We start from the raw sequence: 115,343 nt of genomic DNA on the forward strand, positions 1-115,343 counted from the left end.
GTCGACGGTCACCGTCTTCCACAGGCCGTGCCGGGCCGGCTCGGCGTAGTTCGTGTTCCGATACGTCCCCTCCAGGTAGGCCGTCCGCCAGTCCCGGGGGTCGTCGGGCCCCCGCTCCAGCCGGATCCGCTCCCAGTCCGTGGAGTCCGAGTCCGCGCCGCCGGCGATGTTGTAATCGGTCTCCTCCAGCCAGTCCCACCCGGTGTACTCACCGCCGTTCCACCCCTCCAAGGACAGCACCAGCGTGTCGATCCGGTGGTCCCCGGCCGGTTCGGTGAACGTCCGCCGCTCGCTGTAGGCGCCGTCCCCCATCCTCTGCTCGGACGCCGTGCCGCTCCGGCGCTCCCACTCCTCGGGGTACCGGAGCGTGTACAGGGCGCCCCCGTAGGTGGCCCATTCCGTCCGCGCACCGCGGCCGGTCAGGTGGACGGCGCTTCCGGCGCCCAGAAGACCCACCCCGGCTCCGGCGCCGATCAACAGCGCCCGACGGCGGTTCGGCCCGGGCGCCGGCGGCGACGAAGGCGGCGGCGGATCCGGTTCGAGCATGTCGAACGCCTCGTCCGGTGTGGGGCGGGCCTCGGGGTCCCGGTCGAGCAGGGCCCCGATCAGGGCGCCGAGGCGACCCCCGACGGGAGGCGGCGGCACCGGATCCTCCGTGATCGCCCTGAACGTGGCCACCGCGGACTCACGCCGGAACGGCGAAGCGCCCCCCACCGCCCTGAACAGCGTGATCCCCAGACTCCACATGTCCGAGGCCGCCGGGGCCCCGTCCTCCCCGAACCGCTCCGGCGCCATGTACTCCAACGTGCCCAACCGTGCCCCGCTCGCGGTCAGCGTGGTACTGGCGTCGAGCACGCTGGCGATCCCGAAGTCGGTGAGGACGATCCGGCCCGCGTCCTCGGTCAGCATGATGTTGGCGGGCTTGACGTCCCGGTGGATCACACCCATCCGGTGCGCCGTGCCCAGCGCCCGCAACATCGACCGGGCCAGGTGCTCCGCCTGGTCGGCCGGCAGCGCGCCGGACTCGCGCAGCCGCTGCTGGAGGGACCGCCCGCTCAGCAGCTCCATGACGATGTAGGGGTCGCCGTTCTCCCTCAACACGTCGTGGACGGTCACCACACAGGGATGCCTGACACCCGCGGCGGCCCGGGCCTCGCGGACCATGCGCGCCCGGGCCTCGTCCCGCTCGTCCTCGGGGATGTCGGGCGGGAGCCGGAGCTCCTTGATGGCCACGTCCCGGTGCAGATCGGGATCGTGCGCGCGCCAGACGGTTCCCATCCCGCCGCCGCCGAGCCGCTCACGGATGACGTAGCGATCGACACGGGAGCGACCGTTCGAGGGCATGGCGGGCCTTTCGCACAGGGGGGAGGTGCGAGCCCGAAGATACCAACGCGGCCCCGCCCCGGACGCCGTACCGTCAGCCCAACGGCCGCACCATCACCACGCGCGGCAGGACCCGGATCCCCGCCCTCTCCTCGGCCGCCCAGAGCCCTTCCAAGTCCGGCCCCCAGTCCTCCCGCGCCAGGGGGACGAAGCCGCGCCGCGCGTACCAGGGGGCGTTCCAGGCCAGATCGCGGAAGGTCGTCAGGGTCACCTCCCGGTCCCCACGCTCGGCGGCCTCGGCGCACACGGCCTCGAGCAGGGCCGAGCCGAGTCCGCGCCGCCCGTGGCCGGGGTGCACGGCCAGCTGCTCCAGGTGCGTGTGCCCGTCCACGAAGACCGTGGCGGCCAGGCCCCGCACGGGCTCACCCGCGACCAGGATCCGGTCAGCGTGCTCGATCAGCTCGCGCGGATCATCCGGCGGCAGCACCACACCGGCGTCGGCGAACACCGTGTCGGCCGCGAGCGACGTCGCCACGACCTCCGGCACGTCCTCCGGACGCATCGGACGGATCCCCGTGTCCACACCCACCTCGCCGCTCCTTCCGTCACCGCCCCCGACGGGAGGTCGCACGGATGCTATCCGACCCGCAGCCGCAGCCCCTTGGGCGTCACGTGGAACCCGGCCGCCACCAGCGCCGTGTCCACGGCGGTACCGAACACCTCCCCGCCGTCCGCCCGCTCCACCGTGACCGTGCCGAGCGCACCGGCCCGCACGACCTCGGCCAGAGCTCGGGCCGCCCGGTCCAAGGCCGCCGGGGAGGACCCGAAGGTGAGCACGGACCGCCCGCCCCGGCCCACGAACAGCGTGAGCCGCCCGCCGTCGACCACCACCACCGCACCCGCGGTCCGCCCCGGACGCTGGGCGGCGTGCGCGTCCTCCGCGCTCCGAGGCCACGGCAGCTCCGAGCCGAACGGGTTGGCCGGATCCGTGGCCGCCAGCACCACCGGCGGCAGGGGTCCGCCGGGCCCCTCACCAGTCAGCGCCCGCAGCCGGTCCACCGCACCGGGCAGCGCGAACTGGGCGCCGCCGAGCCCCTCGACGAAGTACCCCCGCCGCACCCGCCCGGCGTCCTCCATCGACCGCAGCACCCGGTACTCGTCCGGGGCGACACCCTGGCGCTGACCCCGCACCCAGACACCGGAGCGCTGCAGGCGCGCCTCCACACGCGCCAACGCCACCCGGGTGGGGTCCGTCTCCCGCTCCGGCAGCACCGACCAGCGTCCGGCCGCCGTCGGCGGACCCGACCGGGTCGGCATGACCGGTCTCCCCGGTCGTCCAGCCCGCCGCCCGGTCCGCGAGCGGGAAGGGGGCGCCGACCCGAGCAGCGCCCGCAGCGGCGCCAGACCGTCGTTGGTCACCAGGCCCGACCACACCAGCTCCCACAGCGCCGCCACCACGTCCGCGTCCGCGACCGCCGAACCACCCGTCGCGCGGGCGGTCCGGTCGGCGAGGTCACGGAAGAACAGGGCGCCGCCCTCGCGCAACACCCCCAGCACGCTGTCCGCGAGCGTGCCCGGTCCGGGCGGCACCGGGGCGGGCAGCAGCGGCGCGGCCTCGTCCGCGGGCACGAGCGTGACCCACCCCTCCGTCCCCGTTCCGGCCCACACCACCTCTCCGGCCTGGGTCAGCTCGTCCAGGCCCGCCGACGCGTACCCCTCCACCCGGGCGGGCAGCACCAGGGACTCCAGAGCCGAGGCCGCCACGGGCACACCGCGCAACGCCTCCACCGCCGCGAACACCGCGTCCGGCCCCCGCAGCCGCTCACCCGGCACCGCGTTCTGCCACAACGGGACGAACCGGGCCAAGACCGAGGGATCCACCGGCTCCACCTCCCGACGCAGCCGCGCTACCGACCCGCGCCGCAGCCGGCGCAGCACGTCGGCGTCGCACCACTCCGTCCCCGTGCCGCCCGGACGGAACCCCCCGCGCACCACCCGCCCCGCCGAGGCCAGCGCACGCAACTCCGCCACGACCGCGTCCTCGGACAACCCCAGCCGCACGGCGGCCTCGGCGGGAACGAACGGCCCGTGCGTGCGCGCGTACCGCGACACCAGGTCGCGCCTCGGCGCGGCCACCGGCTCCAGGAACACCGCGGGCACCCCGGCGGGCGGCTCCACCCCGGCGCCGTCCCGCAGCCGCGCCACGTCCTCCACCGCGCACCAGCGCTCCGCCCCCGCCACCCGGGCCCGCACCACGCGCCCGGCGGCCGCCAACCCACCCAGCCAGTCCTCCGCCACACCCCGCTCGGCGGCCTCCGACGTGGTCAGCGGACCCACCTCACGCAGCAGGTCCGCCGCCCCCTCCGCATCCCCGACCGGGGAGGACAGCCGTTGCAACCGCGCGTCGACCTCCTCCACCACGCGCGGGTCCAGCAGCTCCCGCAGGTCCGCCCGGCCGAGCAGATCGGCCAGCAGGGACGGGTCCAGCGTGAGCGCCCGCGCGCGCGACTCCGCCGCGGGGGCGTCGCCCTCGTACAGGAACGCCGCCGTGTACTCCATCAACAGCGACCGCGCGAACGGCGACGGCAGCTCGGTGCGCACCTCCACCACCCGCACCCGCCGCGCGCGGATATCGGTCAACAACGCGACGAGCGCGGGCACGTCGAACACGTCGCGCAGACACTCACGCGCCGCCTCCAGGACGATCGGGAACGACGCGTACCGCCCCGCCACCGACAACAGGTGCGCCGACCGCAGCCGCTGCTGCCACAACGGCATCCGCCGGTCAGGGCGCTGCCGGGGCAGCAGCAGGGCGCGCGCCGCACACTCCCGGAACCGCGCCGCGAACAGGGCCGAACCGGTCAGCGCCTCGGTGACCAGCGCCTCCACGCCATCGGGATCGAGCGCCACCAACCCACCGAGGTCACGCGCGAACACCGAGGACTCGTGCTCCACGTTCGGCAGACGCACCACGATCCCGTCGTCCCCGTGGACGACCTGCGCGTCGAGCCCCAGCTCCTCCCGGAGCCGCTGACCGATCGCCAGGGCCCACGGCGCGTGCACCCGCGCGCCCAGCGGCGAGTGCAGCACCACCCGCCAGTCGCCCACCTGGTCACGGAAGTGCTCCAGGACCACCGTCCGGTCGTCGGGCACCTGCCCCGTGGCCTCCCGCTGTTCGGCCACGTACGCCACCAGGTTCTCCGCCGCCCAGTCGTCGAGCCCCGCCGCCGCGGCCCGCTCCAACGCCCCCGCGCGGTCGGCCTCCGCCAGCTCCCGGGCCAGCTCGCCGACCGCCCGGCCCAGTTCCGCCGGGCGGCCCACCGCGTCCGCCTTCCAGAACGGCATCCGCCCCGGGCGCCCCGGCGCCGGACTGACCAGCACCCGGTCGGCCGTGATCGCGTCGATCCGCCAGGACGACGACCCCAGCACGAACACGTCGCCCACCCGCGACTCGTACACCATCTCCTCGTCCAGCTCGCCCACCCGGGTGGGGGCGCGCGACCCCGACGGCGCGTCCGACAGGTGAACGGTGTACAGCCCCCGGTCGGGGATCGTGCCGCCGCTGATGACGGCCAGCCGCTGGGCGCCCGGACGGGCCCGCAGGACGTCCGCCTCCCGGTCCCAGACCACACGCGGCCGCAGCTCCGCGAACTCGTCCGAGGGGTAGCGGCCGGACAACATGTCCAGCACCGACTCCAGTATCGAGTCCGTGAGGTCCGCGAACGGGGCCGCGCGGCGGACCAGGGACGCGAGGCCGGCCACCGGCCAGTCGTCCATCGCGACCATGGCCACGATCTGCTGGGCGAGCACGTCGAGCGGGTCGCGCGGCATCTCCAGCGGTTCGATCCCGCCCGTGCGCATCCGTTCGGCCACGACCGCCGACGCCAGCAGATCACCCCGGTGCTGGGGCAGGAACACCCCGCGCGAGACCTCCCCGACCCGGTGCCCCGCCCGGCCCACCCGTTGCAGACCGCTGGCCACCGACGGGGGAGCGGCCACCTGCACCACCAGGTCGACGGTGCCCATGTCCACCCCCAGCTCCAGACTGGAGGTGGCCACCACACAGGGCAGACGGCCCGACTTCAGCTCGTCCTCGACCAGGGCGCGCTCGGCCTTGGACATCGAACCGTGGTGGGTCCGCGCCACCACCGGCTCCGCGCCTTGGGACCTCCCCGACTGGGCGATGAGCAGGGCGGGGACCTCCTCCGGCGGCAGCCGCGCGCCGGAGCGCTCCGCGTACAGGTCGTTGAGTCGGGCGCACAACCGCTCCGCCGTGCGGCGGCCGTTGGTGAACACGATCGTGGACGTGTGCCGTTCGACCAGGTCCAGCACCCGCCGTTCCACGTGCGGCCACATCGATCCGTGCGCGGGTCCGGTGGCCTCGGCGGTCGGCGCGGGTCCGGGTTCGTCCATGTCGCGGACCGGCACGACCACGCCCAGGTCCATGTGCGGGGTGTCCGGCGGGGAGACGACCGCCGCCCCGCCGAGGAACTCCGCGACCAGTTCGGGCGGCCGTACGGTGGCCGACAGTCCGATGCGCCGCGCGGGCCGGTCCAGGAGCGCGTCCAGCCGCTCCAGGCTCAACGCGAGGTGGGCGCCGCGTTTGGTGCCCGCCAGGGCGTGCACCTCGTCGACGATGACGGTCTCCACCCCGGCCAGCCCCTCGCGGGCGCGCGAGGTGAGCACGAGGAACAGCGACTCCGGCGTGGTGATGAGCACGTCCGGCGGACGGGTGGCCATCCGGCGGCGCTCGTCGGCGGGGGTGTCCCCGGTGCGCACGCCGACGGTGACCGGTGTGACCGGGACGCCCGCCGCCTCGGCCCGTTCCGAGATCCCGGCGAGCGGGACGCGCAGGTTGCGTTCGACGTCCACGGCCAGGGCCTTGAGGGGGGAGACGTACAGCACGCGGCAGCGCCGGGAGCGGTCTTGGGGCGGCGGTGCGCAGGTCAGCCGGTCGAGGGACCACAGGAACGCCGACAGGGTCTTTCCGGACCCGGTGGGGGCCACCACGAGCACGTCGCGGTCCTTGGCGATCGTGGACCAGGCCTGGGACTGGGCCGGGGTGGGGCCCCCGGGGAAGGCTCGCTCGAACCACTCCCGTGTCGCGGGCGCGAAGCGGTCCAGGGGGTGCGGCGCGTGGCTCATGGGGTCAGTGTGCCCCTCGGTGCGGACGTTCTCCCGGAAGGGGAGCGAAGGACGCGCCGATCGCCGATACTGGGACCGATGAGACTCACGGTTTTCTGGCAGAACATGCACGAGCAGTTCGGCGAGGCCTACGCGGAGAGCCTGGCCAAGGACTACGTCATCGAGGGGCTCGGTTCGCGGACGGTCCGGCAGGCGCTGGCCGACGGGGTGGGCGCCAAGGACGTGTGGCGTGCCGTCTGCGACGCGTTCGACCTCCCCCTCTCCGTCCGCTGACACCGTCCGGAGGAGGTTTCGAAGGTTCTCCCCGGTCGTTCGAACAATCGAACAGAGGTTCGGGTAGTGTGGGTTGTCCACAGACGAACGTCGGACGTCGCGATTGTCGTACCGACCGCGTAGCGTCGTGCGCATCATGAAGAAGAAGGCATCGACCCAACAGGGGTACCCCGTGGCATCTGGAGACCGAGACAAGGCTCTCGAAACAGCGCTCGCGCAGATCGAGCGGCAGTTCGGCAAGGGCTCCGTCATGCGTCTGGGTGACGACGACCGCCCGCCGATCGAGTCGATCCCCACCGGGGCGATCGCGCTCGACGTCGCGCTCGGCATCGGGGGCATCCCCAAGGGTCGGATCGTGGAGGTGTACGGCCCGGAGTCGAGCGGTAAGTGCCTCACCGCCGACACCTACGTGTGGACGGACCGGGGCATGGAGACCATCGCCGAACTCTTCGAGCGCGCCGGACAGTCCGCCACCTGCGCCAGCCGTGTCACGGACGTGCGCGACCAGGGCATCCGTGTGGTCAACGAGCGGGGTGAGCTGGAAACGGTCGCCGCACTGACCCACAACAACCGCAAGCCGGTCCTGCGGATCACCACCGAGTCCGGCCGTCGTGTCACGGTCACCCACAACCACCCGCTCCGGGTCGTGAACGAGGAAGGTTTCGTCGTCTGGCGCAAGGCGGGGAAGCTGAAGGAGGGCGACACGCTCGTCTCCGCCCGCTTCGGAGCCAACGAGGCCGCCGAGGGCAGCGGACTGAGCGAGGACGAGGCCGTCTTCCTGGGTTACCTGGTCGCGGAGGGCACGCTCGGCTCCACTACCTCGGTTCGCTTCACCAACGGCGACGACGAGGTCGGTCAGGAGTTCACCTCCATCGCCAGGTGGCTCTTCGACACCGAGGCCAAGGTGTACGAGGGCAACAACTGCCGGGAGTACGTGCTGCCCGGCGTCCAGCTTCGCGAGGAGGTCGCGGACCGGTACGGGCTCGACTACGTCAACTCCGCCGGAAAGCGGGTTCCCCATGTGGTGCGGACCGGCGGCGACAAGATCCAGCGCGCCTTCCTCTCCGCGCTCTACGAGGGCGACGGCTGGATCGACGACAGTTCCACCATCGGTCTGGGCACCGCCTCCGAGCAGTTGGCTCGCGACGTGCAGATCCTTCTCTACGGGCTGGGCGTTCCCGCCTCGCTGTACCGCAAGTTCAACACCACCTATGAGCGCCACTACTGGACGGTCGCGGTCAACCCCTCCGTGGCCCACAGGTTCCTCAGCGAGGTCGGCTTCCGTTCCCGTCGGCGCGCTGCCCAGGTGGAGAAGAACTTCCGCCTCTCCGGTCGGAGCCCCCAGTTCGAGAACATCCCGCACATCACGGGACTGATCAGCAGCCTCCGTGACAGTCTCGGCGGCGACCGTGACTTCGACCGTGTGGCGGGCGACCTCTTCCGCGGTGAGACCGCTCCCTCGTGCAGCCGGAACCGGTTGGTCGACATCATCGAGTGGGCCAGGAGCCGCGAACAGCGTCTTTCCGCGTCCGGCGAAGTGATCCTCAGCCACCTTGAGGAACTGGCTGTCGCGCCCTACACCTACGAACCGATCACCGTGATCGAGGACGGTGGAAATCAGCCGACCTTCGACATCATGCTTCCGGAGACACACAGCTTCCTGGCCAACGGGATCGTCTCGCACAACACGACCGTCGCCCTGCACGCGGTGGCCAACGCGCAGAAGGCGGGTGGGATCGCCGCCTTCGTCGACGCCGAGCACGCGCTCGACCCCGCCTACGCCAAGAAGATCGGCGTGGACACCGACAACCTCCTGCTGTCGCAGCCGGACACCGGCGAGCAGGCACTGGAGATCGTCGACATGCTGATCCGCTCCGGCGCGGTCTCCATCATCGTCGTCGACTCCGTGGCCGCCCTGGTGCCCCGCGCGGAGATCGAGGGGGAGATGGGCGACAGCCACGTCGGCCTGCAGGCCCGGCTGATGTCCCAGGCGCTGCGCAAGATCGCCGGTGCGCTGCACCAGACCGGCACCACCGCCATTTTCATCAACCAGCTTCGTGAAAAAGTCGGTGTTATGTTCGGGTGCATGAATTATGCGACCCGAGTGACTCTGGCTGATGGGACCCAGGAGAAAATCGGGAAAATCGTCAACCAGAAGATGGACGTCGAAGTCCTCTCTTACGACCCGGAGCGGGACGAGGTCGTTCCCCGGAAGGTCGTCAACTGGTTCGACAATGGCGTGGCCGATCACTTCCTCCAGTTCACCGTGGCCCGCTCGGGAAAGAATGGCCGTTCGCAGTTCGCGGCGACTCCGAACCACCTCATCCGTACTCCGGGTGGGTGGCGGGAGGCCGGGGAGCTGCTTCCCGGCGACCGGGTCCTCACCGCGCAGGCCCACTACCTGAGCGAGCAGCAGCGCCAGGTCATCCTCGGGTCGGTGATGGGAGATGGCAGTCTCTCCCCGAACACCCAGGGTCGAGACGGCACCCGGTTCAGGATGGGGCACGGTGCTGCCCAGGCCGGCTACCTGGACTGGAAGGTCTCCCTTCTCGGCAACATCGGCTGTACCCGGACATCCAACGACAAGGGTGCGGTGTTCGCCGATTTCACCCCGTTGCCGGAACTGGCCGAACTCAGGGAGGCGGTCTACTTCGGTGACGGCAAGAAGCACCTGAGCTGGGAGTACCTCAAGCGGCTCACGCCGTTGGCGCTCGCTGTCTGGTACATGGACGACGGCTGCTTCACTGTCCGCTCCAAGGGCGTCCAGGCTCGGACCGCGGGTGGTAGCGGGCGGATCGAGATCTGTGTCGAGGCCATGAGCCCGGGTACACGTGACCGGCTCACCGAGCACCTGCGCGACACCTACGGTCTCGATGTCAAGCTTGTCGCCAAGGGCAGCGCCGGTAAGTACTCGATCCTTTTCACCACGGCGGCCAGTGCCAAGTTCCAGGAACTGGTGGCGCCCTACGTGCACGAGTCCATGAGCTACAAGCTGCTGCCGCGCTTCCAGGGTCAGTGCCGGGTGGTTCCGGACCTCGCTGAGCCGGTGGAGCGGCTGGTGGCGTCTCCGATCCTGGATATTCACGTCAAGCCGGAAACGCGTAGCATGCGCAAGTTCGACATCGAGGTGGAGGGGAATCACAATTACTTCGTCGACGGCGTCATGGTGCACAACAGCCCCGAAACGACCACCGGCGGAAAAGCACTGAAGTTCTACGCTTCGGTTCGGTTGGACGTTCGTCGAATTGAAACGCTCAAAGACGGAACTGATGCCGTTGGAAACAGGACACGCGTCAAGGTGGTAAAGAACAAGGTCGCGCCTCCATTCAAACAAGCAGAATTCGATATTCTGTACGGCGTGGGCGTCTCCCGCGAGGGCAGCCTCATCGACCTGGGCGTGGAGCACGGCATCGTGCGCAAGTCCGGTGCCTGGTACACCTACGAGGGCACCCAGTTGGGCCAGGGCAAGGAGAACGCCCGCCGGTTCATGCGCGAGAACGTCGACGTGGCCAACGAGATCGAGAAGAAGATCAAGGAGAAGCTGGGCGTGCCCGGCGCGGGCGACGACAGCGCCTCCGGTTCCGACTCCGACGCACCGGCCAAGGAGGCCGCGGCGAAGGACGCTCCGGCCAAGGAGGCTCCCGTGAAGGAGGCCCCCGCCAAGGCTCCGACCAAGCGCGCTCCGGCCAAGACCACCAAGGCGCCCACAGCCCCCGATGCGTGACCGGCGCCGGTCCGAGGACCGTTCCGCGTCACCCGAGGACGAGACCTCCCCGGGCGGGTCCCGCCCGTCCGGGGAGGATCCCGAGGCCAGGGCGCGGGCCCTGTGCCTGCGTATGCTCACCCATTCCCCGCGCACCCGCGCCCAGCTGGAGCGGGCCCTGCTGCGCCGGGAGTTCCCCGATGAGGTCGTCGAGTCCGTCCTCGGCGCGTTCGGCGACGCCGGACTCATCGACGACGCCGCCTTCGCGAACGCCTGGGTGTCCTCCCGCCACCACAGCCGGGGCCTGTCCCGACGGGCGCTCGCCCGCGAACTGCGCACCCGAGGCGTGGCTGAGGACACCGTGCGCGACGCCGTCGACCACCTGTCCGACGAGGACGAGGTGGCGGCCGCCCGCGACCTCGCCCGCCGGCGTCTGGCCATGTCCCGGGGCAAGGACCGGGACACCCGGATCCGCCGCGCGCTGGGGGCGCTCGCCCGCAAGGGGTACTCGTCGGGACTGGCCTACCGGGTGGTGCGGGAGGAGCTCGAACGCGAGGGCGTCGAGGTCGACCTGGAGGCTCCCGACCTCTGACACCCCGGTCCCCGATCCGACCGGTGCCGCGCACCGTCGCGGCCGTGCCGCGTCCCGACCGGTCCCGCGTGCTGAGGCGGCCGGAGCGCTGGCCGTGTCGTGGCCGTCCACAGGGTGAAAGTCGTCCGGCGGATCGGCGCGTTTCCGGGGGATACTCGATTCGGGGGCGCGTCACGCGCCGAGCGGTGGAGCAGCTCCCCCGAATTCGAGCCTAGGCGCGGTCCGCTCGTCCCGCCAGAGTGCGCCCCTGTCTGTGGACAAGCCTCAGTCGGCGGTCCCGCCGTCGTCGGTAGCCACCGATGAGGAGGCGCTCCCTTCCTCGATCCGGTCGCTCGCGGCGGCCGGAGCCGCCCCGGTCCCCGCGTTCCCGGTGCCCTCGGTCTCCGGGCCTTCCACCGCGTTCTTCTCTCCGTCTCCCGCGTCCTCCGCCGCCGCGTCGGCCCCGCCGGCGCCCCCGGCGTCCGTGACGTCGCCGGAGGCCTCCGCGTCCTCCGTCGCCTCCGGTTCCGGGCGGGGCGCGGGCGGTGCGGTCGCCAGGGTCAGCGGTGCGACGTCCGGCTCGAAGCCGAACACCCGCGCGTAGAAGGCCAGCTCCGCCTCCAGGGCGCGCACGCGCGAGGCCGCCGCGCGGAACCCGTGCGCCTCGCCCTCGAACTCCAGCAGCGCGTACGGCACGCCCCGGTTCCCCAGGGCCGTGGCCATGGCGAACGCCTGGTCCGGGGTGACCACCCGGTCGTCGGTGCCCTGAAGGAGGAGGACCGGCACGTCGATGTCCCCGATCCGGTTGATCGGCGACCGCTCCCGGTAGGTCTCCACGAACCCGGGCAGGGTCCCCACGAGCGAGTCCAGGAACCGCGACTCGAAGTCGTGCGTGGTCTCGACCAGGCCCAGGAGGTCGGCGACCCCGAAGTAGGACACCCCGCACGCGAACGTGTCCCCGGTCAGTGACAGCAGCGCGGTGAATCCGCCCGCGCTCGGTCCCCGGATCGCCAGTCGCTTCGGGTCGGCCACTCCCCGGTCGACGAGGGCGCGTGCGGCCGCCGCCGCGTCCTCGACGTCGACCACACCCCACTCCTTGTGGACGCGTTTGCGGTAGGAGCGGCCGTACCCGGTGGATCCCCCGTGGTTGACGTCCACCACGCCGATGCCGCGGCTCGTGAAGTAGGCCTTGGTCAGGTCCAGTTCGTGTGAGGCGTGTGAGACCGGGCCGCCGTGCACCCACACCACGAACGGCGCGGGCTCCTCCGCGGAGGCCGTCGGGTGGGTCGGCCGGTACACGTTCGCGTGGACCGGCGACCCGTAGCGTCCGGGCAGCGTCACGTGCTCGGGGACGGGCAGGTAGGCGGGGTCGGGCAGGGAGTGCCGCGCCGTAGGCGTCTGTTGAGGGTGTCCCACCCCTCCGCGAAGCGGCCCCTGGGCGGTGGAGGGTGACGGGAGGGCCAACGACTCGCGGAGCACCTCCACCCGGCCGGACTCCGGGTGCAGGCGTACCAGGCACTGGGGCCGCACGGCGGACGCGGCGATCGCGACCACGCCGTGCCCGTCGGAGTCCACCTGCGACCACGACGTGAACTCGGTGGCGACCGGGGTCAGTTCCAGGGTGTCGGGGTCGTACACGCCGGGTGCCAGGTCGGCGTTCCCGTGCAGGACCACCACCTTCCCCGAGTCGAGTACCGCGAAGGAGCGGTGGCCCAGGCGCCCGGGCGGGGCGTGGAACTCCTCCTCGGCCGGGTAGAGCGCCATCGCCTGCCCGGTCACGCCCGCCTGGTAGAGGTTCCAGAACCCGGGCCAGTCCGAGGCCAGGTACAGCGTGTCCTCGTCCACCCACGTGGGGGAGAGGACCGACTCGTCGACCCCGCCCTTGAGGGTGACCTCCCCGGACAGTCCGGCGCCGTCCAGTCGGCCGACCCGCAGTTCGGTGCCGTCCCACGGCATCCGGGGGTGGTTCCAGCGCACGTAGGCCAGGCGCTGTCCGTTGGGGGAGGGCACGGGCGAGGCGTAGAAGTCGGCCCCGGCGGCCAGCTCGCGCACCGCCGCCGGGTCGCCCGCGCCCCGGCCGGACAGCGGCACGGCCACGACGGAGCGGCGCACTTCGCCGTCCACGTGCTCCTCGCGCACGCACAGGACCTGCTTGCCGTCGGCGCTCAGGGCCGGGTCGGCGTAGCGCAGGGCGGCGGGCCGGTCGGGCTCGGGAGTCAGGGGAGTGGGCGTGGCGGAGTCGCGTTCGAGGAGGTAGAGCCGCTGGTCCTCGGCGTTGGCGAAGACGATGCCCATCCGGGTGAGGGCCTTGTCGTCGCGCCGGGGCACCGGCAGGTAGGAGCGTCCCCCGTACTCGTGCACCCGTGTACCGGCGCCCCAGGGTGCGCGCAGGAGTTCGGTGACGGTGCCGTCGGCGTCGCGGCGCATGACGGTGGAGCGGCCGCCCTCCTCCGGGCGCTCCTCCTCCCACCAGATCTCGTCGCCGACGACGGAGGGAAAGGACATCCGGTGTACGCCTCGGGCGACGTCACCGGCGCTGATGGGCGAGGGCCAGGAGCCGTGGGGGCTCGACAGTTCAGACATGTCCCGCTCAGGAAGGATCGTGAATGGAAAACAGATGACATGTCGACCTTAGTCCTCACGGGTCCCATTCGGGAGATCAGATCGTGCCCGAGCGGATTATTCCTGGTCGTGGTGTGTGACGCGATGAAGGCGTGTTCGACCGCTGAGTATCGTTCTCTATTCGTGACTACCGCGACACGGCGTGGATCGGCGTGCCGTTCTATGCTTTCGCGGATATCACCTGGTGATGAATGGTCGAGGGAACGGCGGTGGAACACCGTGTGCGGCCGAGGCCCCGTCGTCACCCACACTGCTAGAGAGGAAGCCAGCGATGAGCAAGGGACGCGGGACTATCCGGGCCTCCGTGGCGATCGCCGCGGCCGGTGTGGTCGCCCTGTCGGCCTGCGCGGCCCCCGAGGACGTCGAAGGCCCCGGCGGTGAGGATTCGGAGATCACAGATCTCCTACTCGCGACGGGATCCACCGGTGGTACCTACTATCCGCTCGGCGGCGAGATCGCGCAGCAGTGGACGGACAACATCGAGGGTGTCGACGTGAGCACCTTCGCCACCGGCGCCTCGGTGCAGAACCTGCGCTCCCTGGAGGGCGAGACCGAGGACGACGCGGGCACCGCGGCCGACCAGAGCCAGCTGATCATGGCGGTCAACGGTGTGGCCATGCAGGCCCAGGCGAGTGAGGGCCCGTTCGCCGACCAGCCGCTCGGCAGCCCTGACGACATCCGCGCGCTGGGCAACATCTACCCCGAGGTCATGCAGGTCGTGGTCAGCGCCGACTCCGACATCGAGTCGATCGCCGACCTCGAGGGCATGAACGTCGAGATCGGTCCGCCCGGCAGCGGTACCGAGGTCGCCGCCCGCCAGATCCTGGAGGCCTACGGCCTGGACCCGGACGAGGACATCAACGCCTACGACAGCACCTTCGGGGACGCCGCCACCGCGCTCGGCGACGGCCAGGCCGACGCCGCCTTCGGCATCCTGTCGGTGCCCGCCTCGGGCATCGTCCAGGTGTCCGCGAGCAACGACGTCCGGCTCCTGCCGATCGACGGCGACGAGGCCGAGGGCCTCATGGAGGCCGACCCGAGCTACAGCCCGCTGACCATCGAGGGCGGCACCTACAACGGTCAGGACGAGGACGTGGTCACCCTGACCCAGTGGGCGACCCTGTACACCACCGCGGGCCTGGACGAGCAGCTCGCCTACGACCTCGTGCGCGTCATGTACGAGGAGGCGGGCAACATCGGCCACGACGTCGGCGGCCAGATCCTCCTGGACACCGCGATCGACGGTCTGGGCTCCATGGAGCTGCACCCCGGCGCCGAGCGGTACTACCAGGAGCAGGGACTGCTCGACTGATGACCGCGTCGCACAGGGCCGCCCGGTGGATTCCGGGCGGCTCTGCGCTTGTGACGGTCCTGCTGGGGTGCGCGCTGGCCCTGACCGGTTCCACGGACACGGGAACGGCCTGGTTCGCCGTCCGCGTGTACGGCCGGGAGGAGCCCGTCCTCAGCGTCCCGGTCGAGGTCGGGGACCGGATCGAGCTCAGCCACACGCACTCCGTCCACCGCCGCCCGGTGCATGAGGTCTACTCCGTCTCCCCGTCCGCCGGGTTGGCGATGGAGGAGCTCCGCGCCGACGCCCACGGGGCCAACCTCCCCTCGGGGCCGGAGACGGTCGACGGGGTGACCTCGACCTTCGTGCGGGAGGACGGGGGGTACCGCGTCGAGCACCACGGGCGTCCGCTCGGCACGGTGCGGATGGTCGTGGGCACGCCCGACGTCGACCACCGGCTGACCCTGGGGGGCCGGGAGATCCGACTTCTGGACCTTGTGGACCCCCGTGCGAGGGTTGAGTTGTTCGTGCAGACCCATCCGGGTGTGCGCGCCATGTGAACGCCGTGGGGTGTCCCCCACCGATGACGAGGATGAGGGTGATGACGACCGACCCCAAGGGCGCCGGTGACGCCGGTGCCGCAGCGACCGCGGGCGGGACCTCCGCCGGCGGTGTGCCCGACCCCCGGGCGCTGGAGGAGCTCGAGAGGGATCTCGAGGCTCTGGAGAAGCACGACTTCACCGAGGACACGGGGGTCGAGGGCGTACGTGCGGACCTTCGCGCGGTGTGGCGGTGGGGGGTGTTCGCCGTCGCCCTGGCCCTGGCCGTCTTCCACCTGTGGACCGCGTTCACCCAGACGCTGCCTCCCCTCCAGCAGCGCTCCTTCCACCTCGCCCTCGGCCTCGGCCTGGTGTTCCTCCTCTACCCGGTCAAGCCGCGCCACGAGGGTCCGCACGGCCCCTTCTACGGCGCGTCGATGGCCTTCGGCGTGCTGCTGTCGGGCTACATCGGTGTCGGGGTGTTCTCCGGCGCCGACACGAGCATGTACCTGTACCTGCCGCAGTGGGTGTTCGCGCTGGTCGCGGTCGCCCTGTTCGGTGCGGTCGGCGTGTTCCTGTGGCGCACGCGCACGGGTGCGGACCCCTCCCGCGCCCAGCGTTGGGCGGGGTGGACGCTGCTGGTCGGCACCGCGTTGATCGCCCTGGACCTGGTCACCAGTGAGTCCGGCGGCGGCTTCTTCTTCCTGCCGATCCTCGGCCTGGTCCTCGTCGTGGTCGCCGTGGCCGCGGCGGTGGCGCTCCTGAGGTTCCCCTCGTCGTTCCCGGTCTGGCTGTGGCCGGTGGTCACCCGCTGGGGGCTGACCACGGTCGGGGCGGTGGCCCTGGTCTACATGTGGCTGGCCGGGGTCGCGGAGTGGAACGTGCTCGGTCCGGCGCTCGTGGTCCTGGTCGTGGTCCAGGCCGCGCGCCACATCCCCCTGAACCTGTGGGGGATGCCGCTGTTCGATGTCGTACTGGCCGGGCTCGGTCTGTTCGCCGGTCTGTACATGTTCGTCAACTACGAGGAGATCACCCGGTCGGTCGGCATCTACAACCCGACCTACGTGACGGTGGGGACGATCGGCCTGCTGCTCATCCTCGTGGCGGCCTCCCGGGTGCTGGGCCCGGCGCTGGTGGTGCTGGCGGGCGCGATGATCGCCTTCGCCTACTTCGGCCAGTCGATGCCCGGTTTCCTGCGGCACCGCGGCTCCAGCGTCGACCAGATCGTCACCAACCTGTACGTGGGCACGGAGGGCGTGTTCGGCACGCCGCTCGGCATCTCGGCGACGTTCATCTTCCTGTTCATGATCTTCGCGGCGATGCTCCAGCGCACGGGCATGGAGCGGTTCTTCACCGACCTGGCGCTGGGCGCGACGGGCTCGTCGGTCGGCGGCACCGCCAAGGTCGGTATCGTCACCAGCGCCTTCTCCGGGACGATCACGGGCAGCTCGGTGGCCAACACCGTCTCCAACGGCGCGTTCACCATCCCCATGATGAAGAAGTCCGGCTACAAGCCCGAGTACGCGGGCGCCGTCGAGGCCGCGTCGTCCACGGGCGGCCAGATCATGCCGCCGATCATGGGCGCGGGCGCGTTCATCATGATCGAGTTCACCGGCGCCACCTACCAGCAGATCCTGACGGCGGCCGCGATCCCCGCGGTGATGTTCTTCGTCTCCCAGTACGTGGTCGTCCACTTCGACGCCAAGCGCCTGGGCATCGGGGGCCTGCCGAAGCACATGCTGCCGAACCTGCGGCGGCTCATGATCACCCGCGGCTACCTCATCGCCCCGGTCGTGGCGATCTTCGCCCTGCTGTCGATGGGCTTCTCCCCGATGTTCTCGGCGATGGGCGCCGTGGTGACGACCGTGGCGATCAACGTCCTCACCCAGTACATCCTCATGCCCTGGCGCAGGGACGAGGAGACGGGAGAACTCAAGACACGGTCGGGACGCGACATCACCTCCTCCGCGGTGCGGCTGTCCCTGCCGATCATCGTCGCGGCCGTCGCCGCGACGGTCCTGGTCATGGTGGGCCAGTGGGTCATGGCCGGAATGGACCGGGGCATGGTGGCCCTGGCCACCACCCTCCTGCTCACCCTCGCCGGGATCGCGGTGGCGGTGGCCTTCGGCCGCTGGCGGGAGTCGGGTGAGGACCAGCTGAACCTGCACTCGTTCCTGGACGGCCTGGTGGGCGCGGCCCGGTTGGCGATCCCCATCATCGTGGCGTGCGCCTCGGCGGGCGTCATCGCGGGCGTCATCACCACGACCGACCTCGGCCTCAAGCTCAGCGACGGTCTGCTGGGGATCGCCGAGTCGATCAGCTCGGGTCTGGCCTCGCTGCTGACGGCGGTGGCGGCCTCCCCGGTGCTGGCCTGGACGGGCGCGGGCGCCGACTTCGGGGCGACCGCGGTCGGCACGCTGCGGGTGGACCTGTTCCTCATCCTGTTCATGTCGATGATCGCCTGCCTGATCCTGGGCATCGGCCTGCCCACGACCGCCAACTACGTCATCACCGCGACCCTGGCGGCGCCGGCGATCGTGGCGGTCCTCCAGGGCTCGGTGGACGAACGGCTCGCGATGCTGCTGATGGCGCACCTGTTCGTCTACTACTTCGGTGTGCTCGCCGACATCACGCCGCCGGTCTGCCTGGCCGCCTACGCCGCGTCGGGCATCTCCGGAGGCGATCCGATCAGGACCGGGTTCTACTCGGTGCGCATCGCCATCGCCGCCTTCGTGATGCCGTACATGTTCGTGTTCTCGCCCGAGCTGCTGTTGCAGGAGGTGAACTGGCTCACCGGCACGATCGCGGCGATCACCGGTGTGGCCGGCGCGGTCATGGTGGCGCTCGGCCTGGTCGGTTACGTGGACCGGCCGCTCGCCTGGTACAAGCGGGTCGGGCTGATCGTGGGCGGACTGCTCCTGGTGTCCGGGAGCCTCGTCGCCAACGCCGTGGGGCTGGTCCTGATCGTGGCGGTCCTCGGGTACGAGAAGCTGCGTACCCGCCGCGAGGGCGGCCCGAAGACCGTCCCGGGCGTGGACTCCGTCCCGGCCAAGGTGAAGGCGAACGGAGACGACCGTTCCGTGGAGTCGGCGGGCGGCGACGACTGAACCCCGACTGATCCTCCACGCGGCCCGTGCCGCTGACCACCGCGGTCGGCGGCACGGGCCGTCCCGTGGGCGGGATCCGCTCCCCGTGCGTGGCCCACCTGTTCTCCGCACCGGTTAGCCTGGGACGGTGAGCCAGAGTCGTACCTACCAAGTGCGGACCTACGGCTGCCAGATGAACGTCCACGACTCCGAGCGCCTCTCCGGTCTGCTGGAGGACGCTGGGTACGCGCGCGCAGCCGAGGACACCACCGCAGACATCGTCGTCTTCAACACCTGTGCGGTCCGGGAGAACGCCGACAACCGCCTGTACGGCAACCTCGGGCACCTGCGCCCGGTCAAGGACGCCAACCCGGGGATGCAGATCGCCGTCGGCGGCTGCCTGGCGCAGAAGGACCGCGGTGAGATCGTGCGCCGCGCCCCGTGGGTGGACGTGGTGTTCGGCACCCACAACATCGGGTCCCTGCCCACGTTGCTGGAGCGTGCCCGGGTCCAACGCGAGGCCCAGGTGGAGATCGCCGAGTCCCTGGAGCACTTCCCCTCCACCCTGCCCAGCCGCCGTGAGTCCGCGTACGCGGCGTGGGTCTCGATCTCCGTCGGCTGCAACAACACGTGCACCTTCTGCATCGTGCCCGCGCTGCGCGGCAAGGAGCAGGACCGGCGCCCCGGGGACATCCTGGCCGAGGTGCGCGCCCTGGTGGCCGAGGGCGTCAGCGAGATCACGCTCCTGGGCCAGAACGTCAACGCCTACGGCAGCGGGTTCGGCGACCGCCAGGCCTTCTCGAAGCTGCTGCGCGCCTGCGGTGAGGTCGAGGGGTTGGAGCGGGTCCGGTTCACCTCCCCGCACCCGCGCGACTTCACCGACGACGTCATCGAGGCGATGGCCGAGACCCCCAACGTCATGCCGCAGCTGCACATGCCGTTGCAGTCCGGGTCCAGCAAGGTCCTCAAGGACATGCGCCGCTCCTACCGCCAGGAGCGCTTCCTGAGCATCGTGGAGAAGGTGCGCGCCGCCATGCCGCACGCCGCGATCACCACCGACATCATCGTGGGCTTCCCGGGCGAGACCGAGGAGGACTTCGCCGAGACGCTGCACGTGGTGCGCGAGGCCCGGTTCGCGATGGCGTTCACCTTCCAGTACTCCAAGCGTCCGGGGACGCCCGCGGCGACGATGGACGGGCAGGTGCCGCCGGAGGTCGTCAAGGACCGCTACCAGCGCCTGGTCGAGCTCCAGGACTCGATCTCCTGGGAGGAGAACCAGAAGCTGGTGGGCCGCGAGGTCGAGCTGCTGGTCTCCGAGGGCGAGGGCCGCAAGGACGGCGAGCACCGTCGGCTGTCCGGCCGTGCCCCCGACAACCGTCTGGTGCACTTCGCCGTGGGCGAGGGCGAGGAGCCGCGCCCCGGTGACATGGTGACCGTGGAGGTCACCTACGCCGCCCCGCACCACCTGGTGGCGGACTCCGGTGTTCGCGGCCTGCGCCGCACCCGCGCCGGTGACGCCTGGGCGGCGCGCAACGGTCAGCCGACCGAGGAGCACGGCTCCGACGTCCTGCTGGGCATGCCGAAGATCGGTGTCCCGGCCGAGCCCGCCGCCCCCGCCGGCGGGTGCTGCGACGCCTGACCCGGCTCCGACCGGCGTCCCCGCGGCCCCCGACAGCGTGTCGGGGGCCGCGGGCCGGGTTCGGGGCCCGGTCGTGGGGTGCTCACCCCTGGCGGTCGGTTCGGGGGAGAACGCTAGCCGGAGAGCCGCACGTACAGGTCCTTGAACCGCAGCGCTCCCGGGGTGGGTACCCGCTCGGGCTCGCGTCCGGGCGCCAGGGCCAGGTCCGGGTAGGTCCGCAGCAGTGATCCGAAGGCCACCTGTCCCTCCTGCCGGGCCAGGGCGGCGCCCAGGCAGTAGTGGATGCCGTGGCCGAAGCCCACGTGCGCCTCTCCGGGTTTGCCGTGGTGGCGGGTGATGTCGAATCGGTGCGGGTCCGGGTGCACGTTCGGGTCCCGGTTGGCGCCCATGATGACGGCCACCGCCCGGTCGCCCGCGGCGAGCCGGCCGCTCCCGAGTCGGACGTCCTCGGCCGCGTAGCGGACCTGGGTGATGAGGGCGATACCGCACCAGCGCAGCATCTCGTGGACCGCGGAGGGCAGCAGGTCGGGGTCGGCCCGCAGCATGTCCCACTGGTCGCGGTGGGTGAGCAGGGCGTGTGTGCCGTTGGTGAGCAGGTGGGCCGTGGTCTCGTGCCCGGCGATGACGAGGGTGAAGACCATGGCGATCAGCTCGGCCTCGCTGAGCTTCGCGCCGTCCTCGTCCCGTTCCCTGATCAGCGCGTCGAGCAGGTCGTCGTGCGGGGCTCGCCGACGCTGCTCGATCATCCCCTTGAGGTGGTCGATCATCTCGCCCAGCACGCTGTTCATCAGCTCGGGCCTGGTCGGATCGAACCCCTGGAGGGTGCTGCTCCACTCGCGCCACAGGGGCCGGTCCTCCTCGGGGACGCCGACCAGGTCGCAGATCACGGTGATCGGCAGCGGGTAGGCGAAGTGTTCGAGAAGGTCGACGGCACCGTTCTCGGCGTGGTCGGGCAGCCGGGACAGGAGGTCGTCGGTGATCCGCTGGACCCGAGGGCGCAGCTCGTTGACGCGGCGCACGGTGAAGGACCGTGACACGAGTTTGCGCAGCCGGGTGTGGTCGGAACCGTCCATGGCGAGGATGTTCTCGGTCATGTACGCGGCCAGGTCCGGGGTGACGCCCATGGCCTCGAAGATCTCGGCCTTGGTGCGCGTGCCCGCCCCCTGGCGCACGTTGTCGGGGTTGACCACGAACCGGCGGTCGCTCAGGATCGTGCGCACGTCCTCGTCGTCGGTGAAGAGGGTGACCTCGAAGCCGTCCGCGAACAGGGCGGGCGCCGAGCCTCCCGCCGCGGTGACGCGGTCCACGAGGGCCCGCGGGTCGGAGCTCCAGATCGGGTCCATCAGGTTGATGGTGTCGTTGTGCGCGGATGGTGCTGTGGCCGTCATGGGCACTCCATCGGTCGTCAGGTGTCGCGCGTGGCGTGTGTGTAGCGGTCGACCTCCGCGTGAGCGTCCCGGACGAGTTCCTCGAACAGGGCGGTCACCCTGGGCCAGACGGTGTGCAGGGCGCCGTCGGCGTCGGACTCGCCGAGAGTGGAGCGGATGGTGTCGGCCAGGATGTCGACGTGGCGGTCGACGGTCGGGGGTGGGAACGTGAAGCGTTCGGACAGGAGCGGCTCGGAGATCAGGAAGCCGGTCAGGATCGACGAGTAGGCGTAGAGCTGCTCGTCGCGGGGGCGGTCGGTGCGGATGAGCCCGTGGTCGCGGAGGAGGTCGAAGTAGGCCTCGGTGATGCCGAGCCGTCGTTCGACGAGCTTCCTGCTGTACTCCTCGGCGGCCTGGGACAGGGTGCCCAGGGTCTCGGCGCGGCCCCTCATCACCGCGGCGATGATCGCGGAGTCGTGGAGCGCCAGGCCGGTGGTGCGGGCGAGCGTGCTGGGCCAGATCCCCTCGGGGCCCTGGCGCATCACCTCGAGGACGCGTTCGACCATGGCGCGCTGGGCGCGGAGCACGACCACCAGGAACAGCGCCTCCTTGGTGGGGAAGTGCAGGTAGACGGTGCCCTTGCCGATCCCGGCGCGGCGGGCGACGTCCTCGATGGTGATCCTGGGGTAGCCCCAGGAGACGAGGAGTTCGCCAGCGGCGTCCAGGATGCGTTCGGCTCGCTGGACGCGCTTGTCGGTTCTGGACGTCGGCCGGGTGGACGGGGTCACGGTGTACTCCTGAGCGTGGGGGATACGGCTGTGGTCTGGGTGTACCAGCGTTGTCACCATGACCATAGCCATGCCTCCCCTCGCGGTGTGACTCCGTGACCAGATTTCGAATCTGGTCACGGAGTCAACGCTAGGTGAGAACCGACCGGGGGGCAAGGGTTCGGGCGAGCGGGCGAGCCGCCCGGATCGCCGCCTCCGTCGGCGATCGGCGGGGGTCAGGCGTCGGGCGCGGTGTGCTGGGAGTGGGGAACCAGTGTCGCCACGTCCACCAGCGTCTCCCCGGGGTAGGCCGGGGGACCCGCCATCACGGCCTCGACGTGGGAGAGCGCGCGCTCGACGAGTGCGGGGGAGTCGTAGGGCAGCCAGCGGACGCGGGGGTCGCGGCTGAACCACGACTCCTGGCGGCGGGCGAACCGCCGGGTGGCGCGGGCGGTGCTCTCCCTGGCCTCCTCCTCGGTCAGGTCCCCGTCGAGCTGGCCGAGCGCCTGCGCGTAGCCGAGCGCGCGCGAGGCGGTCCGGCCCTCGCGCAGTCCCCACCCGTCCAGTCGGCGGACCTCCTCCAACAGGCCGCGCTCCCACATGCGGTCCACGCGGCCGTCGATCCGAGTGTCCAGCTCCGGGCGCGGGGCACTCAGCCCGATCTGCGCGCAGGGGTAGTAGGGGGTGTCGTGGTCGGGCAGGTTGGCGGTGAAGGGCGCGCCGGTCAGCTCGATGACCTCCAGGGCCCGTACGATACGCCGCCCGTTGCCGGGCAGGATCGTGCGGGCGGCCTCCGGGTCGAGCTCGGCCAGGCGGGCGTGCAGGACGCCGGGGCCGAGGTCGGCCAGTTCCGACTCCAGCCGTGCGCGCACCTCGGGGTCGGTGCCGGGAAACTCCAGGCGGTCCAGCACGGCGCGCACGTACAGTCCCGATCCGCCGACCAGGACGGGAAGGACGCCGCGTTCGGCGCACTCCTCGATCCGGTCGCGGGCCATCTCCTGGTAGCTGGCCACGTCCGCGGGTTCGCTGACCTCCCACACGTCCAGCAGGTGGTGGGCGACGCCGCGCATCTCCTCGCGGGTGATCTTCGCCGTGCCGATGTCCATGCCCCGGTACAACTGCATGGAGTCGGCGTTGATCACCTCCCCGCGCAGTCCCGTGCGCTCCTCCAGCCGGAGTGCCAGCTCGACGGCGAGGTCCGACTTGCCCACAGCGGTCGGTCCGACGACCGCGATCACCTTGATCATGTCCCCAGCCTAGGGGGTGTTCCATGGATGCTGCCCGTAGTGAGCGGCGTCTCCGGTGCGGCTCTCGCAAGGCCGAAGAAGGAGCCAGCCCGGGGTTGGCTGTCGACTGATGAGAACGCCGCGAGAGTTGTGCCGGGGCGTCGCGCAGCAGGGTACGTGTCCGCGGAACACCCCCTAAGGGGGCTTTGGGCACCGGACCCGCCGTCGTTCCGACACACCGCGCGAGGGGCGTCGCGGGACCGGGCGCCGGGTTCGGCCGGACGGGGCGGCCCGCGGCGGCGCATAGCAATAATCACGCTGTTATGGAATACCCGTGTTCCCGAGTCGCACAAAGGGAGAAGACATACCACCCCGTCCAACGCATGATTGGTCTGTGTTCCCTGGCGTGTGGGTCATTTTCTGAAAGCGTCTGCGGGTGGGTTATGGAAAACACCAGAGTTGCTGTTGTAGGAATCGGTCTCTGTTATCCTGACGCGAATTCTCCAGCGGATCTGTGGGACAACGTACTGGCGGGGAGGAGGGCTTTTCGGCGCCTGCCCAGCGAACGGATGAACCTGGATGACTACTGGTCAAGGGATCCGTCCGCCGAGGATCGGTTCTACTCTGAAAAAGCCGCTGTTCTTCGCGGATTCACGTTCGACAGGGCGCGCTACCGGGTGTCCGGCAGTTCCTTCCGGGCCACGGACATGACGCACTGGCTCGCCCTCGAAACGATGTCCCGAGCCCTGCGGGACGCCGGATTCCCGGAGGGTGAGGGGCTTCCCCGAAGGTCCACGGGCGTGGTCATCGGAAACAGTCTGACCGGTGAGTTCTCACGTGCGAACACGATGCGGCTGCGCTGGCCCTACGTGCGCCGGACGGTGGCCTCCGCCCTGCTCGACCGCGGATGGGCGGAGGAGGAGGCGGACGCCTTCCTCGCCGACCTCGAGAAGTCCTACAAGTCCCCGTTCCCCCGTATCGACGAGGACACGCTCGCCGGAGGGCTGTCCAACACCATCGCGGGCCGGGTCTGCAACCACTTCGACCTCGGCGGCGGCGGGTACACGGTCGACGGAGCCTGTTCGTCGTCCCTGCTGTCGGTCTCCACGGCGGCGAACGCCCTGGCCTCGGGCGACCTGGACGCGGCCCTCGCGGGCGGGGTGGACCTGTCCATCGACCCCTTCGAGGTGATCGGGTTCGCCAAGACCGGAGCACTCGCCACCGGCGAGATGAAGGTCTACGACAAGGACTCCAACGGCTTCTGGCCCGGGGAGGGCTCCGGCGCGCTCGTGCTCATGCGCGAGGAGGACGCGATCGCCCAGGGCAAGCGCGTCTACGCCGTCATCACGGGCTGGGCGGTCTCCTCCGACGGCAGCGGCGGCATCACCCGGCCGGAGGAGAGCGGGCACCGACGGGCCCTGGAACGCGCCTACGACCGCGCCGGATACGGGATCGAGACGGTCGGCTACTTCGAGGGGCACGGTACCGGGACCGCTCTGGGCGATGCGACCGAGCTGGCCGCGCTCGGCGGGAGCAGGGCGGCGGCCGCTCCCGACGGACCCGCCGCGGCGCTCGGCTCGATCAAGGCCAACATCGGCCACACCAAGGCCGCGGCGGGCGTCGCGGGCCTGATCAAGGCGATCCTCGCCGTGTACCACCGGGTCATCCCGCCCGCCACCGGTCACCACGACCCCCACCCGCGCCTGGAGGAGGAGTCGGCGCCGCTGCGGGTACCCGACCGGGCGCTGCCCTGGCCGGAGGGCCGGCCCGTACGCGCCGGCGTCTCGGCGATGGGCTTTGGCGGGGTCAACACGCACGTCACCGTCGAGTCGGCCCCCGGCCGTTCGAGCGCGGGCGTGACGGCCCGCGTCCGCGAGCTGGTGTCCGGGAGGCAGGACGCCGAGCTGTTGGCCGTGGACGCCGGTGACCTCTCCGGGGTGCGCCGACGCCTGGCGGAGCTCGCCGACGTCCTGCCCAGACTCTCCTACGCCGAACTCACCGACCTGGCGGCCGCGCTCGCCGCCGAGAGCGCCGGGGGCCTCGCCCGCGCCGCCGTGGTCGCCTCCTCGCCCGAGGCGGCCGCACACGCGGTGACCGCCCTCATCGGACGGATCGACGCGGGGGACGAGGAGGTCGTCGATCCGGCCAAGGGGATGTTCCTCGCCCACCGCGGCACACCGCCCAGCATCCGCTACCTCTTCCCCGGCCAGGGGTCGGGGAGCGGCCGTACCGGAGCGTTCCGGCGCCGCTTCGCCCGGGCCGAGGAGGTCCTGGCCTCGGCCGGACTCCCGGAGGGTGGGGACCAGGTGGCCACCGAGGTCGCCCAGCCGCGCATCGTGGCCGGTTCCCTGGCCGCTCTCGCCGTCCTGGGGGATATCGGGGTCAGGGCCGACGGAGCGGTCGGACACAGCCTCGGTGAGCTGACCGCGCTGTACTGGGCGGGCGCCCTCGACGCCCCCGCCCTTGTCGACCTGGCGGCCGTCCGGGGGCGCGCCATGGCGGAGACGGGGCGCGACGACGGCGCCATGGCAGGGCTGTCTGCCCCGCCGGAGCGGGTGGCCGCCCTGATCGACGGCGAGGCCGACGTGGTCGTCGCGGGGTACAACGGCCCCGAGCAGACGGTGGTCTCCGGCACGTCCGAGGCCGTGGAGAGGATCCGCGAGCGGGCGCTCACCGAGGGGATCACCGCCACCCGCGTGAACGTCTCGCACGCCTTCCACTCCCCGTTCGTCGCGCCCGCGGCCGAGGCGCTGGCCCGCAGGCTCGCCGAGACCGACTTCGGGCGCCTGTCCCCGGGTGTGGTCTCCACGGTGACCGGCACGGACCTGTCCGCCGACACCGACGCGCGCGCGCTCCTGCGGGATCAGGTCGTGCGCCCGGTACGCTTCCACGAGGCGGTCACCCGGCTGGCGCGCGGGGCGGACCTGCTCATCGAGGCGGGGCCGGGACACGTCCTCACCGGTCTGGCGGGCGCGGCCGTCCCGGATGTCCCCGCCGTCTCCGTGGACACCGACTCCGCGTCGCTGAGGCCCTTCCTCAACGCGGTGGCCGCGGCCTACGCGCTCGGCGCCCCCGTCGACGTCCGCGCGCTCTTCTCCGGGCGGCTGGTCCGCGAGTTCCCGGAGGAGTTCGAGTTCCTGGCCAGCCCGTGCGAGACCGCGCCCAGCACCGGCGTCGGACGCACCGAGGGCGAGACGCCCCTGGGAACCGAGACGACCGACGCGGCCGGTTCGGGCGTCGAGACCTCCGAGGGCGCCGACACACTGGGGATCCTGCGCGCGCTCGTGGCCGAGCGGGTCGAACTCCCCGAGTCCATGGTGGGCGACGACACGCGCCCGCTGGACGACCTCCACCTGAGCTCCATCACGGTCGGACAGATCGTCAACGAGGTCACCCGGCGTCTGGGCATGCCCCCGATGGGGGCGACCTCGGGGTACGCCACGTCGAGTCTGCGTGAGCTGGCCGAGACCGTCGACGCGCTGTCCCGGACCGACGACGGCAGGGCGGCGACGGGCCAGGCGCCGGGCGTGGCCCCCTGGGTCCGCGCCTTCGAGGTCGCCCACGTCGGCGCCGCCGTTCCCACGGGCGCGGCGTTCGCCGAGCCCGACCCGGACGGCGCGGGGTGGAGTGTGTACGCCTCCGCGGACCATCCCCTGGCCGAGCCGCTGCGCGAGGCGCTCTCCGGGTTCGGCGGCGGTGTCCTGCTGTGCCTGCCCCCCGACGGCGGAGCCCACCTCGCCGGGACGTTCCTCGACGCCGCCCGTGCGGTGCTGGCGGCCGGCGAGCGGACGCGGTTCGTCGTCGTCCAGGGCCGACGCGGCGCGTCGGGGGTGGCCAGGACGCTGCACCAGGAGCTGCCGGGGGTGACCACCACCGTGGTCACCCTCCACGACCCCGCCCCCGACTCCCCGGAGGCGCGCGAGGAGGCGGTACGCCGGGTGGTCGCCGAGACCGCCGCCACCCCCGCCTCGGCGTACGCGGAGTCCCGCCACGACGCGGAGGGCCGGCGCACCGTTCCGGTCCTGCGCGCCACGCTCCCCGCGCAGGCCTCCGGGGAGGAGGGCTCCGCCCCGCTCGGCCCGGACGACGTGCTGCTGGTCACCGGAGGGGGCAAGGGCATCACCGCCGAGTGCGCCCTCTCCCTGGCCACCGAGTACGGGGTCCGACTCGCCCTCCTGGGGCGCGCGGCCCCGGACGAGGACGCCGAACTGTCCGCGAACCTGGAGCGCATGGCGGCGGCCGGTGTCCGACACCGCTACGCCCGGGCCGACGTCACCCGGCAGGAGGAGGTCCAGAGCGCGGTGCGGTCCCTCCAGGAGGAGCTGGGGACCGTGACCGCGGTGCTGCACGGGGCCGGGCGCAACGAGCCCACCGCCGTGGGCGGCCTCACCGAACCGGCCTTCCTGCGCACGCTCGCGCCCAAGGTCGACGGCCTCGCGGCCGTCCTCGACGCCCTCGACCCGGAGCGCCTGCGGCTGCTCGTCACGTTCGGCAGCATCATCGGCCGGGCCGGACTGCGCGGTGAGGCGCACTACTCCACCGCCAACGACTGGCTCACCGAGATGACGGTCGAGTACGGGCGGGCGCACCCGCACACGCGGGTGCTGGCGCTGGAGTGGTCGGTGTGGTCCGGAGCGGGGATGGGCGAGCGCCTCGGCGTGGTCGAGGCCCTGATGCGGGACGGCATCACGCCCGTGTCCGCGGAGGAGGGGATCTCCGTCCTCCACCGGGTGCTGGCCGACCCCTCCGCGGGTCCCGTCCTGGTCGTCAGTGGTCGTACCGGCGGGTTGCCGACGCTGGCCACGGAGGAGCGCGAACTGCCCCTCGGCCGCTTCGTGGACCGGGTCCTGGTGCACTACCCGGGAGTCGAACTGGTCACCGAGGCCGAACTGTCCTCGACTGACGACCCCTACCTGGACGACCACCTGCTCGACGGTGACATGCTCTTCCCCGCCGTGATCGGCATGGAGGCGATGACCCAGGTGGCCACCGCCGTCAGCGGGCACGAGGGCCCGCCCGTGATGGAGGGGGCGCGGTTCCTGCGGCCGGTGGCCGTCCGCCCCGGGGGCAGGACCACGCTGAGGGTGGCCGCCCTGGTGCGCGACGCCCACACGGTGGAGGTCGTCATCCGCAGTGAGGAGACCGGCTACGACGCCGACCACTTCCGCGCGCTCCTGCGCTGGCCGCGCCCGGAACCGGGAGGCGGTGAGGCGCGGACGGGGGAGACGGCGGCCCCGCTGCCCGCGGTCCCGATCGACCCCGCCGAGATGTACGGGGACGTGCTCTTCCAGGGCAAGAGGTTCCAGCGGCTGCTCTCCTACCGCAGGGTGAGCGCCCGGCACGTGGTCGCGGAACTGTCCACGGCCACGCAGGGCGACTGGTTCGGTTCGTTCCTGCCCCAGGAGCGGCTCCTGGCCGACCCGGGTGTGCGCGACGCCGCCATGCACGTCCTCCAGGCGTGCGTGCCCGACGGCACCCTCCTGCCCGAGGGCGTGGACCGGATCCTCCTGGCGCGGCCGGAGGACCAGGAGTCCGAACACGTTCTGTTGGAGGCCCGCGAACGGTTCCAGGAGGGGGACTCCTACGTCTACGACGTGGACGTGCGCGACCCCTCCGGACGTGTGGTCGAACGCTGGGAGGGCCTGCGGCTGCGCGCCGTGCGCAGGAGCGGAGGCCCCGGTCCGTGGGTGCCCTCCCTGCTCGGGTCCCACCTGGAGAGGGAGCTGGAAGGGGTGCTCGGCGGCACCAGGGCCGTGGTCGTCGACCCCGATCCCGAACTCCGTCCCGGCGGGGGGAGCGAGGTGCGCGGGGGCAGGACCGAACTGGCGGTCGGCCGCGCGCTGAACCGGCCGGTGAGGGTGCGCCGCAGGCCGGACGGCCGACCGGAGATCCCCGGAGCGCGGGTCTCCGCCTCCCACGGTGCCGGGGTCACCCTGGCCGTCGTGGGCCAGGGGCGCCTGGCCTGCGACGTGGAGACCGTCGCCGAACGCTCCGACCGGGAGTGGGACGGGCTGCTCGGCCGGGACTCCGCGTCGGTGCGGGACCTGGTCGCCAAGGAGGCGGACGAGTCGGTCCACGTCTCGGCGACCCGGGTGTGGGGCGCTCTGGAGTGCCTGCGCAAGACCGACGACACCGGACGGGCGCTGACGTTGGAGGCGGTCCTGGAACACGGGTGGGTGGTCCTGGCGTCCGGCGGCCTGCGCGTCGCCACCTGGGCGACCACCCTCAACGGCGAACCCGACCCGGTGGTCTTCGCCGTCCTGGCCGGAGAGGAGAGCTGATGTCCGACTACTACGAGATCCGCCACACCGTCGGTTTCGAGGAGACCAACCTGGTGGGCAACGTCTACTACGTCAACTACCTGCGGTGGCAGGGGCGCTGCCGGGAGATGTTCCTCAAGGAGCGGGCCCCCGGAGTCCTGGCCGATCTGCGCGACGACCTGAAGCTGTTCACGCTGCGGGTGGACTGCGAGTTCTTCGCGGAGATCACCGCCTTCGACGAGCTGTCCGTCCGGATGAGGCTGGGGGAGCTGACCCAGACCCAGGTGGGCTTCTCCTTCGACTACGTGCGGTTGGACCCGGAGGGGGAGACGCTGGTGGCCCGCGGATCCCAGCGGATCGCCTGTATGAGGGGGCCGAACACGGCCACCGTTCCCACCCGCGTCCCCGAGGAGCTGCGCGCGGCCCTCGCGCCGTACGCCTCGGCCGGGGCCGGAGCGGCGGTCGGCCGGGCGCCCGAGAGAGGGGCGGTGGCCTGACATGGTGGACCTGCGCCGGGTGATGTCCACGTTCGCGACCGGGGTCACGGTGATCACGGTCGGCGGGGACACCCCCCACGGCATGACGGCCAACGCCTTCTGCTCGGTCTCCCTCGACCCTCCGCTGGTCCTGTGCTGTGTCTCGGGAACCGCGCGGCTGCACAAGTCGGTCGTCTCACAGGGGCACTTCGCGGTGTCGGTGCTGTGCGCCGAGCAGGAGGACACGGCCCGGTACTTCGCGAGCCGCACCCGGCCGGAGGGCCTGGAGCAGTTCGCCTCCGTGGAGTGGTTCCCCGGACCGAGCACGAGGGCGCCCCTGATCGCCGACGCCCTGGGATGGATGGAGTGCGAGGTGGCGGAGGAGGTCGAGGCGGGCGACCACTCGGTGTTCGTCGGCCGCGTCCTGCACACCGCCGTGGGGACCGACCGGTCGGCGCTGCTCTTCCACGGGGGCGCCTTCCAGGGGCTGGGGCGCGAGCCGCGGACCGGTGGCGTGAACGGCCGGGTGGGATCGCGATGAGTACCTCCGAGGCCGACCTCAGACCCGTGAGTGCGCCCCGGCCCGTGCGGCCGGGGCCGCCCCCGGCGCGGACCATGGCGGAGTTGCGCGCCGAACGCGACGCCCTGCGCGGGCTGACGGAGGCGGGCGACCCGACCGGGGTCGAACGCCAGCACGCCCTGGGCAAACACACGGCTCGGGAGCGGTTGGACCTGCTCCTGGACGAGGGGTCCTTCGTGGAGCTGGGGGTGTTCCGCCGCCGTCGCGACGAGGGATCCGCCACGGAGGGCAGACGGCCGCGCACCGACGGCGTCGTCACGGGTTCGGGGACCATCGACGGACGGCGTGTGTTCGTCTATGCCCAGGACTTCACGATCCTGGGCGGATCCCTGGGCGCCGAGCACGCCAGGAAGATCCACCGGGTGATGGACCTGGCCCTGGACAACGGAGCGCCGCTCATCGGACTCAACGACAGCGGCGGGGCCCGCATCCAGGAGGGAGTGGCCTCACTGGACGGATACGGGGGGATCTTCCGAAGGCACGTGGCGGCCTCGGGGATCATCCCCCAGATCAGCGTGATCCTCGGCCCCTGCGCGGGCGGGGCGGCCTACTCGCCCGCCCTGGCGGACTTCACCTTCATGGTCCGCGGCACGGCCAGGATGTTCCTGACCGGACCGGACGTGATCGCCGCGGTGAGCGGCGAGCGGGTGGGGCCCGAGGAGCTGGGCGGCGCCGACGTCCACGGGCTGCGCACCGGTGTGGCGGCCGTCGTCCACGACGACGAGGAGGAGTGTTTGGAGGACGTGCGCCACCTCGTCTCCCTCCTGCCCGACAACAATCTCTCCTCCCCGCCCGACGAACCCGGGCCGGGGGACCCGGAGGAGGACCGGCGGCCCCGCCTGGCCGAGATCGTCCCGGCCGAGCCGAACCGTCCCTACGACATGCGCGAGGTCGTCGCCGAGCTCGTGGACGACGGCGACTTCTTCGAGATCCACGAGGGGTGGGCGCCCAACGTGCTGTGCGCCCTGGCGCGGATGGACGGAGCCGTGGTCGGGGTCGTCGGCAACCAGCCGATGGTCCTGGCGGGGGTCCTCGACAGCGACGCCGCGCAGAAGGCCGCGCGCTTCGTCCGCTTCTGCGACGCCTTCAACATCCCCCTCGTGACGCTGGTGGACGTCCCCGGCTTCCTCCCGGGAACCGACCAGGAGCACGCGGGGGTGATCAGGCACGGGGCGAAGCTGCTCTACGCCTACTGCGAGGCGACGGTGCCGCGTGTCCAGGTGATCGTGCGCAAGGCCTACGGGGGCGCCTACATCGTGATGGACTCGCGGTCCATCGGTACGGACCTGTCGCTGGCCTGGCCCGGCAACGAGATCGCGGTGATGGGGGCCGAGGGCGCGGTGAACGTGGTCCACCGCAGGGAACTGCGGGCGGCGGTCGACCCGGACGCGCTTCGGACGGAGCTGGTCGCCGACTACAGGGAGCGCCTGATGCACCCCTACCGGGCCCCGGAGGAGGGTTTCGTCGACGACGTGATCGACCCCGCCGACACCCGGGTGGCGGTGCTGCGGGGGCTCGCCGTGCTGCGGGACAAGAGGAGGGAGCAGCCCAGGCGCAAACACGGCAACGTGCCGCTCTAGGACGTGCCGGCGGGACACGCCCTACGTGTCGGACAGGGACGGAAGGAACCCGGAGGACGCGGTGACCGACGTCCGCGCGGCCTCCGGGCCGTCACCGCATCCCACCATCAGGGAGACGAGTTGGTCCTCGAAACAGCGGTCGGCGTCGTAGGGCGGGATGAGGTAGGAGCCGAGGTGCAGGGCGGTGAGTCCGTGCATCGCGATCCAGAGCCGGTGCGCGACCAGCTCCGGGTCGGCGGGGTCGAACCGTCCGGATCCGATACAGCGGTCCACGCACGAGGTCACGTGACGGAGTGTGTACCGGCCGTGCTGGCGGTCCTCCTCCGAGAGGCTGAAGCCGGCGATCGAGCAGCCGCCGAACATGACCGGGTAGAGGTGCTGGTTCCTGGACGCGTTGTCGAGGAAGGACCGGCCCATGAGGGCCAGGTCGCGGACGGGGTCGTCGGTGGCGTGGACGCTGGAGAGGCTCTCCTCCAGGCGGGCGAAGCCCTCGCGAACCATCGCGTGCACCAGTCCGCCGATGCCCGAGAAGTGGGTGTAGACGGTCATGGTGGAGCTGCCGGACTCGCGGGCGATCCTGCGGGTGGACAGGGCCTGGGGGCCCTCGGAGGAGAGGAGTCGGGCGGCCGTGTCGATCAGGGAGGTCCGTAGCCGCGGGTCTGCTTTACGTGGGCTCATGGAATCAATATCGGACTTTCGGGAGGGCTCCATCTACTCGTGATCAGCTTTCCTCGATCCGCCTCTGGAGCGCGTCGCCGTGCCGGATCAGGCGCGACGGGCACCGGAGAGCCGGTCATCCCGGTGTGGGACGACCGCTCCGGGCCGCGGGTGGACCCGGCGGCCACCTTTCTTGCTCTCGGTTATATCTGACTGAGAAACCAATAGTCAAACCTCGATGAGGAAGGTTGATCTTTCCCGTTTTCCTGGTGGTCTAATCTTCCTTGCCCCATGTTAGGCGAGGTTTGCCGGGATGGCTTATGTCATTTCCGGGAGAGTGTATCGCTATCCTGCGCGTCTCACGGATCGTGGATGGGGCGTGACTTTGTGTGTCGGATTCTTTCTCTCGCGCTGTGTCCTGGTCGGGGATACTTTTGTGTGGTTTCAGTGTGTGCGTCGCAATTTTGGAGATGAGGTGCGGCGGTCATGGTGTGACGATGGGTCGGTGCCTGTTTCGAAGGGTGAGGGTGTGGTGGCGATGTGGAAACGATGGCGTGTTCGCCTGATTCCTGGAGGGGTCCGGCCCGTGACTTCCCGGACCCTTGGGGCGAATGAGGTTTTCGTGCGTTCGTCGTCACTCCCTGTTCGCCTTTTCCGGAAGTCGGTTTTCGGGTTCGGTGGTGCTGAGTATTGATTTCTGATACCACCGTGCGCCCTGGCTTGTCCCGCCATGCTGTGAGGGCTTCCGGTTGCCGATGTCCGAAGGCTGACCTCGAGTTGGGAGATAGCAGTGGAGAGTTCTGTTCGTCAAGCTGTCGCATTCATTCGTAGCCGCTATTACGAGCCCATTACCCTCAACGAGGTCGCGGCTGAGGTGTTCGTCAGCCCCTACCACTTCTCCAGGATCTTCTCGCGTGCCGTCGGTCTCACCCCCGGCCGTTATCTGACGGCGGTGCGACTGTTCGCCGCCAAGCGGATGCTGCTGACCACGGACCTGACCGTCTCCGACATCGTGTGCAGCGTCGGATACAACAGTGTCGGCACCTTCACCAGCAGGTTCACCCGTGCGGTCGGTATGTCTCCGACCCAGTACCGGTCCCCCGCAGTCGCCAGGCTGACGGTCGCCGCCTCCCACGACTTCGCCCGTATGCCCGACCTCGGGGACATGATCGAGGCCAATCGCGGCCGCTCCCGGACACAGGAGGCGACCAACACCCTGCGCGGCACCCTGGAGATCCCCGCGGAGGTGTGCGGTGCGAACGCCGTGGTGGGGGTGTTCCGCGACGCGGCCCCCCAGCGGGCGCCGGTGGCCTTCGAGGCCTTCACCGCCCACGGGCGGACCGAGTTCGAGGTGACCGGTGTGCCGAACGGCTCCTACCGCGTCATCGCCGTGGCCATGCCCCATGGGGCGGGCGCGGCGACCGGTCGGGTCCTGACGGCCAACACCCGCAGGCACGTCACGATCTCCTCCGGGCTCAACACCTACGTGTCCCTGTCGGCGCGGCCGGCCGAGGAGACGGTCACCCCCATGGCCGTGACGCTCGCCGACGTCTCGGCGGTCGGCGCCGACCCCCGGCGGGACGGCGACCTCTGCCTGCAGCCGACGGTGGCCTGAGCCGTGGCCGGCCGGATCCCGCGCGCGGTGGCGCGTGCGCTGCTCGCACCTCCCCTGGCCGACGTCGGATTCGCGCGTCGGGGCTTCCCCGGTCGCGACTCGCCCGCGGCACGGAGCCTGGAGCGGATTCCCGAAGCCGTGGTCTGCGGTTTCGAGTGGGGGATGGAGACACGACACCTGGAGGAGGCCGAACATCGCCTCGAGACGGTGGACGCCGCGCTGCGCGGGTTCGCCTACGAGGGGACGACCATGGCCTTCACCGTGCGCGACGCCCTCCCCGTCGGCGGATCCGACCGCACCCGCGACCTCATGGACGGCCCGGCCAGACCGCACACCTTCCTCGCCTACATCGGGATCGGGTTCGCCATGGCCCGGTTGCCCCGGCGCCTGTGGCGAAGCGTCCTACCCGAACTGACGGACAACCCCTACCACCCCACCATGAGCTGGTTGGCCGTGGACGGTTACGGGTTCGACCTCGCCTACTTCGACACGCGGCGCTGGGTGGACCGCCAGGATACGCCCCACACGTATCCGTGGCTCGGCGCACCCGACTACTTCCCCCGGGCCTTCGACCAGGGGGTCGGGCGGGCGCTGTGGTTCATCCACGGCGCGCGGTGCGCGGCGGTCGCCGACGCCGTGCGGGCCTTTCCGGAACGCCGCCGGCCCGACCTGTGGAGCGGGGTGGGACTCGCCGCCGCCTTCGCGGGCGGCGCCGAGTCCGGTCCGCTGACCGATCTGCTCCGCGCGGCCGGGCCGGACGCGCCCCACGTCGCTCAGGGGGCGGTGTTCGCGGCGAAGGCGCGGGTGTACTCGGGATGCGTGCCCGACCACACCGAGTCCGTGGTCCGCGCGCTCACCGGTCTGGGTACGGCCGCGGCGGCCGCGCTGGCCGACGACCACGCGGTGGAGCCGGGGGAGCGCGGCGGTGTGCCCGCCTACGAGGTGTGGCGATCCGGAATTCGCGAACATTTCAGCTGACGTACCTCCGGGGCGCAGCAATCGCGAAGTAGCCCCGCGCCGGGCGGTATCGGCAGCATGGAAAACGAAATCGACCGTGTCCGTCGCACGTGGCGGGAGGACGAAATGGCCAGTGTGATCGGTGTGCTCAGGCGCAGGATCATCACTCCGAAAACGACCGAGACCACGTTGGAGAAGCGTGGTTTCCACGACAAGGGTCCCGCTGGCCGTGACGTTCTGGAAACGGTGGGAAAATCGTTTCTGACCGGCCTCGGCGACGCTTTGGAGACGGGGTCGGCGGAACGCGCTGACGAACGCCTCGCCTCGCTCCCGACCCGTTACAAGGGATTCGCCTACGAGGGCGCCGCGATGGGGCTCGCCCTGGTGGACGCGATGTCGCTGGGGAGTGGGCGGACGCGGCGTTTCCTGGAGGGGCCGGGCGCACCCCACGTCTACATGGCCTACGTCGGCATCGGATGGGCCATGGCCCGCCTGCCCCGGCCGCTGTGGCCCGGCACCGGACACCTCGACCCCCTGCTCCGGTGGCTGGTCCACGACGGCTACGGCTTCCACCAGGCCTACTTCCACACCGGCACACACGTCCACCGCCGCGTGCGGGACGGGCGCGCGGCGCGATACACCGGGGACGGCCCCTACGCCCTCCGGGCCGCTGACCAGGGGGTGGGTCGGGCACTGTGGTTCGTCGGGGGCACGGACCCCGACCGGGTCGCGGCCCTGGTCGAGTCCTTCCCCGAGGGACGCCGTGCCGACCTCTACTCCGGGGTGGGGCTGGCCGCCACCTACGCGGGCGGTGCCGACACCGACGAGCTGCACCGGCTCCGCGACCACGCGGGGCGCCACGGGCGGCACCTCGCCCAGGGGAGCGCCTTCGCCGCCGAGGCCAGGATCCGCGCGGGGCTCCTCGTCCCCCACACGGAGACCGCCACCGGGGTGCTGTGCGGCACGGACGCCGAGACGGCGGCCCGCGCCTCCCGCGACCTGCGCCCCGAACCGTCGGGGGCCGAGGACCCCGGCCGTCCGTGGTACGAGGTGTGGCGCGCCCGGCTGGCCGACGAGTTCGCGCTCCGCGAGGGCGGGGGTGCGTACTCGTGACCGGGACGGACCGGCGCCACCCCCCGCGCACCCCGCTCCGGGCGGCGCCCGGCATGCTGCGGGACCTGCTCACCGACCGGCTGGCCATGATGTCCACCGCGGTCGAACGACACGGGGACGCCGTGCGCATGGCGGCCGGTCCCAAGACCCTCTACCTGTTCAACCACCCCGACCACGCCAAACACGTGTTGGCCGAGAACTGGGACAACTACCGCAAGGGCATCGGGCAGAGCCACGCCAGACGGGCCCTCGGCGACGGGCTGCTGACCAGCGAGGGCGAGCGGTGGCGCGCCCAGCGCAGGACCATCCGTCCGGTGTTCCAGCAGCGCAGGATCTCCGGCCGGGCCGACGCCGTGGCCAAGGAGGCCGTCGCGCTGGCGGACCGGTTGCGGGCCAGGGCCGGGCGCGGGCCCGTGGACATGGTGGAGGAGACGACCGCCCTGACCCTGGGCGTCCTGGGCCGAACCCTCCTGGACACCGACCTGCACGCCTTCGACACCATCGGCTCGGCGTTCGCGGCGGTCCAGGACCAGGCCATGCTCGACATGATCACGATGAACGCGCTGCCGGTGTGGCTGCCGACGCGCACGCAGACCAGGTTCCGCGGGGCCCGGGCGGAACTCGCGCGGATCGTCGACCGGCTCGTCGAGGGACGCACCGCCGCGGACGACGCCGACGACGCGCTCTCGCGGGTGTTGGCCGACGCCTCCGTGGAGCCGGACCCGCGGGTGCGTTCCCAGCGGGTGCGCGACGAGCTGGTCACCCTCCTCCTGGCCGGTCACGAGACCACGGCCAGCACGCTGAGCTGGGCGCTCTACCTCGTGGACCGCAACCCGGGGACCGCCGAACGGCTCAGGGACGAGGCCAGGAGCGTACTCGGCGACCGGGCGCCGACCCACGAGGACCTGCCCAGGCTGACCTACACCTCGATGGTGGTCCAGGAGACCATGCGGCTGTACCCCGCGGTGTGGGTCCTGCCGCGCGTGGCGCTGGACGACGACGAGGTGGGCGGATACCACGTTCCCGCCGGGTCCGACGTCCTGATCTGCCCCTACACCCTGCACCGGCGCCCCGACGCGTGGCCGGACCCCGACCGCTTCGACCCCGAACGGTTCGCTCCCGGCCGCCGCGACGAGCGTCACCGCTACTCCTACATCCCCTTCGGGGCCGGACCGAGAGTCTGCGTGGGCAGCAACCTCGGGATGCTGGAGGCCGTCTTCGTGCTCGCGGTCATCGCGCGCGACCTGCGACTCACCCTTCCGCGGGGCCGCCGGGTGGTCCCCGAGGCCATGCTCTCGCTGCGTGTGCGCGGCGGCCTGCCGATGAACGTCCACACGCTCTAGGACGCCGGCCCACGGCGCGCCCGGCCCACCCACGACGACAGGAGATGACCATGACGGGCACCCCCGACGCGGACAGCGTCGAGACACGGACGCTGGAGGCGTTCGCCGACACCATCCTGCCCGGCGCGAGACGCGGTCCGGACGACGTGACCGTCGCGGGGCGCTCGCACGACGCCGGAGCGGTCGAGGCGGGTGCGCTGGAGCTGCTGCGGACCCCGGCCACGGGGCTGACCGCCGGGCTGGCCGACCTCGTCGACCTCCTCAACGAGCACGCCGAGCGCCACGCGCGCGAGCACGGACTGGACCCGGGCGGCGACGGCCAGCCCCCCTTCGTCCGGCTCCCCTTCGAGCACCGCACCGCCCTCGTCCGCGCGCTCACCTCGCCCGGCCACCCGGAGAAGGAGTTCTGGGTGATGCTCGCCCTCTTTTGCAACATGGCCTACGACAGCGCCGCCCACACCAGCACCCCCGACGCCATCGCGGCCGGGCACCCCGGACTGACGGCCATGGGTTTCGCCGCTCCGGACGCGGACGGACTGCTGCGGTTCAAGGAGTACTCCTACGGCAGGCCCCTGGCCCGCCTCCACCCGGACACCACGCCCTCGGGGAGCCCCGCATGACCACCACGGAGAAGACCGACGTCCTCGTCGTCGGCAGCGGCTTCGGCGGCGCCATCACCGCCTACCACCTCGCGGCGGGGGGAGCGCGGGTCACCGTCCTCGAACGCGGCCCCTGGCTGGCGACCGAGGAACTCCAGCACGACTTCCTCCTCGGCTCCTCCTACACACGCGCCTTCGACTTCACCGTCGGGGACGGGATGAGCGTGCTCGGCGGCAACTGCGTGGGCGGGGGGAGCATGGTGTACTTCGCCGCACTGCCCCGGGCACCGCGGTTCGTCTTCGAACGCCGGGGCTCCGTCGGGCGCCGCATGTGGCCCGCCTCGATCACCCGCGACGCCCTCGACCCCTGGTACGACCGGGTCGCCGAGGCGCTGGGCGTGCGGACCCAGGACTGGTCCGACGTCAGCTACGCGGGCGGACTCTGGGGCGCGGCCTGCGACCACTCCGGTCGCACGGCCAACCCGGTGCCCGTCGCCATCGACAAGGACGCCTGCGTCAACTGCAACTGGATGATGGCGGGCTGCCGGTTCGAGGCCAAGAAGTCCCTGATGTTCAACTACCTGCCCGCCGCCCTCGCCCACGGGGCGCGGATCCGGCCCCTGCACGAGGTACAGCGGATCGACCGCCTCGACGACGGCGGGTACCGGGTGCACTACAACGTCATCGACGACAGCGACTACAGGATCGTCGACGGCTCGGGCGCCATCGACGCCAAGATCGTGGTCCTCGCGGCCGGAGCCGGGGCCACCCCCGTCATCCTCAAACGCTCCGAGGAGCGCCTGGGCGCCATGCCGCACGCGGTGGGACGGTACTTCTCCGGCAACGGGGAACGCCTCAACACCGCCGTCGTCAACGAGGACCGGGTCCGCGACGTCCTGGGCCTGGCCCGCGACGACGAACGCGCCTACGAGGCGTTCCAGATCGGCAAGGGCCCGTGCGTGGCCAACTGGGACCGGCTGGACGCGTCGCTGCCGGAGTACTCCCGGTACTCGCTCGAACAGCTCTACTTCCCCCCGGCCCTGGGCACCATCCTCGCCCAGGTCCCCGGAGCCCCGACGCCGTCGTGGTTCGGCGCGGACAAGAAGGAGATGCTGCGCCGCTGGAAGTCGTGGCTGATCGTGTTCACCATGAGCGAGGACGACAACGAGGGTGTCTTCGGCACGCCGCCCCCCACGGGCAACGCCGTGCGCCTGTCCCAGCAGATGCTGGGCCGCGGCCCGCTCACCTACCGGCCCACCCTCAACACCCAGCGCGGCTGGGACGCCTCGGACGCCGAGGTCAAGGAGATCCTGGAGAAGGACGGGATCGCCAGCGTCGCGCCGTGGACCAACGACCTGGTGGGGGCCTACACCGTGCACCCGCTCGCCTCGTGCCGCATCGGCGACGACCCGCACACCTCGGCCCTGGACGACCGCCACGAACTGCGGGGCCACCCCGGGATCTTCGTCACCGACGGCTCCTCCGTGCCGGGAGCCCTCACCGTCAACCCCGCGATGACCATCGCGGCCCTCGCCGAGCGCTCCGTTCCGGGCATCGTCGAGGCCGTCCGAGCACGCGGGGTCGACGTCACCTACGGCGCTCCCGCCCCCGACGGCGCCACGTCGGGGAGCGGGGACGTCCTCCACCTGGCCGGTCGTCCGTCCGCTTAAGGGCGCGTCCGCCGTGCACACCCGACCGCCGACGATCCGAGAGGGGAGGAAGGACCGTGCTCCGTACGATCCTGAGGGCGGCCGTGCGCCGGTCGCTGAACGAGGTGCGCCACATCCGTCCGGATCCGCCGGGCCGCGCGTGCGGTGAGGTCGCCGACCTCTACGGGCGGGTGGAACGCGACTTCGGGGTGCTCGCCCCGCCCGTGGCCATGCTCTCGCCCGCGCCCGAGTGCGCCGCGGCGACCTGGACGGCGCTGCGTGAGTCCCTCCTCGTCCCGGGGCGCACCGGGCGTGCCGAACGGGAGGCCCTCGCCACCGACGTGTCGCGCCGCAACGCCTGCCCCTACTGCGTGGAGGTGCACGGCGCCACCCTCGGTTCGCTCGGAGGGGACGCGGAACCAGCCGGGCCGTCCCCGAGACCGCCCGGGTCGGCCCCGCCCGCCGAGCGCGCCGAACTGGGCGCGGTCGGGCTGACCTTCCACTACATCAACCGCATGGTCAACGTCTTCCTACCGGACTCGCCCCTGCCCGACCTCGCTCCCGGGCCCGTGCGGGGGCCGCTGCGCCGCGCCACCGGAGCGGTGATCGCCGCCGGGCACGGGCCGCGCCTCGCCCCCGACACCGCGTTGGAACTGCTGCCCGAGCGCGCACGCCTCGCCCCCGCCCCCGACGACCTGCGCTGGGCCTGTGGGAACCCCCGGATCCTGCGCGTCCTGACCGGGGTCTGCGCCGCGGTCGACGCGGCCGGGGCCCGCACGCTCCCGGACACCGTACGCGCCCTGACCACCCGCCACATCGGCGAACACGGGGCCGAGCCCGCCGGGGTCAGCCGCGCCTGGTCGACGGAGCCCCTCGCCGCGCTGCCCGAGGCGCACCGGCCCCTGGGACGCCTGGCCCTGCTCACCGCACGCGCCTCGTTCCAGGTCGGCGACGACACCGTGGCCGAGTGCCGACGAGCCGGGGCCGACGACGCCGACCTGGTCAGGGCCGTCTCCTGGGCGGCGATGACCGCAGCCCGCCACGCCACCGCCCGCGACCTCACATCCGCACCCCGCACCGCACCGAACCAAGGGAGACAGACGTGAACAACCTGCCCAACGTCATCACGGAACTGCCCGCCGTGATCGACGACCTGACCGCGGAGGCGGCCCGGATCGACGACCTCGTGGCCGACCTGGGGCCCGACGGCTGGGCACGGGAGACCCCGGCGGTGGGGTGGACCGTGGCCCACCAGGTCGCCCACCTGAGCTTCGTCTTCGCGCTCGCCGGGACCGCGGCCTCCGACGCCGAGGCGTTCGCGGCGATGACGGCCGAGGCGAGCCGGGACTTCGACGGAGCGGTCAACGCCGTCCTGAAGACCTATCCGCTCGACGACCCCGAGCGCCTGCTCGCCCGCTGGCGGAAGGAACGCGACTTCGCGATCGAGGCGCTCGCGGCCGCCCCGGCCGACCAGCCGGTGCCCTGGCTCGTGCGTCCGATCCCGCCGGGCGTCCTCGCCTGCGCGGGCATGATGGAGCTCTACGCCCACGGCCAGGACATCGCCGATGCGCTGGGCGTCACCCCCGAGCGCACCGACCGGATCGGCAACATCGTGGGGTTCGCCGTTCTGACCTGGGAGTTCGGCTATCAGTCCCGTGGGCTCACTCCGCCGGACACCGAGTTCCGGTTCGAACTGACCTCGCCCTCCGGCGCCAAGTGGAACTTCGGCCCGGCCGAGGCCGAACAGCGGATCACGGGCGACGCCGCCGACTTTTGCCTGTTGGTCACGCGCCGACGCCACCGCGACGACCTCTCCGTGACGGCGGAGGGGCCCGACGCCGACCGCTGGCTCGACATCGCCCAGGCCTACCGCGGCCCGGCCGGTCCGGGGCGCCGCCCCGGCCAGTTCGCCTAGGCAGTGCTTTTGGGGCCTCCGCTCCGCTTCGGCCCGTGTTCGGCCGCCCGAAAGACAGGGATTCTTCATCCTCGGCCGCGCCTATCGCTCGTTCCTCGCTACGCGGCTTGCCTCGCCCGCCCGTCACCCTCCACCACCCTCAACGGACGCCTGCGGCGCAGACCTATCCATAAGCACCCTGTCGGCGCCCGAACGACACCCCCTTGAGTGTCCGTTCCAAGAACAGGCCCCAGGCGGCACCTATTGGGGCCTGCCGCTCCGCCTCGGCCGCCACCGCCCTCACCCGCCGCCCGGGGCCGACGGACCGTCGGCCCCAGGCGGCGCGGTCTCACGCGGGCGGTGCGGCGGCCCGGGACCGCAGCGCGCTCTTGTCGGTCTTGCCCAGCGCCGTCACCGGCAGGGAGTCCACGGTGAGGAGGCGTTCGGGGAGTTTGAAGGACGCGGTCCCCGCCTCGGCCATCGCCCGGCGCACGTCCTCCAGCACCACCCGGTGGCCGGGGGAGGGCACGACGAACAGGCAGATCCGCTCACCGAGCTCGTCGTCGGGGAAGGCCACCGCGGCCGCCCGCCGGACGCCGGCCGCGCGCAGGGCCAGGTCCTCCACCTCCTCCGCGCTGACCTTCTCGCCGCCGCGGTTGATGACGTCCTTCTCCCTGCCGACGACGACCAGGTTTCCGTCCGGGCACAGGCGCACGATGTCGCCGGTCCGGTACCACCCGTCCCCGGTGAAGTGCCGCGCGTCGAGCTCTGGTGACCGGTAGTAGCCCCGGACGGTGTAGGGGCCCCGCGTGAGCAGCGCTCCCGGAACCCCCGTCTCCACGGGCTTCCCCCGCGGGTCGACGACCATGGTCTCGTCGTCGGGGCAGATGGGCCTGCCCTGGGTGTGGTGCACGACGTCGTCCGGGTCGTCGAGGCGGGTGAGGCAGAGCAGCCCCTCCGACATGCCGAACACCTGCTGGAGCGCGCAGCCGAGCTCGGGGCGGATTCGGCGGGCCGTGGCCGGGGCCAGGCGGGAGGCGCCGACCTGGAGCAGCCGCAGCGAGTCCAGGTCGGCCGCGGGGCCGGACTCCCGGTACTCCAGCCAACGGGAGACGATCGCCGGAACCGCGGAGGTCGCCGTGACCCGTTCCCGTTCGATCAGCGGGAAGACCGTCTCGGGGGTCGGCGACGGCGCGACCACCACCCGGCCGCCCGCCGCCAGGGCGCCCAGGACGCCCGGTCCGGTGTTGGGGAAGCCGTGGGCGAGCGGAAGGACCGCGAGATAGGCCGTGTCCGGGCCGAACCCGCACAGGCTCCCCGCCCTCGTGATCATGTAGGACAGGTCGTCGTGGGTGCGGGCGACGACCTTGGGCAGCCCGGTGGTCCCGCCCGAGAGTTTGAGCACCGCCACCGACCCCGGGTCCGGCGCCGACCGGTCCATCGACGCGCGGGCCCGTTCGGGGTCCGGCGCGGGCGCGCACAGCTCGGCCAGGTCCAGGCCGCCGGGGAGCGGCGCCGAGGCACCGCCCACCACGACGTGTTCCACCCCCTCCACGGCCCGTGCCGCCTCGTGCGCCGCGCCCTGGTGGTCGAAGCCGCGGAAGGCGTCCGGCACGACGATCATCCTCGGCCCGGTGTGCGCGACCACTTCCGTGAGCTCGCGCAGCCGGTACTGGGGCAGGACCCAGACCGGAGGCGCGCCGAGCCGGAGGCAGGCCACCGTCATGACGACGTGCTCCCACCGGTTCGGCAACTGGACGACGACCCGGTCCGCGGCGCGGACCCCCAGGCCGCGCATCCGCAGCGCGGCCCCGTCCGCGCGTGCCATCAGCTCGCGGAAGGTCATGCGTACGTCGCCGTCGACCAGGCACACGGCGTCGGGCCTGGCGCGCGCGGCCTCCGCGATCCGGGAGCCGAGCGGCCGCCCCTCCCAGTACCCCCTGGCCCTGTAGACCGCCGCCGCCTCCGTCGGCCACGGCACGAAGCCGTCCACGGGCGGAACCACTCCTGGGTTGGGCATGTCGTCTCCCGGTGTCCTGAGGGTTCGGTGCCCGGCCCCCGCTCACCGGCGGGTCCCCGGGCGCGCTTCCCCGGCAGCCTAGGAGGGCCGACGTCCCACGATCCTCTCGATCGTTGCTCGATCACCGCTTCCGGACGGCCCCTGTCCGTACAGCGCACGTGACAAGTAGTCATTCCGATTCCGGGTGCCCGAATCTGACTGCGAGGGGGACGACACGGCCGCCGCGGCGGTCCGTCCGCTCGGCGATTTGAATGGGAGCGAGGAGCCGATGCAAACAGCAGCAGCTGACGAGGCGGTCGCCATTGTCGGGATGGCGTGCAGATTCGCCCCCGACCTTCTCTCCGCGGAGGACTTCTGGCGCTTCCTCGTTGAGGGCGGCAGCACCGTCTCGGACATGCCCGACAAACGGTGGAAGGCCTACGCGTCGAGTCACCCGAAGGCGACCACCGCCCTGCGCGAAACCGTTCTGAAGGGGTCCTTCCTCGACGACATCGAGGGCTTCGACGCGGACTTCTTCGGGATCTCGCCCAGGGAGGCCGACTTCCTCGACCCGCAACAGAGGTTCATGCTCGAACTCACCTGGGAGGCGCTGGCCGACGCGGGTATCCCCCCGCTGTCCCTGCGCGGCGGCCAGACGGGCGTGTACGCGGCCGCGAACTCCAACGACTACGGCCGCAGGCTGCTGGAGGACATCCCGCTCACGGGTGCCTACGCGGTCAACGGCACCACGTTCTACGGCATCGCGAACCGGGTCTCCTACTTCCTCGACCTGCGCGGGCCGAGCATGGCCGTGGACACCGCCTGCGCCGGTTCCCTGACCGCGCTGCACCTGGCGCGCGGGGGCCTGCTGTCGGGGGAGATCCCCCTGGCGGTCGTCGGCGGCCTCAACATCATGTCGACCCCGGCGCTCAACGTCGCCCTCAACGGCGCCGGGGCGATGTCCCCGGACGGCAGGAGCAAGGCCTTCGACCGCGACGCCGACGGCTACGGCCGCGGTGAGGGGGCGGGCGTGGTGGTGCTCAAGCGCCTCTCCGACGCCCGGCGCGACGGCAACCCCGTCCTGGCGGTCGTGCGCGGCAGCGGGGTCTTCCAGGACGGCCGCTCCGACGGGATGATGGCCCCCAACGGGAGCGCCCAGGAACACATGCTCCGCGAGGTCTACGAACGGGCGGGCATCGCGCCCGCCACGGTCGACTACGTGGAGGCGCACGGGACCGGAACGCCCTCCGGCGACGGTGAGGAGCTCACGGCGCTCGCCCGGGTCCTCGGTACGGGCCGCCCGGACGACAGGCCGTGCCTGATCGGCTCGGTCAAGCCCAACATCGGCCACATCGAGGGCGGCTCGGGGGTCGCCGGCGTGATCAAGACCGTGCTCGCCATGCGGCACGGCCGAATCCCCCGGAGCCTGCACGGCGCGCCCCACGACGGGATCGACTGGGACGGGAGCGGCCTGCGGCTGGTCGACGGGCTCGTGCCGTGGCCGTCCACCGGGGGCACGCGCCCGCGCAGGGCGGGTGTGTCCAGTTACGGCGTCGGCGGCACGATCTCGCACGTCCTCCTGGAACAGGACGTCGACGCCGACTCCGGGGCGGCGCGGAGCGCGGACCGTCCGGCTCCCGGGAGGGCGACGGTCTTCCCCCTCTCCGCCGCCTCGGCGGCCGGGCTGCGCGGCCTCGCCGCGAAGGTCGCCGACTGGGTGGAGGAGCGCCCCGACGCCTCCCTGGCCTCGATCGGCCACACCCTGGCCCTGCGCCGTTCGCACCTGGCCCAGCGCGGCGCCGTCGTCGCCGACTCCCCCGAAGCGCTGGTGGAGGGCCTGCGCGATCTCGCGGAGGGACGGGCCGGCCGGAGCGCGGTGTCGGACCGGGCCTCGGCCGACGACGGCGGCGTCACCTGGGTCTTCTCCGGACACGGCGCCCAGTGGACCGGTATGGGCAGGCGGCTCCTGGCCGAGGAGCCGGTGTTCGCCGGCGCCGTCGACGCACTGGCGGAGCCGTTCCGGGAGGTGCTCGGCTGGACACCCCGCGAGGCGCTGACGGACGGGCGCACGTGGTCCGCGTCCCACGTCCAGGCGCTGACCTTCGCCGTCCAGGTCGGTCTCATCGAGGTGTGGCGCGACCGGGGGCTCACCCCGAGCGCGGTCATCGGGCACTCGGTCGGCGAGATCGCGGCCTGTGTGGCCGCGGGCGTGCTCGACCGTGACGACGCGGCCAGGTTCGCCTGCCGGCGGGCCTCGGCGCTCACCCGGTTGGAGGGCCGCGGGGCCATGGCCATGGTGGGCCTGGCGTTCGAGGAGGCCCGGACGAGGCTGGAGGGCGTCGTCGGCGTGGAGGCCGCGATCTCCGCGGCTCCGGAGTCGACCGTCGTCTCCGGGGGCGCGGCCGAGGTGGAACGGGTCACCGCCGCCTGGCGGGAGGAGGGGATCTGGGTCCGGGAGGTGGACTCCGACATCGCCTTCCACAGCGCCCAGACCGAGGAGGTGGTCGCCGAGGTCGAGGCGGCCGCGCGCCGGCTCGCGCCCCGGCCCGCCTCCGTCCCCCTCTACAGCACCGCCATGGCCGACCCGCGGTCCGGAGCGTCCCGGGACGGCGCCTACTGGGCGGCCAACCTGCGGCGTCCGGTCCGCTTCTCCGAGGCGGTGGCGGCCGCCCTGGAGGACGGCCACCGCCTGTTCCTCGAGCTCTCCTCGCACCCGGTCGTGGCCCACTCGATCAGGGAGGCCGTGCTCAAGCTCGGGATCGAGGACGTCGTCGTCGTCGGCAGCCTGCGGCGGGACACCGACGACGGGGCGGAACTGCTGACCAACCTCGCGCGGCTGTACTGCGCGGGCGCCGGGATCGACTGGTCGCGGGACCACGGCGCCGGGGAGGCGCTGCCCGTGCCCGCGGCGGCGTGGCAGCACCGTCCGTTCTGGATCTTCCCCGAGGACCGCGCCGACGGCGGCACCGGCGGCGGCCACGACCCCCTCAGCCACAGCCTCCTCGGCGGACGGATGACCGTCAGCGGATCGCCGACCCGCCGCGTCTGGCAGACCCGCCTGGACATGGACAGCCGCCCCTACCCCCAGAGCCACGGCCTGGTGGGGGTGGAGGTCACCCCGGCGGCATCCATCATCAACACCTTCGTGGCGGCCGCGGGTGAGGAGGGGACCTCGGCGCTCAGCGACATCGTCCTTCGCACGCCCCTGGCCGTCGACCCGCCCCGGGTGGTGCAGGTCGTCCGGGAGGGCCGGTCCCTCTCCCTCTCCACACGCGTCGCCGACACGGCCGCCGACGACGAGGGTGATGCGTGGATCACGCACACCACGGCGGTCTCCGTGCCCGACGCCCGGCTCCCCGGGGGGACGATGGACGTGGACCCGCTCCGGTCCCGTCTGCCGGAGGGTCCCCTGGACCGCGCCGACCAGATGTTCGGCCGGATGGGTGTCGAGGGCTACGCCTTCCCCTGGGAGATGAGGGAACTTCGGTTCGACGCCGATGAGCAGTTCGCCCTCCTGGAGATGGAGCCCGCCCCCGCCACCCGGGCGAGCAGCTGGGCGCACGTCATCGACGGCGCCCTGACCGTCAGCGCGATGGTCGTGGCGCCCGGGGACGCGTCCGTGCTGTGGATGTCGCGCTCGATCGACGAGGTCCGCTGGCGGGGCGAGCCCCCGGCCCGCATCCACGTGCACAGCACGCGCTCGCCGCGCTCACCGCACGACACGGTCGACGTGCGCGTCGCCGACGAACACGGTGAGATCGTCTGCGAGGTCGCCGGGCTCCGCTTCGCCGCCGTCGACCACCTCGGCTCCACGGCCACTCCGAGGGACCTGGTGTACGAGGTGGTGTGGCGGCCCCTGGAGGAGGCCCTGACCGGCCAGACGGGACAGGAGGCCCTGGACCAGGTGGTCCTGGTCGGCGCCCCCGAACTGACCGCGCCCCTGGAGGAGGGGATCACGGCGGCCGGGGTGCCGTGCGTCCGCGCGGCCGGGGCGGACGAGCTGGGGGCGGACACGCTCACCAGGCCCGGAGCGGTCGTGGTGCTTCCCCCGCCGCCCGGGGCGGACGAGGCCCTGGAGGAGACCACCGAGCGGACGGTCATGACGCTGGTCCGCGCCGTGCAGCGGGTGGCGCGACTCCAGGCGGACACCTCGCGCCCGATCGCGCCGCAGCGGGTGTGGTGCCTGACCAGGGGGGTGCGCTCCGCGCACGCCGAGGAGTCCCTCGCCCAGGGGCCGCTGTGGGGCCTGGCCCGCGTCGTCGCCGGGGAGCATCCCGACCTCTGGGGCGGGGTGGTCGACGTTCCGGAGCTGAACGGCAACATCGCCAAGCGGCTCCCCGGCGTGCTGCGCGACGTGTCCGGCGGCCTGGAGGACGTGGTCTCCCTCACCGAGGAGGGCGCCCACGCGGCACGGCTGTCCAGGATCGAACGCAGCGCGGACCGGTCGCCGCTGCGCTGCTCGCCCGCGGGAACGGTGCTGGTCACCGGAGGCCTCGGCGCACTCGGACTGGAGACCGCCCGATGGTTGGTCGAACGGGGCGCGCGCCGGCTCCTCCTGGTCGGACGGCAGGCCCTGCCGGCCCGTGCGGAGTGGGCGTCGGTGAGCGACCCCGAGACCCGACGCAGGATCGACGGGGTGCTCGCGCTGGAGGCCCTGGGCGTGACGGTCAAGGTCCTCGGTCTCGACATCACCGACCACGCCGCCGTCGCCGCGGCCCTGGATCCCGATGTCTTGGACATGCCGCCGGTGACCGGTGTGGTGCACGCGGCGGGCGTGGTCAACGACGCGCTGGTGCACAACGTCGAGCCCGACGGGCTGCGTGAGGTGCTCGCACCGAAGGTCGGGGGAGCGCTGGTGCTCCACCGCCTCTTCCCGCCCGGGAGCCTCGACTTCTTCGTCATGTTCTCCTCGTGCGGCCAGTTCGCCCGCCTGTCCGGGCAGGCGGCCTACGCCTCCGCCAACTCCTTCCTCGACGCCCTGGCGGCGCACCGCAACTCCGGCGGCGGCACGGAGACGGTCAGCCTGGGGTGGACGGCCTGGCGCGGGGTGGGCCTGTCCTCGGACATCGGGACCGTGATGCTGGAGGCCAACTCACGCGGACTGGAGGCGGTCTCGACCGCCGAGGCCCTGCGGGCGTGGGACTTCGGCACGCGCTTCCAGTCCGGCTACCAGGCCGTGCTGCGCGCGCTCCCCGCACCCTCGGGCGCGCTCCGACCGCCGATGCTGCGCGACCTGGAGGTCGCGGCCGAGGCGGCGGACTCCTCCGGCGAGTGGCTCGCGCACATCGCCGACCTGTCCGAGGAGGAGGCGCGCGAGCGCGTCTTCGCCGACGTGTGCGAACAGGTGGCGGCCGAGCTCAACCTCGACCCCTCCGAGATCGAGCCGCGGCGCCCGCTGGTCGAGATGGGCGTCGACTCCGTCATGACCGTCGCCCTGCGCGTCCGCGTGCGCGCCAGGTACGGGACGGACCTGCCCCCGACCATCCTGTGGGCCAAGCCGTCGGTGGAGGCCCTGGCCGACCACCTGTCCGGCGTCCTGCGCCCGGGAGCCGACGACGGCGGGGAACCGGAGGCCGACGGCTCCGCTCCCTCGGAGCCGGTCGGGGACCCGGCGTGACCGTCGGCGGGGTCCCGTCCGCGTCCAGCATCGGCCTGCGCGGCGTGCTCAGCACGCGAAAGGACGATCTGGACGCGGCGGCCCGGGACTTCGGCAACATGGTCAGCCGCCGTCCGCTCGCCGTCCTGTACCCGGCCGGCGCGGCCGACGTCGCCGCGGTGGTCCGGTTCGGGCGGAGCACGGGTACACCCGTCGTCGCGCGCGGTACGGGGCACTCGGTCGACGGCCAGGCCCAGGCCGAGAACGGGATCGTGGTCGACCTGAGGTCGCTGTCCCGCGTCCGGGACCCCGCCGCCGACCGGGTCTCGGTGGACGCCGGGGCCCGCTGGAGCGACGTGGTGCGGACCACGCTGCCACGGGGCCTGGTTCCGCCGGTCCTGCCGGACCTGCTCGACCTGTCCGTCGGAGGAACCCTGTCGGTGGGAGGGGTCGGCGGCGCGAGCCACCGGTACGGCTACGTCGCCGACCACGTCGCGGAGCTCGAGGTCGTCACCCCGGACGGGCGCGTGGTCGTCTGCTCGCCCGACCGGGCCCCCGACCTCTTCGACGCCGTGCGCGGGACCCAGGGAAGGTACGGCACCATCACGCGTGCCACGGTCGGGCTGGTCCGGGCCGGGAGCACGGTGCGTCGCCACCGGTTCGTGTACTCGGAGCTCGGTGCGTTCCTCGCGGACCAGAGGAGGATCGCGTTCGACGGTCGGTTCGACCACGTGGAGGGCCGGCTCACCCTGGACCGGGCGGGGGCGTGGACCCACACCCTGGACGCCGCGGTGGTCGGGGGCGGCGACGGCGCTCCGGGCGGTCGCGTCCCGCTCGACGGGTCGCGGTGCCGACGCGGCCCCGAGACGTGGTCCACGGCCCACGGCGACTTCCTCCACCGGTACGCGCCGCTCGTGGCGCAGGCCCGTCGGCTCGGGGGTTGGGAGCGGGACCCGCATCCGCGCTACAACGTCCTGCTGCCGGGGGCGGTCGCCGGGGCGGTCATCGCCGAGACCCTGGAGGGTCTGACCGCCGACGGCCTCGGCGCGGGCGGCAGCGTCCTCGTCCTGAGCCTGCCGACCGAGCGTCTGCGTGCCCCGGGCCTGCCCGGTGTGCGCGACCCCCTCACCGTGCTCCTCGGGGTGCAGCGCACCGCGCCGCGCGACGACCCGGCCGTCCTGGACCGCATGCGGCGCTTCAACGACGCTCTGCGGGCGCGGGCGCGCGGGGCGGGTGGGGTCGACTACGCGGGCGGTGCCCCTCCGGCCCCGACCGGGTGACCGTTTCCCTCCGGGCGGCGGCCCGGAGGGAAGGCCCCCGAACGCCGGGTGCTAGGCGGTGAGTGAGTCGACGACCTGGACGACCACGTGGTGCCCGAGCGCGTCCATGGTGGCGCGGTCGTGGCCCCGCAGCGGCCCCCGGGTGGCCAGGTCCGCGAAACCGTGGACGGAGGACCAGCAGACCCACTCCGCGTTCGGTCGCCGTTCGGGCTTCAGCGCGCCCGCGGTGACCATGTCGTCGAGGGCCTGGAGCAGCAGCCGGAAAGGCGGGGGGACGCGCTCCTCGACCGGTTCCCGCCCCGACGCGGAGTCGTCGGTGAGGATGGCCAGTTCGAACCAACCGGGCTCGGACAGGGCGAACCGGATGTAGCCCAGACCCACCCCGCGGAGGTTGTGCACGGCCCGGTCGACGGGGTCGGCGTCGGTCGCGTCGGTGTCCATGTGGTCGAGCATCGACCGGGCGAGCTTGTCCTGGGCCCGCTCGGCGATGGCGAGCACGAGCGTCTCACGGTCGGCGAAGTGGCGGTAGGCGGCGTTGGGCGTCACCCCGACGGCGCGGGTGACCACGCGAAGCCCCAACGCGTCCGCCCCGCCCTCGCGCGCGAGTTCCAGGCCGGCGTCGATCAGCGCCGTCCGCAGGTCCCCGTGGTGATAGGGGCGCTCGCCTCTGGCCATCGTCCAGGTCACCTCCACACCCAGTATACAGCGTGAACTTTGCTGGTGGCGTGCGTGGCGGGCCGATGGGAGCGTTTCCCGAGGCCATACCGCAGCCACGAAGAAGACAGCCCGGCGGCCGCGGTGGAAGCGTGACGTCGGACCGGTCATTCGGGTGGGGCCCGTCCGAACGGCCGCGCGAGAGCGTCGAGGAGGTGGGACATGCCGGCACACGGGCTGACCCTGCGTGTGGTGTCCAAGGAACCGGCGGCGGAGGGGGTGGTCGCCCTCGTCCTCGAACACGAGGACCGAGCCCGGCTGAGGGACTGGACCCCCGGAGCGCACATCGACCTCGTGTTGCCCGACGGCACCGTCCGTCCGTACTCCCTGTGCGGGGACCGCTGGGACCCCTACCGGTACCGGATCGCCGTCCTGCGTGAGCCCGACGGCAGGGGCGGTTCGGCCTACGTCCACGACCGGCTCCGAGTCGGGGACGCGGTCGGTGTCGGCGGGCCGCGCAACAACTTCCCCATGGTGCCCTCGGAGCACTACCTGTTCCTCGCCGGGGGCATCGGGATCACCCCGCTTCTGCCCATGATCCACCAGGCGGACCTGGTCGGAGCGGACTGGCGCCTGGTGTACGGCGGGCGCCGCCGCGCGTCGATGGCCTTCCTCGACGAACTCGCCCGCCACGGCGACCGCGTCGACGTCGTCCCGGAGGACGAGAGGGGCCGCCCCGACCTCGGGCACTGGCTGGGAGAACCGCGCGCGGGCCTGCGGGTCTACTGCTGCGGTCCCGCCGGAATGATCCGGGCCGTGGAACGGGCGTGCGGGCCCTGGCCCGCCCCGACCCTGCGCACCGAGCGCTTCACCGCCCGGGCCCCGAGGACGGCGGTACAGGACACGCCCTTCGAGCTGGTCCTGGCGCGCACGGGCAGGCGGGTGACCGTCGCACCGTCCCAGACGGTGGTGGACGCCCTGCGGTCGGTCGGCGTGGACCGGCTGACGTCGTGCGAGTCGGGCACCTGCGGGACGTGCGAGGCGACCGTGGTCTCCGGCGAGGTGGACCACCGCGACTCCCTGTTCTCCGAGGAGGAGCGCCGGACCGGGGACCGCATGCTCCCGTGCGTCTCCCGCTCGTTCGGCGACCGGCTTGTCCTGGACATCTGAGACGACCGACCCGGCCGGCCCAGTGTCCGGCCCGCCAGGGAGGAGACCCACCGTGACCCGGATCCGCGCCGAGGAGGCACCGCCGACCCTCGGGACCGACCCCTTCGCCCCCGACGTGCTCGAGGACCCGCACCCGTTCGAGTCGACGCTGCGCGAGGCGGGGCCCCTGGTCTACCTCAGTGCCCACGACGTCTACGGGATGGCCAGGTACGAGCAGGTGTACGAGGCCCTGCGCGACTGGCAGGGCCTGGAGTCCGGAGCCGGGGTCGGCCTGTCGAACTTCCGCGTCGTGCGGCCCTGGCGCGCGCGCAGCGTCCTGTTGGAGGCGGATCCCCCCTGGCACGACGCGCCCCGCCGCGTCCTGGCCGACCTGCTCGGTCCCCGTACCCAGCGGAGTCTGCGCGCGCGCTGGACGGACCAGGCCGCGGAGCTGGTCGACCGCCTGCTGCCGAAGGGGGCCGTCGTCGAGTTCGACGCGGTCTCCCGCCTGGCGGAGGCGTTCCCGCTGCGGGTGGTCCCCGACGCGCTCGGCATCCCCGAGGCGGGCCGGGAGAACATGCTGCCCTTCAGCGACTTCCTGCTCAACGCCTTCGGCCCGCGCAACGACCTGGTCCGGGCGCAGGCGCACCGGGCCAGGGAACTGTCCGAGTGGGTGGACGCCCACTGCGCCCGGGAGGTCCTCGCCGAGGGCGGATTCGGCGCGCGGATCTGGGCGGCCGCCGACCGGGGAGACATCACTCCGGAGCAGGCGCCGCTGGTGGTGCGCTCGCTCTTCGCCGCCGGTGTCAACAGCACCGTGCACGCGCTCGCCTCCCTGCTGTACGCGCTCGCGACCCATCCCGTGCAGTGGGACCGTCTGCGCGCCGAACCGGACCTGGTGCGCGTGGCGTTCGACGAGTCCGTGCGCTGGGCCTCGCCCGTGCAGACGTTCTTCCGGACGGCCACGCGCGGTGTCCGGATCGGCGGTCACGTGATCCCCGGCGACTCGAAGGTGCTGCTGTTCCTCGGCGCCGCCAACCGCGACCCGCGCCGTTGGACCGATCCCGACGCGTTCGATCTGGGCCGCGACCCGTCCGGCCACCTCGGTTTCGGGTTCGGCCTGCACCAGTGCGTGGGCCAGAACCTCGCGCGCCTGGAGGCGGAGTGCCTGCTCCGGGCGCTGGTGGACCGGGTGGAGACGATCGGGATCGCCGGTACCCCGCGCCGTCGCCCCAACAACACCCTGCGCGCGTGGGAGTCGGTGCCGGTGCGCGTGCGCACGTCCCGTGCATGAGAAACCGGTGGACTTCGAACATGTGATTGCTTCGTCGAACAGCTAGGTATACGCTGTGAACATCCGAAAAGGGGGAGCGGCCAGAAGTGTGTCGAGCCCATGGCTCGACTAATACAAGGCGCATTTCGGGCATTTCTGGAACAGGCGACGAACAAGGGAGTAATCGCGTGGTAACGGCAGATCCGCAGCAGGGATCGTCGAGAGACGGCGATCCACGACAGCAGGCGGACCCCCGACGATGGTGGATCCTCGCCCTCCTGTCGAGTCTGCAACTCATGATCCTGTTGGACATGACCGTCGTTAACGTCGCCCTCCCGAGGATTCAGGAGGGACTCGGCTTCTCACCCTCGGGTCTGACCTGGGTCGTCAACGGATACGTCCTCGCGGCGGGCGGCCTGCTGATGCTGGGCGGCCGCATGGCCGACTTCTTCGGCCGCCGACGCGTCCTGCTCATCGGTGTGGTCGTCTTCGGCCTCGCCTCGGCCCTGTCGGGCGCCGCGACCGCCCCGTGGATGATGATCGTCGGCCGCTTCGGTCAGGGCACCGCCGAGGCGCTCGTCGCCCCCGCCTCCCTCGCCCTGATCGCCCTGCTGTTCACCGACCCCAAGGAGCGCACCAAGGCGTTGGGACTGTGGGGCGGGCTCGCCGGGATCGGCGGCGCGCTCGGCTACGTCCTCTCCGGCGTCCTGACCGACCTCGCCTCCTGGCGTTGGATCTTCTTCATCAACCTGCCCGTCGCCCTCGTCGTCCTGTTCCTGGTCCCCCGCTTCGTCGCGGAGAGCCGGATGACGCGGGGCAAGGACGACAGCCTCGACCTCGTCGGCGCGGCGACCCTGACCCTGGGACTGGTCGGCGTGGTCTACGGGCTCCTCCAGGCCGCCGAGCGCTCCTGGGGCTCGGTCCAGGTGCTGGCGCCCCTCGTGGTCGGCGCCGCCCTGCTGGTGCTGATGGTGGTGGTCGAGCGCAGGTCGCGCAACCCCCTCATCCCGCTCGACTTCTTCGCCAACCGGACGAGGTCGACCATCAACCTCGTCTCCCTGCTCTTCATGGCGGCGTTCATCTCCTACACGTTCATGATGAGCCTGTTCAACCAGCAGATCCTGGGACTCTCCCCGCTGATGGCCGGTCTGGCCTGGCTCCCGCTGACCGTCGGCATCCCGGTCGGCCTCGGGGTGAGCACCGCGCTGGTCCCGCGCCTGGGCGTCAAGGTGGTGGCCGCGCTCGGCTACGCCGGAGCCGGGGGAGGCCTGATCCTGACGAGCATGGTCACCCCGGACAGCTCCTACTTCCTGGGCGTCGTACCGGGGATGCTGGTCTTCGGACTGTTCGCCGGGCTCAGCATGCCGGCCTCGCTCAACGCCGCGCTGCACGGGGTCACCGGCCAGGACTCCGGTCTGGCCTCCGGGGTGCTCACCACCATGCAGCAGGTCGGCAGCGCGACCGGTGTGGCCGTCCTGGTGACCCTCGCGATCCGCCACGCCGAGACCGCGATCGAGGCCGGCGCCTCCGCTCCGGTGGCGGCGGCCCAGGGATACTCGCTCGCCTTCCTCGTCGGGGGCGTCCTCATGATCATCGGGGGGCTCGTCATCCTCGCCCTGTTCGAGAGGGTCGACACCGAACTGAGCGACCCCATGGTGGCGAGGGCGGCGGCGTACGAGTCCGCCGGGGACGAGCCGGGTGGGCCCGGCGGGTCCGCGGAGCCGAGCGCGCGGGAGGGTTCGTCGTGACCGAGGCCCTGGGGACCGATCCGTCCACGGCGACGGCGGCGGACCGGGAGGCCCTGCTCGCCCTCGACGCGGAACACCTGTGGCACCCCTGGTCGCCGACCCGCGTCAACCCGGACACCGTCGTGGCCGTCGCCGGCCAGGGGTGCGAGGTCCAGGACGCCGACGGTCGCCGCTACCTCGACGCCAAGTCCTCGGGGTTCAACGCGACCCTGGGCTACGGGTGCCGCGAGGTGGTCGACGCGGTCGGCGCGCAGCTGTCCCGGTTGATGACCTACGACCTGGGCGAGGGCTCCACCGCCCCGGCGGTGCGACTGGCACGGCGCATCGCGGAGCTGGTCGGCCCACCGCTGACCCGCACCTTCTTCTGCAACAGCGGTTCGGAGGGCGTCGAGGCGGCGATCCGCATCGTGCGCTTCTACCACGCCGCCCTGGGGCGTCCGGAGCGGAGCACGGTCGTCTCGCTGCGCGGCGCCTACCACGGTTCGACCCTGGGAGCCGCCGCGTGCGCCCCCGCCCCGTCGCCCGTCTCCGATGAGGTGGGTCCGCCCGGCTTCGCGTCCGTACCCGGACCGGAGGGCGACGGCGGGCCGGAGGGCGTGGCGCCGCTACGCGCCCACCTGGAGGCCCACGGGGACCGCACCGCGGCCGTGCTGGTCGAACCGGTGCAGGCGCGCGGCGTGCGCGTGCTGCCCGACGACTACCTCCGGGCGGTGCGCGAGCTGTGCGACCGCCACGGCGTCCTACTGGTTCTGGACGAGGTGACCACGGGGTTCGGCCGGACCGGGGCGATGTTCGGCCACCAGCACTCGGGGGTCCGCCCGGACGTGCTCGTGACCGGCAAGGGCCTGACCGCCGGATACATGTCCCTGGCGGCCGTCACCACCACCGAGCACGTCTTCGGCGTCTTCGACCGGAACAAGGCCAGGGCCGGGTTCGTCCACGGCCACACCCACTCCGGGCACGCCGCCGCGTGCGCGGCCGGACTCGCGGTCCTGGACGTCCTGGAGGAGCGGCGGCTGGTGTCCAACGCCCGTGAACGCGGCGCGCAGCTGCTCGCGGAACTGGAGGGGGCCAGGTCGGCGACGTCGGTCCTCGACGTCAGGGGGCGGGGACTGCTGGTCGCCGTCGAGATGGACGACCCCCGCCGGGCCTCGGCCGTGCGCCGGGCCATGCGGGAGGCCGGAGTCCTGGCCAGGCGCACCGGGGCGAGCATCGTCCTGGCGCCACCGCTGATCGTCACGGCCGCCGAGACGGAGCGGATATCGACGGCACTGACGACCGCCGTGCGCTCATAGGACACACCCTGTGCCGGGCCGCCCGCCCACGGGCGGTCCGACACGGCACGGCGGCACGAATCCACGGAACAAGGGAGGCGACATGCCCGCGGAACCACGACCCGCGCAGGAGATCGACAACACCTTCACCCAGAAGATCATCAAGGAGGACAACAGCGGCTGGGCCTGCGTGATCGTCCCCGACTCGGGAGAGTTCTTCGGGACGAGGAAGGCCGTCAAGGTGGCGGGAACCATGGACGACCAGGAGTTCCAGGCCACCATGCTCCCCATGGGCGACGGCACCCACATGCTTCCCGTCAAGGCCGCCCTGCGCAAGAAACTCGGCAAGGACCTCGGTGACGAGATCACCGTCCGTCTGCGCCAACGCCTCAACTGACCCGCCGCGAAAGGAACAGGAGACCGAGCATGGCCGACAACGACGCCGCCGAGAACGCCGAGAACCCCACGCCCGCCACCCCGGGATGGTTCGACATCTCCACCCCGGACTCCGCCCGGACCAAGGAGTTCTACCGGGAGATGTTCGGCTGGCAGATCAACTCCCTGGACGAGACCTACGCCCTGGTGAGCTCCGACGGCGGGGCGCCCGCCGGGGGCATCGGCCAGGCGGGGCCCGACAGCCCCTACCGGGGGTTCGTCGCCTTCTTCCCGGTGGAGGACGTGGAGACCGCCCTGGCCCGGGCGGAGAAGCTCGGCGGGACCACGGCGCTGGCTCCCACGGGCACGCCCGACGGGCGCATCGCCGCCTTCACCGACCCGGACGGCAACACCATCGGCCTCATGAGTCCGTGACCGCACGGGACTGACCGGATCTGTCCCCGGGCCCCGCCACGACCCCGGTCGTGACGGGGCCCGGGTGCGTTCCCCGCGGGGAACGCACCCGGGCCTGACGGGCGGTCACCGGGAGAAGAACTCCATCAGGTGCGGCGCCCCCGCCTTCTGGTCGAAGAGGTGGTCGTAGCCCTCCATCGTCAGGAGCTCCGAGTCCGGGACCTCCTCCGCGATGCGGGCGCAGGCGTCGTGGATCACCTTCTGGCCGTCGTCACCGCGCATCACCAGCGTGGGGACCGGGATCCTGCGCAGCTCCTCCAGGGGGACCTCCAGGTGGTCCCGGTTGATCAGGGCGTCGTAGTAGGTGGACTTGATCATCGTCTGGAACGCGCTCCAGGCCGGGTGGCTCCGGAAGTGGACGATCGACTCGTCGTCGACGAAGCCGACGACGTCCCTGGCGAAGAGCGTGACCGCCTCCTCCGCCCGGCCCTCGGCGATGAACCTCCTCAGATCGGCGAGTTGCTCCTCGGTGGTGGCGGTGGACCAGTAGGGCGGTTCGTACAGGCCCAGCCGGACCATCGGGACCCCGTTCGCCGCGGCGACGATGGCCACCATCCCACCGGTGCAGTTCGCGAAGACGTGGCTCGGCTCGCCCACGACCTCCAGCACCGCCGCCAGGTCCTCGACCTCGCGCTGGATCGTCCACGTGTCGGGGTCGCCCCACTCGCTGTCGCCGCGCCCGCGCCGGTCGTAGTTGTAGACCGTGAAGCGCTCCGACATGATCGTCGCCAGCGGGGTGAACATGGCCCTGTCGTTGAGCCCGCCGCCCACCACCACGACCGGCGGGCCGCTCCCGAACCTGGTGTAGGCGATCGAGGTGCCGTCGGCGGACCGCACCCGCTCCAGGGGGAGGTCACCCATGTCCGCGTAGTCGTCGTCGAGGTCGCCGAGGATGCCCCCGCCAGCCTCGTCGGGGCTCACGTCCTCGGTGTCGGGTGGAGTGCCGTCGCCGCGCACTGCCTCTGGCATCGTGTGACCCTTCGTGTTCGCCGCTGACCTAGGCCTTGCGCTCGGGGGCGCCGTACGGGTGGACGGGGATGGTCGCGTGGCCGTTGACCACGAAGCTGCCCTGGCCGACCAGCTCGTCGCGCTCGATCGCGAGCTCGATGTCGGGGAAGCGTTCGAACAGGGTGGGGATACCGCTCATCCACGCGCTCTTGGCCAGACGGGAGCCGAGGCAGAAGTGCACGCCGTGCCCGAAGGACAGGTGGGTCTTCTCCTCGCGGAGCGCGTCGAAGTCGTCGGCCGTCTCACCGTGCACGGCCGGGTCACGGCCGACACCGGCGAAGTCGATGAGGATGACGTCGCCCTTGGCGATCTTCACCCCGCCGATCTCCACGTCGTCGGTGGCGAACCGGAACGGCAGGTGGGCGACCGGGGACTCCACCCGGAGCGTCTCCTCGAAGACGTCCTCCCAGGAGATCTCGCCCGCCTTGACCTTGGCCAGCAGCTCGCGGTTGCACATCAGCTCCACCGAGGCGTGGGCCAGGGCGTTGACCAGGGTCTCGGAGCCGGCGCCGAGCAGCAGGTGCAGGGTGCCGATCATCTCGCTGTCGCTCAGGCGCGACCCGTCCTCGTCCATGGCGGCGATCATCCCGGTGGTCAGGTCGTCACCGGGGTTCTCACGCTTGTACTGGACGAGTTCGGAGATGGCGATCTGCCACTGTTCGAGGTTGTTCTCGGCGACTTCGGCGGAGATCCGCGTGTCGATGTTCTTGTGGCCGCCCTCCAGGACCTTCTCGCGTCGGTCCTCGGGCACGCCGAACAGGTCGCACATCAGCCGGGTGGGCAGTTCCATGTGGAAGTGGCCCTTGAGGTCGATGGGCTCACCGGAATAGTTGGCCTCCAGCTTGTCGAGGAGTTCGGTGACCGTCGCCTCGATATAGGGCTTCATGGAATCCACACGGCGCTGCGTGAACGCCTTCAGGAGCAGCTTCCGCAGGCGGGCGTGGTCGGCGCCGTCCTGGGTGGCCATGGTGTCCATGGCGGCCCAGGTGATCAGCGGCCAACCGTTGGAGATCTTCCCGTTGATGTAGTCGGGCCAGTTGCGGCGCGGGTTCTTGGAGAACAGTTCCTGGTTCCCCATCATCTCCCTGGCGATCGCGTAGTCGTGGACCGACCAGGCGAGAACTCCGTCGGGCAGTTCGACACGGGCGATCGGCCCCTGTTCCCGCAGCTGCTTCGTCTCTCCGTGCGTGTCGGTTCCCTGGGGGTCGAGGGTGTAGGGGCACACGGCTTCGGACATGGAAAATGACCTCCAACGGAGTGTGTCATCAGGTGGATTCCCGGCGTGGCCGGTGTCGCTTCTCGATTTCGGCTGTCTTCACGGCACCGAACGCGGGTCCGGTGGAAACGCATCCGATGGTTCAGACTAACTTTCGAAAAAAGCGGGTGCCTTCTCCCCGTTTGCTGTTCCCCCTGATCGTTCGGAGGCGTTCTCGTCGTGCTTTTCGGCACGCGGGAAGAAGCGTCTCCGCGTCCGGCCGTCGTACTTTCGAGGCTCCGACGCTTTAGAGGAGGTCCTGACCATGGAAATCGTCCTGACCCAGCCGAACGGACCGGTCGCCCAGACTCCGCAGGGACTCGCCGCGCTGCACCACGTCGGCGTCTCGGTGACCGACCTGGAACGCAGTGTCCGCTGGTACGAGGAGAAGCTCGGCATGGTCCAGTGGATGAGCGAGCGCTTCGAGGGCGGGCGAACGGCGGGTCTGATGCGGCCGGGCACGCACGTCTATCTCGGGATCACCGAGCACGAGGCCAACGCGGAGGAGGGTTTCGGTCCCCAGCGCACCGGCCTGGACCACCTGACCTTCGCCGCCGCCAGCCTCCAGGAGCTCCGTGAGTGGCGTGAGCACCTGGTCGCGCTGAAGGTGGAGTGCAGCGAGATCCGCGAGTACACGGAGCCGCTCCCCTTCGCGCTCTTCACCTTCACCGACCCCGACGGCGTCGCGCTGGAGATCATGCACATCGCCGCCTGACCGGAACCGACCCTCCCCTCCGTCCCGGGTGGCGGCGCCTCAGTTTGGAGTGACCATGTCCACAGCACCCCTGGCCGTCGTGACCGGAGCCTCCTCCGGCATCGGCGCGGAGTACACCCGTGCCCTGTACCGGCGCGGTTACCGTGTCCTGGCCGTGGCGCGCAGAGCCGACCGACTCGCGAAACTGGAAGCCGACTCGGGAGGCCTGGTGGTCCCGGAGATCCGGGACGTGACCGCCGAGGGCTCCGCCCGCGCCGTGGCCGACCGCGCGGAGGAGCTCGGCGGCGCCGACCTGCTCGTCTGCAACGCCGGCCGCGGTGTCCACGGGAGCTTCGTGGGGACCGACCGCGCGGACACGCTGGCGATGCTCGACCTCAACGTGATGTCCACGGTGGAGCTGACCTCCTACGTCGTGCCCCGCATGGTCGAGCGGGGGAGGGGAGGGGTCGTCGTGGTGGCCTCCAACCTCGGGTTCGTCCCGACGCCCTACATGGCCGCCTACAGCGCGAGCAAGGCCTTCCTGCTGTCGTTCGCCCAGTCCCTGGCCACGGAGCTGCGGGGGACCGGTGTCAGGGCCATGGCCCTGTGTCCCGGGCCCACGGTCACGGAATTCAGCGACGTCGCCGGTCTCGGCGACAAGGTGGAGAAGACCCCGGGCCACACCACCTCCGCGGAGGTGGTGTCCGGAGCACTGCGCGCGTGGGACGCGGGTCGCACGGTCGCCGTGCCCGGCACCGTCACCCGTCTGATGACCACCGCGCTGGACCTCGCGCCCCGCGCGGTCTCCCGGAGGATCATGGAGCGGATCTTCCGCTGACCGGCCCGCCCCGCCCCGCCACAACGCGGTGGCCCGCCCCGGGAACTCGTCCCCGGGGCGGGCCACCGCGTGCGTCAGGTGGAGCGGGCGCCACCGGCCTCCGCGGCCGGCACGCCTCAGGCCGCCCTCACCGCCCGGAGGAACGCCCGCAGGTCGTCGACGAACAGGTCCGGCGCCTCGAGCGGGGCGAAGTGCCCGCCCCGGTCGTGCTCGCTCCAGTGGACCAGGGCCGGGAACTCGCGCTCGGCCAGGGACCGGATGGGCTGTGCCAGGTCGTGGGGGTAGACGGCCACACCGAACGGGCCGGGGACCGGCGGGAGGGGAGGGGGCGGCGTCGCCGCGGTGGGCATCCCCGCCGCGTTGTCGTAATAGATGTAGGCGGAGGAGATCGCGGTCCTGGTCAGCCAGTACAGCGTGACGTCGGCCAGGAGCGCGTTCCGGTCGATCGCCTCCTCAGGCAGGTCGCGGGCCCCGCTCCACTCCTGGAACTTCTCGGCGGTCCACGCCAACTGCCCGACCGGTGAGTCGGTCATGCCGAAGCCCACCGAGCGCGGGCGGGTCGACAGGAGCTTCATGTAGCCCGACCCCCGGTCCGCGAACACGCCCAGGCGCTCCAGCCTCGCCAGGTCGGAGGGCGGCAGGTCCGCCAACGCTGCGGGATCGTCCGGGGGCGGGGTGAACAGGAAGTTCACGTGGGTGCCGAGGACGTGGTCACTGTCCTGGAGGCCGAGCAGCCGGGCGACGGTGGCGCCGATGTCGCCCCCCTGGGCGATGTAGCCGTCGTAACCCAGGGAGGACATGAGCTGGGCCCAGGCCTCGGCCACCCGCGGCAGCGTCCAACCGTGCTCCGTGAGCGGACCGGAGAAACCGAACCCCGGGAGCGAGGGGAGGACCACGTGGAAGGCGGTCGACGGGTCGCCCCCGTGGGACCGGGGATCCGACAGGGGGCCCACGACGTCGAGGAAGTCCAGGAACGACCCCGGCCACCCGTGGGTGATCAGCAGGGGGACCGCGTCGGGCTCGGGGGAGCGGGCGTGCAGGAAGTGGATGGGGGCGCCGTCGATCGTGGTGACGAACTGCGGGAAGGCGTTGACGCGCTTCTCCACCGCGCGCCAGGAGAAGTCGTCGCGCCAGGAGGCGGCCAGCTCCCGGAGGTAGGGGAGGGGCACTCCGCTGTCCCATCCGGCCGTTCCGGCCTGCTCGGGCCACCTGGTGGAGGAGAGCCGTGTGCGGAGGTCGTCCAGTTCCTCCTGGGGGAAGTCAACTCGAAACGAGCGCATCAGTCCTCATTTCACGCCTAGTCCGGGTGCTGGCGAACCGAACGAGAAAACGACGGTCCCCGTCCGTTGGTCGCCTGGCGAAGGTACCGGTCAGAAAGTCGTGGTTGTAGCCCCCGGAGTGAAGTGAGCACCTTTGAAGAAGCGTGAATTCTGGAGTCCCTCAAGCAATGCGTGAGAAGAATTTCCGTGGTCGCGGGACTAGCGTTTCCCCCAGCTGTCCAGACCGAAAGGGAAGGCACACGTCCATGGGAACCAGGAGCCTCGGCCACGCCGTCGTGCTCGGCGGCAGTATGGGTGGTCTGCTCGCGGCACGTGTCCTCTCCGACACGTACGAGCGCGTCACCGTCATCGAGCGCGACACCCTCAGCCAGGTGGGTCGCGAACCCCGCACGGCCGTTCCCTGGGCCGTGCACATCCACGCCCTGCTGGAGCGCGGCCGGCGGATCCTGGAGGAGCTGTTCCCCGGCTTCCTCGACGACCTCGTCGAGCTCGGAGTGCCGGTGGGCGACTACGGGACCACCTGCCACTACTACTTCAACGGCCGGATGCTCGCCGAGGTGGAGACGGGCATGTCCTGCGTCGGCGCCAACCGGCCCGTGATCGAGGAGCGCGTCCGCGCCCGGGTCACGGCCCTGCCCGGGGTCGTCCTGCGGGAGAACACCGACATCGTCGGCCTGCGGTCCACCCCCGACCGGACGCGGATCGACGGCGTACGGGTCCAGGAGCGGGGCGCGGACGGCGAGGGCGGCCCCGGTGACGAGGAGGTCATCGAGGCGGACCTGGTCGTGGACGCCACCGGCCGCGGTTCACGTTCACCCCGCTGGCTGGAGGAGTTCGGCTACGGCCGCGTCCCGGAGGAGAAGGTCCACATCGACCTCACCTACACGACCATGGACTTCGTGGGGCCGCTGCCGAACGACCCGCTCGGCGACGACATCGCCCTGGTCCCCACCGCCACGCCCGACAACCCGCGCGGCGCCATCTTCGCCCGCCTGGCCGACCGCTACGCGCTCACTCTGAACGGGATCCGGGGCGATCGGGCCCCGACCGACCGCGAGGGCTTCCTCGCCTTCGCCAAGTCCCTGTCGATCCCGCAGATCTACGAGGCGGTCCGCGACGCGGAACAGCGGGGCCCCGCGTCGAGCTTCCGCTTCCCCGCCAGTGTCCGGCGGCGCTACGAGCGGCTCCGGGCCCTGCCCTCGGGTTACCTGGTCCTCGGTGACGCGGCCTGCGTCTTCAACCCCGTCTACGCCCAGGGCATGACCGTCGCCGCGATGGGCGCGGACGTTCTGGCCCGCCACCTGGAGCGGGGGAGGGAGCCCGACCCGCGGGCCTTCTTCCGCGACCTGGCCAAGGCGACCGACGCCCCGTGGAGCATGTCCGCAGCGGCCGACCTGGGCTATTCCGGGGTGCGCGGGCGGCGCACGATCGCGACCCACATGGCCAACCGCTACGTCACCAGGGTCCAGGCCGCGGCCGCCACGGACCCCGAGGTGGCCCGGGGCTTCATCCGCGCCATCTCCCTGGTCGATCCGCCCCAGAAGCTCATGGGCCCCTCGATCATGGGCCGCGTGCTCATGGGAGGACGGTCGGGCGGCCCGGCCGGCGGACCCGTGCGGCCCACGGACCGAGGGCTGACGCGTTGAGGCGCCGTCCGAGCGGGGAGAGCTCATGAGCGAGAACGGAGCGCGGCGTCCGGGGCTGAGGGCGCTGGCCGACCTGGCCACGCCCATGGCCGTGCGGGTGGCGGCCACCCTGCGCCTGGCGGACCGGGTCGAACAGGGGCTGTGCACGGCGCCCCTCCTGGCCGAGGCCACCGGGACGCACCCGGACGCGCTGGAGCGCCTCCTCCGGCACCTGGTCACGGTCGGCCTGTTCACCGAGAAGCCCAGGGGGAACTTCGCGCTGACCGAGTACGGGCGGCAGCTGTGCGAGGGGCACGAGGGCGGCCGACGGCAGTGGCTGGACACCACCACCGCGGTCGGCCGGGGCGACCTCAGCCTCGTCGACCTGGAACACAGCGTCCGCACCGGTGAGGCGGCCTACCACGTGCGCCACGGGGTCCCCTTCTGGGACGACCTCAGCGCGGACCCGCGGTTGTCGGCCTCCTTCGACGCGCTCATGGGCCACCACGTCGGATACGACGGAGGGGCCGTCGTGGACGCCTACGACTGGGGCGCCCTCGGGCACGTCGTCGACGTCGGGGGCGGGAGCGGGGCCCTGCTGTGCGCGCTGCTGAAGGCGCACCCGCGGCTGGAGGGGACGCTCGTCGACCTCCAAGGGCCCGCGTCCGCCGCCCGGCGGTCGTTCCGGAACGAGGGCCTGTCCGACCGGGCGCGCGCCGTGGTCGGCAGCTTCTTCGACCCCCTGCCCGCCGGAGCCGGAGGGTATGTGCTGTCCTCGATCCTGCACGACTGGGCCGACGATCCCGCGGCGCAGATCCTGGGCCGGTGCGCGGAGGCCGCCGGGAGCGGCGGAACCGTCCTGGTCGTCGAGGCGGTCGGCGCCGACGGGGAGTCGCCGAGCACGGCGATGGACCTGCGGATGCTGGTCTACAGCGGCGGCAGGGAGCGGGGCCTGTCCGACCTGGGAGGACTCGCGGAACGGGCCGGTCTCTCGCTGCGCGCCGTCCACCCGGCCGGATACATCTCCGTGGTCGAGCTGGCCGTCGAGGGGGACTGACCGCCCGGCGCGGCCGGACACCGCGCACACACGACACGGAAAGGACGGTGTGCCCCGCCGCGCGGGGCACACCGTCTGAGTTCACGCGGCGTCGCGGGGTCCGTTCTGGTACGCGGCGAGCCGCCAGCCGTCCCCGGTCCGCACGGCCACCCACGTGGCCCGGACGGCGCGCGCGTCGGAGACCTCCTCCTCACCCGGCGCCATGACCCCGCCCTGGGTCACCAGGACCGCGGCGTCGGCGCCCAGGGCCCTCGCCCTGACGGGCGCGCCCGTCACCCGGGTGCCCTTGAACGGGCCGGCGAAGGCCTGGGCCATGAAGCCGTGGACCTCCTCGCGGCCGCTGCACAGGACCCCGGGCAGGACCATGGTGCACTCCTCGGCGAACACCTCGGAGAACGCCTTCGCGTCCTGGTCGGCCCAGGCCGCGATGATACGGCCCGGGAGTCCGGCGACGTGCGCGGAATCCTCCGCGGAAAGGCCCGGGATGATCATGGAGTCAGTGGTGGCCATGTGGTCTCCCTTGTTTTGTCGGAAGGCATTTCATGGCCATCTTCAATGGAAAGGGAGTTCGGTAACGTCCTCTGGATTGCGAATTATTTCCGCTCTTTTCGGGGTGTCGCAAGAATGGATATGGAAGGTGCCGTGGAGGCTCGGTGAACCTGAAGAGCGTCCCCAACTCGACGGGTGGCCGGGCCACCCGCCTCCAAGGAGCACCGAATGCGGCTGATGTACCGCGTGGCGACGGTCGCGCTGGCCCTGGTGACGGTGGGTGCCCTCGGGGCCCTCACCATCCGTCCGTCCGCGAGCGAGCAGGAGCGCGCGGAACGGGCGGCGACCTTCGCCTTCGAGACACTCGCCCTGAACTCCGAACCCGACGACGCGCGCCACGAACGTGACGTGGCGCCCGACCTGGACCACTTCCGTGGATGGATCTCCTCGGTCGGCGCGGGCGGCGCCCTGCTCGATCTGCGGGGCCTGGGCACGTCCTCGGACGCCTGCCTGGTCGATCCACGAGACGACAGCGTCACCCTGCGCAACGCACCGGGGAGCGGAGCGGCCGACTACCCGGTGGTGGAGCTGCTGCCCGACGGCCTTCCCTACGACCACACCATGGCCCCCATGGGCTGCGTCCCCGCCGACATGGATGAGGACGGCGACCAGGACATCATCGTCTACTACTGGGGGCGTTCCCCGGTCCTGTTCCTGAACACGGGAACCCCGGAGGCGGCCCCGACCGCGGAGGACTTCACCGCCCACGAGTTCGTGACGCCGACGCAGGTCTGGAACACGACCGCGCTCAACGTCGCCGACGTCGACGGTGACGGCGCGCTCGACGTCCTCGTCGGCAACTACTTCCCGGACGGCGCCCGGGTCCTGGACCCGGAGGCGGACGACGAGACCCGCATGGAGATGCAGCAGAGCATGGGGTTGGCCACCAACGCCGGCCGCAACCACGTCCTGCTCACCGAGCCGACCGGCGAGGCCGACACCCCGCCGACCGTCACCGACGCGACCGCCGCTCTCCCGGAACGGGTGATGACCGCCTGGACCCTGGCGATCGGCTTCCAGGACCTGTCCGGCAACGGCCTGCCCGACATCTACCTGGGCAACGACTTCGGCAACGACAACCTCCTGGTCAACACCTCCACCCCCGGTGACGTGCGGCTGGAGCTGGTCGAGGGCGAACGCGACCTGACCACCCCCAAGTCACAGGTCATGGGGAACGGGTCGTTCAAGGGCATGGGGATCACGTTCACCTACGTGGACGGCCAGGACCTGCCCATGATGGTCGTCAGCAACATCACCAGCCCCTACGCGCTCCACGAGAGCAACTTCGCCTTCGTCCCCGACGGGGAGGGGGCCGATCTCCTGGACGGCTCCGTGCCCTTCGACGAGGCCAGCGAGGAACTGGGCCTGGCGCGCAGCGGATGGTCCTGGGACGTCAAGGCGGGCGACTTCGACAACGACGGCACCGATGAGTTGTTCCAGGCCACGGGCTTCCTCCGGGGCGAGAACACGCGCTGGCCGGAGCTGCAGGAGATCGCGATGGGCAACGACCAACTGCTCAAGTACCCCTGGGTCTGGCCCACCTTCGCCGAGGGCGACGATCTGTCCGGCCACGAGTCCAACCCCTTCTGGGTACGCGGCGGGAACGGGCGCTACGACGACCTGGCCGAACCGCTGGGGATCGCCGAGGACGACGTCACCCGCGCCTTCTCCTTCGGCGACGTCAACGGTGACGGGCTCCTGGACGCGATGGTCGCCAACCAGTGGCAGGACTCGCGCCTGCTGCTGAACACCGCGCCCGACGCCGCGCCCGGGGTCGTGCTCCGCCTGGTGCGCCCGGGGGCCGCGGACGGCGCGCCGACCCCCGCGATCGGCGCCTCGGTCGTCGTGGACGAGGAGGGGCACCCCCCGCAGATCCGTCAGCTCTTCCCGGCCAACGGCCACGTGGGGGCCTCGGACTCCATCGTCCACCTCGCGGCGCCGGAGGGCGACCTGCCGGTCACCCTCTCCTGGCGGGACGGCCGCGGCGGTACGCACACCGCCGACCTGGTGGTCGAGCCCGGAACCCAGACGATCCTCCTCAACGACGACGGAACGGCGGTTGTCCGATGACTGTCACCAGATCCGACGGCGGTCCGGCCACCGGTACCCCCGGGGAGCCGCCAGCGACCCCCACCACCTCCGAGCCGACACCGAAACCGCCGGTGGACAGGCGCCTGAAGGCGCTGCGCATGTTCGCCACCTCCATCACCGTGTTCAACATCGTGGGGCACCTGTTCCTGGGCTTCGAGCAGTCGCCCGTGACGCCCATCGTCGCCCTGTTGTTCGGTTACACGCTCGACCTCGTCCTGGAGACCCTGGACGCGCGGTTCTCGAACCGGGCGCCCGGGTACGCGGGCGGGTTCGGCAAGCTGGTCGACTACCTGCTGCCGACCCACATCGCGGCGCTGGCCTGCGCGATGCTCCTGTGGGGCAACACCTCGCTGTGGCCGTACCTGTTCGCCGTGTCCATCGCGGTGGGCAACAAGTACCTCCTGCGCATCCCCGTCAACGGACGCAGGCGGCACTTCCTCAACCCCTCCAACCTCGGGATCGCGGTGACGCTGCTGCTCTTCCCGTGGGTGGGGATCGCCCCGCCGTACCACTTCACCAACGACGCCTTCGGCGCCGTGGACTGGCTGATCCCGCTCGGGATCCTCATGGCCGGGACCATGCTCAACGTCAACCTCACCAAGCGGTGGCCGCTGATCCTCGCCTGGGTGGGGGGCTTCGTCCTCCAGGCCGTACTGCGGTGGCTGTTCCTCGACCACATGCTGGTGGCGGCGCTGGCTCCGCTGACCGGGGTGGCCTTCATCCTGTTCACCAACTACATGATCACCGACCCCGGGACGACGCCGAACAAGCCGCGCAACCAGATGGTCTTCGGTCTGACCACGGCCATGGTGTACGGCGTTCTGGTCAGCATGCACGTCGTCTTCGGGCTCTTCTTCGCCCTCGTCATCACCTGTCTCCTGCGGGGCGTGATCCTGGTGTGCGCTCCCTGGTTCTCCCGCCCGACCGCCCCGGCCACCGCCGACGAACGCTCCGGTGGCACGGCTCCGTCGTAGGGGACCCCCTCTGATCCGGGCGCCGTCCGGCGGCTCGCACGAGAGCCGGAAGCCGGACGGCGCCCACTACGGGCGGCATCCACGGAACACGCCCTAGGATGGTCGGCATGCGATTCGCCAAGGGCCACGGAACAGAGAACGACTTCGTGATCCTCCCCGACCCCGACGGGGAGCTCGACCTCACGGAGGAGACCGTCCGTCTGCTGTGCGACCGCCGGGCGGGCATCGGCGGTGACGGCGTCCTGCGCGTGGTGCGCACGCGCGCCCTCGGCGAACCCCTCGCCCCGGCGGCCCGTACCGCCGAGCGGTGCGAGTGGTTCATGGACTACCGCAACTCCGACGGCACCGTCGCCGAGATGTGCGGCAACGGTGTGCGGGTGTTCGCGCGCTACCTGCTGCACACCGGACTCCTCGACCGCGACCGTTTCGAGGTGGGTACCCGCGACGGGGCCAAGGAGGTGTGGATCGAGCCCGACGGCGGCGTCACCATAGACATGGGCAGGGTCGAGCGGCAGGGGACCTCCTCGGCCAAGCTCGCCGGGGGGGTCGTACACGGGGCGCAGATCTCCGTCGGCAACCCGCACCTGGCGTGCGAGGTCGACGGCCCGGTCTCTGGGATCGACCTGAGCCTGGCGCCGGAACTGGACGCAGAGGCCTTCCCACAGGGCGCCAACGTGGAGGTGTACACCGAGGTCGCGCCGGGTGTTCTGGAGATGCGCGTGTACGAGCGCGGCTCGGGGGAGACCCGCTCGTGCGGCACGGGGATCGTCGCCACCGCGACCGCCGCCACCCCGGAGGGGGAGGGCGCCACGTGGACCGTGCGGGTTCTCGGAGGTGAGTGCACCGTGTTCCTCGACGCCGACGGCGCCCGCCTGAGCGGCCCGGCCGCCATCGTGGCCGAAGGGGAGACCTCCCTGGTCTGATCCGGCGCGTGCCGGGACCAGAGCGGGCGCACGACGAAACGTCTTTCCTGGTGGCCCCCATTCTCATCGGATCACGGATCCGCGGTGGCGGCACCGCCTCCGCCGGATCCTGTGGACGAGGGGCGGGCGCGTCCGCCCCGGCTCAGATCCCTCCGACGAACCGCCCCGGCGCCAGCTGGCGGTCGGGGTCCAGGGCGTCCTTGACCGAGCGCATCAGCGCCAGCCCCGGGACCTCGCCCCAGAGGTCGACCCCGGCCGCGTGCACGTGCGGTTCGGCACGTAGGAGCGTCAGCGACCAGCCAGGACGGCATCGCACCCCCTCGGCGACCTCCGCGACCGCCGCGGCGTCGGTCGCCGGGGGGAAGACGGCGTGGAGCGACCCGCTGGGCGCCGAGCCCCGCACGAGTACCTCCGTTCCGGCGGTACCGGCCAGTTCGCGGATCCGTGCCGCGGCGGCGACCGACTCCGCGGGGGGACACGACACGAGGGCGAGCGTCCCCCGCTCGGGAACCAACCCCCACCCTTCCGGGAGCCGTTCCGCGACGACCGTGTCCCCGCCCAGCGCGTCGCGGACCTCGCTGACCCGGGCGGCCATCCCCTCGGCCATCCCCTCCAGGACCACGTGCAAGGACGGGGGGCCCTCCGAGGGCCAGTCCAGGGCCACGGCGGAGGGGGCCACCGCCCGCGCGCGCAACGCCGTCACCGCGCGCTCCCCGCGGGCCGGGGAGGGGACAGCCGCCGACACCACCCGGAGGGAGGGCGGAGCCGGGTGCAGACGGAAGGTCACCGACGTGATCAGGCCCAGCGTTCCCAGGGCGCCCGTGTGCAGTTTGGCCAGGTCGTACCCGGCCACGTTCTTCACGACCCGGCCCCCGGTGCGCGTGACCACACCGTCGGCGCGGACCACGGTCATACCGATCACCAGGTCCCGCAGCGCCCCGTACAGCAGACGGCGCGGACCGCACACCCCCGTGGCGACCATCCCGCCCACCGTTCCGCCGGAGCGGACGGGGTCGGCCGACAGCCGCTGCCCGGCCTCCGCCAGCACGTCCGCCAGTTCCGCCACGGGTGTCCCGGCGCCGACGGTCACCACCAGGTCGTCGGCATTGTGCTCGATCCAGGTCAGAACGGTGGTGTCCACGAGCAGGTCCGCCGAGCGCGGCGGTCCGCCCCAGTCCAGGGCGGTACCGCCGCCGCGGAACAGCGCGCTCAGGCCGTGGCGGGCGGCGACCGCCGTCACGCGGGCCGCGGCGGCCTCATCCGGGGGACGTACCACCAGGGCGGGGACCAGGCCGCCGACGGCGTCCTCGTCGGTGCCCGGCCGGGGCTCGGACCCGGCCGCGTTCAGGTCCGCGAACACGGACGGTTCGACGGTGTCGGGGGTCGGTCGGACTGGCCGCACGTGGCTCCTTCTGGTCAGAACTGTGTTGCCCGGCCCGATTCCACCAGCGGGTGCACACCCTTGCGCACTCCCGGCCGCTCACCGCACAGGCGCGGGGTGGGCAGGAGCTTGTCAGGGTTGGCGATCCCCCGCGGGTCGAAGGCCCGCCGGAAGCGGTCGAAGGTGTCGAGGTCGTCGGGGGAGTACATACGCGGCATCGAGCACGCCTTGTCCGTGCCCACTCCGTGTTCGCCGGTGATCGACCCGCCGTACTCCACGCAGATCTCCAGGATGGCGGCGGACACCTCCTCGGCGCGGCGGTAGCCGTCGGGGTCGGCGTCGTCGAACATGACCAGGGGATGCAGGTTGCCGTCACCGGCGTGGAAGACGTTGGCCACGCGGATGCCGGTCCCGGCGGACAGCTCGGCGATGCGGCGCAGGACGTCGGGCAGGGCCGTGCGGGGGACCACCCCGTCCTGCACGATGTAGGCGGGGCTCATCTCGCCCACGGCGTCGAAGGCCGCCTTGCGTCCGGCCCAGATCCGGGCCCGTTCGCCCCCGTCGACGGCGGTTCGGGTCCCGGTCGCCCCGTGGGCCGCGCACAACTCCACCACCTCGGCCAGGTGGGCGTCCACGTCGGCGGTCGGACCGTCGAGTTCGACGATGAGCACGGCGGTGGCGTCGGCGGGGTAGTCGCAGTCGACGACGGCCTTGACCGCCTCGATGGACAGGGAATCCATCATCTCGATGGCGGACGGGAGCACACCGGAGGAGACGATCGCGCCGACCGCCGCGCCACCGGCGTCCAGGGAGTCGAAGGCCGCCAACAGGGTCACGGTTCGTTCGGGGAGCCGGGTCAGCCCGACGATGACCTCGGTGACGATGCCCAGGGTGCCCTCGGAACCGACGACCGCGCGGACCAGGTCGTAGCCGGGCGCGTCGGGCGCCTTGCCGCCCAGGCGCACCACCTCGCCCTCGGGGGTGACGAGTTCCAGCCCCCGCACGTGGGTGGCGGTGAACCCGTACTTGAGGCAATGCGCGCCGCCGGAGTTCTCGGCGACGTTGCCGCCGACCGAGCACACCGCCTGGCTGGAGGGGTCCGGGGCGTAGTAGTAGCCGTGTGGCGTGGCCAGTGTGGTGATATCGAGGTTGGGAACGCCGGGTTCGACGACGGCGCACTCGTTGGCGATGTCGACCGCCACGACGCGGCGCATCCGCGCGGTGGTGAGCAGGACCCCCTCGCGGTGGGGGAGGGCGCCGCCGCTCAGGCCGGTCCCGGCGCCGCGCGGGACGAAGGGGACGCCGGTCCGGGCGCACAGGCGGACGACGGCGGCGACCTGTTCGGTGGTGGTCGGCAGGACGACGACCCCGGGTAGCGACCGCCGGTGGGTCAGGCCGTCGTGGTCGTACTCCCGTCGGTCCTCGGTGTCGGTGAGCACCCCGTCGGACCCGCAGATCTCGCGGAGCCGTGGGATGAGTGAGGTCAGGGACTCGGACATGGGCGCCCCCGTCGTCGCGGCGTGTTGATCGCAACGTATGACGGCGCCCCTCGCCGGGGCAAGGGGCGCCGTGGGGGTGTCCTCGGCCAGCCGGAGGGCGTCCGGCCTCGGGACCGGCTACGGCATGCGCTCGTAGGCGGGCAGGGTGAGGAAGTCGACGTAGTCGTCGGCGAGGGCGACCTCGGCGAACAGCTCACTGGCCTGCTGGTAGAGGGCCTCGTCGAAGGCGTCGCCGAGGGCACCGCGGATCGTGGTGAGCTCCTCGTCGATGATCTGCTTGACGAGCTCGGCGGTGACCTTGGGGCCGTCGTCGAGGGTGACGTCGTTGTGCAGCCACTGCCAGATCTGGGAGCGGGAGATCTCGGCGGTCGCGGCGTCCTCCATGAGGTTGTGGATCGCCACCGCGCCGTTGCCGCCCATCCACGTCGCCAGGTACTGGAGCGCGACATTGATGTTGTTGCGCAGACCGGTGAGGGTGACGCCGCCCTCGGTCTTGTCCACCGCCAGCAGATCGGCGGCCGTGACCTCGACCTCGGGGCGCTGCTTGTCGATCTGGTTGGGGCGCTCGCCCAGGACGCCGTCGAAGATCTCCTTGGCGACGGGGACCAGGTCGGGGTGGGCGACCCAGGAGCCGTCGAAGCCGTCGCCGGACTCACGGGACTTGTCGTCGCGGACCTTGGCGAAGGCGACCTTGTTGACCTCGGCGTCCTTGCGGGACGGGATGAAGGCCGCCATGCCGCCGATGGCGTGTGCGCCGCGCTTGTGGCAGGTCTTGACCAGCAACTCGGTGTAGGCGCGCATGAACGGGGCGGTCATGGTGACCGCGTTGCGCTCGGGCAGCAGGAAGCTGCGGCCGCGGGTGCGGTGCGTCTTGATGATGCTGAAGAGGTAGTCCCAGCGACCCGCGTTGAGACCCGCGGAGTGCTCGCGCAGCTCGTAGAGGATCTCCTCCATCTCGAACGCGGCGGGGATGGTCTCGATGAGGCAGGTGGCGCGGATGGTGCCGCGCGGGATGCCGAGGCGCTCCTGGGCGAGGACGAAGATGTCGTTCCAGAGGCGGGCCTCGAGGTGGCTCTGCATCTTCGGCAGGTAGAAGTACGGGCCCTTGCCCTTGTCCAGCTGGCGCTGGGCGCAGTGGAAGAAGTAGAGGGCGAAGTCGACGATGCCGCCGCTGGTGCGCTGGCCGTCGACGATGATGTGCTTCTCGTCCAGGTGCCAGCCGCGCGGGCGGACCACGATCGTCGCGAGCTCGGAGTCCTCCTTGAGGGCGTAGGTCTTGCCCTGGGGGGAGGTGAAGTCGATCTGGCGGTCGAGGGCGTCGCGCAGGTTGAGCTGCCCGCCGATCATGTTCTCCCACAGCGGGGTGTTGGCGTCCTCGAAGTCGGCGAGCCAGACCTTCGCGCCGGAGTTGAGCGCGTTGATGGTCATCTTGCGGTCGGTGGGGCCGGTGATCTCGACCCGGCGGTCCGTGATGCCCGGAGCGGGGTCGGCGACCTTCCAGCTGTCGTCCTCACGGATGTGCTTGGTCTCCGGGAGGAAGTCGAGGTCCGTCCCGGCCGAGATCTGCTCCTGGCGCGCCTTGCGGGCGGCGAGGAGCTCCTGGCGGCGCCCCTCGAAGGTCCGGTGCAGCTCGGCGACGAGGGCGAGAGCCTCGTCGGTGAGGATCTGGTCGAAACGGTCGTTGAGGGGGCCCGTGATCTCGACCCCTTGCGTGGCGCCCATGGATAACCTTCCGCAATACGAAACAAGCTTCTGGTATGTGGAAAAGAAGCTACTATCTTGATGTCGAGCGGTCAACGCGCGGTGCACGTCGCAGGTCAGGCAAACTTGCTCTTGTGTGAAGGTTTCGGAAGTTTCACTCTGCAAGTTCGACGGTTCTTCAGTATCGCATCCGATGTGTTGGCTTCATCTCACTCCCCCGTCCACGGTGTCGCCTCGCGCGGCCTGGGATAATCACGTGCTTGGCGGCGGCCGAAGTGCGACCATCGGGTCACGGCCGCCGACGCCCCGTGACCGGGAAGATCCGCGGGGGCCAGGACGTTGACCCACCTGGAGGGATATGAATACTTCTGACAACCGCGGAGGCTCCTCGGCCGGGCACACCACCCCCGTCGAGGACGCGCTTCGCGAGCCGATCACCACCGGGATCGAGGACGGTCCGTCCGCCTCGCGGGACACGGCCGGCGGTGATCGCGGCGCCGAACCAGGGGACATCCCCGAGCAGGGTGAGATGGAACTCGCCGAGCGCCACGCGCTGCGCCGAGTCCAGGGACTGTCCACCGAACTCACCGACATCACCGAGGTCGAGTATCGGACCCTGCGCCTGGAGCGCGTCGTCCTCATCGGTGTGTGGACCAGCGGGACCCAGACCGACGCGGACAACTCGCTCACCGAACTCGCGGCCCTGGCCGAGACCGCCGGGGCACTCGTCCTGGAGGGGCTCACCCAGCGCCGGCCCAAGCCGGACCCGGCCACCTACATCGGCAAGGGCAAGGCCGCCGAGCTGCGCGACATCGTCGAGGCCACCGGGGCCGACACCGTCATCTGCGACGGAGAGCTCACGCCCGGCCAGCTGCGTCAGCTGGAGGACGTCGTCAAGGTCAAGGTCATCGACCGCACCGCCCTCATTCTGGACATCTTCGCCCAGCACGCGCGTAGCAGCGAGGGCAAGGCACAGGTCGAACTCGCACAGCTCAACTACCTCCTGCCGCGACTGCGCGGTTGGGGTGACTCGCTGTCCCGGCAGGCGGGCGGTTCCGGCAGCGGTTCCGGCGGCGGTGTGGGTCTGCGCGGACCCGGTGAGACCAAGATCGAGACCGACCGGCGACGCATCAACGACAAGATGGCCAAGCTGCGTCGGCAGCTCGCGCACATGCGCACCGCCCGCGAGGTCAAGCGCGACGTGCGGCGCACCCGCGAGGTCCCGTCGGTGGCGATCGCCGGATACACCAACGCGGGAAAGTCGAGCCTGCTCAACCGGCTGACCGGCGCCGGGGTGCTGGTGGAGAACGCCCTGTTCGCCACCCTGGACCCGACCGTCCGCCAGGCGCGTACGCCCGACGGCCGCGGCTTCACCCTGAGCGACACCGTCGGGTTCGTCCGGCACCTGCCGCACCAGCTGGTGGAGGCGTTCCGCTCCACGCTGGAGGAGGTCGCCGACTCCGACCTGATCCTGCACGTGGTCGACGGTTCGCACCCGGACCCCGAGGAACAGATCAGGGCGGTCCACGAGGTCTTCTCCGAGATCGACGCGACCGACGTCCCCGAACTCATCGTGGTCAACAAGGTCGACGCCGCTGATCCGGACGCGCTCAAGGTGCTGCGGACCCGCTACCCCGACGTCGTCGAGGTGTCGGCGCGCACCGGCGAAGGCATCGCCGGGCTCGTCACGGCGCTCGCCGAGGCGCTGCCCGAGCTCGCCCACGAGGTGCACGCGCTGGTGCCCTACTCGCGCGGTGACCTGGTGGCGAAGGCCTACGAGGAGGGCCGTGTCCTCAGCGAGGAGCACACCGGGGAGGGCACGCGGCTGCACGCGTTCGTTCCCGAGCTGCTCGCCGCCAAGCTGGGGGAGTGCGCACCCAGCACGGCGTGAGGAAGGGGCCCTTCCACTCAGGGGCGACGTGAACCGGCCGGGGCACACCGAGAGGGTGCCCCGGCCGTCGTGTGCCGTGGTGGCGCGCGTCACTCTTGCGACTCGCGAGTATTGCCAAGAAACACTCGCATTCGTCCCACCGGGGAGGTGTACACGGGGTCCGGGAATGGACTACGGTTTTGGATCACCAGGCCGTCAGCGGCCGCTGTCCCCTCCGACAGTCGAGATCCCTACCGCTGACACGGCCCCCGGCGGCCCCGCGGCCGCCCCCGGCTCAGTCGGATCGCTCCAGATACGAGGTCGCCATGTCCGCCCGTGTACCCAACGACCGTGTCGCCAGCCCTCACCGGCGGATCTGACCGGCGGACGCGAACCCATGACGCTGGTACTCCTCACCAACATCGGTCGCCTGTGGACCGGGAACGAGCTGCTGACCAAGGCGGCCCTCCTGATGAACGACGACCGGGTGGCCTGGATCGGGCCCGCGGCCGACCTGCCGCAGCGCATCCCCGGTGTGTTCGACGACCTCACCGACGTCGACGACGTCGTGAACATCGGCGGTGGACTCATCACACCGGGGCTGGTCGACGCGCACTGCCACCCGGTGTACGCGGGCGACCGGTACGCAGAGGTCAACATGTGGGCCAAGGGCGCCTCCAAGGGGGATATCTTCGCCGCGGGCGGCGGGGTGTCCACCACGGTGACCATCACGCGCGGAACCGACCCCTGGACCCTGTGCAACGCGGTGCGCGAACGGCTCCGACACTGGGTGATCACGGGCACCACCACGGTGGAGGCCAAGACCGGCTACCACCTGACCCGGGACGGGGAACTCGCCGACGTGCGCCTGCTGCGGTCCCTGGAGGAGGAGCCCGGGATGCCGCGCCTGCACGTCACGTTCTTCCCAGCGCACGGGGTCCCGCCCGAGTTCTTCGGCCGCCCCAGGGAGTACGTGAGCACGGCCGCGTCATGGTTGAGCGACGCCGCCATGGCGGGCGCCGACGGCGTCGACGTGTACTGCGACAACCAGCAGTTCACCACCGACGACGCGCGGATACTGCTCGGGGTGGGCCAGTCCGTGGGGCTGCGCACCACCCTGCACGCCTGCTCCCGTCCCCGGCACGGCGCCGTGCGGATGGCCACCGACCTGGGCTGTTCCTCGGTGGACCTGCTGCACGAGACCGACGAGGAGGACATCCTCGCGCTGGCCGCCACGCGCACGCCGGTGGTCGCCTGCCCCACCACGTCGCTGCACGAGCGCCGCACCCCGCCCGTGCGCACGCTCCTCGACCACGGTGTACCGGTGGGCCTGGGAACCGACCACAACCCGGGCCAGTCCGGGGCGACGTCGATGCCGCTGGTCATCTCCCTGGCGGTCGCCATGTTCGGAATGACCGTCCAGGAGGCGCTCAGCGCGGCCACGTCGGGCGGGGCACGGGCGCTCGGCCTGGTCGACCGGGGCGTGCTCACCCCCGGCTCCCTGGCCGACCTGGTGCAGTGGGACGCCGACCACGAGGGAGCGTTCGCGTGGTCGATGGGACTGAACACCCTGCGCGTGTGGCAGGGCGGGCGGACCATCCACTAGGCAGGGCCTGCCCCGGGCCCCGTGCCGTCAGCGGGTGCCGCGGGCCCGAGCGATCTCGATCACCGCGCGCTCCAGGGCGTACTCGGGGTCACGGCCCGCACCCTTGATGAGCGCGTCGGTCTCGGCGACCACGCTCATGGCACGGGTGATCCCCGCCGGGGACCATCCGCGGGCCTGCTGCCGCAGGGTGCGCATCTTCCACGGCGGCACCTTGGCCTGCTTGGCCAGCTCAGCCTCACTCGTGCCCCGCTGGGGCTGGGACGCCACGGCGATGCCGCGCACCGCCCCCGCGAGCGCGCTGTTGATCAGTACCGGTGCGGTACCCACCGCCAGGGACCACCGCAGCTGCTCCAACGCCTCCGGCAACCGGCCCTCGACGGCGCGGTCGGCGACCGAGAACCCGGACGCCTCGGCCTTCCCGGAGTGGTAACGGGCCACGGCGGCGGCGTCCACCCGGCCCTCGGTGTCGGCGACCAGCTGGGTGCACGCGGCGGCGATCTCCCGCAGTTCGGTGCCGACCGCGTCCACCAGCGCCTGAGCGGCGTCACCCGTGATCTGCCGACCGGCTGAGGAGAACTCGCCCTTGACGAACGCCACCCGCTCCGGACCCTTGGTCGGCCCCTTGCACTCCACCCGGTGGGCGCCCGCCTTCACCGCCGCTTGGAGCAGTGCCTTGCCCTTGGCGCCTCCCGCGTGCGTGAGGACCAGGTGGACGTCGTCGGCCGGAGTCTTGAGGTAGTCCGTGACGGTCGCCGCCAGATCCTTGGTGAGGTCCTGGGCGGAGCGCAGCACCACCACACGACGATCACCGAACAGGGAGGGCGAGGTGACCTCGACGAGTGTGGACGGGCCGACCTGGGCGGGCATGAGGTCGTGGACGTCCACGTCGGGGTCGGTCTCACGGACCGCCGCGACCGCGGCGGCCACGGCCCGGTCGACGAGGAGTTCCTCGGTACCGACGATCACGGTGACAGGGGCGGGTGCAGGCATACACCGAGGATGCCACGCCCCACCGACCAGCCGGGCGCGATCCGTGCTCACCGCCGTGGACCGGGGCCGCGCACGACGGCCCGCACGGGGCCGGATCCGGTACCGCCCAGAACGGCGACGTCCCCGTCGCGGTCGGTGCGCAGGTTGATCCGTCCGAGCCGCTCCAACAACGCCCACGTGTACGGGGACGGGTGTCCGTACGGGTTGTCCGCACCGACCGACGTCACCGTCACCACAGGGTCGGTGGCCGCCAGGAAGTCCGGGTCCTGGGTTCCCGCCCCGTGGTGCGGAGCGGTGAGGACGGTCACCGGCAGCAGGTCGGCCCCCGGCGCGGTGAGCAGCCTCGCCTGGGCCTCCTCCTCGATGTCCCCGGTCAACAGCACCGACATCGTCGCGCCGTCGGCCCGCACCACGACGGAGCCGTCGTTGACCGACCCGCTGTGGCCCGGCGGGGGCCACAGCACCCGCAGCAGCCAGGGGCCGACCCGGAAGGACCGTCCGCGCTCCCCCTCCCACAGGTCCACGTCCGACTCCGTGAGCAGCCGTCCGGTCGCGGTGCCGTCGAACCCGGACGGGGCCAGCGCCGCGTCGACCCGGCGGTGCCGCAGGACACCCGGCGTTCCGTCCACGTGGTCGGCGTGGTCGTGGCTGAGTACGAGCAGCGGGACCTCCCGCACACCCAACCGGTGCAGGCAGTCGTCGATCACCGCGGGATCCTCCCCGGTGTCGGCCACCACCGCGGCACCGTCGCCCGCGGACAGCACGAACGCGTCCCCCTGCCCCACGTCGCAGGCGACCAGCGCCCAGCCCGTCGGAGGCCATCCCCCGGACACGCACCGCGCCGCCAGGACCAGCAGCAGTACGGTGACCATCACCGCCGCGACCACGCGCAGCACCCATCCCCGTGCCAGGACCAGGACGAGCAGGATCCCGGCCAGGAGCAGGGCACCCGTCACGTCCGGACGCCAGGGCAGTGCGCCATACGGTATCCGGGCCCCGGTCTGGGCGACCCCCGCGATCCACGCCACGCCCCACCCGGGCGGGTGCGCGGCGACCGCCGCCCCCACCGGCCAGACCACGGACAGCACCGCGAGCACGAAACCCGCGACGGTCACCGACGCGACGACCGGCGCCGCGAGCACGTTGGCCGGCACCGCCACCCACGCCACCTCCCCCGACAACAGCACCAGTACCGGGGCGACCGCCACCTGGGCGGCCACGGCGACCGCGACGGCCTCGGCCAGCGGATGCGGCATCCGTCGCGACCACGCCTGCGTCCAGGACGGAACCAGCAGCAGAATCCCCGCCGTGGCCAGCACCGACAGCGCGAACCCGAAGGAACCGGCCAGCCCGGGGGAGACGAACAGGACACCGACCACGGTGACGCTCAGTGCGCCCAGGGCCGCGTGGGAGCGTCCGGTGGCCAATGCCAGCAGGGCGAGCGAACCCATGAACGCGGCTCGGATCACGCTGGGCTCCGGTCGGCACACCAGGACGAACAGCCAGATCATCAGTGCCCCGCCCGCCACCGAGCACCACCTGGGGGCTCGCAGCCACCGGGCGAGGCCGAGCACGAACCCCGTCAGCACGGCGAGGTTCGAACCGGACACGGTCAACAAGTGGCTCATCCCGGTCGCCCGGAAGTCCTCGGCGGTCTCCTCCCGCAGGAGTGACACGTCTCCGACGACCAGAGCGGGGAGCAGCCCGCGTTCCGGTTGGGGGAGGGCGGAGGCGGCCTGGCGAAGACCCGCGCGCACCCGACCGGCCAGCGACTGGAGTCCGCTCGGCTCGGTCACCTGTTCCGGCGGTCCGCGGACCAGGACGAGTGCCGAGGTGAGCGGGTCGTCCTCCGTCGGGAGGAACACACCCCGGGCGCGAAAGGACTGACCCGGCAGCAGGCCGCGCCATCGAGCGTCCGAGGCGAGCACCACCACCCGTGCCCGGGAGGCGTGTTCCCGGCCGTCGACGCGTACCCAGGTGGTGCGGGAGCCGATGACCCACTCCGCGCGTCCGGGGCGGGGCGTCCCCGACCGTGACCGTGGATCCTCGCGCACGACCGCCTCGAACTCGGCCTCTCGTTCCAGGTCGGCCGTCCGCGCCGCCGCGCTGCCCGCCTCCCGGGACACGTGGGCGCCGGTCACCGCCGCCACCGTCGCCGCGCAGACCAGGGCGGCCACGACGGTGAGGGCCACGGTCTCCCCCGTGGGCCGTGTCCAGGCGTACATCCCCACCGCGACGCACCCGGCGACCGCCGCGAAGGTCCACGCCGCCCGTGGCGGCGTCGACAGCGCGCCCAGGGCGGTGAGCCACGCCGTGATCGCTGGTAGGAGAAGCCGCAGGTCGGGTGGGTGCCGCAGGCCCAGGGCATCCGTTCCGAGCCATGTCGCCACCGCGCTCACCCCACCGTCACGTGCGGGCGGAGGGTCTCCAGGGTCCGGTCCCCGATGCCGTTCACCCCGACCAGTGCGTCGACGCTGGCGAAGGGGCCGTGGGTCTCCCGGTGGGCGACGATCTCGGCGGCGATGACCTCCCCGATCCGCGGAAGCCGGGTCAACGCGGTCACATCGGCCCGGTTGATGTTCACCGGCCGCCCAGAGCCCAGGGCTTCGCCCGCGCCCTCGACGGACGGGACACCCACCAGAACCTGTTCGCCGTCCACCAGCGGGCGGGCGAGGTTGAGGGTGTCCAGGTCGGCGTCCGGGAGGGCGCCGCCCGCCTCCTCCACGGCGTCGGCCACCCGGGACCCCGGGGGCACCGTGTACAGCCCCGGCTCGGCGACCTCCCCGCCCACGTGGACGACGAGGTCCTCTCGTGGGGCGGTGCCGCCCGTGCCGTGCGTCCCCTCCGCACCGGCGGTTTCAGGGCCGGTCGTCCCCGTGCCGGCCGTGGCCACCTCTCCAGCGTCCGCGGCGGGGGAGGCCGCGGCGACCACCTCCGCCGTCACCTCCTCGGGGCGGTCGCGCAGGGCGAGCAGGGCGGCCCCCACGGCGATCAGGCCCAAGACGGTCAGGGCGAGCACGGCACGCCTCGACGGGACGACCCCGACCGGCCACCGATCGGTGATCCGCGCCAGGAGGGAACGGGACGGCTCCGGGCGGATCTCCTCGTACCCCGACGGTGGACGGTCGTGCCGGTCCCGGTGCTCGGCCGTCGTGTCCGGGGGCGTGTCGGCGGGGCGACCCGCTTCGGAGACGGCGGCCCGCGTCCCCCGCTCCGTGACCGTCTCCGGCGCCCCACCCGGGCCGGGCGGTCCCGCTCCGGTTCCCTCCGGGCCGGTGCTCCAGGGCTCCGCGCCCGTGACGCGGTCGGTCCACGTGTCCCACGGCGACCGCGTGCCCTTCGCGGTGTCCGGGGGCTTCGTCGGCGCCGCCATCGCGTAGGGGGCGCTCGGAATCGCGGGCCCGCCCGGGGACGGCCGTCCGGCATCGCCGGTGGGCGGGCACGGGTCGTGTGCGTGCGATCCGGGCGGGACCGGGGCGGAGGGGTTCGGGTCGGTCGGTCGCGGACGGCTGGCGGGGGCGGTGCCCATGGCGAGCGCGCGGAGCCGCTCGCGGGGGTCTGGGTCGCAGGAGTGGCGTCGGACACGGCGCTGAAGGGTCATGTCCCCAACGGTAGGAAGGCGCCTACGCGGTGTCAGCGCCCAATTTCCTTCTGTGGATAACTCCGCGTCCCACCCGGGACCGTCCGCCGCCGGGAACGACGAGGGGCCCGGTCCGGCGAGCTCGCCGGACCGGGCCCCTCGTCAGGGTTCAGCCCTAGGCGGACTGAAGCTGGTGCAGGCGCTGGGCGATCGCGCTCTTGCGGTTCGCGGCCTGGTTCTTGTGGATGACGCCCTTGCTGTGCGCCTTGTCCAGCGCACGCGCGGCGGCGCGCTGGGCGACGACGGCCTGCTCGACGTTGCCGGCCTCGGCGGCCTCACGGAACCTGCGGATGGCCGTCTTCAGCGAAGAGCGCACCGCCTGGTTGCGGACACGAGCCTTCTCGTTCTGCCGAATGCGCTTCTTCTGCGACTTGATGTTCGCCATGCGAAAACGTGCTCCAGTTAATCTTGATCATCGCGCCGGTCCGACCAGCGGCTCAGCTCGTGGGCAGCCGTACCACGAGCGGCCAGCGTGGGCGCCGACACAGGGTGTGTGAGTCCTCAGGGCTCGAATGAACGCGGAGGTCCGAGACACGGACTTCCAGTATGCCGCACGCGCGCACCACTTCGTGCATCCCCGTGCGCTCCCGTTCCCATCGGAACCGGTCCGCCCTAGGAGAGCAGCCACCCCGCCGTGTAGGCCGCCAGGTCCTCCGCGTCGGCCTCGTCCGCCACGTACAGCGCCACGCCCAGGGTCATTCCCTCCGGCGGCTCCACGCGCGTCATCCCCAGACGGATCCCGGTGAGCGCGGTCCCGATCGACTCGGTGTCCTCGACCGGCCCCCAGTCCCCACTCGTGTGGGCCGGCAGCCCGAACCGCACCGTCACCTCGTCCCGGTCCGCCAGAGCCCCCACCCCCTCGGTCACCTGGCGCACCATGAACCCCCCGTACAGCACGTCCATGGGCATGTCGGCGCCCACGCCCGGCAGGACGACCTCGTCCGCGTGTTCGGTCACCCGGTCCAGGTACCCCGCCGACCAGTACTTCTCCTCGCCCTCGGTCACGAACGACGGCACACGCCCGCCCGGTACCAGTTCGACGTGCTGGGCCTGGACCGAGAACACCGCGTCCTCGCCCAGCGCCTCCCGCACCACGCCCATCAGATCCGGTACCGAGGGGTCGTTGACGGTCACGGGCCGGATCTCCAGGTGCAGACCGGCGAAACCGTCCGCGGCGACCTCGGCGGCCCCGGCCGCCAGCGTCGCCCCGGCCTCCTCGTCGAACCGGTCTCTGACCAGCGAGGAGCCCTCCGTCACGTGCCGGAGCCACGCCAGTGCCCGTACGTCCGGGTGCTCGGCCGCCAGCCACGACAGCAGGTCCGCGGTACCGGGCTCGCGTTCGACGCTCCCGTCGGCGCCGATGTCACCCGCGTACACGTACAGCGTGTTCACGCCGCCGGTCGTCAGCAGGGCGTCCAGGGCGCCCGTGTCCTCCCACGAACCCACCCACGCCGCGTCGGCGCCCTGCGACGCCGCCCACGGCGCGGGCTCGCCCGTGAACTGGTATCCCAGGAGCGCCGCCGCTCCCACCAGCAGCACAGCGAGGGCCGCCAGCCCGGCCAGTACCCGTGTCAGAAGCCACCTCAACGGACCGTTTCCTCCCGGTTCTCGCCTCCGCGCGCTCGGCACGCCTCCCGACGGCCCGTTCCCGGCCCCACGTCGCATAATCTGGACACCGGTCCCGAACCCGCGGCCCATACTGCCGTACGGGCCGCGACCGTCCACGGAGAGGACGACCCCGTCCCCGTGGGATGATGGACGACGCCGTCGGACCGAGCCGCGGCGGGGCGGAGCCCACGGCCCGCCCGGGACCCGGACCCAACCTGTGAACGGAGCACGGTGGCACAGCCGAACTGGACCGATCCCGCGCTGATCCGCAACTTCTGCATCATCGCGCACATCGACCATGGCAAGTCGACGCTGGCCGACCGGATGCTCCAGATCACCGGGGTCGTCGAGGACCGTCAGATGCGCGCCCAGTACCTGGACCGCATGGACATCGAGCGCGAGCGCGGTATCACCATCAAGTCGCAGGCGGTGCGGATCCCCTTCACCGCCCTCGACGACAAGACGTACACGCTCGACCTGATCGACACCCCCGGCCACGTCGACTTCACCTACGAGGTGTCGCGCTCGCTGGCCGCCTGCGAGGGCGCCGTCCTGCTGGTGGACGCCGCGCAGGGCATCGAGGCGCAGACCCTCGCCAACCTCTACATGGCGCTGGAGAACGACCTCACCATCATCCCGGTGCTCAACAAGATCGACCTCCCGGCCGCGCAGCCGGAGAAGTACGCCGAGGAGCTCGCCGGGATCATCGGCTGCGAACCCTCCGACGTGCTCAAGGTCAGCGCCAAGACCGGTGAGGGCGTCGAGGAGCTCCTCAACGAGATCGTCAACCAGGTGCCGGCGCCCGTCGGCGACGCCGACGCGCCCGCCCGAGCCATGATCTTCGACTCCGTCTACGACACCTACCGCGGCGTCGTCACCTACGTCAGGGTGGTCGACGGCAAGCTCAGCCCCCGCGAGCGCATCCAGATGATGTCGACCAAGGCCTCCCACGAGATCCTGGAGATCGGCGTCAGCTCGCCCGAGCCGCGCAAGTGCGACGGCCTGGGCGTCGGCGAGGTCGGCTACATCATCACGGGTGTCAAGGACGTGCGCCAGTCCAAGGTCGGTGACACGATCACCTCCCTGAACCAGCCCGCGACCGACATGCTCGCCGGGTACCAGGAACCCAAGCCGATGGTCTTCTCCGGCCTGTACCCGATCGAGGGCACCGACTACCCGGTGCTGCGCGACGCCCTGGAGAAGCTCCAGCTCAACGACGCCTCGCTGGCGTTCGAGCCGGAGACCTCCGCCGCGCTCGGGTTCGGTTTCCGCTGCGGTTTCCTCGGTCTGCTGCACCTGGAGATCACCCGCGCCCGACTGGAGCGCGAGTTCAACCTCGACCTCATCTCCACCGCGCCCAACGTGATCTACCGCGTGGAGATGGAGGACGGCACCGAGCACGTGGTGACCAACCCCAGCGAGTTCCCCACCGGGAAGATCGCCAGGATCTTCGAGCCCGTCGTCAAGGGGACGGTGCTCAGCCCGTCCGACTACATCGGCCAGATCATGGAGCTGTGCCAGGACCGGCGCGGCAACCTCCACGGCATGGACTACCTGTCCGAGGACCGCGTGGAGATGCGGTACACGCTGCCCATGGCCGAGATCGTCTTCGACTTCTTCGACCACCTGAAGTCGCGCACCAAGGGCTACGCCTCGCTCGACTACGAGCCCACCGGCGAGCAGGAGTCCGATCTGGTCAAGGTGGACATCCTGCTCCAGGGTGAGGCGGTGGACGCCTTCTCGGCGATCGTGCACAAGGAGAAGGCGTACGCGTACGGCGTCGAGATGACCAAGAAGCTGCGCGAACTCATCCCGCGGCAGCAGTTCGAGGTGCCCGTCCAGGCGGCCATCGGCGCCCGCGTGATCGCCCGGGAGAACATCCGCGCCATCCGCAAGGACGTGCTCGCCAAGTGCTACGGCGGTGACATCAGCCGTAAGCGCAAGCTGCTGGAGCGGCAGAAGGAGGGCAAGAAGCGCATGAAGATGGTCGGCCGCGTGGAGGTCCCCCAGGAGGCCTTCATCTCCGCCCTGTCCACCGACTCCGGCGGCGAGGACAAGAAGAAGAAGTAGGTCCTCGGCCCCGTGTCCGCCGGAGCGGCGGACACGGGGCGTCGCACGGCCGAGTCCGCGAGGCGGCGAGAACGGGAAAGGGGGAGCGTCCCGCACGGGACGCTCCCCTCACGCGTGGGGCCGGTGCCCCTCAGCCCTTGACGGCTCCCGAGGTCAGGCCCTCGGTGATGAACCGCTGGAGGAACCAGAACACCGCCAGCGTCGGCAGGGACAGCATGATCGCGCCCACGGCGAACATCCCGAAGTTGGCGTTGCGCTGTGAGGCCACCAGTTGGTACAGCCCCAGCCCCAGCGTCTTGGAGTCCGTGTCGCGCAGGAACACGCTCGCCATCAGGAACTCGTTGATGGTGGCGATGAACACCAGCAGCGCCACGATCGCCAGGACCGGCGTGACCAGCGGGAGCATGATGCGGAAGAACACCTGCGCGTGGGTGGCCCCGTCCATCTGGGCCGACTCGTCCAGCTCCTTGGGGACGGTGTCGAAGAACCCCTTCATCAGCCACGTGTTGATGCTGAGCGCGCCTCCGAGGTACACGAGCAGCAGCCCCCAGCGGGTGTCGAACCCGATCGCGGGGTAGTACTCGCCGAGGGTGGAGAACATCAGGTAGATCGCCACGATCGCCAGGAACTGCGGGAACATCTGGATCACCAGGAGCCCGATCAGCCCCACCCGGCGCCCCTTGAACCGCATCCGGCTGAACGCGTACGCCGCCAGGGCCGACAGCAGTACCGTCACCGCGGCGTTGGTGAGCGCGAAGAACAGCGAGTTCGCGTACCACGTGGTGAACGGCGTGTTCTGGAACAGGTCCCGCGCGTTGCCCAGGCTCGCCCCCGTCGGCCACAGCTCGGCGCTGCTCAGTGTTCCCACCGGGTTGAGCGCGGCCGAGACCACGAACAGCACGGGGAAGAGCGCGAAGACCGCGACCAGCCACATGACCGCGTGCCGCCAGCCCAGGCGGGTGACCCACAGGGCGAAGCCAGCCGCCGCGGTGCGCCGGTGGCGGGTCGGCGCCGTCGGCCCGATGCTCGCCGTCATCAGTTCACCTCCTTGAGTGCCCGGCTCCGCCACAGGCTCACCACGGAGATCACCGAGACGATGACGAAGATCATCACCGACAGCGCGGCCGCGTACCCGTACTGGGCGGTGGCCTCGTTGAACGCCAACCGGTACGTGTAGGTGATGAGCAGGTCCGTCGCGCCGGCCGTGGAGTTGTCGGCGAAGAGCGGGCCGCCGCGGGTCAGCAGCCACACGGCGTTGAAGTTGTTGAAGTTGAACGCGAACACGGCGACCAGGATCGGGGTCATCGCCACCATGAGCAGGGGCAGCGTGACGTGCCGGAAGGACTGCCAGGCGTTCGCGCCGTCGATGCGCGCCGCCTGTTGCAGTTCGCGCGGGATGGCCTGGAGCGCGCCCGTGGCCACGAGGAACATGTACGGATAGCCGAGCCACACGTTGGTGAGGATGACGGCGGCGCGTGCGCTCCACGGGGTGCCGAACCAGTCCACGTCGAGCCCGAGCATGCGGTTGAACAGCCCGAAGTCGGTGTTGAACATGTCCCGCCACAGCAGGTACATGGCCAGCGAACTCATGGCGTAGGGCAGGACCACCAGGATGCGGTACAGGACCTTGCCACGCATGCGGGGCACGTGCAGGGTCAGCGCCACGGCCAGGCCCACCACGAAGACCAGGAACGTCACGGAGACGGCGAAGACGATGTTCCACACCAGGATGCCGAAGAACGACGCGGCGAAGGACGGGTTGAGCAGGAAGCGGGCGAAGTTGTCCAGGCCCACGTTCACCTGCCAGCCCTGCGGGAGCCGGTCGCCCTCCTCGTCGACGAACGCGCCGAGCTCGTCGTCGGCGGTGTAGACCCGGCCGGTCTCGGTGTCGGTCACGCAGTCGCACTCGGCGTCGTAGACGCGGACGGCGCTCCCCTCGAAGGCGGTCGACAGTCCGCTGGAGCGGATGCCCGCACCGCTGTCGGTCGGGACCGCGAACTCCTCCAGCTCGTCGCTGCGTGTGTTGACCTGGGCCGGGGTGAGGATCGTGTAGCCGAACGCCTCGGTGACCTTGCCGGAGGCCGGGTCGACGGTGGCGCCGCCGAGGTCCTCGAGACCGTCGGTCGTTCCGGCGTAGGTCGCCCCCTCGGGGTCGGTGAGCAGGAAGACCAGCGATCCCGTCTCGGGGTCGCCCGTGGTGGCGACCGTCAGGGCGTACTCCTCGGAGTCGGCCGTGCGGGTCACGGACATCGACTCGATGGAGTTGATCGCCTGCTCCTTGTCTCCGCGGTGACCGTCACTCATGTTGGTCACGGAGGTGCTCATCGTGTAGAGCACCGGGAGGATCTGGAAGGCCATCAGGAACAGCACCCCGGGCACCAGGTACTTGGCCGGGACCGTGCGCTTGGACAGGTAGACGTAGTAGACGAGGCCCAGCACGGCGAGGACCAGCCCGATGCCGAGCCAGTTGCCGCCGAGGTAGAGGGGGAGTACCGCCCACACGCCCAGGGCGGTGAACAGCCCCAACAGGCCGATCTTGACGACCCGTCCCGCCAGCGACCCGTCGCCGGCCCAGCGCCCGCCCGGCAGCGGTGGCCGGGAGGCACCGCGCCGAGGGCGTCCGTCGAGGGTGGTGGAGGGCGACGGGCGGGCGGGCGCCCCCTGCTCGGGGGCGCCCTCCTTGTCGGAACCGGAGACCGTCACGACTACTCGCCGATCTGCTCGGAGATCGTCTGCGCCGCGGCCTCCATCGCCTCGCGCACGTCCCCGCCGCCGATGATCTCGGCCTGCGCGACGCCCAGCGGCTGCCAGGTCTCACCCATCTCCGGGATGGACGGCATCGGCATGCCCTCGGCGCCCGCCTCGGAGATCGCGGCGACGTTGGGGTCGTCCGTGGAGACGCTCTCCAGGGCGTCGGTCTGGACCGGGACGCGCGGGTCGACCTCGTACAGGCCGAGGATGAAGTCGGTGTCGGTGACGAGGGTGGTCACGAACTCCTCGGCGAGCGCGGAGTTGGCGCTGCCCTCGGTCACGAAGAAGCCTTGGTAGCCGATGTAGGGCTGGGCGGGGCCGCCGTCCGTGAAGCCCGGGACGGGGCTGATCGCGTAGTCGATCCCGGACTCGTCGGCGCCGGCCAGGTCCCACGGGCCCGCGACGAGGAAGGCCGCCTCCTCGTCGAAGAACAGGCTGGCGTAGTTCTGGATGGTGATGGAACGGCGGATCACGCCCTCGCCCGCCTCGCCGTACTCGGCGATCTGCTCCATGGCCTCGATCGACTCGTCGGTGCCGACGCCGAGGTCGCTCGGGTCCCAGGTGCCGGTGTCGTCCTGCCCGAAGAGGTAGCCGCCGGCGGAGGTGAACAGGGTGTTCATCCGGTAGGGGTCGCCCTCCTGGCCGACCGCCATGGACAGGACCTCGCTGACCTCGCCGTCCTCCTTGAGCTGGGAGCCGACCTCGACCATGTCCTCGAAGGTCTGCGGGGCGTCCGGTGCGAGCGCGGTGTTGCGCAGCAGGAAGAGGTTCTCCTGGGTGTAGGGGACACCGAAGAGCTGCCCGTCGAACGACATGGCCTCCAGGGAGGTCTCGTCGAGCAGGGCCGCCCGGTCCTGGGGGAGCTCGATGGGCTGGACGGCGCCGTTGCGCACCAGGTTGCCGGTCCAGTCGTGGGCGCCGATGAAGATGTCCGGGGCGTTGCCGGCCTGGTGGGCGTTGAGCACGTCCCCCTGCATGTCCTCGAAGGCCACGCTGTCCACGCTCACGTTGATGCCGTTGGCCTCGGAGAACTGCTCGGCCGCGGCCTGGACGGCGTCGGCGCGCTCGGGGTCGGTCCAGACGACGAGTTCTCCCTGGGCCGTGGTCTCACCGCCGTCACCCGTGTCGCCGCCGCAGGCGGTCGCCGCCAGGGCGATCGCGGCGAGACCTGCGAACGCCGGTGCGCTGCGGAATCTCATGGTGTCTTCCCTCCGAGAGGCCGTACAGATGGGGGCGCGCACATGTTGGGCCGAGAGCCTGGTGTGTCACATCATGCGCGGTGATGTGACATTAGCAATAACTTGCAAAGAATGAAAGGTTTTGCAGGCCTCGTGGATAAAGATGCGGAAACGTCCGGGAAACAGACTGATGGAGCAACGACGTTAGGTGACATACGTGTGACCAATGGTCATCGCTCCACGTTGTGGGGACCGGGTGTGCCGGGTGGAGCGGAGGGGACGCCGGCTGCGGCGCCGAACGACGGGACCCGTGTTCGGCGCCGCACCCGCACAGTGAGTGGCTAGGCCCGGATCCACACGGCCGTGTCGCCGGGCAGCGTCAGAGAGCCACCGGAGGGGCCCTCCACCGTGCCGCTGGCGGCGAGCACCTCGCCGTCGGCCGCGATCTCCGCCGGCTCCTCGCCGAGGTTGACCGCGCACCGCACACCCGGTTCACGCTCGAAGTACAGCACGTTCTCCGGAGCGTCCAGCCAGGTCATGGGGCCGTCGCCGAGCGCCTCCAGCTCACGCCGCAACCGCAGCGCGTGCCTGTACAGCTCCAGCGTCGAACCCTCGACACCGCGCTGGGAGGTGCGGGAGAGCCCGCCCCACCCCTCCGGCAGCGGCAGCCACGGCTCGGAGCCCTCGGGGCCGAAACCACAGGGTGAGGGTCCCTCCGTCCACGGCAGCGGCACCCGGCAACCGTCGCGGCCGCGTTCGGTGCGGCCCGAACGCTCCCACGTCGGGTCCTGCAGCGCGTCCTCGGGCAGGTCCGTGACCTCGGGAAGTCCCAGCTCCTCGCCCTGGTACAGGTAGACCGAGCCGGGAAGGGCCAGCATGAGGAGCGTGGCGGCGCGTGCTCTGCGCAGCCCCTGCTCGCCCCCGCCGAAGCGGGTCACGTGGCGGGTCACGTCGTGGTTGGACAGCACCCACGTGCTCGGAGCCCCCACCGCGCCGTTGGCGGCCAGCGAGCGGTCGACGACCTCCCGCAGGCGACCGGCCTCCCACGGCGCGGTCAGGTACTCGAAGTTGAACGCCTGGTGCAGCTCGTCGGGGCGCAGGTAGCGGGCGATCCGGTCGGCGTCCTCCACCCACGCCTCGGCCACCATGGCGCGGTCACCGGGGTACTCGGCGACGATCGCCGCCCAGCGGCGGTAGATCTCGTGTACGCCGTCCTGGTCGAAGTAGGGCAGGGTCGTGCTGCCGTCGAGCAGGTCGGCCTTGGCGTTCTCGGCGATGTCGGGCAGGGCCGGGTCCTTGACCATGCCGTGCGCGACGTCGATGCGGAACCCGTCCACGCCGCGCTCCAGCCAGAACCGCAGCACGTCGTCGAACTCGTCGTGGACCTCCGGGTTGGTCCAGTCGAAGTCGGGCTGTTCGGCGTCGAACAGGTGCAGGTACCACTGCTCGGGTGTGCCGTCGGGGCGCTTCAGGCGGGTCCAGGCCGGGCCGCCGAAGATCGACTTCCAGTTGTTGGGCGGCTGCTCGCCGTCGGGGCCCAGGCCGTCCCGGAACAGGTAGCGGGCCCGCTCGGGGCTGCCCGGTTCGGCGGCCACGGCCTCGCGGAACCAGCGGTGCGCCGACGAGGAGTGGTTGGGCACGATGTCGATGATCACGCGGAGGTCGAGGTCGTGGGCGGCCGCGAGCAGGGCGTCGAAGTCCTCCAGAGTGCCGAAGCGCGGGTCGACGTCGCGGTAGTCGGCGACGTCGTAGCCTCCGTCGGCGAGCGGGGAGACGTAGAAGGGCGTCAGCCAGATCGCGTCGACCCCCAGTTCGGCGAGGTGGGGGAGGCGCTCGCGGATGCCGGCCAGGTCGCCCTCCCCGTCGCCGTTGGAGTCGGCGAAGCTGCGCACGTAGATCTGGTAGATGGCGGCGTCGCGCCACCAGTGTGCCTGGAGCTCCATGAAACGGGGGTCCTTCCCAGTGGGCGTCTGCAACTTCTTGCGCAAGATTACCGCTTACTTGCGTCCGTGTGACGACGATCTCGACTAGAGTTGTCCGCATGGGTCCACGACTTGCCGACATCGCGCGGCACGCAGGCGTCAGTGAGGCGACGGTCTCGCGGGTGCTCAACGACAAGCCCGGCGTCGGCAGCGACACCCGTAAGGCTGTCCTGACGGCACTGGACGTCCTCGGCTACGAGCGGCCCGCGCGGCTGCGGCAGCGCTCGGCGGGGCTCGTCGGGATGGTCATCCCGGAGCTGGAGAACCCGGTCTTTCCGATGTTCGCCCAGGCGGCCGAGGGCGCCCTCGCCCAGCGCGGCTACACCCCCGTCCTGTGCACCCAGACCCCCGGCGGGATAACGGAGGACGAGTACGTGGAGCTCCTGCTGGAGCGCAACGTCTCCGGGATCCTCTTCGTCTCCGGCCGCCACGCCGACACCTCCTCCTCCCACGAGCGCTACCAGGCCCTCGTCACCCGCCGCCTGCCCATCGTGCTCGTGAACGGGTACGCCGACACCGTCCCCGCCGCCTTCATCTCCTGCGACGACCGGGAGGCGGGCCGCCAGGCCGTCAACCACCTGGTCGCCCTGGGACACACGCGGATCGGTTTCACCAGCGGCCCCGAGCGCTACGTCCCCGTCCGTCGCAAGCTCGACGGCTACCGCCAGGCGCTGGCCCAGCACGGCCTGGACGGCGACGACCTGGTGGAACTGTCCCTGTTCGGCGTCGAGGGCGGCCACGCCTCGGCCACCCGGCTCATCGAGCGCGGCGTCACCGCGATGGTCTGCGGCTCCGACATGATGGCCCTGGGCGCCATCCGCGCCGCCCGCCAGCGCGGGCTGCGCGTCCCCGAGGACTTCTCCGTGGTCGGCTATGACGACTCCCAGCTCATCGCGTTCACCGACCCGCCGCTGACCACGGTCCGCCAGCCGGTCAACGCGATGGCGCTGGCCGCGGTCCGCGCGCTGTGCGACGAGATCGCCGGACACCCCGTCTCCCACACCGAGTACCTCTTCGACCCGGAGCTGATCGTGCGCGGTTCCACGGCCGTCGCCTCGCCCCGCGCCAGCGCCCCCGTCCAGGCCAGGGTGGCCTCTCCCGCGGAGGCGCGTGCCGTGGACGGCTCCCGAACCGCCCGGGAGGCGTCCCCGCGCGTGTGAGCCGCGCGAGCCCGCGAGGCCGTAGGAAACACGCCTCCGGGTCGGCGACACTGGAGGTATGCCTTCCGTTGCCCTCGACGGCGATCCCGTCCCGCGGACCGGGGACCTGCCCGCTCCCTCACTCGCCGAGCTCGGCGACCGACCGCTCGGGTTCTACGTTCACGTGCCGTTCTGCGTCACGCGCTGCGGCTACTGCGACTTCAACACCTACACCGCCGACGAACTGGTCTCGCGGGACGGCACCGCCACCTCCTCCCGCGAAACCTATGCCGACCAGGCGGTCGCCGAGGTCGAGCTGGCCGACCGCGTCCTGAGCGACGACCGGCCCGAGGTGAGCACGGTGTTCGTCGGCGGAGGGACGCCGACCCTGCTCCCCGCGGAGGACCTGGGACGGATCATCGCCGCGATCCGCGACCGCTTCGGCCTGGCCGCCGACGCCGAACTGACGACGGAGGCCAACCCGGAGACCGTCGACCCCGGTTACCTGGCGCGACTGCGCGAGGCCGGGTTCACCCGTGTCTCCTTCGGAATGCAGAGCGCCCGACCGCACGTGCTGAGGATTCTGGAGCGCGGGCACACCCCCGGGCGGCCGGAGCAGTGCGTCGAGTGGGCCCGGGCGGCCGGCTTCGAGCACGTCAACCTCGACCTGATCTACGGCACCCCCGGCGAGGGCGACGACGACTGGGCCGCTTCCCTGGAGGCCGCGATCTCGGCCGCGCCCGACCACGTGTCGGCCTACTCGCTGATCGTGGAGGAGGGCACCCGCCTGGCCGCCCGCGTTCGCCGGGGAGAACTCGCCGAACCCGACGACGACACCATGGCCGACCGTTACCTCATGGCCGACGAGGCCCTCGCCAAGGCCGGGTTCACCCCCTACGAGGTGTCCAACTGGGCGCGCAGCCCCGAGGGGCGCAGCAGGCACAACCTGCTGTACTGGACCGGCGGCCACTGGTGGGGCGTCGGCCCGGGCGCGCACAGCCATGTCGGCGGCACCCGCTGGTGGAACGTCAAACACCCCGCCGCCTACGCCGCGCGCCTGGCGGCGGGATCGAGTCCCGGCCAGGCGCGCGAGGTGCTCACGGCCGAGGAGCGCCGCTTCGAGCGCGTCCTGCTGGAACTGCGGGTGGCGGACGGGTGCCCGCTGGACCTGTTGGAGCCGCACGGGCGTGCGGCGGCCAGGAGCGCCGTGGCGGAGGGTCTGCTCGACGCCGTCGCGCACGACGGTGGGCGCGCCGTCCTGACCCGCCGGGGCCGCCTGCTCGCCGACGCCGTGGTCCGGGACCTGACCTGACCCGCGCGGTACGGACTACTTCACCCAGTTGACGTTGAACGGGTAGCGGTACCATTCGCCCCGGTTGGCGGCCACGCCGCCGAGGATCCCCAGGACCAGGCAGACCACGGCGACGACAACCCACGTCAGTATGCCGATGAGCACGATCGTCAACAGCCAGGACACCACGATGCCGATCGTGACGAGGATCTGGAAGTTGAGCGCCTGGACCGACTGGTCGCGGACGAACGGTGACTCGTCCTTCTTGACGAGGAACACGATCAGCGGGACGATCCAGCCGAACCCCGAGAAGAAGAAACCGGCCAACCCGCCGCCCAGGTGAGCGATCAGGCCCATCTGCCGTTCGGCCTGGTTGGGCTGGCCGGTCGTGGCCGAGGAGGGCTCGAAGCCACCCTGCGGGTATCCACCGGGCTGGTAGCCCCCCTGCGGGTATCCGCCGGGAGGGTGACCGCCCTGCTGGTGCCCTCCGGGAGCGTGGCCACCGGGAGGCGGACCGTAGCCGGTTTCCCCGCCGGGCGGATGGGTACCCGGCGAAGGCCCGTACCCGGGCCGCTCGTCGCCCCGCGGACCGGCGGGAGGCGGCTGCCCGCCGCCGCCCTCCTGACCTTGGCGCCGCCGCTCCCGGTCGTCGGGCTCCTCTGGAGGTGGTGTGTTCGGGTGCGACATGGCGGTGTCCCTTCGTGCTGACTCACTCAGACACTCTCGGGGGGACTACTTCAGGAGACGGATGCTCATCGGGTAGCGGTACGTGGTCCCCTTGTTGGCCCTGGACGCTCCCATGACCCCGAAGACGATCGCGAGGATCCAGATCAGCGCGATCAGTACGGAGCCGATCCAGGCCAGCCCTGGGAAGAAGATACCCAGTCCGATGAAGACCACGCAGGTGAAAACGTAGGGGATGAGCAGGGTGAGCTGGAAATTCGCCGCCTCGGACGCGTGGTGGCGCACGACCGGGGACTGGTTGCGCTTGGCCAGGTAGATCGCCAGCGGGGGGATCCAGCCCAGGAAGGCGATCACGAACCCGGACAGGTGCGCCATCATCGACACCAGGGTGCCGTCGTCTCCGCCGCCCATCGGCACCGGCCCCTGGCCGCCGGGCTGCCCGTAGGCGGCCGGACCACCCGGGAAGGGGGGCTGCTGGGGCTGGCCGGGCTGTCCCGGATGCGGAGCGAACGCCTGCTGCGCGGGGTCGGGCTGGGGCGCGTACGCCTGGGGCTGCGCGTACCCCTGCTGCGCGGGGTCGGGCTGGGGCGCGTAGGAGGGGTGGCCGCCGGAGTGCTGGCCGTGGACGGGCTGGCCCGGCTGGGCCATGCCAGGCTGGGGCGCGTACGGCGACTGCCCGGCCGCGGGCTGGGCGTATCCCTGGGGTACGGGCGGCTGCTGGGCGTACCCCTGCTGCGGCTGTCCCGGGGCGGCGGGCGGTGGTGCGAAGCCCGGCTGACCGCCCGACGGCTGCTGCTCCTGTCCCGGCTGACCCTGGAACTGCTGCTGCGCGGGCTGCTGGTGGGGCCCCTGCTGGTCGACCTGGGGTGGGTGGGGGGACTGCCCACCGGACGGGTGTCCGTACGCCGCCTGGGCACCCGAGGGCTGGCCGCCCTCCGGCTGCGGGGCGTACGGAGACCGGGCTCCGGAGGACTGCGCGTCCGGCTGGGGCGCGTACGCCTGCTGCGGGTACGCCTGGGGCTGCGCGTACCCCTGCTGCGCGGGGTCGGGCTGGGGCGCGTAGGGGGACTGCTCGCCCGACGGCTGCGCCTGACCGGGCTGGGCGGGCGCCTGGGGTCGTGCGGGCTGCTGGCCCTGCGGGTCCTCCGGGGACGGGGGGTTCGTCGGGGTCTCGCTCATGCTCTTCCTTGGCTCCGCTGCTGAGGGGCGGTTGTTGTCTGTGGGGCTGTACCGACGACCGGGGAGGGCCCGAGACGGGCGACCGGCACGACCGGACGCGGTGTCCTCGCCGTCGCCTGCACTGAAATCCTAGTGTTCACCCGGATGCGGTCCCGTGACGAAGTCGATGAGCTCCTCGACCCGACCGAGCAGCGACGGCTCCAGGTCGGCGTAGGAGCGTACCGAGCCCAGGATCCGGCGCCAGGCCTCACCGGTCTCCATCCGCCACCCCAGAGCGCGGACGACCCCCTCTTTCCAGGGCGTCCCCCGCGGAACCTCCGGCCAGCGCTCGATCCCCAGGGCTCGGGGGCGCACCGCCTGCCAGACGTCGACGTAGGGGTGACCGGCCACCAGGACGTGGTCACCGCGCACCCGTTCGGTGATCCTGCTCTCCTTGGAGCCGGGGACGAGGTGGTCCACCAAGACCCCCAACCGACGGCCGGGACCGGGGGAGAAGTCCGCGACGATCGAGGGCAGGTCGTCGACCCCCTCCAGGAACTCTACGGCCACACCCTCCACGCGGAGGTCGTGCCCCCAGACCTTCTCCACGAGCTCGGCGTCGTGCGCGCCCTCGACGTAGATCCGGCTCTCCCGGGCGGTGCGCGCCCTGGCGTCCGTCACCGCGATCGAGCCCGACGCGCTGCGCAGCGGTCCCCTCGGCGCGGCCGTGGGACGCACCAGCGTGACCGGTTGCCCGTCGACCAGGAACGCCGCCGGTCCCAGATCGAACACCCGGCGGCGGCCGTGCCGGTCCTCCAGGGTCACGGTCGCCTTGTCCCAGGCCACCACGGCTCCGCAGAACGTCTCCTCCGCGTCCTCCACGACCAGGTCCCGGCTCAGGGGCGTCTCGGGGATCTCCCGCCTCCTGGGTCGACGCCAGTCCCCGGCCAGAACGTCACGGCCGTAGCGGCCGGTTCCCTTAGGTGCCACGGTCGTGCAGTCTACTGGTGTGGCCCGCGACGCGGTCGGTGCCGCCTTCCCCGGCGCGGTCGGCCCCCGGGCCGTGGCCGGCGGGGAAGATCGGGGTCCGCCGGGGGTGTTACTACCGGTGGGTAGCAGACCGCGTTTGCGACCGGGCTTAGAATTAGCACTGAGGACCACGGAGTGCCAGGAGGTGGCGAGTTGCTGGATGAGCGCAAGCTCGCGGTCCTGCGTGCCGTCGTCGAGGACTTCGTCAACACCAACGAACCCGTTGGCTCCAAGGCCCTCGCGGACCGGCACCCCCTCGGGGTTTCACCCGCGACCATCCGCAACGACATGGTCGCCCTCGAGGAGGACGGCTACATCACCCAGCCGCACACCAGTGCCGGCCGTGTGCCCACGGACAAGGGTTACCGGCTCTTCGTGGACCGCCTCTCCTCGGTCAAGCCGCTCTCGGCCGCCGAACGGCGGGCCATCGAGTCCTTCCTCACGGGCGCGGTGGACCTCGACGAGATCGTCGCGCGTACGGTGCGTCTGCTGGCCCAGCTCACGCGCCAGGTCGCGATCGTGCAGTACCCGTCCCTGACCCGTTCCTCGGTGCAACACGTGGAACTGGTGCCCCTCGGTGGCCCGCGGCTCATGATGGTCGTGATCACCAACACGGGCAGGGTCGAACAGAGGGTCATCGACGGACTGGGCTCGGTGAGTGAGAGCGCCGTCAACGACCTGCGCGCCATGCTCAACCGGGCCATCGCGGGACGCCTCCTCGGCGACGTCCCCGACGCGGTGGACGCCCTGCCCGCGCAGGTCGACCCGGAGCACCGGCACATGGCGGTGTCGGTGCTGTCGATCCTGTTGGAGAGCCTCGTGGAACGCCATGAGGAGAAGATCGTCCTGGCGGGCACCGCCAACCTCGCGGCGGTGGACTTCGCCGCCAGCCTGCGGGACGTGTTGGAAGCGCTGGAAGAGAACATGGTCCTCATCCGTTTGCTGGGTGAGGCGAAGGACCCTTCGATGCTGACCGTGCGCATCGGCGAGGAGAACTTCCACGAGGGTCTGCGGTCCACCTCCATCGTGTCAGCCGACTATGGCGTGGGAAACCAGTCGCTGGCCAAGATCGGAGTCGTGGGTCCCACCCGGATGGACTACCCGGGAACGATGGGCGCCGTACGTGCGGTGGCTCGGTATGTCGGACAGATTTTGGCAGGACAGTAACTCAGTGGCCAGAGACTATTACCAGGTTCTCGGGGTGCGTCGTGACGCGTCCAAGGACGAGATCAAGAAGGCGTACCGGCGGCTCGCGCGCGAGCTGCACCCGGACATCAACCCCGACCCCGCGACCCAGGAGCGCTTCAAGGAGGTGACCCAGGCCTACGAGGTCCTCTCCGACGAGAACAAGCGTCAGATGTTCGACATGGGCCAGGACCCCTTCGCTCCGGCCGGTGGCGGCGGCGCCGGAGGCTTCGGCGGCGCGGGCGGCTTCGCGTTCGACGACATCATGAACGCGTTCTTCGGCGGCGGGCAGCCCGGCGCGCGCGGACCGCGCGAACGGGTCCGCCGCGGACGCAGTATCAAGATCCGCGTCGAGCTGGACCTGAAGGAGACCGCCTTCGGCGTCAGCAAGGACATCACCTTCCCCACGGCGATCCTGTGCGAGACCTGCCAGGGCGAGGGGACGGCCGCGGGTTCGCACCGCACCACGTGCGAGATGTGCCACGGCCAGGGCGAGGTCTCCCAGGTCACGCGTTCCTTCCTCGGCCAGGTCATGACCTCGCGCCCCTGCCCTCAGTGCTCGGGCCAGGGCACGGTCATCACCGACCCCTGCGCCGACTGCGCGGGCGAGGGCCGGGTGCGCGAGAAGGTCACCCGCACGGTGAAGATCCCGGCCGGCGTCGACGACGGCACCCGCATCCAACTCGCGGGCGAGGGTGAGGTGGGCCCCAACGGAGGGCCGCGCGGCGACATCATCCTGGAGATCATCCAGCGCCCGCACCCCACCTTCGAACGGCGGGGCGACGACCTGCACTGCACCGTGACCGTGCCCATGACCGCCGCCGCGCTGGGCGCCTCCTTCGCCTTCGACACCCTCGACGGCACGGAGAACATCGACCTGCGCCCCGGCACCAACTCCGGGCACGTCATCACCCTGCCGAACAAGGGCGTCACCCACCTGGACGGGGGAGGCCGCGGTGACCTGCGCATCCGCGTCGACGTGGAGACCCCCTCCAAGCTCGACGAGGAGCAGGAGGCGCTGCTGCGCAAGTTCGCCGAACTGCGTGGTGAGGACCAGTCGCCCGGGCGCTTCAGCCCCGGCCACGGCGGCTTCTTCGCCAAGATCCGCGACGCCTTCGGAGCCAAGTGACCCCGGCGGTCTTCCTGGTCGACACCGCCGAACTGACGGCCGACCGAGTCGAGGTCACGGGTCCCGAGGGGCGGCACGCCGCTGTCGTGCGCCGGATCCGCGAGGGTGAGACGGTGGACCTGTCCGACGGACTCGGAAGGCGTGCCCGTTGCACGGTGACCGGGGTCGCCAAGGACGGGATCGTCTGCGCGGTGGTCGAACGCTGGGAGGAGCCTGAGCCCCGCCCGCGGCTGACCGTCGTCCAGGCCCTGCCCAAGGGCGACCGCGGGGAACTGGCCGTGGAGATGATGACCGAGGCCGGGGTGGACGCGGTCGTCCCCTGGGCAGCCGAGCGCTGTATCACCCGATGGAAGGGCGACCGGGCGGCCAAGTCCCTGGGCAAGTGGCGGGCCGCCGCCCGCGAGGCGGCCAAGCAGGCGCGGCGCGGGCGGCTGCCGGAGGTGGCCGGGTTGGCCGACCGCGCGGCCGTGGCGAAGCTGCTGGCCGAGGCCGACCTCGCGGTCGTCCTGCACGAGGACGGTGCCCAGCGCCTGGCCGGCATGGATCTTCCCGACGGTGAGGGAACGGAGATCGTCCTGGTCGTCGGTCCCGAGGGCGGTTTCTCCGAGGCCGAACTCGAGGCCTTCGCCGAGGCCGGGGCGGTGCCGGCGCTGCTGGGACCGACGGTCCTGCGCACCTCCACCGCGGGGGTGGCCGCGCTGTCGGTGCTCCAGGCGCGCACCGGGCGCTGGTAGTAGGGGAGGGGCCGGAGCCGGCACGAAGACGACGAGGGGCGGCCACGGAATCGGATTCCGTGGCCGCCCCTCGCGCGTGCCCTGGCGGAACACGGTCAGTTCTGCGGGGCCTCCGCCGTGCCGCCGTCCGTGCCGCTGCCGCCGGTGCTGTCGTCGGTGGGCTCGTCGCCGCCTCCGGTGTCCTGCGAACCGTCGTCCCCGGAGGCGCCGTCCTCACCGGTGCCGTCCGTGGCTCCGTCGGTGTTCTCGTCCGTGGGTTCGTCGTCGGCGGTGGTGCAGTCGTCCGTCCCGGCTTCGTCGGACGTCTGCCCCTCGCTCTCGCCGTGTCCGGGGCTCGCCTCCTCGGAGGGGGCCGGTCGGCCGGGGGAGCAACCATCGGTCGCGGTGGCCTCCTCCGTCGGAGCGGACGGCTCGGCCGAGGCGGTGGGCGTGGGGGTGGGGTCCTTCGCGGGCTCCGGTTCGGGAGCAGCCACCCCCGAGCCCGCGTCGGGGGCGGGCTCGGCGGGGGCCGTCTCCTCCTCGGAGGGGGCCACCGCCGGGGGGGCGCCCTCGCGGTTGGCGCCCGCGGGGACGATCTCCAGCACCTGGTCGCGGACCTCGGGGTTGGAGATGACCACGGACGCGGCGATCAGGACCGCCCCCGCCACCGCGAGCGCGGGGCGTAGCCAGGGCAGTCCGAACCAACCGCCTCGGGCGCGCCCGGTCCGCTCACGGATCAGGTTCAGCCCCTCCGCGGAGGGCTCGCACGCGTCCGCCTCGGATCTGAGGATCGAGCGGAGTCGGCTCTCGAACTCGTCGTTCTCGGATGGGCTGCTCATGTCGTCTGCTCCAGGACGGAGCGGAGCGCGGAGATACCACGGGACGTGTGACTCTTCACCGCGCCCTTGCTGATCCCCATGGCGTCCGCGATCTGCGCCTCGGACAGGTCGCCGTAGTACCGGAGCACGATGGCCTCTCGCTGACGGGTGGGTAGTTTGCGCAGGGCCCTGATCACGGCCTCGCGCTCCAACTGGTTCATGGCGCCGTGCTCCGCGCTGGGAGCGTCCGGTAGCGCCTTGGGTGCGTGCTTCTCCACGACGGCCCGGTGGCGCAGCACCGACCGCGCCTTGTTCACGACCGCCTGCCGAAGGTAGGACAGGGCCTTGTTGGGGTCGCGCAGCCGTCGCCAGGCCGAGTGCATGGCGACGAAGGAGTCCTGCACGACCTCCTCCGCGGTCGCGTGGTCCCGGACGAGCAGCGAGGCGAGACGGACCAGCGGTCGGTAGTGCTCCCGATAGAGTTCGGTCACCGCGTGGTCGGCGTCCCAGCCCACGGCGAGGGGAGCCGTGGTGGCTCCCGCCACCATGGTTTCTGTCGTCACATCAGTTCGACGCACACCCTTGTCGCGGGGTTTACGAAAGGGCATACCTCTTCTTTTCCAAGTAGGGGTGCGTTCCGGTCCGAACACGCTGGAGGGTGGACATCGGCGGAGGAGGCCGACGACCCGACGCGCACGGGTGCAAAGCCTATCGCGATTCTTCCGACGGGAGACGCGGTACCAGGTGTTCCGGTCCGGGCCTTCACGGTCCCGGTGGTCGGGACCTGCGGCATCATGGTGACCGGACAATCCGAGACGGCCGCTCCGCCGAAACCCGCCATGCGGGGCGCGGGAGCGGGAACAACCGGGCGACAGTCCCCCGACGGAGGTAATCGATGGCCGAGGCCGACTGCCTTTTCTGCAAGATCGTACGGGGGGAGGTGCCCGCCGAGATCGTCCGCGAGGGCAAGCGCACCGTCGCCTTCCGCGACATCAACCCCCAGGCCCCCACGCACGTGCTGATCGTCCCGCGTGACCACCACCCCGACGCCGCGGCCGCCGCGGCCGCCAGGACGGGTCTGTTGGACGAGATCGCGTTGGAGGCCCGTGAGGTGGCCGAGGCCGAGGGCGTGGCCGACGCGGGGTACCGCTTGGTGTTCAACACCGGGAGCGGCGCCGGGCAGACGGTGTTCCACCTGCACGGTCACCTGCTCGGCGGACGCGGCCTGAACTGGCCGCCCGGGTAGACGGCGCCTGGCGCGGGACCTTCGCCTCGCGGCGGCCCGCGTCAACATCCCTGCTCCGGGCAGGCGCGAGGGCGTGGCCGCGGTCGAAAAAGCGATCGATCAGGATGACGGCGCGTTGGTAGACTCGAGGCGTGGCCCCAGGGGCCGGGGAGCCGCAGGAGGCACCGGTTCGAAGAACGGGCCCGGTACCGGCTCGGGTGCCGCAGGCGTCGCACCCCGCCAGCGAGGGCGGGGTCGGATCGAAGGGTAGGGACAGCGGCCGCAAGGCCCCGTCATGGCCGAGACAACGCACACGCAACCGCGACAGGACACCCAGGTCAAGGTCGTGGTCCCGGACGAGCACACGATGGTCAGCCTGCTGGGCTCGGGGGACGAACTCCTCAGGGTTCTGGAACGGGCCTTCGACAGTGACATCCACGTCCGTGGGAACGAGTTCACGATCAGCGGCAGCCCCGAGGAGACCGCGGTCGTGGTCCGCCTCGTCGAGGAGCTCATCGAACTCGCCAAGAGCGGCACCCACGTCACCCCCGACACCATCGAGCGCATGATCCACATGCTGCGCACGCCCGGCTCGGAACGCCCGGCCGACGTGCTCACCACCAACATCCTGTCCAACCGGGGCAGGACCATCCGCCCCAAGACCGTCAACCAGAAGCGGTACGTCGACGTCATCGACCGGCACACGGTCGTGTTCGGCATCGGTCCGGCGGGAACCGGCAAGACCTACCTGGCGATGGCCAAGGCCGTCAAGGCGCTCCAGGACAAGGAGGTCAACCGGATCATCCTCACCCGCCCCGCGGTCGAGGCGGGCGAGCGGCTGGGCTTCCTGCCGGGCACGCTCTACGAGAAGATCGACCCCTACCTGCGGCCGCTGTACGACGCGCTGCACGACATGCTCGACCCCGACTCGATCCCCAAGCTGATGTCGGCCGGGACCATCGAGGTCGCGCCCCTGGCGTACATGCGCGGGCGTAGTCTCAACGACTCCTTCATCATCCTGGACGAGGCCCAGAACACCTCGCCCGAGCAGATGAAGATGTTCCTCACCAGGCTCGGCTTCGGGTCCAAGATCGTCGTGACCGGTGACGTCACGCAGGTCGACCTGCCCGGCGGGCAGACCAGCGGCCTGCGCACCATCGAGAACATCCTGAGTGACATCGACGACATCGCCTTCTGTCGCCTGTCCAGCGAGGACGTGGTCCGCCACAAGCTCGTCGGGCAGATCGTGGACGCCTACGGCCGCTACGACGCCGCCCAGGGCGGCCGCTCGGGTGCCAACGGCGGACGGCCCCGCCGCACGGGGCCCCGGCAGGGCTCCGCCGACACCCCGACCGACACCGGCCCCGGGAGCCCCCACGCGAAATAGCGGGCAGACTGGAGTAGTACAACGTTCGAGCTGGTGGGCCCGCCGTGGTGCGGGCCCACCGGTGTCGGACGCCCCGGCGCGGCCGCAGGCGGTGACGCGCCGCCGGGCGGTCACCCCGCCCGGCCATGACGATTTCCAAGTGAGGCATCCGCAAACGATGAGTATCGACGTCGCCAACGAGTCGGGCGTCACCACCGTGGACGAGGAGCGACTCTCCCGCCTGGCTCGGCACGTGCTCGACGCCATGCGCGTCCACCCGCTGGCGGAGCTCTCCGTCGTCCTGGTGGACGAGGAGCCGATGACGGACCTGCACGTGCGGTGGATGGACGAGCCCGGACCCACCGACGTTCTGTCCTTCCCGATGGACGAGCTGCGTCCCGGAGGCCCCGGCCGTACCAGTGAACCGGGCGTCCTCGGCGACGTGATCATCTGCCCCCAGGTGGCCGAGCGCCAGGCGCTCAAGGCCGGGCACCCGACCGAGGCCGAGATCGACCTGCTGTGCACGCACGGCATCCTGCACCTGCTCGGCTACGACCACGCCGAGCCGGACGAGCACAAGGAGATGTTCGGTCTCCAAGGCGAGATCCTGGCCTCCTGGCGCGAGCGTGAGGCGGCCTCGGCCGGGGGAGACGAGAGCGACCGATGAGCGCCGCGTCGGCCCCGACGGCGTTGGCCGCGGGTGATCCCGTCCTGTGGGGCGGCGCGTTCGCCGCCGCCCTGCTGCTGATCGCCGTGGCCGGGTTCCTGGCCGCCGCCGAGGTGGCCGTCACCCGGGTGGGCTCGGTCGGACTGCCCGAGAGCCCTGGCGAGAGGGGCACCGGCCCCCGCTGGGAGAGGGTGGCCGCCGACCCGACCCGTCACCTCAACGTCCTGCTGTTCCTGCGCGTGGTCGCCGAGGTGTGCGCGACCCTGGCCACCGCGCTGGGCATGGTGTTCCTGCTGGGCCCGGGCTGGCCCGCGCTGGTCCTGGCGCTCCTGACACTGGTCGTGGTGGAGTCGGTGTTCGTCGCGATCGCCCCGCGCATCCTGGGCCGCCAGTTCGCCGGACCGATCGCCAGGGCCAGCGCCGCCGTCCTCCACCCGGCGCAGGTGGTGGTGAGCCCGGTCGCCCAACTCCTGGTGGGGCTGGGACGGGCGCTCACCCCGAGGGGCAAGGGGGACCGCGAGGGACCGTTCAGCACCGAGGTCGAGCTGCGTCAACTCGTGGACCTGGCCGAGCGCGGCGAGGTCATCGACCCCGAGGAACGCCAGATGATCCACTCGGTGTTCAAGCTCGACGACACCTCCGTACGCGAGGTGATGGTGCCGAGGCCCGACATCGTGTTCACCAACCGGGACGCGGACGCCGACGCGGTCCTGTCGCTCGCCCTGGCCAGCGGCTACTCACGGATCCCCGTGACGGGTGAGGACGAGGACGACGTGGTCGGCATCGTCTACCTCAAGGACGTCGTCGAGCGGCTGCGCGACCGCTGGTCGGCCACCGCCGGAGGGGGCGAGGAGCCGCCGCTGTCGGCGGGGGACGTGATGCGTCCGGCGACGTACGTACCCGACACCAAGCCCATCGACGAGCTGCTGCGCGAGATGCAAAAGCACCGCAACCACGTCGCCGTGGCCATCGACGAGTACGGCGGTACCGCGGGTCTGGTGACCCTGGAGGACATCGTGGAGGAGATCGTCGGTGAGATCACCGACGAGTACGACCACGAGATCCCGCCCGTGCAGTGGCTGGACGGGACCCGGGTGCGTGTGACGGCGCGCCTGCCGTTGGGGGAACTCGACGAACTGTTCCCCGACCGGGACCTGGACGTGCCCGACGTCGAGACGGTCGGCGGTCTGGTCGCCTTCGTGCTGGGGCGGGTCCCCACGGGCGGGGCACAGGCGCAATACGCTGGTCTCAGACTCACCCTGGAAGGCCGCAACGGCCGCCGGAACCGCCTGACCACGGTGTTGGTGGAGCGTCTGCCGGACGGCGGCGGGGCCCCCGACGGTCAGGGGAAGAACGAGGACGTAAGGAGCACGGAGCAGTGACGGAGACGACGGGGCTGGGCCCCGAGGACGGCAAGCTCATCACCCTCGCCCGGGCCTCGAGGGCCCGCAACGCGGCGGCCGAGGGCGCGGCGGTGCGCGACGAGACCGGGCGCACCTACGTCGCCACGACGGTCGCGCTGCCCTCGCTCCAGCTGACCGCGTTGCAGGCGGCCGTCGCGGCGGCCGTGTCAAGCGAGGCCTCCGCCCTGGAGGCCGCGGTGGTGGTGACCGAGGCCAAGGAACTGACTGAGGACGACCGCGCGGTGGCGGACGACCTGAAGACCCAGCTGGTGGTGATCGCGGCCCCTGACGGGGTGCCCGCGAGCGTCACCCGGCGCTGAGAAGGAATGATGAACGACCTCGACCTGGAGAAGCTGCGGCTTCCGCTGCCCGCGCCCTCCCACCCGGAGGGTTTCCGCAGCGGGTTCGCCTGCTTCGTGGGCCGCCCCAACGTGGGCAAGTCCACCCTGATGAACGCGTTGGTCGGTCAGAAGGTGGCGATCACCAGCAACCGGCCGCAGACGACACGGCGGACGGTGCGCGGGATCGTCCACCGGTCGGACGCGCAGCTGATCATCGTGGACACACCCGGCCTGCACAAGCCCCGCACACTGCTGGGGGAGCGGCTGGACTCGCTGGTGCGGTCCACGTTGGTCGAGGTGGACGTGATCGCGTTCTGCCTGCCCGCCAACGAGCCGATCGGGCGGGGTGACACCTACATCGCCAAGGAACTGGCGGAGCAGACCAACACCCCCGTGGTCGCGCTGGTCACCAAGACCGACCTGGTCGACCGGGAGACCGTCGGCAAACAGCTGCTCGCGGTGCAGGAGCTGGGCGAGTGGGCCGACATCGTCCCGGTGTCGGCGGAGGGCGGTTTCCAACTCGACACCGTCACCGACGTGCTGTGCTCCCACCTGCCCGAGGGGCCGCCGCTGTACCCGGACGGAGACCTGACGGACGAGCCCGACGAGATGCTCGTGGCGGAGTTGGTCCGCGAGGCCGCCCTGGAGGGTGTGCGCGACGAGTTGCCGCACTCGATCGCGGTGGTCGTGGACGAGATGAACGAGCGGGAGAACACCAGGCCGGGCAAGGAGCTGGTGGACATCTACGCCTCGTTGTACGTGGAGCGCTCCAGCCAGAAGGCGATCGTCATCGGGTCGAAGGGATCCCGGCTGCGGGACGTCGGTTCGCGGGCCCGCAAGCAGATCGAGGGGCTGCTGGGGCGGCGGGTCTTCCTGGACCTGCGCGTGCGGGTGGCCAAGGACTGGCAGCGCGACCCCAAGCAGCTGCGCAGACTGGGCTTCGACCAGCAGACGTAGTCTTTGTGGTCCTCCGCTTCGCTTTGGACCGGGTTCGGGCGCCCGAGGAGCAGGGATTCTTCCTCCTCGGCGGCGCCCGAACGACACCCCCCTTGGGCGGCCGTGCCAAGGAACGGAAGTGGGCCGTGGCCGACGCCGGCCACGGCCCCTCCGTCATCGGGGGCCGGTCAGCTCTGGTTGTTGAGGTCGGTGGCCAGGGTGCGGGCGGCCTCCTGGACCAGGGGAGCGGCGCGGTCGACGAACTCCCAGGTCACGCGGCGGTCCGGGCCCGACACGGACACGGCCATCTGAGAGGGTGCGCCCTCGACCGGGACCGCCACGCAGCGCACGCCGATCTCCTGCTCGCCGTCGTCGATGGCGAAGCCGCGTTCGCGGATGCGCTGGAGTTCGGCGGCGAAGTCCTCGGGGTTGGTGATGGTGCGGTCGGTCGCGGCGGGCATGCCCGTACGGCGCACGGTCGCCAGCGCCTCGTCGTCACTGAGCTGTGAGAGCAGGGCCTTGCCGACCCCGGCCGAGTGCGGCAGGACACGCCGGCCGACCTCGGTGAACATGCGCATGGCGTGCGGTGAGGGCACCTGCGCCACGTAGATGACCTTGTCGCCGTCGAGCATCGCCAGGTTGGCGGTCTCGCCCAGGACCTCGACCAGGTGGGCGAGGTGCGGCCGGGCCCAGGTGCCGAGCATCTGCGAGGCCTTGTCGCCCAGACCGATCAGCCGGGGGCCGAGGGCGTAGCGGCGCGAGGGCAGCTGCCGTACGTAGCCGTTGCCGACCAGGGTGCGGATGATGCGGTGGATGGTCGGCAGCGGCAGCTGGGACGACTCGGCGAGTTGGCTGAGGGAGGTCTCACCGCCCGCCTCCGCCATGATCTCCAGTAGGGCGAAGGCGCGTTCGAGGGACTGCACCCCACCGGAACGACCGCGCCTGCCGGTCTCCTCGGTCAGGGGCGGGGTGTCCGTCTGGGTGGTCTGCGAGGCTGACAAAGGTCATGCTCCCATGTGAAGGCCGCTTGAGGTCACGGTCTTTATTCTGCGATACGAAAAGTACTTCCCATCTCTGAGTCCTCTATAGCACGTGGCCGTCACGTAGTGCTGCCCGAATCCACATGGTTCGGGGCGATCAGGGGCACTCCCGACACCACTGAACTCTTGTTATTCCGAATCGCAGAAGTTAACATCCGCATATAGGAATTTTGGTGGGCCTTCCCACGGGAGGCCGAGCCACCCCCACGGAGAGGAACCGCAACGTGACAGCGGAGGACCCCCTGTCCCTCGACGATCTCACCACCGCGCTGGACGCGCGCCTGGCCGACGCCGACGCGCGCCTGGCCCGTGAGTACCCCGGGGCCAACACGGCTCGTCAGCCGGTGCACACCGTCTACGTTCCCGCTGACCGGATCCGTCCGGGGCTGGCCGCCGACTGGGGGCGCGACGCCCTGGCGGCCCTCGACGAGTTCGCCCCCAAGCCCGCCGACCTCGCCGAGGTCACCGGGCTGAGCGAGTCCGCCGTGGCCGAGGCGCTGCCCCGTGTGCGCGCCAAACTCACCCGCGAACCGATCGAGGACCTGCGCGCCGACCTGGAGGACGGGTACGGGAACCGCGGTGACGAGGCCGAGGACGCCGACGTGGCCTCCGCCGCCGGGGCCTTCTGCGCCGACCTGGAGGCGGGCACCGCCACCCCCTACTTCGGCATCCGGATGAAGGGCATGGAGGCCGCCGGACGGCACCGCGGGATCCGCAGCCTCACCCTGTTCCTCCAGACCCTCCTGGAACGTCGCGGCTCCCTCCCGGACAACCTCGTCCTCACCCTGCCCAAGATCACCTCCGTCGAACAGGTCGAGGCCATGGCCTGGGTCTGCGAGCGGTTGGAGAAGCGCTTCGACCTGCCCGAGGGGCGCCTGCGGTTCGAGCTCCAGATCGAGACCCCCCAGTCGATCCTGCTCCAGGACGGCACCGCCGCCGTGGCCCGGATGATCGGGGCGAGCCAGGGCCGCGCGAGCGCGCTGCACTACGGCACCTACGACTACAGCGCGGCCTGCGGGATCACCGCCGCCTACCAGAGCCTGGCCCACCCGGTCGCCGACCACGCCAAGGCCGTCATGCAGCTCGCCGCCGCGGGTACCGGCGTGTGGCTCTCCGACGGGGGCAGCAACATCCTGCCCGTGGGAGGGCGCGCTGAGGTACACGACGCCTGGCGGCTGCACTCCGGCCTGGTCCGTCGATCCCTGGAGCGCGGGTACTACCAGGGTTGGGACCTGCACCCGAACCAGCTGCCCATGCGCTTCCTGGCCACCTACGCCTTCTACCGGGAGGCGTTCGCGCCCGCCGCGGCCCGCCTCAAGGCCTACTTCGGCGCCGTGGCCGGTGGCGTCATGGATGAGCCCGCCACCGCGCAGGCCCTGGCGTCAGCCCTGGTCAACGGGTTGCGCTGCGGCGCTCTGGACGAGGACGAGATCGAAGAGCACACCGGGACGGACACGGCCACGCTGCTGGCCCTGGCCACCCGCCGAGTCGGACAGGAGCAGTGATGACCACCCACGACCTCCTCGTGCGCGCGAGCCGCGCCGTCACCCCCGAGGGAGAGCGGGCGGTGACCGTCGCCGTCACCGACGGCCGGATCACCGCCGTCCTGCCCGGCGCGGACGCCCCCGCCACCGCGGACAGGGAGATCACCCTGGCTGACGACGAGGTGCTGCTGCCCGGCCTGGTCGACTCCCACGTGCACGTCAACGAACCGGGCCGCACCGAGTGGGAGGGCTTCGCCAGCGCCACCCGCGCCGCCGCTCTGGGCGGGGTGACCACGATCGTCGACATGCCGCTCAACAGCGTGCCCCCGACCACCACGGTGGACGGCCTGAGCACCAAGCGTTCCGTGGCGCGCGACCAGGTCGCCGTGGACGTCGGGTTCTGGGGCGGCGCCGTGCCCGAGAACAGCACCCCCGGCACGACCAAGGAGCTGCGGGCGCTGCACGAGCAGGGCGTGTACGGGTTCAAGGCGTTCCTGTCGCCGTCCGGAGTGGACGAGTTCGGCCACCTGTCACCCGACCAGCTGCGCACGGCGGCGGAGGCGATCGGCGAGTTCGGCGGCCAGATCATCGTGCACGCCGAGGACCCGTCGGTGCTGGACGAGGCTCCCGCCGCGTCGGGCCGCGAGTACGCGGACTTCCTGGCCTCGCGTCCGGACGAGGCTGAGCACGAGGCGATCGCTCTGGTCATCGAGACCGCCCGCCGGACCGGGACCCGGGCGCACATCCTGCACCTGTCCAGTGCCTCGGCGCTGCCGCTGATCGCCCAGGCCCGGGCCGACGGCGTGCCGCTGACCGTGGAGACGTGCCCGCACTACCTGACGCTGGAGGCCGAGGCGATCCCCGCCGGGGCCACCCAGTTCAAGTGCTGCCCGCCCATCCGCGACCACGCCAACCGCGACCTGCTGTGGCGGGCGCTGTCGGACGGCCTGATCGACTGCGTGGTCAGCGACCACTCACCGAGCACGCCGGACCTGAAGGACCTGGACACGGGGGACTTCGGGACGGCCTGGGGCGGGGTGTCCGGGCTCCAGGTCGGTTTCAGCGCGGTGTGGACCGAGGCGCGCCGGCGCGGTGTGCCCCTGGTGGACGTCGTGCGGTGGATGTCCTCCGGTCCGGCACGGGTCGCCGGGGTCGAGGGCAAGGGCGCGATCGTCGAGGGCGGCGACGCGGACTTCGCGATCGTGGCCCCCGAGGAGCCGCTGCGCGTGGTCGCGCGCGACCTCCAGCACAAGAACCCGGTGAGCGCCTACGACGGCGCCGACCTGGTGGGCCGGGTGCGCCGCACGATCCTGCGCGGCGCGGACGTCGACCTGGCCGCTCCCGTCGGGCGGCTGCTGACCCGGGGCTGAGGCTCCTGGCAGCGCGGCCCCGGCGCGAGCGCGTGCCGGGACCGTCACGCGCCGAGGGCTCCCTGGTTGCTATACTTGTATAGCAACCAGGGAGGTTCACCATGTTGGCACTGCGACTTCCGGCCGAGATCGAGGAGAGACTCGAAGCTCTGGCCAAGGAAACCGGCAGGTCGAAGAGCTTCTACGCCCGAGAGGCGATCGTCGCTCACCTGGATGAGCTGGAAGAGGTCTACATCGCCGAGAGCAGGCTTGAGGACCTGCGGGCGGGGCGGAGCGGTACGACGCCGCTCTCGGACGTGATGGACGAGTATGGCCTGGAAAGTTGAACTTCACGACGACGCCAAGTGTGAGCTGCGCAAGCTGGACGGACAGGTCGCACGAAGAATCCTCTGGTTCCTGAACGACCGGATCTCGGGCACCGAGGATCCACGCGCTCTCGGGGATGCTCTGCAGGGCAACAGGCTGGGTGACCTCTGGCGCTATCGAGTCGGGGACTGTCGGATCATCGCTGACATCCAGGACGGGATCGTCACGGTTCTCGTTCTTCACGTGGGTCACCGGAGCCAGGTGTATCGGGGCTGACCACAGGGGCTCCCACTCGCAGGGCGGACATCCGTCGCGCGCGTTCGACCATCTGCCGGAGGGCGGCGTTGACGGTTTCCTCGGGGGTCGAGGTGCCCAGGACCGCGGCGGCTCTGGTCAGTGCCTCGTCGTCGATGTCGATCAGGGCTATGCTCACGGAGGCCTCCCGGCGTTCGATCTCTGACCACCCTAGGGATGCCGGGTCGATCGCAGTGCGCAATCCACGGACTGGTGGCCCCGGCGCGCGGTCGCGCGCCGGGGCCACGGGTGTGGGCGGGGTCAGCCGCAGTAGGTGGCCTCCTCGCCGATGATGCGGTACGGGCAGTCGGCGTAGTCGAGCAGGCGCAGGACGGCCTCCCTGTTACGCGCGGTCTCCCGGTCGATCACCGAGGACGGCGGGTAGAAGCCGCCGCCCCAGTAACTGCTCGGGTACATCTCGTAGGTGAAGTTGACGATCCGCTGGTCGCCCCACAGCCAGTCGTTGATCGTCCCGTCCGTCACGTACAGGTCGCTGGACTGCTGGGGCGTGTACCCGTTGGCCTGGGCCATGTGCGTGCCCAGTGCCGCGTGGGTGTCGTACTCGTCGCGGTTCATCCCGTTGGTCACCTCGTCGTAGGTGTAGCCGAACGGCCACAGGATGAGCTCGCTGTAGGTGTGGAAGTCGATCGCGGACGTGATCTGCTGCTCGCCGCCGACCACCCGGCCGCGCACGAAGTCGGCGACCGCCGAGACCTCGGGGGCGGACTCGGGGTAGGCGCCCCGGTAGGTCGAGCTGGACGTGCTGCCCGACGAACCGCCGCAGCAGCCCCAGTTGTAGTCCCAGTTGCGGTTCAGGTCCGTGCCGACGTAGGACGAACCCGCGTTGGGCTGCCGGTTCTTGCGCCAGTACCGCCACGACGAGCCCGCCATGTCGTACTCGGCGCCGTCGGGGTTGACGTTGGGCAGGATCCAGATCTCCCGGTTGTCCACCAGGTCGGTGATCCTGGCGTCGGAGCCGTACTCGCTGGTGAGCAGCTCCATCAGGTACACGGCCATCTCGACCGTCAGGTGCTCGCGGGCGTGCTGCGAGTGCGTGAACAGGACCTCGGGCTCGTCCTCGTCCGAGCCGACGTTGTCGCTGATCTTGACCGCGATCAGCTCACGCCCCTGGTAGGAGTACCCGTAGACCGACTGGGCGGCGATCCCGGGGTTCTGGGCGGTCACCTGGTCCACGACGTCCCGCAGTTCCGCGTACGTGGTGTACCCGTTGTCGGGGGCGAGCTGCGTGGTGGGCGGGGCGAACTCGGTGACCTCGTACCCGAGGTCGTCGATGGCCTCGACGCTCTCGGAGGTCGCGGTGACGAGCACCGTGTCGGCGCTGATGTCGTCGATCGCCGCGCCGGTCGAGGCGATCTCGGTCCGTTCCTGGGCGGTCGACACGCCGCTGACCTCGTACAGCGCGGGGTCGTCGGCGGACTCGGCGCTGACGGGGCTGAACAGTCCGAGGACCAGCGCGCCGATCGCGAGGGGGGTGAGGATTCTTCGGGGGGTGGGGGAACGCATGACACTGCCTCCGTGGAGCGGGGGGTGAGGCATCGGGCATTTGGCGTCATTGCTAAATAAAGCCGCAAATGCTGTCAATCCGTCTAACTGAGCGTGTCCATCGGAGCGGAACGCCTGGTTTGACGCCTTCGGCAGGTGGGGCCCGCTTCCCGAGGCGGCCGACGGGCACACACCGTGGCCGGATGTGGCCACAGTGTGCACGGGGCGCACACCCCCGGCGGTCGGCGCGCGGACCCTTTCGAGGCCCGTCCGCGAGCCCGCCGGAGGCGGCTAACCGACCGGTGCCCGCGCCGGCGTCCAGCCGATCGCGGCCCCGGTCCCGGACGTGTGCCCGAACGCGAACTCCTGGTCCGCGTCGGCGGTGCCGATCAGCGCGTGGACGGCCCGGGTGAGGCGGTCGACGTCGAACCGGTCGCCGGGTTGCAGCGGCACCCCGACGTCCTCCCGGGCGCTCGCGGCGGCACCCAACAGCCGCGCGGCGAGCACACCGTCCCCCTCGGCGGCGGCCACGCCCGCCAACCCCTCCAGGGAGAAGGCCACCGCGCGGGGATCATCACTCTGGCGGGCGTATTCCAGCCCCTCGGCGTGCCGCTCCCGCGCCGCCCGCAGGTCCCCGCGCATCTCGGCGCAGAATCCCAGTTCGGCCAGGATGAAGGCCAGTCCCGGCCGGTAGCCGTCCTCCCGGTGGCTGGCCAGGACCGCGGAGAAGTGCTCCTCCGCCTCGTCGACGCGCCCGCGTCGTCGCGCGCTCAACCCCAGACCCGCGCGGGCGAACCGCGCCCGATCCGCCAGACCCTGCTCGGTGGCCACGGCGATGGCGCGGCGGTTGGCCTCGTCCGACGCGTCGAGATCGCCGTTGAGCAGGTGGACGCGTGCGATTCGGGTGTGCTCCTCGACCACCGACGGCCACAGGCCGATCCGCTCCGCCTGGTCCAGCGCGTCGCGGTGCAGCCGCGCCGCCTCCGCGTAGTCGCCCTCGATCCCGGCCAGCACACCGAGCAGGTTGCCCGCGCGTACCCGTCCCCAGGGTTCACCCAGCTCCTCGAACAGCGACAGGCTTGTGCGCCCGTCGCGCCCGGCCTCGGCCAACTCACTGCGCCGCAGCGCCCGCCAACCGCGCATGTGCAGGGCGAAGGCCCGCCACCACTGGTCCGACCGGGCCTCGAACACCGCCAGGGCCTCCTCCAGCACCGTGTCGGGCAGGTCCAGGCGCGACCCCTCCGTCTCGGCCGTGCGCGTCATGAAGACCAACACCACGCGGGCACGGGCGAGCGCGGCGGGGTCCGGCATCCGCGCCGCCAGGTCCAGCGCGGCCCGTGCCGTCTCCAGGGCCGCGGGGGAGTGGACGTCGGCGAAGGACAGGGCGGCGTGCCAGAGCAGGGCCACGGCGCGTTCCTCGTCGGTGCCGCCACCCGGAGTCGCCAGGGCCAGGGACAACAACCGGTGGCCCTCCCGGTAACGCCCGCGCAGGTACCAGTACCACCCGAGGGAGCCGGTGATGCGCAGCGCCGGGCCCGCCTCACCCTGCTCGGCGGCCCACTCCACGGAGGCGCGCAGGTTGGCCGTCTCCTGGTCCA

At 71.6% G+C, this 115,343-nt stretch carries 88 protein-coding genes (2 of these 88 only partly in view); 53 read left to right on the forward strand and 35 right to left on the reverse strand.

The genetic code is table 11. From position 1 onward, the window contains the following. The 3 genes from KIK06_RS01935 to KIK06_RS01945 all read right to left on the reverse strand — a co-directional run. Positions 1-1,344, reverse strand: partial view of a serine/threonine-protein kinase gene (locus KIK06_RS01935; protein ID WP_268641668.1) — the 5' portion only. The gene continues 108 nt to the left of window position 1, outside the view; the window shows 1,344 of its 1,452 coding nt (coding positions 1-1,344); it begins with the start codon at positions 1,342-1,344; its stop codon lies off the left edge, out of view. A 73-nt stretch (positions 1,345-1,417) separates the two neighbouring features. After that, complete coding sequence (locus KIK06_RS01940) at positions 1,418-1,885, reverse strand: GNAT family N-acetyltransferase (RefSeq protein ID WP_193789760.1); 468 nt, start codon at positions 1,883-1,885, stop codon at positions 1,418-1,420. Between the two features lie 74 nt (positions 1,886-1,959). Next, positions 1,960-6,468 carry an ATP-dependent helicase gene (locus tag KIK06_RS01945; protein WP_268641669.1) on the reverse strand — a complete coding sequence of 1,503 codons (4,509 nt, stop codon included), beginning with the start codon at positions 6,466-6,468 and terminating at the stop codon, positions 1,960-1,962. 78 nt (positions 6,469-6,546) lie between these two features. On the opposite strand from KIK06_RS01945, the gene KIK06_RS01950 reads away from it, so the two are divergent. From KIK06_RS01950 to recX, 3 genes are all read left to right on the forward strand, one after another. Beyond that, on the forward strand, positions 6,547-6,741 hold the full coding sequence (locus tag KIK06_RS01950) for a DUF3046 domain-containing protein (RefSeq protein ID WP_017598729.1): 195 nt from the start codon (positions 6,547-6,549) through the stop codon (positions 6,739-6,741). A gap of 127 nt (positions 6,742-6,868) precedes the next feature. Further along, entirely contained in the window at positions 6,869-10,465 is a 3,597-nt protein-coding gene (gene recA / locus KIK06_RS01955; protein WP_327084620.1) for an intein-containing recombinase RecA, read from the forward strand. Beyond that, a complete protein-coding gene (recX, locus tag KIK06_RS01960; RefSeq protein WP_017598727.1) occupies positions 10,458-11,036 on the forward strand; it encodes a recombination regulator RecX in 579 nt (192 codons plus the stop codon). The genes recA and recX overlap by 8 nt, the downstream gene beginning before the upstream one ends. Before the next feature lie 264 nt (positions 11,037-11,300). On the opposite strand, the gene KIK06_RS01965 is transcribed toward recX, so the two are convergent. Next, a complete protein-coding gene (locus KIK06_RS01965) occupies positions 11,301-13,598 on the reverse strand; it encodes a S9 family peptidase (protein WP_268641671.1) in 2,298 nt (765 codons plus the stop codon). A 310-nt stretch (positions 13,599-13,908) separates the two neighbouring features. Between KIK06_RS01965 and KIK06_RS01970 the strand changes: the two genes are divergently transcribed. The 4 genes from KIK06_RS01970 (at position 13,909) to miaB (ending at position 20,189) form a co-directional block, all read left to right on the forward strand. Continuing rightward, positions 13,909-14,949, forward strand: coding sequence for a TAXI family TRAP transporter solute-binding subunit (locus tag KIK06_RS01970; RefSeq protein WP_268641673.1), 1,041 nt, complete (start codon positions 13,909-13,911; stop codon positions 14,947-14,949). After that, positions 14,949-15,485, forward strand: coding sequence for a DUF1850 domain-containing protein (locus KIK06_RS01975; protein ID WP_268641674.1), 537 nt, complete (start codon positions 14,949-14,951; stop codon positions 15,483-15,485). The genes KIK06_RS01970 and KIK06_RS01975 overlap by 1 nt, the downstream gene beginning before the upstream one ends. Positions 15,486-15,526: 41 nt before the next feature. Further along, complete coding sequence (locus KIK06_RS01980; protein ID WP_268641675.1) at positions 15,527-18,571, forward strand: TRAP transporter permease; 3,045 nt, start codon at positions 15,527-15,529, stop codon at positions 18,569-18,571. Between the two features lie 151 nt (positions 18,572-18,722). Then, a complete protein-coding gene (miaB, locus tag KIK06_RS01985; protein ID WP_268645824.1) occupies positions 18,723-20,189 on the forward strand; it encodes a tRNA (N6-isopentenyl adenosine(37)-C2)-methylthiotransferase MiaB in 1,467 nt (488 codons plus the stop codon). A gap of 113 nt (positions 20,190-20,302) precedes the next feature. Here the strand turns inward: miaB and KIK06_RS01990 are convergent, their stop codons facing one another. From KIK06_RS01990 to miaA, 3 genes are all read right to left on the reverse strand, one after another. Continuing rightward, entirely contained in the window at positions 20,303-21,577 is a 1,275-nt protein-coding gene (locus KIK06_RS01990; RefSeq protein WP_268641676.1) for a cytochrome P450 family protein, read from the reverse strand. Positions 21,578-21,594: 17 nt separating this feature from the next. Next, positions 21,595-22,344, reverse strand: coding sequence for a TetR/AcrR family transcriptional regulator (locus KIK06_RS01995; RefSeq protein WP_051059149.1), 750 nt, complete (start codon positions 22,342-22,344; stop codon positions 21,595-21,597). 215 nt (positions 22,345-22,559) lie between these two features. After that, positions 22,560-23,570, reverse strand: coding sequence for a tRNA (adenosine(37)-N6)-dimethylallyltransferase MiaA (gene miaA / locus KIK06_RS02000; protein WP_268641677.1), 1,011 nt, complete (start codon positions 23,568-23,570; stop codon positions 22,560-22,562). Between the two features lie 422 nt (positions 23,571-23,992). On the opposite strand from miaA, the gene KIK06_RS02005 reads away from it, so the two are divergent. The 4 genes from KIK06_RS02005 to KIK06_RS02020 are packed head-to-tail and all read left to right on the forward strand — an operon-like array spanning position 23,993 to position 32,445. Beyond that, the gene (locus KIK06_RS02005) at positions 23,993-29,830 is read left to right on the forward strand and encodes a type I polyketide synthase (protein ID WP_268641678.1); all 5,838 of its coding nucleotides are present in this window, start codon (positions 23,993-23,995) and stop codon (positions 29,828-29,830) included. Then, a complete protein-coding gene (locus KIK06_RS02010; RefSeq protein WP_017598718.1) occupies positions 29,830-30,306 on the forward strand; it encodes an acyl-CoA thioesterase in 477 nt (158 codons plus the stop codon). The genes KIK06_RS02005 and KIK06_RS02010 overlap by 1 nt, the downstream gene beginning before the upstream one ends. A gap of 1 nt (position 30,307) precedes the next feature. Continuing rightward, positions 30,308-30,826, forward strand: coding sequence for a flavin reductase family protein (locus KIK06_RS02015; RefSeq protein ID WP_268641680.1), 519 nt, complete (start codon positions 30,308-30,310; stop codon positions 30,824-30,826). Beyond that, complete coding sequence (locus KIK06_RS02020) at positions 30,823-32,445, forward strand: acyl-CoA carboxylase subunit beta (protein ID WP_268641681.1); 1,623 nt, start codon at positions 30,823-30,825, stop codon at positions 32,443-32,445. Before KIK06_RS02015 ends, KIK06_RS02020 begins: the two co-directional genes overlap by 4 nt. A gap of 21 nt (positions 32,446-32,466) precedes the next feature. On the opposite strand, the gene KIK06_RS02025 is transcribed toward KIK06_RS02020, so the two are convergent. Further along, positions 32,467-33,123, reverse strand: coding sequence for a TetR/AcrR family transcriptional regulator (locus KIK06_RS02025; protein ID WP_017598716.1), 657 nt, complete (start codon positions 33,121-33,123; stop codon positions 32,467-32,469). Between the two features lie 769 nt (positions 33,124-33,892). Here KIK06_RS02025 and KIK06_RS02030 point away from each other — a divergent pair. From KIK06_RS02030 to KIK06_RS02065, 8 genes are all read left to right on the forward strand, one after another. Further along, positions 33,893-34,717, forward strand: a complete 825-nt coding sequence (locus KIK06_RS02030; RefSeq protein WP_268641682.1) for a helix-turn-helix transcriptional regulator — start codon at positions 33,893-33,895, stop codon at positions 34,715-34,717. Between the two features lie 3 nt (positions 34,718-34,720). Continuing rightward, positions 34,721-35,695 (forward strand): DUF1702 family protein, encoded by a 975-nt coding sequence (locus KIK06_RS02035; protein WP_268641683.1) that lies wholly within the window; start codon positions 34,721-34,723, stop codon positions 35,693-35,695. Positions 35,696-35,800: 105 nt separating this feature from the next. Further along, a complete protein-coding gene (locus tag KIK06_RS02040) occupies positions 35,801-36,787 on the forward strand; it encodes a DUF1702 family protein (protein ID WP_268641684.1) in 987 nt (328 codons plus the stop codon). Continuing rightward, positions 36,784-38,130, forward strand: coding sequence for a cytochrome P450 (locus KIK06_RS02045; protein ID WP_268641685.1), 1,347 nt, complete (start codon positions 36,784-36,786; stop codon positions 38,128-38,130). Before KIK06_RS02040 ends, KIK06_RS02045 begins: the two co-directional genes overlap by 4 nt. Before the next feature lie 50 nt (positions 38,131-38,180). Further along, positions 38,181-38,750, forward strand: coding sequence for a DUF5987 family protein (locus KIK06_RS02050; protein ID WP_017598710.1), 570 nt, complete (start codon positions 38,181-38,183; stop codon positions 38,748-38,750). Further along, complete coding sequence (locus tag KIK06_RS02055; RefSeq protein ID WP_017598709.1) at positions 38,747-40,399, forward strand: FAD-dependent oxidoreductase; 1,653 nt, start codon at positions 38,747-38,749, stop codon at positions 40,397-40,399. Before KIK06_RS02050 ends, KIK06_RS02055 begins: the two co-directional genes overlap by 4 nt. Before the next feature lie 56 nt (positions 40,400-40,455). Continuing rightward, positions 40,456-41,484: a carboxymuconolactone decarboxylase family protein gene (locus KIK06_RS02060; protein ID WP_268641686.1), complete on the forward strand. Its 1,029-nt coding sequence runs from the start codon at positions 40,456-40,458 to the stop codon at positions 41,482-41,484. After that, a complete protein-coding gene (locus KIK06_RS02065; RefSeq protein ID WP_268641687.1) occupies positions 41,481-42,293 on the forward strand; it encodes a TIGR03084 family metal-binding protein in 813 nt (270 codons plus the stop codon). The genes KIK06_RS02060 and KIK06_RS02065 overlap by 4 nt, the downstream gene beginning before the upstream one ends. 328 nt (positions 42,294-42,621) lie before the next feature. Here KIK06_RS02065 and KIK06_RS02070 read toward each other — a convergent pair whose 3' ends face one another. Further along, positions 42,622-44,292: a (2,3-dihydroxybenzoyl)adenylate synthase gene (locus KIK06_RS02070; RefSeq protein WP_268641688.1), complete on the reverse strand. Its 1,671-nt coding sequence runs from the start codon at positions 44,290-44,292 to the stop codon at positions 42,622-42,624. Positions 44,293-44,560: 268 nt separating this feature from the next. Between KIK06_RS02070 and KIK06_RS02075 the strand changes: the two genes are divergently transcribed. Both KIK06_RS02075 and KIK06_RS02080 read left to right on the forward strand, forming a co-directional pair. Further along, positions 44,561-49,888 carry a type I polyketide synthase gene (locus KIK06_RS02075; protein ID WP_268641689.1) on the forward strand — a complete coding sequence of 1,776 codons (5,328 nt, stop codon included), beginning with the start codon at positions 44,561-44,563 and terminating at the stop codon, positions 49,886-49,888. Further along, complete coding sequence (locus tag KIK06_RS02080; protein ID WP_268641690.1) at positions 49,885-51,147, forward strand: FAD-binding protein; 1,263 nt, start codon at positions 49,885-49,887, stop codon at positions 51,145-51,147. Before KIK06_RS02075 ends, KIK06_RS02080 begins: the two co-directional genes overlap by 4 nt. Positions 51,148-51,198: 51 nt before the next feature. Here the strand turns inward: KIK06_RS02080 and KIK06_RS02085 are convergent, their stop codons facing one another. After that, entirely contained in the window at positions 51,199-51,834 is a 636-nt protein-coding gene (locus KIK06_RS02085) for a TetR/AcrR family transcriptional regulator (RefSeq protein WP_268641691.1), read from the reverse strand. Positions 51,835-52,023: 189 nt separating this feature from the next. On the opposite strand from KIK06_RS02085, the gene KIK06_RS02090 reads away from it, so the two are divergent. From KIK06_RS02090 to KIK06_RS02115, 6 genes are all read left to right on the forward strand, one after another. Beyond that, on the forward strand, positions 52,024-52,971 hold the full coding sequence (locus KIK06_RS02090; RefSeq protein ID WP_268641692.1) for a PDR/VanB family oxidoreductase: 948 nt from the start codon (positions 52,024-52,026) through the stop codon (positions 52,969-52,971). A 52-nt stretch (positions 52,972-53,023) separates the two neighbouring features. Further along, on the forward strand, positions 53,024-54,244 hold the full coding sequence (locus tag KIK06_RS02095) for a cytochrome P450 (protein ID WP_268641693.1): 1,221 nt from the start codon (positions 53,024-53,026) through the stop codon (positions 54,242-54,244). 167 nt (positions 54,245-54,411) lie between these two features. Further along, a complete protein-coding gene (locus tag KIK06_RS02100; RefSeq protein ID WP_327084621.1) occupies positions 54,412-55,971 on the forward strand; it encodes an MFS transporter in 1,560 nt (519 codons plus the stop codon). Then, entirely contained in the window at positions 55,968-57,266 is a 1,299-nt protein-coding gene (locus KIK06_RS02105) for an aminotransferase family protein (protein ID WP_268641694.1), read from the forward strand. The genes KIK06_RS02100 and KIK06_RS02105 overlap by 4 nt, the downstream gene beginning before the upstream one ends. 82 nt (positions 57,267-57,348) lie before the next feature. After that, entirely contained in the window at positions 57,349-57,642 is a 294-nt protein-coding gene (locus tag KIK06_RS02110) for a DUF1905 domain-containing protein (protein WP_075926592.1), read from the forward strand. Between the two features lie 29 nt (positions 57,643-57,671). Continuing rightward, positions 57,672-58,055, forward strand: a complete 384-nt coding sequence (locus KIK06_RS02115; RefSeq protein WP_268641695.1) for a VOC family protein — start codon at positions 57,672-57,674, stop codon at positions 58,053-58,055. Positions 58,056-58,160: 105 nt separating this feature from the next. Here KIK06_RS02115 and KIK06_RS02120 read toward each other — a convergent pair whose 3' ends face one another. Further along, positions 58,161-59,063, reverse strand: a complete 903-nt coding sequence (locus tag KIK06_RS02120; RefSeq protein ID WP_268641696.1) for an alpha/beta fold hydrolase — start codon at positions 59,061-59,063, stop codon at positions 58,161-58,163. 28 nt (positions 59,064-59,091) lie between these two features. Next, positions 59,092-60,339: a cytochrome P450 family protein gene (locus tag KIK06_RS02125; protein WP_268641697.1), complete on the reverse strand. Its 1,248-nt coding sequence runs from the start codon at positions 60,337-60,339 to the stop codon at positions 59,092-59,094. Positions 60,340-60,622: 283 nt separating this feature from the next. On the opposite strand from KIK06_RS02125, the gene KIK06_RS02130 reads away from it, so the two are divergent. Next, a complete protein-coding gene (locus tag KIK06_RS02130) occupies positions 60,623-61,072 on the forward strand; it encodes a VOC family protein (protein ID WP_017598696.1) in 450 nt (149 codons plus the stop codon). A gap of 55 nt (positions 61,073-61,127) precedes the next feature. Then, positions 61,128-61,889: an SDR family NAD(P)-dependent oxidoreductase gene (locus KIK06_RS02135; RefSeq protein WP_017598695.1), complete on the forward strand. Its 762-nt coding sequence runs from the start codon at positions 61,128-61,130 to the stop codon at positions 61,887-61,889. A gap of 116 nt (positions 61,890-62,005) precedes the next feature. Here the strand turns inward: KIK06_RS02135 and KIK06_RS02140 are convergent, their stop codons facing one another. Then, complete coding sequence (locus KIK06_RS02140) at positions 62,006-63,169, reverse strand: epoxide hydrolase family protein (protein WP_268641698.1); 1,164 nt, start codon at positions 63,167-63,169, stop codon at positions 62,006-62,008. A gap of 245 nt (positions 63,170-63,414) precedes the next feature. On the opposite strand from KIK06_RS02140, the gene KIK06_RS02145 reads away from it, so the two are divergent. Beyond that, the gene (locus KIK06_RS02145) at positions 63,415-64,815 is read left to right on the forward strand and encodes an FAD-dependent oxidoreductase (RefSeq protein ID WP_268641699.1); all 1,401 of its coding nucleotides are present in this window, start codon (positions 63,415-63,417) and stop codon (positions 64,813-64,815) included. Positions 64,816-64,840: 25 nt separating this feature from the next. Further along, entirely contained in the window at positions 64,841-65,851 is a 1,011-nt protein-coding gene (locus KIK06_RS02150; protein ID WP_017598693.1) for a methyltransferase, read from the forward strand. An 81-nt stretch (positions 65,852-65,932) separates the two neighbouring features. Here KIK06_RS02150 and KIK06_RS02155 read toward each other — a convergent pair whose 3' ends face one another. After that, entirely contained in the window at positions 65,933-66,361 is a 429-nt protein-coding gene (locus KIK06_RS02155) for an SgcJ/EcaC family oxidoreductase (protein ID WP_268641700.1), read from the reverse strand. A 207-nt stretch (positions 66,362-66,568) separates the two neighbouring features. Here KIK06_RS02155 and KIK06_RS02160 point away from each other — a divergent pair, with 207 nt between their 5' ends. From KIK06_RS02160 to dapF, 3 genes are all read left to right on the forward strand, one after another. Further along, positions 66,569-68,470, forward strand: a complete 1,902-nt coding sequence (locus tag KIK06_RS02160; RefSeq protein ID WP_017598691.1) for an FG-GAP repeat domain-containing protein — start codon at positions 66,569-66,571, stop codon at positions 68,468-68,470. Beyond that, a complete protein-coding gene (locus KIK06_RS02165) occupies positions 68,467-69,465 on the forward strand; it encodes an enediyne biosynthesis protein UnbU (RefSeq protein WP_268641701.1) in 999 nt (332 codons plus the stop codon). The genes KIK06_RS02160 and KIK06_RS02165 overlap by 4 nt, the downstream gene beginning before the upstream one ends. 98 nt (positions 69,466-69,563) lie before the next feature. Further along, positions 69,564-70,388, forward strand: a complete 825-nt coding sequence (gene dapF, locus KIK06_RS02170; protein ID WP_017598689.1) for a diaminopimelate epimerase — start codon at positions 69,564-69,566, stop codon at positions 70,386-70,388. A 142-nt stretch (positions 70,389-70,530) separates the two neighbouring features. Here dapF and KIK06_RS02175 read toward each other — a convergent pair whose 3' ends face one another. The 3 genes from KIK06_RS02175 to aceB form a co-directional block, all read right to left on the reverse strand. Further along, entirely contained in the window at positions 70,531-71,748 is a 1,218-nt protein-coding gene (locus KIK06_RS02175; protein ID WP_268645825.1) for an FAD-binding oxidoreductase, read from the reverse strand. 56 nt (positions 71,749-71,804) lie between these two features. After that, positions 71,805-73,268, reverse strand: coding sequence for an FAD-binding oxidoreductase (locus KIK06_RS02180; protein WP_268641702.1), 1,464 nt, complete (start codon positions 73,266-73,268; stop codon positions 71,805-71,807). Between the two features lie 117 nt (positions 73,269-73,385). Next, a complete protein-coding gene (gene aceB, locus KIK06_RS02185; protein WP_268641703.1) occupies positions 73,386-74,990 on the reverse strand; it encodes a malate synthase A in 1,605 nt (534 codons plus the stop codon). 337 nt (positions 74,991-75,327) lie between these two features. Between aceB and hflX the strand changes: the two genes are divergently transcribed. Then, positions 75,328-76,860 carry a GTPase HflX gene (gene hflX / locus KIK06_RS02190; RefSeq protein ID WP_017598686.1) on the forward strand — a complete coding sequence of 511 codons (1,533 nt, stop codon included), beginning with the start codon at positions 75,328-75,330 and terminating at the stop codon, positions 76,858-76,860. A 376-nt stretch (positions 76,861-77,236) separates the two neighbouring features. Beyond that, the gene (locus tag KIK06_RS02195; protein WP_268641704.1) at positions 77,237-78,445 is read left to right on the forward strand and encodes an amidohydrolase family protein; all 1,209 of its coding nucleotides are present in this window, start codon (positions 77,237-77,239) and stop codon (positions 78,443-78,445) included. Between the two features lie 27 nt (positions 78,446-78,472). Here the strand turns inward: KIK06_RS02195 and holA are convergent, their stop codons facing one another. The 5 genes from holA to KIK06_RS02220 form a co-directional block, all read right to left on the reverse strand. Further along, complete coding sequence (gene holA, locus KIK06_RS02200; protein ID WP_026127615.1) at positions 78,473-79,435, reverse strand: DNA polymerase III subunit delta; 963 nt, start codon at positions 79,433-79,435, stop codon at positions 78,473-78,475. A gap of 47 nt (positions 79,436-79,482) precedes the next feature. After that, positions 79,483-81,825, reverse strand: a complete 2,343-nt coding sequence (locus tag KIK06_RS02205) for a ComEC/Rec2 family competence protein (protein ID WP_268641705.1) — start codon at positions 81,823-81,825, stop codon at positions 79,483-79,485. A gap of 5 nt (positions 81,826-81,830) precedes the next feature. Next, positions 81,831-83,036, reverse strand: coding sequence for a helix-hairpin-helix domain-containing protein (locus tag KIK06_RS02210; protein ID WP_268641706.1), 1,206 nt, complete (start codon positions 83,034-83,036; stop codon positions 81,831-81,833). 154 nt (positions 83,037-83,190) lie between these two features. After that, complete coding sequence (rpsT, locus tag KIK06_RS02215) at positions 83,191-83,460, reverse strand: 30S ribosomal protein S20 (RefSeq protein ID WP_017599539.1); 270 nt, start codon at positions 83,458-83,460, stop codon at positions 83,191-83,193. A gap of 227 nt (positions 83,461-83,687) precedes the next feature. Next, the gene (locus KIK06_RS02220) at positions 83,688-84,662 is read right to left on the reverse strand and encodes a hypothetical protein (RefSeq protein ID WP_268641707.1); all 975 of its coding nucleotides are present in this window, start codon (positions 84,660-84,662) and stop codon (positions 83,688-83,690) included. 252 nt (positions 84,663-84,914) lie between these two features. Between KIK06_RS02220 and lepA the strand changes: the two genes are divergently transcribed. Then, positions 84,915-86,753 carry a translation elongation factor 4 gene (gene lepA / locus KIK06_RS02225; protein ID WP_268641708.1) on the forward strand — a complete coding sequence of 613 codons (1,839 nt, stop codon included), beginning with the start codon at positions 84,915-84,917 and terminating at the stop codon, positions 86,751-86,753. A gap of 130 nt (positions 86,754-86,883) precedes the next feature. Here lepA and KIK06_RS02230 read toward each other — a convergent pair whose 3' ends face one another. From KIK06_RS02230 to KIK06_RS02245, 4 genes are all read right to left on the reverse strand, one after another. Then, entirely contained in the window at positions 86,884-87,789 is a 906-nt protein-coding gene (locus KIK06_RS02230; protein WP_268641710.1) for a sugar ABC transporter permease, read from the reverse strand. Further along, a complete protein-coding gene (locus tag KIK06_RS02235) occupies positions 87,789-89,456 on the reverse strand; it encodes an ABC transporter permease subunit (protein WP_442789732.1) in 1,668 nt (555 codons plus the stop codon). Before KIK06_RS02235 ends, KIK06_RS02230 begins: the two co-directional genes overlap by 1 nt. A 2-nt stretch (positions 89,457-89,458) precedes the next feature. Next, a complete protein-coding gene (locus KIK06_RS02240; protein WP_268641711.1) occupies positions 89,459-90,703 on the reverse strand; it encodes a sugar ABC transporter substrate-binding protein in 1,245 nt (414 codons plus the stop codon). Between the two features lie 320 nt (positions 90,704-91,023). Continuing rightward, positions 91,024-92,625 carry a glycoside hydrolase family 13 protein gene (locus tag KIK06_RS02245; protein WP_268641712.1) on the reverse strand — a complete coding sequence of 534 codons (1,602 nt, stop codon included), beginning with the start codon at positions 92,623-92,625 and terminating at the stop codon, positions 91,024-91,026. Positions 92,626-92,723: 98 nt separating this feature from the next. On the opposite strand from KIK06_RS02245, the gene KIK06_RS02250 reads away from it, so the two are divergent. Continuing rightward, positions 92,724-93,824, forward strand: coding sequence for a LacI family DNA-binding transcriptional regulator (locus KIK06_RS02250; RefSeq protein ID WP_268641713.1), 1,101 nt, complete (start codon positions 92,724-92,726; stop codon positions 93,822-93,824). A gap of 58 nt (positions 93,825-93,882) precedes the next feature. Then, positions 93,883-95,115 carry a radical SAM family heme chaperone HemW gene (gene hemW, locus KIK06_RS02255; protein WP_268641714.1) on the forward strand — a complete coding sequence of 411 codons (1,233 nt, stop codon included), beginning with the start codon at positions 93,883-93,885 and terminating at the stop codon, positions 95,113-95,115. Between the two features lie 15 nt (positions 95,116-95,130). Here the strand turns inward: hemW and KIK06_RS02260 are convergent, their stop codons facing one another. Then, positions 95,131-95,781 (reverse strand): DUF4870 domain-containing protein, encoded by a 651-nt coding sequence (locus KIK06_RS02260; protein WP_268641715.1) that lies wholly within the window; start codon positions 95,779-95,781, stop codon positions 95,131-95,133. A 45-nt stretch (positions 95,782-95,826) separates the two neighbouring features. Further along, the gene (locus KIK06_RS02265; RefSeq protein WP_040689877.1) at positions 95,827-96,156 is read right to left on the reverse strand and encodes a DUF4870 domain-containing protein; all 330 of its coding nucleotides are present in this window, start codon (positions 96,154-96,156) and stop codon (positions 95,827-95,829) included. Between KIK06_RS02265 and KIK06_RS02270 the strand changes: the two genes are divergently transcribed. Then, on the forward strand, positions 96,145-96,981 hold the full coding sequence (locus tag KIK06_RS02270) for a hypothetical protein (protein ID WP_268641716.1): 837 nt from the start codon (positions 96,145-96,147) through the stop codon (positions 96,979-96,981). The genes KIK06_RS02265 and KIK06_RS02270 overlap by 12 nt on opposite strands. A 105-nt stretch (positions 96,982-97,086) precedes the next feature. Here the strand turns inward: KIK06_RS02270 and KIK06_RS02275 are convergent, their stop codons facing one another. After that, positions 97,087-97,926, reverse strand: coding sequence for a DUF3097 domain-containing protein (locus tag KIK06_RS02275; RefSeq protein ID WP_026127777.1), 840 nt, complete (start codon positions 97,924-97,926; stop codon positions 97,087-97,089). A 192-nt stretch (positions 97,927-98,118) separates the two neighbouring features. Here KIK06_RS02275 and hrcA point away from each other — a divergent pair, with 192 nt between their 5' ends. The 3 genes from hrcA to KIK06_RS02290 are packed head-to-tail and all read left to right on the forward strand — an operon-like array spanning position 98,119 to position 101,013. Beyond that, a complete protein-coding gene (gene hrcA, locus KIK06_RS02280) occupies positions 98,119-99,132 on the forward strand; it encodes a heat-inducible transcriptional repressor HrcA (protein WP_268641718.1) in 1,014 nt (337 codons plus the stop codon). 4 nt (positions 99,133-99,136) lie between these two features. Beyond that, positions 99,137-100,279 (forward strand): molecular chaperone DnaJ, encoded by a 1,143-nt coding sequence (gene dnaJ / locus KIK06_RS02285; protein ID WP_026127778.1) that lies wholly within the window; start codon positions 99,137-99,139, stop codon positions 100,277-100,279. After that, the gene (locus KIK06_RS02290; RefSeq protein WP_268641719.1) at positions 100,276-101,013 is read left to right on the forward strand and encodes a 16S rRNA (uracil(1498)-N(3))-methyltransferase; all 738 of its coding nucleotides are present in this window, start codon (positions 100,276-100,278) and stop codon (positions 101,011-101,013) included. Before dnaJ ends, KIK06_RS02290 begins: the two co-directional genes overlap by 4 nt. Positions 101,014-101,108: 95 nt before the next feature. Here the strand turns inward: KIK06_RS02290 and KIK06_RS02295 are convergent, their stop codons facing one another. Both KIK06_RS02295 and KIK06_RS02300 read right to left on the reverse strand, forming a co-directional pair. Then, positions 101,109-101,831 carry a hypothetical protein gene (locus tag KIK06_RS02295; protein WP_268641720.1) on the reverse strand — a complete coding sequence of 241 codons (723 nt, stop codon included), beginning with the start codon at positions 101,829-101,831 and terminating at the stop codon, positions 101,109-101,111. After that, positions 101,828-102,358, reverse strand: coding sequence for a SigE family RNA polymerase sigma factor (locus KIK06_RS02300; RefSeq protein WP_017599553.1), 531 nt, complete (start codon positions 102,356-102,358; stop codon positions 101,828-101,830). The genes KIK06_RS02295 and KIK06_RS02300 overlap by 4 nt, the downstream gene beginning before the upstream one ends. A gap of 347 nt (positions 102,359-102,705) precedes the next feature. Here KIK06_RS02300 and KIK06_RS02305 point away from each other — a divergent pair, with 347 nt between their 5' ends. From KIK06_RS02305 to era, 6 genes are all read left to right on the forward strand, one after another. Further along, on the forward strand, positions 102,706-103,056 hold the full coding sequence (locus KIK06_RS02305) for a histidine triad nucleotide-binding protein (RefSeq protein WP_268641721.1): 351 nt from the start codon (positions 102,706-102,708) through the stop codon (positions 103,054-103,056). A gap of 274 nt (positions 103,057-103,330) precedes the next feature. Further along, positions 103,331-104,422 carry a PhoH family protein gene (locus KIK06_RS02310; RefSeq protein WP_017599555.1) on the forward strand — a complete coding sequence of 364 codons (1,092 nt, stop codon included), beginning with the start codon at positions 103,331-103,333 and terminating at the stop codon, positions 104,420-104,422. Positions 104,423-104,579: 157 nt separating this feature from the next. After that, a complete protein-coding gene (ybeY, locus tag KIK06_RS02315) occupies positions 104,580-105,068 on the forward strand; it encodes an rRNA maturation RNase YbeY (protein ID WP_017599556.1) in 489 nt (162 codons plus the stop codon). Then, positions 105,065-106,450, forward strand: a complete 1,386-nt coding sequence (locus tag KIK06_RS02320) for a hemolysin family protein (protein WP_268641722.1) — start codon at positions 105,065-105,067, stop codon at positions 106,448-106,450. Before ybeY ends, KIK06_RS02320 begins: the two co-directional genes overlap by 4 nt. Beyond that, complete coding sequence (locus KIK06_RS02325) at positions 106,447-106,791, forward strand: hypothetical protein (protein WP_017599558.1); 345 nt, start codon at positions 106,447-106,449, stop codon at positions 106,789-106,791. Before KIK06_RS02320 ends, KIK06_RS02325 begins: the two co-directional genes overlap by 4 nt. Before the next feature lie 9 nt (positions 106,792-106,800). Beyond that, on the forward strand, positions 106,801-107,769 hold the full coding sequence (gene era / locus KIK06_RS02330; RefSeq protein WP_268641724.1) for a GTPase Era: 969 nt from the start codon (positions 106,801-106,803) through the stop codon (positions 107,767-107,769). Positions 107,770-107,936: 167 nt separating this feature from the next. Here era and KIK06_RS02335 read toward each other — a convergent pair whose 3' ends face one another. After that, on the reverse strand, positions 107,937-108,671 hold the full coding sequence (locus KIK06_RS02335; RefSeq protein WP_026127781.1) for an IclR family transcriptional regulator: 735 nt from the start codon (positions 108,669-108,671) through the stop codon (positions 107,937-107,939). 341 nt (positions 108,672-109,012) lie between these two features. Here KIK06_RS02335 and KIK06_RS02340 point away from each other — a divergent pair, with 341 nt between their 5' ends. The 4 genes from KIK06_RS02340 to KIK06_RS02355 all read left to right on the forward strand — a co-directional run bounded on the left by KIK06_RS02340 (position 109,013) and on the right by KIK06_RS02355 (position 112,224). After that, positions 109,013-110,293 carry a DUF6986 family protein gene (locus tag KIK06_RS02340; RefSeq protein WP_268641725.1) on the forward strand — a complete coding sequence of 427 codons (1,281 nt, stop codon included), beginning with the start codon at positions 109,013-109,015 and terminating at the stop codon, positions 110,291-110,293. Next, positions 110,293-111,642, forward strand: a complete 1,350-nt coding sequence (gene allB, locus KIK06_RS02345; protein WP_268641726.1) for an allantoinase AllB — start codon at positions 110,293-110,295, stop codon at positions 111,640-111,642. The genes KIK06_RS02340 and allB overlap by 1 nt, the downstream gene beginning before the upstream one ends. A 101-nt stretch (positions 111,643-111,743) precedes the next feature. Beyond that, the gene (gene relB / locus KIK06_RS02350) at positions 111,744-111,968 is read left to right on the forward strand and encodes a type II toxin-antitoxin system RelB family antitoxin (RefSeq protein ID WP_017599563.1); all 225 of its coding nucleotides are present in this window, start codon (positions 111,744-111,746) and stop codon (positions 111,966-111,968) included. Further along, positions 111,952-112,224, forward strand: a complete 273-nt coding sequence (locus KIK06_RS02355; RefSeq protein ID WP_268641727.1) for a type II toxin-antitoxin system RelE family toxin — start codon at positions 111,952-111,954, stop codon at positions 112,222-112,224. Before relB ends, KIK06_RS02355 begins: the two co-directional genes overlap by 17 nt. Here KIK06_RS02355 and KIK06_RS29210 read toward each other — a convergent pair. The 3 genes from KIK06_RS29210 to KIK06_RS02370 all read right to left on the reverse strand — a co-directional run. Beyond that, the gene (locus KIK06_RS29210) at positions 112,172-112,381 is read right to left on the reverse strand and encodes a type II toxin-antitoxin system VapB family antitoxin (RefSeq protein WP_327084622.1); all 210 of its coding nucleotides are present in this window, start codon (positions 112,379-112,381) and stop codon (positions 112,172-112,174) included. The genes KIK06_RS02355 and KIK06_RS29210 overlap by 53 nt on opposite strands. Before the next feature lie 122 nt (positions 112,382-112,503). Then, complete coding sequence (locus KIK06_RS02365) at positions 112,504-113,766, reverse strand: M14 family metallopeptidase (protein ID WP_268641728.1); 1,263 nt, start codon at positions 113,764-113,766, stop codon at positions 112,504-112,506. Positions 113,767-114,036: 270 nt separating this feature from the next. Next, on the reverse strand, positions 114,037-115,343 hold the end of the coding sequence (locus KIK06_RS02370) for an AfsR/SARP family transcriptional regulator (protein WP_268641729.1). It continues 2,005 nt past the right edge of the window; only the last 1,307 of its 3,312 coding nucleotides appear in the window; the start codon falls outside the window, past its right edge; its stop codon occupies positions 114,037-114,039.

Origin of the sequence: Nocardiopsis sp. EMB25 (genome assembly GCF_026797795.1) — a bacterium.
GTDB lineage: Bacteria > Actinomycetota > Actinomycetes > Streptosporangiales > Streptosporangiaceae > Nocardiopsis > Nocardiopsis lucentensis.

Bases quoted from the DNA above. Each gene is read 5' to 3' on its own strand.
- KIK06_RS02090 (WP_268641692.1), top strand. From the start codon at position 52,024: ATGCCGGCACACGGGCTGACCCTGCGTGTGGTGTCCAAGGAACCGGCG.
- KIK06_RS02180 (WP_268641702.1), bottom strand. From the start codon at position 73,268: ATGTCCGAGTCCCTGACCTCACTCATCCCACGGCTCCGCGAGATCTGC.
- KIK06_RS01970 (WP_268641673.1), top strand. From the start codon at position 13,909: ATGAGCAAGGGACGCGGGACTATCCGGGCCTCCGTGGCGATCGCCGCG.
- KIK06_RS02005 (WP_268641678.1), top strand. From the start codon at position 23,993: ATGGAAAACACCAGAGTTGCTGTTGTAGGAATCGGTCTCTGTTATCCT.
- KIK06_RS02260 (WP_268641715.1), bottom strand. From the start codon at position 95,781: ATGTCGCACCCGAACACACCACCTCCAGAGGAGCCCGACGACCGGGAG.
- KIK06_RS02365 (WP_268641728.1), bottom strand. From the start codon at position 113,766: ATGCGTTCCCCCACCCCCCGAAGAATCCTCACCCCCCTCGCGATCGGC.
- KIK06_RS02160 (WP_017598691.1), top strand. From the start codon at position 66,569: ATGCGGCTGATGTACCGCGTGGCGACGGTCGCGCTGGCCCTGGTGACG.
- KIK06_RS02305 (WP_268641721.1), top strand. From the start codon at position 102,706: ATGGCCGAGGCCGACTGCCTTTTCTGCAAGATCGTACGGGGGGAGGTG.
- KIK06_RS02150 (WP_017598693.1), top strand. From the start codon at position 64,841: ATGAGCGAGAACGGAGCGCGGCGTCCGGGGCTGAGGGCGCTGGCCGAC.
- KIK06_RS02055 (WP_017598709.1), top strand. From the start codon at position 38,747: ATGACCACCACGGAGAAGACCGACGTCCTCGTCGTCGGCAGCGGCTTC.
- KIK06_RS02230 (WP_268641710.1), bottom strand. From the start codon at position 87,789: ATGACGGCGAGCATCGGGCCGACGGCGCCGACCCGCCACCGGCGCACC.
- KIK06_RS02240 (WP_268641711.1), bottom strand. From the start codon at position 90,703: ATGAGATTCCGCAGCGCACCGGCGTTCGCAGGTCTCGCCGCGATCGCC.
- dapF (WP_017598689.1), top strand. From the start codon at position 69,564: ATGGTCGGCATGCGATTCGCCAAGGGCCACGGAACAGAGAACGACTTC.
- hflX (WP_017598686.1), top strand. From the start codon at position 75,328: ATGAATACTTCTGACAACCGCGGAGGCTCCTCGGCCGGGCACACCACC.
- allB (WP_268641726.1), top strand. From the start codon at position 110,293: ATGACCACCCACGACCTCCTCGTGCGCGCGAGCCGCGCCGTCACCCCC.
- rpsT (WP_017599539.1), bottom strand. From the start codon at position 83,460: ATGGCGAACATCAAGTCGCAGAAGAAGCGCATTCGGCAGAACGAGAAG.
- aceB (WP_268641703.1), bottom strand. From the start codon at position 74,990: ATGGGCGCCACGCAAGGGGTCGAGATCACGGGCCCCCTCAACGACCGT.
- KIK06_RS02110 (WP_075926592.1), top strand. From the start codon at position 57,349: ATGCCCGCGGAACCACGACCCGCGCAGGAGATCGACAACACCTTCACC.
- KIK06_RS02145 (WP_268641699.1), top strand. From the start codon at position 63,415: ATGGGAACCAGGAGCCTCGGCCACGCCGTCGTGCTCGGCGGCAGTATG.
- KIK06_RS02120 (WP_268641696.1), bottom strand. From the start codon at position 59,063: ATGCCAGAGGCAGTGCGCGGCGACGGCACTCCACCCGACACCGAGGAC.
- KIK06_RS02355 (WP_268641727.1), top strand. From the start codon at position 111,952: ATGGCCTGGAAAGTTGAACTTCACGACGACGCCAAGTGTGAGCTGCGC.
- KIK06_RS01945 (WP_268641669.1), bottom strand. From the start codon at position 6,468: ATGAGCCACGCGCCGCACCCCCTGGACCGCTTCGCGCCCGCGACACGG.
- KIK06_RS02140 (WP_268641698.1), bottom strand. From the start codon at position 63,169: ATGCGCTCGTTTCGAGTTGACTTCCCCCAGGAGGAACTGGACGACCTC.
- KIK06_RS01965 (WP_268641671.1), bottom strand. From the start codon at position 13,598: ATGTCTGAACTGTCGAGCCCCCACGGCTCCTGGCCCTCGCCCATCAGC.
- KIK06_RS02135 (WP_017598695.1), top strand. From the start codon at position 61,128: ATGTCCACAGCACCCCTGGCCGTCGTGACCGGAGCCTCCTCCGGCATC.
- KIK06_RS02015 (WP_268641680.1), top strand. From the start codon at position 30,308: ATGGTGGACCTGCGCCGGGTGATGTCCACGTTCGCGACCGGGGTCACG.
- KIK06_RS02125 (WP_268641697.1), bottom strand. From the start codon at position 60,339: ATGTCCGAAGCCGTGTGCCCCTACACCCTCGACCCCCAGGGAACCGAC.
- KIK06_RS02050 (WP_017598710.1), top strand. From the start codon at position 38,181: ATGACGGGCACCCCCGACGCGGACAGCGTCGAGACACGGACGCTGGAG.
- KIK06_RS02075 (WP_268641689.1), top strand. From the start codon at position 44,561: ATGCAAACAGCAGCAGCTGACGAGGCGGTCGCCATTGTCGGGATGGCG.
- KIK06_RS02165 (WP_268641701.1), top strand. From the start codon at position 68,467: ATGACTGTCACCAGATCCGACGGCGGTCCGGCCACCGGTACCCCCGGG.
- KIK06_RS02020 (WP_268641681.1), top strand. From the start codon at position 30,823: ATGAGTACCTCCGAGGCCGACCTCAGACCCGTGAGTGCGCCCCGGCCC.
- ybeY (WP_017599556.1), top strand. From the start codon at position 104,580: ATGAGTATCGACGTCGCCAACGAGTCGGGCGTCACCACCGTGGACGAG.
- KIK06_RS02310 (WP_017599555.1), top strand. From the start codon at position 103,331: ATGGCCGAGACAACGCACACGCAACCGCGACAGGACACCCAGGTCAAG.
- KIK06_RS02320 (WP_268641722.1), top strand. From the start codon at position 105,065: ATGAGCGCCGCGTCGGCCCCGACGGCGTTGGCCGCGGGTGATCCCGTC.
- KIK06_RS02195 (WP_268641704.1), top strand. From the start codon at position 77,237: ATGACGCTGGTACTCCTCACCAACATCGGTCGCCTGTGGACCGGGAAC.
- KIK06_RS02070 (WP_268641688.1), bottom strand. From the start codon at position 44,292: ATGCCCAACCCAGGAGTGGTTCCGCCCGTGGACGGCTTCGTGCCGTGG.
- era (WP_268641724.1), top strand. From the start codon at position 106,801: ATGAACGACCTCGACCTGGAGAAGCTGCGGCTTCCGCTGCCCGCGCCC.
- KIK06_RS01990 (WP_268641676.1), bottom strand. From the start codon at position 21,577: ATGACGGCCACAGCACCATCCGCGCACAACGACACCATCAACCTGATG.
- KIK06_RS02210 (WP_268641706.1), bottom strand. From the start codon at position 83,036: ATGACCCTTCAGCGCCGTGTCCGACGCCACTCCTGCGACCCAGACCCC.
- KIK06_RS02040 (WP_268641684.1), top strand. From the start codon at position 35,801: ATGGCCAGTGTGATCGGTGTGCTCAGGCGCAGGATCATCACTCCGAAA.
- KIK06_RS02130 (WP_017598696.1), top strand. From the start codon at position 60,623: ATGGAAATCGTCCTGACCCAGCCGAACGGACCGGTCGCCCAGACTCCG.
- hemW (WP_268641714.1), top strand. From the start codon at position 93,883: ATGCCTTCCGTTGCCCTCGACGGCGATCCCGTCCCGCGGACCGGGGAC.
- KIK06_RS02265 (WP_040689877.1), bottom strand. From the start codon at position 96,156: ATGATGGCGCACCTGTCCGGGTTCGTGATCGCCTTCCTGGGCTGGATC.
- KIK06_RS02025 (WP_017598716.1), bottom strand. From the start codon at position 33,123: ATGAGCCCACGTAAAGCAGACCCGCGGCTACGGACCTCCCTGATCGAC.
- KIK06_RS01950 (WP_017598729.1), top strand. From the start codon at position 6,547: ATGAGACTCACGGTTTTCTGGCAGAACATGCACGAGCAGTTCGGCGAG.
- KIK06_RS02245 (WP_268641712.1), bottom strand. From the start codon at position 92,625: ATGGAGCTCCAGGCACACTGGTGGCGCGACGCCGCCATCTACCAGATC.
- relB (WP_017599563.1), top strand. From the start codon at position 111,744: ATGTTGGCACTGCGACTTCCGGCCGAGATCGAGGAGAGACTCGAAGCT.
- KIK06_RS01980 (WP_268641675.1), top strand. From the start codon at position 15,527: ATGACGACCGACCCCAAGGGCGCCGGTGACGCCGGTGCCGCAGCGACC.
- KIK06_RS02250 (WP_268641713.1), top strand. From the start codon at position 92,724: ATGGGTCCACGACTTGCCGACATCGCGCGGCACGCAGGCGTCAGTGAG.
- KIK06_RS02155 (WP_268641700.1), bottom strand. From the start codon at position 66,361: ATGGCCACCACTGACTCCATGATCATCCCGGGCCTTTCCGCGGAGGAT.
- KIK06_RS01940 (WP_193789760.1), bottom strand. From the start codon at position 1,885: ATGCGTCCGGAGGACGTGCCGGAGGTCGTGGCGACGTCGCTCGCGGCC.
- miaA (WP_268641677.1), bottom strand. From the start codon at position 23,570: ATGATCAAGGTGATCGCGGTCGTCGGACCGACCGCTGTGGGCAAGTCG.
- KIK06_RS02295 (WP_268641720.1), bottom strand. From the start codon at position 101,831: ATGAGCAGCCCATCCGAGAACGACGAGTTCGAGAGCCGACTCCGCTCG.
- KIK06_RS02115 (WP_268641695.1), top strand. From the start codon at position 57,672: ATGGCCGACAACGACGCCGCCGAGAACGCCGAGAACCCCACGCCCGCC.
- recX (WP_017598727.1), top strand. From the start codon at position 10,458: ATGCGTGACCGGCGCCGGTCCGAGGACCGTTCCGCGTCACCCGAGGAC.
- KIK06_RS02010 (WP_017598718.1), top strand. From the start codon at position 29,830: ATGTCCGACTACTACGAGATCCGCCACACCGTCGGTTTCGAGGAGACC.
- holA (WP_026127615.1), bottom strand. From the start codon at position 79,435: ATGCCTGCACCCGCCCCTGTCACCGTGATCGTCGGTACCGAGGAACTC.
- KIK06_RS01975 (WP_268641674.1), top strand. From the start codon at position 14,949: ATGACCGCGTCGCACAGGGCCGCCCGGTGGATTCCGGGCGGCTCTGCG.
- KIK06_RS02300 (WP_017599553.1), bottom strand. From the start codon at position 102,358: ATGGTGGCGGGAGCCACCACGGCTCCCCTCGCCGTGGGCTGGGACGCC.